Genomic DNA, 115,343 nt, shown 5'->3' on the forward strand with positions numbered 1-115,343 from the left:
GTTCGATATCTTCTTCCTTATATGGAGTACCATACGCCATTACAAGTAATCCCATTTTTCTTTTTCCCATGTTAAGCACCTCTTTTAAAAATTGACTCTTGTAAGTAAAAATTGTTATTTTCTAGGATTGCCGCGTTAGTAATAAGCTCCAATTCCACTTAAATCAAATCTTTTTGGTGGAACGAGTAACCACCGTTCCACACTCGAAGAAAGTAGCCTCAATAATTAACGCTTTGAATAGGAATGAATAAATTCTGTCAGTTTTTTCAATGTTGCCGGCTTAATATCTGGTGTAACACCATGACCTAAGTTAAATACATGCTTTCCCTGCTCGATTCCTTCATCCAAAATACCTTTTGTCCGTTTTTCTATTATATCCCAGTGGATAAGTAGGATGGTCGGATCTAGGTTACCTTGGAGTACTTTGGTTACCCCCATTTGCCTTGCCTCCGTAATAGATGTACGCCAATCAAGACCGATAACATCAACAGGAAGATCATTCCACTCCAGCAGCAAATGTCTTGCACCTACTCCGAAATAGATCAATGGCACATGATGCTGTTTTAACTCTGCAAAAATTCTTGTCATAATCGGTTTTATAAATACACGATAATCTGGAGCATTTAATGCCCCCACCCATGAATCAAAAATTTGAATCGCCTTTGCGCCTGCCTCAATTTGTGCTTCCACATAAGCTATAACCATATCTGCAAGTTTTTCCATCAGCAAAAACCATGCCTCAGAATCACGATACATAAATGCTTTTGTTTTACTGTAATTTTTCGATGGTCCACCTTCAATCATGTAACTCGCCAATGTAAAGGGGGCTCCACTGAATCCTATCAAAGGAACCTCAAGCTGTTCTTCTGTTAAAAGTCGAATCGTGTCCAGCACATACGGGACATCGGCTTCTGGATTAATCATTCCAAGTTTCTCCACGTCCTGGATAGTTTGGAGAGGGTTATGGATAACCGGTCCGATCCCTGATTTTATTTCCACATCTACTCCAAGTGCAGGTAATGGTGACATAATATCTTTATAAAGAATTGCCGCATCTACACCATAATGTTCCACAGGTAGACGTGTAACATATGCACATAATTCAGGCTGATGTGTAATTTCAAATAATGAATACTTTTTCTTTAATTCACGATACTCTTCCTGTGATCTGCCGGCTTGTCTCATAAACCAGGCAGGAGTATAATTCGTTTCTTCACCATTATACGCTCTAATAATGGTATCATTTATTTTCTTTGACATATAATTCACCCTTTATACTTATATGTACTTCTACTTTCATTTTTAGGAGAAGGATATAACCAGACTTTTGAACATTCCTTCATAACTATATCGATTTATGACTTCACTGTATAGCAATGCAACATGATTGTCATTAATTTGTCTAAATTACCATGACAGTTCGACTGAATTCGATCTTTTCCCTTCAATGCGACTTAGGGGGTCATATGGAACTACATAATATCGATTTGACCTAAATAAAGCATTATCTATCATGAATTCTGTTTTCCCTTCCACTTCCCCTACTCGCTCATCGATCCCGTCCTCTTCACGATAAATATGATAAATTATCCGATTATCATCAGATCCATTCCAAGAAAGTTTTCCTTTAACAAGCGAAATGCCACCAAAGGAATAATTCGCTTTCAAATCTGATATTTCCGGTAAAACAATCGGCTTCGGAAGTGACGCTACATTATCTGGTTTGGCAAAGCTCTCGGCAAGTGGCTTTTGTCTATCCATTGCCGTTAAAATAGCTTTCGTGAGCCTTGTTGGATATTCACTGCCTGCTGTTAAAAAATGATTCTTATCTGAAATATCATAGCCCATCCATAATGCGGTAACATATTGCGGTGTATAGCCTACAAACCAGGCATCCTTCGTTTGTCCCTCTGCATACGGATGCTCCGTTGATCCAGTTTTTCCAGCCAGAGCTTTTGGGTAGTCACCGGGGGAAGCTGTTCCACTTTCTACAGTATCCATTAAAATTTCGGTCATATTCCAGGCTACTTGTGAACTAAATACCTCCGTTGTCTCAGTACCGAAGTCAAAAATCAATTCACCACTTCGGTCATACAATCGATCAATTGCAGATGATTCAATAAACTCTCCTGAGTGTGCAAATGATCGAAAACTTTCCATCATTTGCAGTGGTGTCAAACCATTCGTTAAACCGCCTAATGCAAGAGCTAACCCATCATCATTATCAAGATTGATATTCATTTTACTCAGATAATCCTTTGCATAGTTTATCCCAATTTGATCAAGTAACCATACCGCAGGAGCATTTTTTGAATTTTTTATTGCATCATATATGGAAACTGAACCATCGTATTTATTATTAACATTTGCAACAGCATACCCATCCATTTTCTGATCTGGAATTAGCGAATAGGGCGTATAATTGTCATCCTGCATCATAGCCGGTCCATAAACTGCTATCGGTTTCATTGTCGAACCAGGCTGACGGTTGACTGTTACTCGATTTAGATTTCCCAATCGATACTTTCTTCCCCCAATTACAGAAACAATTTTCCCTGATTCCTGTTCCATCATAACAAAAGCGCCTTCAACACCTTCTGTAATACCAGGGAAATATGCATCTTTCTGAAATTGTTCATAGGCGATCTCTTGAGCATTCTTATCCATATTCACAACGATTTTATAGCCACCACGCTTTAATTCATTAATCGATAATTGATACTTATCAGCTGCTTCCTTCATCACTAAATCGATATAACTGTCCATCCATGAAGTTGGCTCACGTTCTTTTATATTTAATCCCAATGTCTTCCCTTGCTCCTGAAGCCTTTTTTCTGTTGTAAGCATGCCTGCATTTTCCATTGACCTAAGTACCGTATTTCTTCGGTTTAATGCTTTTTCAGGATAATTAATTGGTGAATAACCATTCGGTGCCTTAGCCAAACCTGCAAGCATGGCTCCTTCAGAAATTGATAACTCCCCAACTGGCTTGGAGAAAAAATAATTCGAAGCTGTGTCAATTCCATAAACTCCATGTCCGAAATAAATTTCATTTACGTATAATTCCAGTATTCTATCCTTAGAAAACTTTCTTTCCATATATATAGCTGCCATTGCTTCTTTTGCCTTGCGTGTCCATGTTTTATCATTATATAAAAAGAGATTCTTTGCTAATTGCTGTGTTATTGTACTCGCACCTTCCACTTTACTCATAGCAATAATATTACGGTAGGCAGCACGAGCAACAGATTTGAAATCAATTCCTGCATGCTCATAAAATCGTACATCCTCTACAGAAATAAATGCGTTTCTCACGTGTGTTGGTACTTGTTCAATCTCAACAAACGACCGGTTTTCATGATACAATTTACCGATCACTTCCCCATCACTTGTTTCAATTGTAGTTGTAACATCCAAAATTAGTTTTTCTTCATCTACAACCAGTTTTCCCCCAAATAAAATACCAGCATAACCAATTAGTCCAAAAATAACAGTAAATCCAATAATAAAAAAAAGTATTTTTATTCGCTTGGATAGGGGGGTTTTCTGATTTGTACCTTCTTTATTTTTTTTACCCATTTGTTCACCTCTACACATTACCACTTACATTATACGACAGAATTCTACATTCTAAAAGGATGAATACTTGTTGTTAAGTAATAATGATTTTTAATAACGTACTCGTTGACTATTCGTGCTAGAATTAGGGTAATATGAAATTAAGAAGCAGAAAGGGGAGTAAATGATGAAAGCATACATGACAAATGGAACAACGGATTTCCTGGAGAAACTAGAGGAAAAACATAAAAATATAATTTTTCATTTAATGACAAGCAATACAGGAGCACTGGCCTACTATGAAAATGAAGGTAAAAATGTTTTTTCATCAGGGAGAGCCTATGAGATTATCATACGAAAGGGCATGATTCAAGAAGATGGATATGTTGTTATGAATAATATTCCCGTCACAGAGGATAGCAGCGTTTCATTTGAAGACCGCTTTAAACAAAGACAGAACGAAATGGATATGATGCCAGGATTTCAGGCATTCCGCTTATTAAAACCTGTTAAAGGTAACACCTATGTTGTTTTTACTCAATGGGCATCGGTTCAGGATTTTGAAAACTGGAAAAACTCGGATCAATTTAAAAAGGCGCATCAGAATCAGGCAACAAAACCCCCTGCATACGCTGCAGATAAACCATTTATAACAGAATACCACATGCTAAAGAAAGATGATTAACAAACAAAAGCTAACCAGTTTTCTCTTGGATTGGTTAGCTTTTGCTTTTAATTCAAAATATACTCATCAAAAAACGCCTGGAACTCCTCTTCACTGCGTTGACCTACTATCCGTGCAACTTCCTCGCCATCTTCAAAATGTACTAATGTCGGAGTAGATTCAATGGCATAGGCATTTCCTTCATTACTAAACTCCAATAAATTAAACTTTTTCATATCAATCCCATTATCCTCAGCTAAAGGCACAAGATAAGGGGTAGTCTGTTGACAATAGACACATATTGGACTATAGAAATAAACAGTTTTATCTTCCCCGCTATCAAGGGATTCAGCTAATTCATCAGGCATTATTTGATTGCCATAATCCGGGTTATCTAATTGATCAATTGTAGCCTGATCCAGATCTTTCGTTCCATAAGGATTATCATTATCTTCTAAGGCTTTATTCTTTTGATAGTTCGTAATAAAAAATAAAGCTGCAAAAAGCACGACAATTACACCAATAAAAATGAACATCTTCTTTTTCATCCATTATTTCCTCCTTGCTTGTTTAAGTAGCATCAGATGTAGAACAAAGATAATTAAAAATGCAGTCCCAGCCAAAAATGGAATGGTAATAAAGCCAAAATAATTCACATATTGAAAATTGCATGGTACCAATCCACAGGAGCCTCCCGCTTCCTGCAAGGCTGGTAGCTTCTGAACCAGATAGTGATATGTAGAAACAATCATACCGATACCACTTAAAATCAGTCCCGGTAATGCAATCGAAATTTCCTTTTTAATTGCTGCTATACCATAAATAATTACCAGTGGGTACATTAAAATGCGCTGATACCAACATAGCTCACACGGTACATAGCCCATTACCTCTGAATAAAACAAACTGCCTGCCAAAGCAATAAAGCTCTGAGCCCAAATTAACATTAACAGATTTTCTGCCTTTTTGGTTAACTTTCCCATATAAGCATCCTTTCTTATTAAATACTATTGTATTATATAAATTTACATAATTTAATACAATAGTAATGCTTACAAAAAGTAAGTTTGGTGTGACAATATCATGAATTTTTTAGTGCACCCCTACTTCATTAACTTATTTCGATGTACATAGACAGCTGCCTGGGTGCGGTCGTTTACTTCTAATTTTGATAAGATATTACTCACATGTGTTTTAACCGTTTTAATCCCGATATAAAGTTTTTCACTGATTTCCTGGTTTGTCATCCCATTCCCGATACACAGCAATACTTCAAGTTCCCGTTCCGTCAGCTCTTCATGGAGCTTTTTTACTTCTGTACGAAAGCTGGACATCATTTTACCAGCTACTTTCGGTTCAATAACATTTTCCCCTTTTGCCGCTTTCTTAATCGCATCTACAATTTCATCAGCAGAAGATGTTTTCAAAATATAACTGAACGCACCCGCTTCAATCGCAGGAAAAACCTGTTCATCATCATAGAAGCTCGTCAGAATAATAATTTTACAGGCAGGGTACTTTTCCATTACCTGCTTAGTTGCCTCCATACCCGTTCCATTCTCCATCATTAAATCCATTAATACAACATCCGGTTTTTCTTTAATAATCAATTCTGCCCCATCGTTTCCATTGGACGCTTGACCAATGACATCAATTTCTTCATCTGTCAGCAAATATGCGATAATACCTTTTCTTACCACTTCATGATCATCCACCACAATAACACGTATCATTAGACTTCCTCCCCTTGTCTATCACCAGTGTTCAGCACATGCGTCGCTAAACGGACGCACTCCCGCATTTCTTAGCATGGTATACGAATATCAATATATGTACCTTCATCTTTATTCGATCGAAGTGTAAAGGTTCCCCCAAGTTCTTCACTTCGCTCCCGCATTGTCTTTAAGCCGTAAGATGTTTTTTTGTCCGTACTTTTCGTTATATCAAAGCCTTTTCCATCATCACGGATATGAATGAACAATTCCTTGGAACGTTGAAAAATATTTAAGTTTACTTCCTGAGCATTTGCATGGCGCAGAATATTTGACAGGGACTCCTGAACAATCCGAAAAACATGCTCCTCTGTTGTTTCTGACAGATCCAGTTCCTCGTCCATCTCAACCTTAAAGCTCAGCTGACTTTTCTGCCTTAATTCATTAACCAGATTATCAATTCCTTTTGTAAGTGGTTCACCCGATAAATGTACCGGCCGTAAATGCAATAATAATGCCCGCATTTCGGTTTGTGCCTGCAGTGCGGAAGCTGCTACCTCCTCCATCTGTGTTTTGGCAATCTGCGGATTCTTCTCCAGCTGTTTTAGCGCAGCTTCAGACATCATGGTTAATGCGAAAAGCTGCTGGCTTACTGCATCATGCAAATCACGTGCAAGCCGCTGGCGTTCTTCAATAACAGCAGATTTATGGGCAGATTTCGCAAACTCTGCTTTCTCATCTGCCATTCGCTGCAGGGATTTTACCTGATCAAGCAGTTTTTTGCCTAACTCATTTAACTCATTGCCGATTCTTGTGATTTCATCATCTTCTTCAAAATAAATACTAGAGCTGTAATTTCCATTGGCAAATTGTGTAATCAGAACAGAGATGGAATCAAGCCGTGATTTCAGATTCCCACTTGAAGTAAAACCTGTATATAAGGAGATAATAAGACCCATAAATATATACAATGCAATGAATAAGAAAATACCTGAAGCAGTAAGCCAATCTGGTTCTACCAAAACATAAACAGACAGCAATATCGCCAGTAGTGTCACCATTGTTGTAAACAATCCGGAAAGATGAGAATGAATAAACATGTAGCGGATGCTTGAAAATCTTTTTTTCATATCTATCCCCTCCTCCTAGACCATGTCCACACGAATAGATCCGGCTTTTAATTTAATAATAAAGTCCAATTTCCGGACAGCTTTTTGATAGTTTTCTGTTTCAAAGGAAAGTGATCTGTTAATTCCATCCGACTCTTGACCGAGAATATTAATATCACCTGCTTTTACTTTTGCATCAATGCGAAATTCCACATTCTCCGGCATCAGTATATGAACATCCCCCGCGAGAGCGCCTACCCGGATCGGTATTTCCTTTTCCGGGATAAAGGCTTTAGAAAAATCAAAGTAAAAGTCACCAGCCAACGTATTCAGATTCATCTTTTCTACTTTCCAATTCGGCTGATTAAATTCCTGACTTCCAACGGCGAAATTTCCTTTATCATAATATTTCCCTGTATAGTTATTTTTCCCTCTATGAATGATTAGTGTTTTCCCACCACCACGTATTAATAGAAAGCCAATATAAATAATTAATAGTGGCCATAATTTCAGTACATCTAAAAAATAAAATCTAATCATTTCAAAACGATCCAGCAGCAGCAATGTTCCAAATAATAGAAAGAAGGATCCCCAGAACCAGCCACTTCTTTTTTGTCTAAGAAAATCAATCAACCATTTGAGGCCAATAACAACGAAAAAGATGGGATACATATAATGCCATAATGTATTAAGATTAAAATCTACCATTCCGAGATTGGAAAATACCAGCATTACACCGAACCCTATTAAAAAGATGGCCAAAAAATAACGGAGTATACGATTCAACTTTTTCACCCTTTCCTATTTAAACATGAGAATCTTTTTATTTTTTAAATTATATAAAGCGATTATTGTAATAATGCTTCCACTTACAATGATAATCGTCTGCATTTGTATTCCTGCCGCAATCAGCAGAGACGTAGCAACAAAAGATACTGGAACAAGCCCAGTGGAAAAAGTCATGAGAAAGCTCATCATCCGCCCGAGCATTTTCTTCTCTGTCGTTCTCTGAAGCATTGTAATTAAAGGGATATTTACAAGCTGTGTGGCAAATGCCATCAATCCAACCAGTCCTGCCGTCAGATATAAATGAGTGATAAATCCAACTGTTGTATAAAGAACCCCTAATCCAATCAATCCTCCTATCATTGCAATGCCTGGTTTCTTTAATGTAAAGGATGCCAAGACAATTGCGCCAAGCAGTGCACCAACCCCCATTGCTGTCTGCACAGTTGCCAGACTGAGAGCGTCACCATGGAAGACATCCTTCACTAAAATTGGCATTCCAATCGCTAACGGCCCAGAGAAGAAAAAATTTAAAAAGAAAGCCATAATAACTACTGAAATAACCAGTTCATTTTTTCTTGCGTAATGGAAGCCTTCTTTTAAATCAGTCCAAGCTGATTCTTTATCTGTAACAGTTTCTTCTTTTTTGATACGAATAAACAAGACAGTAATTGACGCAATGAGCAGCATGATAAATGCTACAGTAAATACTCCTGCAAATCCAAGTACGGCAATCAATGTTCCACCAAGTGCTGGTCCTACTATCGGACTGATCTGACTGGTCATCTGAATGAAAGAATTGCCACGCTGCAGCTGATCTTCCTGCAGAATCATTGGCGTTAATGAGTTGATTACCGGATAACTGAATGCATCCGAAGTTCCAAACAGTGCTGCAAGTATAATTAAATGCCATACTGTAATCAAATCATTGACCAAAAAGAACAATAATGCCAAAATCAAACAAGCACGTGTCAAATCAGATAAAAATAAAATAGTACGCTTATTAAAACGATCAGCAACGATTCCCCCGACTGTAAGCAGCAATAACCTAGGAATAGATGCTGCAAAAAATAACATACCGAAGTAAAAACGATTGTCACTCAATGACAGCATCAGCCATTCAGCTCCTATAAGATAAACAAAATAACCTGGTGATGAAAATAAAGCTCCAATAAATAATAATAGAAAATTGCGATTTTTAAAGACAGGTATTTTTACCTGTGATTGATTATTTGCCGCTATATCCATTTAAACTGCCCCTCTCCCGAATACTTGCATTTAGTTTACTATTCATTCAAAAGCGGGGTAACCATCTTCAGATTGTTTTTGCCTCCAACTTAAGACTGAGTTCTTCGATTCTGCAGCCATTCATAGAGATAAATCAAGCCTATCAGACAAAGAAAACCGATAATAAATCCTGCGACTACATCTGTCAAATAGTGTACATTGATAACATAACGACTTATTCCAATTGAAAAAATCAGGAGTGCCAGAAAAAATTGCACCAAAAATCTCGCCTTGGCTGACGTTAGCTTTTTAGCGATAAAATAAGCTAATAAGCCATAACAAACCATGGATATCATCGCATGCCCGGAAGGAAAGCTGTACCCTTCTGCATTTGCAGATACCAAAATACTTGGCCGCTCTCTATTCACTAGTGCCTTGATCAGCTTATTAAGCATATGGCTCCCAAGTGTTCCCCCGGCAAAGATTAAAGCAGGAAGCCAGCTTCGAAACATCCACCATAATAGAAGAGCTGCAATTACTGTAAAAGGAACCATAAAGGGTTCAGATCCCAAATTGGTCACCCAGCGAAATATAGTATATATGTATGTACCATCAAATCGTTCCACAAGTTCGCGTGTCCATTGATCGACAAACGGAACGGTTCCACTTATAATTTTCACAATCCATATTCCTAACGTACATAAAACAACTGCAAGTAAAAAAAGAATAATATAATGCCATTTTTTCAAACTTATCAACCTCCGCCTTTTTATAATAACTTAATTTTGGTTTTAAAAAAACTATATGGGGTAATGTATTACTATACTTAAATTATTTAAAGGTAGGGATAAATATGGATAATGATTTAAAAAAATTAATTGATGGACTTAATGAAGATTTATCACACGAATACGGTGCGGCCATCCAGTACACATATAGTGCATCTGTCGTTTCTGGATTATACCGTTCTGCTTTAAAACCATTTTTTGAGGCGGAAATTACAGATGAATTAGGACATGCATTATATTTATCCGAGAAAATTAAATCACTTGGTGGTACTCCTACTACCAAAGCAGCTGAAGTTCCGCAGCCAACTGATGTAAAGGACTTACTAGAGGCAACACTTAAAGCGGAATCAGAAACAATTGAAAGATATGAAAAACGAAAAAAACAGGCTGAGGACTTAGGCTATACAGAGCTTGTGGTAAAGTTAGAAGACCTGATATCTGATGAAACGCATCATAAAGAAGAAATTGAACGCTTATTAGCCGATCCGAGACTTGCATAGTCCATATGTTCCTAGAGCACCTAGATTAGGTGCTCTTGTTTTATTATGCGCCCTTTTTAAAAAGAATGGTTCAGCTGCTATCCATTTCTGTTCCACCGAAAATTTTTGTTGCTTTTGCTACAAAATCTGCACAAAAACGCAGGGCGCCCGGTTAGCGACGTACGGACTGGACTGAGCCGTAGGAGATAAAGGAAACTCAGGCGACCGTAGGGAGCCGAAGTTGACTTTCACCACAAGGGTATAAGTGCGACTAAGCCTCTGGTTCCCAATCGGTGAGTCTTCTTTATCGTACGGAAGTGAGGGAAGTCTCGCTAGTAGCTTTAGCGCTAGAGCTGGACGTAGCTGTTCCGGCAACTAAGTTATCCACAACATTTAAATTTTATAATTTCCTAAGCAAATAAAAAAGAAAAATTCTCATGCGTGATTTACCCTTTTACATCCGCTAAGGCATAATACAGCCTATTGTAAGTTCTGGCTTAACCTGAACATGACTCAAGTATACTGTAATTCCAACAAAGATAGTTAACTATTTTCAAAATAGCTACCGCCTTCACCTTTGAAGTGTTATAATAGTTAGAAAACAGTCAAGGAGGTACTTTCATTGTTAAAAAATATACATAAATCAATTGATGCTTTGTATCCCGAGATGGTTGAAATCCGCAGATACCTGCATCAATATCCCGAGGTTTCCTTCAAGGAATACAAAACGGCAAAATACATCGCTGATTTTTATGAAACATTAGGTATTCCATACAAAACAGGGGTTGGAGGTAATGGAGTAATTGCCACACTAAAAGGTGGAAAACCCGGAAAAACAGTTGCACTCCGAGCTGATTTTGATGCTTTGCCTATTCAGGATGAAAAAGATGTTCCTTATAAATCAAAAGTGGATGGAGTGATGCATGCATGTGGCCATGATGGACATACGGCGACACTGCTCACACTAGCCAAAGTAATGAAGGAATTTCAGGGTGAATTACCTGGAACTATAGAATTTTTGCATCAGCATGCCGAGGAATACTCCCCTGGTGGTGCCAAGCCGATTGTGGAATCCGGTGCAATTGATCATGTTGATGCTGTGTTCGGAACACATTTATGGGCGACAACTCCGCTAGGTGTTTTGCAAACTTCAAAAAATGTAATGATGGCTGGTGCAGACCGCTTTGAAATTACAATTCAAGGGCAAGGTGGCCATGGTGCGTATCCACATGAAACAAAAGATGCAATTGTTATAGGGTCAGAAGTGATTTCGCAGCTGCAGCAAATTGTTAGCAGACGTCTAGATCCACTTGAAACAGCTGTTGTTACGATAGGTGTATTTGAAGCTGGAAATTCCTTTAACATCATTGCAGATAAAGCAAAGCTAATCGGCACTGTAAGATATCTTAATCCAGAAATTCAAGCAAAAGTAATCAAGGAAATGGAAAAAATTATTAAAGGGATCTGCTTTACAAATGATGCATCCTATACGTTTAATTATTCTAAAGGCTATCCACCATTGGTAAACAATGAAAAAGAGGCAGCGGTTGTTCTCAAATCAAGTGAAAATATAAAAGAGATACATACACGAGAAGAAATTATTCCCGTTATGGGTGGAGAAGATTTTGCTTATTATACATTGAAAAAGCCAGGAGCTTACTTTTTCACAGGTGCAAAAAAAGAGGGTAATCCATATCCACACCATCATCCAAAGTTCGATATCGATGAACGCGCATTACCAATTGCTGCCAAAACATTAATTGAAGCCTTTTTCGCATATCAAGCTTAATCCAATTACGAATTTATCTAAAGACAGGTTAAAGAGAGGACAAAAAGACCGAGAACGGCTATGTTCATAGACGTGTTAGCAGTACGATTATTTGCATTTTCAGAGATCATTTGCTACAGCTCCGACACTAGCACGTCCTGTGTGCATCGAAATTCGAGGTCGTCGCAAGCTTTGAGCACAATAATAGCTTCCCTGAACTCACATCTTCGTGAGAAAAAGTATTTTTCGTTTTCAAGGGCGTATCGATATCCCTAAGACAAGGTATCATTTTTACCGGACTTTTGTACGAAAATGGGATTTTCATATATTGCGGTGTCTAGCAGGACATGGGACTTTTGAACATCCACTATAAGGAAACCCTTCAAGCAAAAAAATTGCCTGAAGGGTTTTTTCATACTAATTTACGTTTTACATAGCCATTAATAAACAGGAAATTAAATAATATTCCTGCTGCCAGGGTGATAGCAAACCCTAAATATGCCTGCATCACCAAAAATAAAAGTGAGAATGATACCGCTTGAATGAACGTTAATTGAAATAATAAATTAACCACAGCTTTTTGACGAATGCTTGCTTCAACCGGATAAAGATCCAGCCAGACAATTGTTCGGTGATGCTGGTACAGTGTCATCATTTGGAAACTGCTTAAATATAAGAATAAAATAGCAAACAAGATTTTTATCCATAAATTAGGGATGAAATAAATAGCCAATCCCCCTACTATAATCAGACGAATATACATGCCGAGATAATCGCCACTGCGTACAAATGTAATCCGATATAAATAGTCAAAGGTGTGCTTTTTAGTCAATGGCAGATTGCTCACCAACGATACAAGCCACCCACGTCTTTTAACAGGAGTTTTTAAATGTGGAACATCGGCAAACATATTAGCAATCCGGTAAAATGTCTGCATTCGGTTCTGATCTTTTTCCACCAATAAATCCCAAACAATCCCTGCCTGCTTTCTGGATACATTATAATCAAATAAAAATACAAGCATGAACAATGCGGTTGTAACTCCGGCAAGAAGCATATCTCCATTGATTATAAAATAAAACACAGCCATATTTAATAATGTGCGCACACCAAGATCCACACGTCTTACACCAGGTTCCCTAACTTTAAACATCCACCAATTAGCAACAAGGTTCCATATTTTAAAAATAAGTACTACAACTATCGTAAGCAAATAAACATTTCCGGCACGGTCAGGAAATGTGGCAAAATACAATGGCCCAAATGCTGCAGCAACAAGCAAAATCAAATAAAGTTGAATGACGAAACTATAGATAATTGCATTACGAAAATAGGAACTCATCTTACTTTCAGCAGCAATCAAAAAGACTAAATCCGGTTCTTTTAATAATGTTCTTATTGGACTATAGCTCACTAATAAACCAAGCCCAGCCCCTATAATGAAAGGTGTAGGAAAATCCTCAGGAATACCGGTTAACCACTGCTGGTAATAAAAGGCTAAAGCAGATATGAAAAACAGCAATACAATCGTAGTATGTCCAGTGAAAATATACTTTAAATAGCGGCCCGTCTCCTTTAAATGAGCAGAAAAACGTTTTTTGAATAATTCATGTGAATCAAACATGGCTATCTTCTTCCTTTGTTAATTGCACATACAAATCATCCAATGTTGCTTCAGGCATATGAAAGCTTTCACGAAGCTCTTGAAGTGTTCCAATTGCCCGAATTAGCCCATCATGTATTATAACGAATCGATCACAATACCGCTCCGCTGTCGCCAAAATATGTGTGGACATTAATACACCTGATCCATTATTTTTCATTTCATCCATTAATTGTAAATACGATTGAATTCCCAAAGGATCCAAGCCAACAAATGGCTCGTCAACAATATATAATGGAGGCTCAATTAAAAAGGCACACATAATCATAACCTTTTGCCGCATCCCTTTTGAAAAATGGACTGGAAACCATTTTAACTTTTTCTCCATTCGAAATTCCTTCAGTAGTGGCTGTAATCTTTTTTCAAAGACTTCTTCTGGAATATCATATGCCATTGCAGTTAAACGAAGATGTTCATAGAGCGTTAATTCATCGTATAATATGGGCATTTCCGGGATATATGCCATTTGGTTACGGTAGGACTCGGGATTTTCCTGAAACGTTTTTCCATTTACAGCTACAGATCCCTTCTTCGCATGCATTAAACCAATAATATGTTTAATTGTCGTACTCTTCCCCGCTCCATTAAGACCAATCAGCCCCACAATTTCTTTTGGGTAAACTTCAAACGAAATACCGTGCAAAACATTTTTATGTGTATAACCTCCGTGAAGGTTATCTATATGTAATAATGAACCCACATTATTTCCTCCTATTTATTACTTATCTAAAATTTTACCATTTATTTAAACGTATGCCAAAGTAAAGTGTGTATTGCAGGGAATGAAAACTTTTTGCTTACTATCCTTTTGCTGAATCATAATTGAGAGATACCTGCTAAAGTTGAGAGAGAGTCGTAACCTGTTGAGAAACGACCGTGCAATGTTGAGTGCGAAACGTAATCTGTTGAGAGACGTCTGTGTAATGTTGAGAGATACCTGCTGTTATATGGATTTTCTCTCAACTTTTATCGATGTACGATCAACTTTCCAGTATTATTTCTCCACTTTTCTCCGAGCAATATTATCTTATTTTGTCTTTTGTTTACCTATCAAATTTTTTTATAAAATTCATGTATAAAACTTACTTTACCGCACAAACTAGTTATTGAAGAGCCGAGGTTGTACTGTACCACTACAGGTAATTTAGTGTATATCAAATGAGGTGTTAGTGATCGAATAACTACTGAAATTTCGTGTATTAAACACAAAATGAGGTGTTAGTGATCGGTATTCTAATATGAATTTGTAAAAAACACAAAATGAGGTGTTAGTGAACGGTATTCTAATGATATAAAACCCTTTTGCCTGAATCCATCTCAGTATTCCTGAGGTGCTGACAAAAAGGTTTTTGTAAATCAAAAAGTTAGGTAGCTAAATCCTATTTAACAAATTGATTCAAAGTCCCCACATTAGAAGCTTATCGTCATCCTCGCTCTTCTTATAGCAGGCTAGTCCATATGGGCTACGCCTGTTTCTTATTTTACCATTTTATGTTTTAATGGTGAATGCTTTACATTTTACCTGCTTCCTTTATAAAATGAATGATAGAGGAGTGATAGTTATGAGTCATGAAAATTGTATTTTTTGTAAAATTATTGGTGGAGAAATTCCTTCTGCAAAAGTATATGAAGATGACAAGGTTTATGCATTTCTGGATATTAGTCAGGTTACAAAAGGGCATACAATTGTTATCCCAAAAGAACACACAAAGAACATTTATGAAACACCCTCGGAAGTCGCACAAGAATTATTTGCACGTATTCCAGTAATCGCTAATGCTATTAAGGATACGTACCAACCAATTGGGATGAACCTTCTGAACAATAATGAAGCTCCAGCAGACCAATCTGTTTTTCATTTACATATCCATATCATACCAAGATATGATGAAAGCGATGGATTTTCAACCAATTGGACAGTTCATAATGATGATTATACACCAAAAGATTTACAGCAGATTGCTCAAGAAATTAATGAATCAATTAAATAATTTTTTAAAATTAACGTGATCTGAAAATTAGTTCTTTTTATTTAGTTGGAAATTTGTTATAATAGCCTTACATTTCCGCAACTGACAACGAGTGTACAGTTGGGAAAGAAAATAGCTTAGGTAAGCTTGAGAAGAGGAGAGTTAAAAATGAATACAAGAATTTTGGTTATTTTGTCATTATTAGTGGGGATTGGCGCTGTATTGCACGCTATAGTTCCAGCGATATTTTTTGGAGTAAAACCAGATATGCTATTATCCATGATGTTTTTAGGAATTATTTTATTTCCTAAAATAAAGTATGTTGCACTACTGGCTATTGTAACAGGATTAATATCTGCATTAACTACACAAGCTCCTGGAGGACAAATAGCAAATCTTATTGATAAACCAATTACTGCAGCAATTTTCCTAGCACTTTTTGTATTATTACAAAAAAGAGTTAACAATACTATTAGTGCACCTGTACTTACCGCTATTGGAACGATGATTAGTGGTGCAATATTCCTCAGTGTTGTATTGTTTATACTTGGAGCAATGGAAGGCGGATTTATTGCAGGGTTTATAGCAGTTGTTTTACCTGCAGCAGCCGTAAATACATTGATCATGATTGTAATTTATCCAGTGGTACAAGGGATTTTAAAAAGAGCACGACCAATTACAGTTTCTTAATTACAAATGATTCTAAAATCCTCTGTCGTAAGCTTAGCTTGTCAGAGGATTTTTTAAGAACTCAAAGTACATACTTTTTTTTGAAACGTGTTTGATAGAAGTTAAAAAAGAGAAAATGATATAATAAGAGCATGAAAGGAGCGTATGCATTATGTCAAAAGGAAAATCAATGTTACTTGGGATTATGGTTGGAGGCGCAGTTAGTGCTGCTGCAACATTACTTAGCACCCCAGCTTCCGGAAGAGACTTGCGAGGCCGAGTAAAAGATCAAGGATTAGAATGGAAAGAAATGTTAGCAAATCTAAAACTGGATGGTATGAGACTAAAACAGCAAATTACAGAGACTTCAAAAGAAGGGGCAGCACTAATTAAAAACCTCACACAGGAAATGAAAAAATCAGTGGTAGAATGGAAAGAAACAGTAGAACCCCATCAAGAAAATATCCATCAATACCTAGAACAAATAGAATCTAGTTTACGAGACCTTGAAGATAAAGTCAAAAAACAATAATTAAAAGAGCTTTCTCTATTTGAGAAGGCTTTTTTAATTATTGAACTGCGCTATTTCTGTTCTCCCGGCGATATCCGTGCGCTCCGGACGATATCCGTGCGCTCCGGACGATATATTCTCGCTCCTGGCGATATTCCCCGCTCTCCGGGCGATATCCGCTCGCTACCGGCGATATCCGTGCGCTCCGGACGATATATTCTCGCTCCTGGCGATATTCCCCGCTCTCCTGGCGATATCCGCTCGCTCCGGACGATATTTCCCCGCTCTACCGGTGATATCCGCCCGCTCCGGACGATATTCCCCGCTCTACCGGCGATATATTCTCGCTCCTGGCGATATTCCCCGCTCTCCGGGTGATATCCGCCCGCTCCTGGCGATATTCCCCGCTCTCCGGGCGATATCCGCCCGCTCCGGACGATATTCCCCGCTCTCCTGGCGATATCCGCTCGCTCCGGACGATATTCCCCGCTCTCCGGGTGATATCCGCTCGCTCCGGACGATATTCCCCGCTCTCCGGGTGATATCCACCCGCTCCGGACGATATTCCCCGCTCTACCGGTGATATCCGCCCGCTCCGGACGATATTCCCCGCTCTCCGGGTGATATCCGCTCGCTACCGGCGATATCCGTGCGCTCCGGACGATATATTCTCGCTCCTGGCGATATTCCCCGCTCTCCGGGCGATATCCGCTCGCTCCGGACGATATTTCCCCGCTCTACCGGTGATATCCGCCCGCTCCGGACGATATTCCCCGCTCTACCGGCGATATATTCTCGCTCCTGGCGATATTCCCCGCTCTCCCGGCGATATCCGCTCGCTCCTGGCGATATTCCCCGCTCTCCTGGTGATATCCGCTCGCTACCGGCGATATCCCCCGCTCTACCGGCGATATCCGCACTATACCGGGCTAATATATTTACGAATCCCTATCTAACTTAATCCCATCACAAAAAAACAGACTACCAAATTGATAGCCTGCTTTTTACAAAATTATTATTCTACGCCTTCCGTCCACTCAGCTACTTTATCAGCGTTATCTTCTACCCATGCCGCTGCAGCTTCTTCTGGAGATGCACCATTATAAATCTCAAGCATAACCGTTTCCATATCTTCCGTTGTCCAATTAAACTGGTCTAAAATTTTATATGCATTTGGCATATCTTCTTCTAAACCTTCACGAACCATTGTAGAGATAATTTCTTCTTCACCAAATGAACCCTCGGGATCTTCCAAATATTTCAGATCATATTCAGCAAATTTCCAGTGTGGAGTCCAACCAGTAACAATTACTTCTTCTTCATTGTTATAAGCCTCACCTAATGCAGTTGCCATTGCACCACTGGAAGACGTTTGTACTTCCCAGCCTTCCAGATTATCATAATCTTCAACCGCTTGTTCGCTTGCCGCAACAACTCCTGCGCCTGGTTCGATACCTGTAATTGTTTGATCAGCTTCATCCGTTAAATCAGCAATTGAATTAACATCCATATAGGATGGAACAACTAATCCAATTTTAGCACCTGAAAGATTCTCACCTAAATCAACCATTTGATCGCCATATTCATCAAACTGAGAACCATGTGTCGCAGGCAGCCATGCAGCTACCATACCATCAGCTTCTCCATTTGCTACAGCTTCCCACATTACTGAATTATCAAGTGGTGTTAATTCAACATCATACCCTTGATCTTCCAAAACTTTACCAATGACGTTTGTAGATGCAATTTCAGAATCCCATTCTACATAAGCCAATTCAATTTCTTTTGTTTCCTCCGTTGTTCCATCATCTGAAGAACCATCAGATCCATTATCCGTTGATTCATCATCAGATCCACAACCTGCTGCGAATAATGATAATGAAAGTCCGGCTACAAGCCCCAGACGTTTCCAGTTAAGTTCTAACATAACTATAAATCTCCCCTTTTTCTAAATTTAATACTGTGGATGATCAAAAGGTTCGGTTTATCCACCTTTTGAACTCGCACTATATGGAAACTTTTCATTGAAGAAAAGATACCAACTATTTAATTAATCTTTCTTCTTATTCATATTCTGTGTAATGCGATCAATAATAATCGCTAATATAACAATCCCTACACCTGCGACAAAACCTGTTCCGACATTTGAACGTTGCAGTGAGGAGAGAACCTCTCTTCCAAGCCCTGGTGCACCAATCATGGATGCAATAACTACCATCGATAGGGAAAGCATAACTGTTTGGTTAATACCAGCCATAATCGTAGCCTTAGCCATTGGAAGCTGTACTTTAAATAACTTTTGTGTTCCAGTACTACCGAATGCGTCTGATGCTTCAACTAATTCCTTGGAAACCTGTCGAATACCTAAATTCGTGAACCGAACTGTAGGTGGGGTTGCAAATATCAGTGATGCAAATACACCTGGTACCATACCAATACCGAAAAATGCAACCGCAGGAATTAAATATACAAATGCCGGCATTGTTTGCATGAAATCAAGGATTGGGGTAATGATAGCTTCTGCAATTTTACTTTTGGCCATTAAAATACCAACAGGAACACCAATGAGTACAGATAAAACACTTGCGATGATTACTAAGGTTACAGTATTCATTAAGTCATCCCAGTAGCCTTGATTGTAAATTAACCAAAGCCCTACAATTGAAAAAGCAGCTAATCCAAACTTCTTACCACTTATAAAAAATGCAATGATTGCAACTGCAATGATAAAGATAATTGGTGGTATCACCATTAATACTTCTTCGGACATAAAATCCATGAAATTTCCAAGATATTCTTTTATCGGGTCAAATAGAATAGAGAATTTCTCTTTTAACCATTCAGTAATCCATTCTGTTCCCTCAGCAATTGGTATTCGAGGAACAAATTCCATTATATTATTAAGCATTTTCCATATTCACCTCCGCGTCACTAGCAAGTGCTGCAATTACTGCACCACGTACAATAATACCAAGCAACTTGCCATTTTCTACAACGGCAACCGGAATCGGTGAATCATGAATAATATTGAAAATATCATGCATCGAAGTCTCTTTATCCACTCTCGGAATATCGTTTTTTAATATTTCTTCCAGATTGCCAATCTCTTGTTTTCGTGCAGCAGATGCATCATCTGCTGTAATGTATCCTTTTAAATTTCGGTTACTGTCAACAACATACATACTGGAAAGCCCTTCCTCACGCATTCGTTCAAGAGCAACTCGGGGACCATGCTTGTCAATATTAACTGTTTCAGGTCGTTTCATAATATGTTGAGCAGTCAGGATTTTGGATCTATCAACATCTTCCACGAATTTTTCAACATAATCATTCGCTGGATTTACCAGTATTTCTTCTGGTGTCCCAATTTGCACAATCGATCCATCTTTCATCAATGCAATCCGATCCCCCAAACGTAATGCCTCATCTAAATCATGTGTGATGAAAATAATAGTTTTTTTCATAGATGATTGCAAATCAATAAGCTCATCCTGCATATCTTTTCGAATGAGCGGATCTAATGCTGAGAATGCTTCATCCATTAACAGAATTTCTGGATCGTTGGCTAATGCACGGGCAAGTCCAACACGTTGCTGCATACCACCGGATAATTGACCCGGCTTTTGATGAAGATATCCTCCCAGTCCAACCATTTCTAAAGCTTTTTTTGCTTTTTTACTACGTTCTTCCTTTGGTGCATTTTGAACCTCTAAACCAAACTCTGCATTTTCTAAAATAGTACGATGCGGAAATAAAGCAAATTTCTGAAATACCATACTCAGTTTTTCTCTTCGTACTTTAAGTAAGGACTTTTTATCCATCCTTGCAAGATCTTCTCCATCAATAAAAATATTGCCTTCTGTAGGTTCTATCAATCTGTTAATCAAACGAACTAATGTTGACTTACCACTACCGGATAAGCCCATGATTACAAATATTTCCCCTGCTTCAACTGAAAACGAAGCACGGTTAACTCCAACTGTATTACCAGCTTCTTTTAATATAGTTTCCTTGGATAACCCTTTTTCTAACATCTTTAAAGCCTGCTTAGGGTTTCTTCCAAATACCTTAGATAGGTTTTTAGCTTCTATTACTGGCACATCTTCCACCTCTTTTTTTGATACTATACTATTCTAATGAACTATGATTTTAGTCATGCTACTTTATAATCAGATTAACCCCGTGCATAATTGCTTACATCTGTTAAAGCAGCTTAAATCATTAATTTCATCCGCACAGCATTCATCTACTTTAATACTATAAACTTTAAATCCGTACAATTCAAATATTAAATACCATTGGTTTTGTTTATATTTTACGTACAGTTTATTCTGTACAAATTAAACGGACTATTTACTTTGATTACCTGCGATTTTCTTTGAAATACTATCCATTTGTCTGTTTTCAAAATAAACACATTTGATGTAACCTTTATATAACAAAGGTTTAGGAGGATCTTATGCACGAAATAGAAAACGAACTGACCAATAAAATAATTATTGAATTCTCGAAAACACTTGAAATGTTTAATTTAAGTTCAGCGGAATCGCGTTTATTCGCTTATTTATATTTAGCAGAAAAGCCTTTAACATTAGATGAAATGAGTGAAGCATTAGGGAAAAGTAAAACCTCTGTGAGTACGAGTGTGCGAACTTTATCTGAGGTTCAACTCGTAACCAGGGTGTGGATAAAAGGAGTACGAAAAGATTTATATGAAGCTAATTCACAGCTTTTTAAATCCTTTATGAATTCATATATTAATAAATGGATAGATGCTACAAACCAACAAAAGGATTCGTTGACGGAAATTGAAAAATTGGTCGAGCAACAAAAAGACAAAGAAAAATCATTTACAAACCAAGTCTACCTGGAGGAACGTTTAAAAACGATTATACAATTTCATGGCGAGGTGGAAGCAATATTTAGAGATATAAAACAGGATTAGTAATGTGTACAATTAGTCATCTTCGTTTTATAGCTCTTTTATCACCTCTAATAATTTTTATAAATTCTTTCATCAAAGAGGGATAGTATCCTTCTTTTTTTAATGCAAAAATCATTTGGTTAGGATTCAATTTTTCATTTAGCATTCCTGCAAAATGTACCAGTAATGATGTGAAATCCATAAACCCCTCTTCTTTTTGTAAATTATATTTTTCATTCAGCATTTGCAGCATAATGAATAATTCATTGTATTCCTCCTGTGTGATGTTTTTTTCTATAATTATCTTAATGACAGGATACTCATCCATATTTATAATTTTTGAAAGTAATTGGATATGAAAGGAAGTTATTTCATTATTATTAAAAGCCTTCAATCCTATCCCCCCCAATAATCGAATCGTAAAAATTATTTATAAAAAAATGATAAAAAACTATTGATTTTTCGCTCTAAACGTACTACTATTCCCTGTGGTGCTTATAAAAATAAGAATGGAACTAGTAGCGGAGGGATCAAAAATGAATTGCTGGAAATCAATCAATTTTAATAAAGAATTTGGACACAATCGAATAAAGCTTGTTTCATTTTTGATCGGTCTGTCAGCATTTATATTCCTCTATGTACCGATTTCGATTGCACAGGGATCCAACAATGTAAATGAAGCAGGTCTTTTTCCATTTATTATTGCATTATTGCTTTTACCTTCATTTCATTCGTTAATGCATATTTTACCATTAATCATCATGAATAAACGAGTAAAAATAATTTATCATACAAAAAATAGGGTTTTACCTATTTTTAACTATTATACAAAATTTCATCTAACAAAAAAAGCTTCAGTTATAGCTGCAATTGCTCCGACTTTTTTGATCACGATACCTGGCATTGTCGCAAGCTATATATATGTAGACTTATATTTTTATCTATTACTGTTTACTTCCATTCATATAGGCATTTCTTTTATTGATTTTTTGTATGTGATTCATATTATCAAGGCTCCTAAAAAAGCTTTTATTGAAATTGGAAATGGTGGAATTGATATATTGCTGAAGGCTCGCAGATAGCATAATCAGGATCTGTAAAACCAGGTCCTGATTGTTTTTTTATCATCACCACTGTTCAGACTCGAAAACTTTTGATAAAGTATTTAGTATCACAATTTATTATGAATATATAGATCCTTACATAAGGAGGGTGTTCGTTTGGTTATTTTCTATCTTATTTACGCGTTTGTTATTTTATTAATTTTTAACTACCTGTCACTTAAATTCTGTCTAAAAATGGAGATGGAAGCACTGAAACAGAATAAATTTTTTCGAGTAATTAACATCATGATCATTATACTATTGGTGTGTTCTTATCTTCGTGTATTAAACGCCATGGTTTAATTATACATATGACTGTTTTTTTTCTACAATAATATGTTATATTTAACAATGTGCAATAGATGCAACATCAGATTAGGAGTGTTAATAGATGAAAAAATTAGCAATTGCTGTAACACTTACAGCTAGTGTATTGGGACTTGCGGCATGCAGTACAGATTCAGATTCAGAAACAGTAGTTGAAACAGAAGCTGGAGATATTACAAAAGACGAATTATATCAGGAGCTGGTCGATCGTCATGGTGAAACCGTTCTGCAGGAATTAGTAACGAAGAAGGTTTTGGAAGATAAATATGAAGTAACGGAAGAACAGGTAGATGCTGAAGTCCAAAAGACAAAGGATCAATTAGGCGACCAATTTGAACAGGCTCTCGAAGCACAAGGTTTGGGGGATGAAGAAACATATCGTAACATCGTTCATTTAAGCCTGCTTCAGGAAGCTGCTATCTCAGAAGATATTGAAATACCAGAGGAAGATATTAAAGAAAGACATGAAGAAAAAAATACCGAAATTAAAGCACAGCATATTTTAGTTGAAGATGAAGAAACTGCTAATGAAGTAAAGCAAAAGCTGGATGAAGGTGGAGATTTTGCAGAATTGGCAAAAGAGTATTCCACAGATGAAGGAACTGCTGAACAAGGTGGAGACCTTGGTTATTTCACACAAGGGAAAATGGTACCGGAATTTGATGAAGTCGCATTCAGTATGGAGTCAGACGAAGTAAGTGAGCCAGTACAATCACAATTTGGTTTTCATATCATCAAGGTTAATGATCAACGTCAGGTAGAAGAACCGACTGATTATGAAGAAGTGAAAGATGATATTCGCCGTGAATTGTTAAATGAAAGAATGGATGTTGCAAAAGTTCAAGAAAAAATGGACGGGCTTATCAAAGAGGCAAACATCGATGTGAATATTGACGGTTTGGAAGATATGTTCAAAAAAGAAGAAGCAGAGGAAACAGAAGCACAGGGATAAAATCTAAAGCGGCTAATGCGCACACTTGATGCATTAGCCGCTTTTTTCACTTCCTATATTCCGTCTATTTAATCAGCGTCACCAAGTGGTTTAGCATATTAAGACATATGCTCTTTACTCCCCTGTTTCAATTCCCGTTCGGCTTCTATCCGATCCATATATACTCGTCCTTCTCGTTCAATAAACTGCTGCTCAAGTGTCCTTTCTGCCTGCATTGCTCTATATGCCATGTAACCACTTAGAAAAATAAATAATATGATTACAAAAACCCACCAAGGCACTCCTGCTATCATTATTTAAGCCTCCCTTGTCCCATCATCTCTACCACATATATATGTATAAGGTATTATAAAAATAACTAAAGCTTAATTTTTCTCGAAAATTGGTTTATAAAATGTACGATTATCCATAGCAAATAGTCGCTCTGTAAATTCTCCCGGTTTCACCTTTTCAAGTGCTCGGTTCAGCATATTCATTTTTGAATCCATTAAATCAATCAAATGCAAGAGTTCTGCCTCACGAACTAATGGGGGTTTTGGACTTCCCCACTCCGCTTTTCCATGATGGCTTAAGATTAAATGTTGTAATATCAGCACTTCTTCTTCCCCTTCAATTTGCAAGTCCCTAGCCATTAAACCAATTTCCTCCACCATCATTGGTATATGTCCAAGTAATTTGCCCTCAATGGTATACGATGTTGTAACCACACCTGATAACTCTTTTATTTTACCAAGATCATGTAAAATAATACCTGCGTATAATAAATCTTTATTAAGCTGCGGATATAATTTATGTAATTCCTTCGCTACCTGCAGCATGCTTACAATATGATGAGCTAATCCTGAAACATATTCATGATGATTTTTTGCAGCCGCAGGATATGTTAAAAGTTCCTCCTGATGTTTTTTAATGAAAGCTCTAACAATTCTTTGAAGTGTAGGATTCTTCATTTCGAAAATAGCTTCCGTCAGTTTTTCTATTAAAACCTGTTTTTCAATTGGAGCTTTTTCAACAAAATCAGATACATGCACACCATCTGTTGGTTGTGCAGGACGAATTGAAAATATTTTTAATTGTGATTTGCCTCGGAATTGATTCACTTCACCTGATAGTTTAATAATTTGTTCCGGGATGAATAACGTTTCATCTTCTTTGGAAGCATCCCACAACTTTGCTTCAATTTCTCCAGTTGCATCACGCAGAATCAATGTTAAAAAAGGTTTTCCATTACTAGCAACACCTTTGGTAGCATCTTTTATCAGCAGAAAACGATCAATTGCATCACCTACATTAGCATAACCAATCCCTTTGTTCATCAACTACTCCCCCTATCCTAAATAAAGTGAAACTTCATTCAGTGGGGGTTTTCTTTTCATCCCCCACTGAATGTTAGCACCGCACGGTATGACCTAAAGGCCCTTGAACCAATTGGGTCGTTACTGGCTGTTGGATCTCCCACTTAGAATTTTAATGTTCCCTTAATTCTTGAAGTGGGAATCTTACAGCCAGTTACACTGCGATAAAAAGAGACTGACCAAAACAGGCCATTGATCCAAGGCGTATTTTACTGTCAATCCCCTGTTGTTATTTGTTTTTTGGAATGTAATTGAAAATTTCTCCTGATTCCATCACCCTGATGAATTTCATTAACCATACATAATAATTTTTCGCATACTGAAGTCGGTCGAGATCTGCATTTATTTTATCTATTAGTTCCTCATCGGTTGTCTTTTTCTGTAGTAGCTCCAGTTTTTCGATAGTTTCTTCGGCCTCTTCAATATTCGTTTCTGTCTGTTGACGCCAGCGGTTTCCAAATAATGAAGTAAAGGATTTATACCAGTCTTCCTCTGATTCATATAGATCTTTACGAATTCCTCTTTTAAATGTTGAATCAACCATTTTCATATCAGACAATGTTCTAACACCTGTTGACATGCTTGTTTTACTCATTTCTAGAGCATCCCGCATATCATCTAATGTCATTGGGTCATCTGAAAAATACAATACACCATATAAACGTCCGACAGAGGATGTAATGCCATATAAATTCATGTTTTTTGCGATAACCTGAATAAATTTCTCAATGGTTCGATTATAATCTTTCCAATCTTTTGATACATTTTCTTCTGGCAATGGATGTCCCTCCAACGCATATAATCTGAAAATAGTTTATCATTATTTATCAATTAATGCGAATGAATTTTGTAAATGAATGATTTCGCTGTTTTTTACAGCTTCCACCACTTCTTTTTTACAAGTAAACAGGATTACCTGTTGCTTTTCTGCAATTGTTTCGATTATTTTCAGGATTTGCTTCGTACGGATCACGTCAAAGTGTAAAAAACCATCATCAATCATAAACGGCATCCGATATTTATCACTCATCACCTCGCTAATCGCTAGTCTTAATGAAATATATAGCTGGTCAATGGTTCCTTGTGATAATTCATTTACAGTGTAACGCATGTGTTCACCTGTTTCTACCTGAAAAGGTCTGCTCTCAGATGGTGCATACACTTTATGATAGCCATTTCCTGTGAGTTTCTGAAAATAGCTAGAAGTCTTGGAGATTACTTCAGACAGATACTTATCTCGATACTTTCTCTTTGTTTCAACAAGCATTTCTTTCGCAGTTTTTAATACTGCCCATTTTTTTGCTAGATTTCTTAGATGCTCCTGCTTCATCTCAAATTGATGGACTGTTTTTGAATACGATTCTGATGACTCCATCTGCAGAAGGTCAGCATTAATCTTTGCCAGCTTCTCCCGAAAGTCCTCTATATCATGCTCTAACTTTGTTATCCCCTTCCTTGATTGTTCTAAGTTTTGCTCAAGCGTATCTTCATCAGGTTTATCGTCAATAATTTGCTCCCAGGTCCCATCCGGGAAAATAGTGTTGAGCTGATATCTCACTTTTTTTAAAGCCGCTTCGGTTTCTGTCTTTTCGGCTAACCGATTTGCTTTTTTATAAAATTCATCCTCACTGCTTACCCCTGCATGTTTGGTTAGGATGGATAACTCTGTTTCGTATATGCTCATTCTTTGCTTGATTGTCTGTTTTTTTTCCTTGTTTTCTGCTAAAAGACTTTCATAATGCTCTAGTTCACCAATGTTTTTTTGATAGCTTTTAATAAAGTCCTCCAGCTTCAGCAGTTGAGATGCAAATGGTTTATTTTCTGTTTCCCATTTCCTCTCACGTAAAAACGTTTTTACTTTTGCTTGAAAACCTTTTTTCTTTGCTAAAAGCTGTTGTGTTGCTTGTTCTGTATCCTGTTTTTCCTGTATTACGTGCAAAAGCTGTTTCATACTGTGGTAAACTTGAGGCCAATAGGATAAATCCACTTGGTTTAAAAATCGATAGACTTCCTGTTGTTCAATTATACGTGAATGAATCCGCTGTTCTTTATTTTTTTGCAGTTTTTCTTTTTCTTGCCATTGAATCAGTTGAATATCCACTGACTTTACTTGCTCTTTTAGTGAAGTCAACTCATTTTTTTTCTTATCATTCCCTGCCAATAATTTTTCTATCTCTTCTCTTTCAACGGAAGAAAGCCCCTTGCCTCCTGAGTTTCCGTTATCAGCTGAAAACATTTTTTCTATCGAAGCACTTGATCTTTTCTCCATGATCCAATGTGCAATACCTAAAGCCATGAGAACTGCCGCCAGACCGAACAGCCAACTTTGATCCGTGAGTACCGCAGCAAACACAGACAATACCGTGGCAATCGTACTGCCCGTTAATATTGCAGCCGTTCCTTTTGCTTTTTTGGCTTTTTCCTTTTCCCACTCTTTACGCTTCAGATTAGATTCGGAGCGAAGTTTCTTTATTAGTTCATTTTCCTTATGCTCACTTACTTTATCCTGCATTTCCTTTTCCCGTTTGACAGATAATAAACCATCTTCCAGCTCATTCATTTCATTTAAAAGATACATCCGCTGCTGTTTTAACTGACTTTGCTCCTGGTTGAGCTGATCTTTTTCCAGTTCAAGCTGATCTTTTTCACCTTTAATTTGAATCCATGTATTCTCCATGTGAAAGGGTAACGATAACTTTTTTAGGTCATCCTCTTTTAACTGGATATTCAGCTGTCGAATGATTGAGTTAATGGTTGCCTCCAGTTTCATTTTAGTAGCTTTATTTTTTTTGAGTTCATTTTGTATATCCATATAGTCCGGCTTTTCTTGTAAGATTTCTTCCGCTTGCTGATAGACAGAAATAGCCTCAAGCGCTGTTTGAATGACAGCTTGCTTCTCGAAGTATTTTTCCTCATTTTCGTTTAAAACAGTGAGCTCGCTCTGTAGTGGCAATAGATCTCCCTTTATTTTTTCCAGTCGTTTAATTCCATTTTCCGGAAAATATATTTCAGCCGGATAGTCCTTTAATTCTGCAATGTATTGATGATAATCATGGATAACCGGTAGTGCACGCTGCTGCTTTTCAATAAAAAGCTGGTTTGACTGTTCACTTCTGAGTTCCATCTGTAAATTGGCCATTTTTTGTTGTATGCGAGTAAATTTTTCTTGCTTTTCCCGATATGTTTCCTCTACCGCTTTATAATTATGGAGAGAGGCAAACAACTCATTTAAGGATTCCAGCTGTTTATTGATGGCAGGCTTTTTTCCATATGGTTTAAATAACTCGCCAATTTTACTATCCAATTTTTTCTCCACTGCATAAATATCAGCAGATCCAGTTAACCCTATTCCAAGCAAAACCTCGCCCAGGTCTTCCTCTTTCATGTCACGTACTTGATTTAAATCCATCGCTGAAAAAGAGAAAATAGCCTGATATGTTTTTACTGTCATCCCTTTTAATCGCTCTTTCAGCCAATCCTCTCCATATTCCATTCCGTCCGCCGTATAACAAACTGCTGCACCATTGTTAACCTCATCAAATCGTTCGATAGTAAATTCTCCTGTTGCTAGATCATGAAGCCTTATCCTGCCCCCCATTTTTCCACTTGTTTTTGGTCGGTAAAATCTCCTCTGCTTTGGTGGTAAACCAAATAACATAAACAAAATAAAATGGTGTAATGTTGACTTTCCCGATTCATTTTCACCATAGATACATAATAACGATTTACTGGAAAAGTCTATTTCATCATCTACCCATTTACCAAATCCATAAATTGTTGCATTTAACAGTCTCATTTCATTCACCTCATTCCTTCAGGAGTTCATTAAGTAACAACTGCCGGGCGTCCTGTTTAATTTCCTTTGCTTCATCCTCTGTTAATGTCCCTAAATATTTCCTGACTTGTTTTTGCTGAAACAGCTCATCCATATAAGGCTGGATAGAAGTTTCATTAAAATGTCGAATGAGCTCACCGATGAAAAATTCACCCTTATACAGGTCTGAATTTACAGTTGATGCCTTAATTCTCACGTTAAAGTTATAAATACAGCACCAATTTTCGTGATGAATAAATGACTCATTGACTAGCTCGATGATCTCTTCCAAATAGTTGTCCTGTTCCCACTGCTTAAGTTTTACTTGATCACTGATCAGGAATAGCTGGATTAACTGACGACCTCCCTGCAAGTGTTCACGCTTTATTTCAGCTTGAATTCTTGTTTCTATCTGATGAATTTCATCACAGGCAGAGACGTCAATAGTTAATTGCTGAAATTGAATTTCCTGCAATGGAAGGAAGGATAGCTTGGCGCCTGTTTCAGCTAAAGTCACATGGTAGCATCCTTTTTGACCAATTTCTTTTCGATTGCGCCCCTGAATATTGCCAGGATAGACAATCGGCGGATCTTCTTGTAAAACTTCCCGTTGGTGAATATGACCGAGTGCCCAGTAATGGAAGTTTTGCTTCTTAAGATCACTTAGCTGAAATGGCGCATACACATCATGATCTGTATTGCTTCGGATACTTCCGTGCAATGTTGCAATTTGAAAAGGAATTTGCGGATTTATTATGCTATATTCTGATGCTTTATTAGTTAATACTGCACGATTTTCATAACTAAACCCATAAATTACTGCCATTTCTTGTTCAGCTTTTTCATATATAAATTGGCTAACACTTTCATCACGAAATATAAATACATTATCGGGATATGTTACCGGATGAATATTTCCATTAATAAAGTCATGATTCCCATAGGATAAATATACATTAATATGATGAGAATTAAGTTCTTCAAAAGCACGCCTCAAGCGTACTTGTGCCTTCAGACTTTGCTTTTCATTATCAAATAGATCCCCTACTATCAGCACGAAATTAACCTTTTTTTGAATAGCAGCTTCCACAAGCCGGTTTAGTGCAGTAAATGTACTATTATGTATATCCTGAAAAATATGCTCAGGTAGATTTGCCAATCCTTTAAACGGACTGTCTAAATGCAGATCAGCTGCATGAATAAATGAAATCTTTTTTGTCATATTCGAAACACCCCAATTTAATTCTATTTTAGCAAAACCCCTGATAGAATGCACGTTCTATACATTTTTAAAGTAGGATTGGGTATTATGTGCAGGATTACGTTATCTTGTATATAGTGCTTAGAAAACGCTCAAAAGCATGACTACACCCTAAAATATAAAATAACGTAAACGATTAAAAAACACTTGGATAGAGTTCCAAGTGTTTTCATCATACTACTTTTCTTTTTTCGATAAGGCTATTGCTTTTTTCAAATCCTTAAAGGAGCTTGAACGTCCATACATGAGAACGCCGCCTTTATATACTCTTGCACCGATAATAGCCAAAAGAATAATTGTTGCGATCAGGATACCGATGGATAATGCAATCTCCCAAATGGGAACATCAAGCATTCCGACACGCAGGAACATTACCATTGGTGTGAAAAAGGGAATGTAGGAGCTCACTACTACTAATGTTGAATCTGGCATTCCGATTCCAAACATTGCGATGAAAAAGCCAATGAGAATTAAAAATATCATGGGCATAATCATTTGCTGTGCATCTTCCACTCTACTTACCAACGAACCTAACATTGCTGCAAGTGTTGCATATAGTAAATATCCCAGGATGAAGAAGATGATTGCAAAAATATAAATGGTTGGTGATGTATCTTGGATTCCAAAGAATTCAAAGAATCCACCTGTTAACTCATCCTGTTTTGTTGTAATGAAATAGTAGCCAATCCCAACAAATAAAGTAACTTGAGTTAATCCAAGTAATGCGATACCAATAATCTTTGCAAACATATGTGTAACCGGTGAAGCACTAGACACTAATATTTCCATTACCCGTGATGATTTCTCATTAGCTATTTCCATGGCTATCATCTGACCATACATCATCACAGTCATGTACAGCAGAAAGAGCATGGCGTAAACAATTCCCCTAGCCTGACTGAGTTCTTCCTGAGATTTTGCTGCCTCATCCAAGGCAATTGTCTCAAAAGTTACTGGTGCATAAATTTCTGCCAGAGCTGCCTCAGCAACTCCTGCCTGCTGTGTTGCCATTGCTACCTTTATTTGCTGCAATTGCTGTGTGAGCAACTGCTGATTACTTGCTTCAGAGATTGTATTAGCATAATAGGAAGCTTCCGGTAATTGATTTTCATTTGTGGATAATACAATAAGTGCTTTATATTCTTCCTCCTGAACTGCTGCTTTTCCCTCTTCTTCTGTTCCATCATAAGCGACTATTTCCATCGCTTCACTTACGCCTTCAACACTTTGCTTATAGGGGACAAATAGCTCATTTGATTCATCAATAACGGCAACTTTATCTTCGCCATCATCAAATGTATCAATAATTGTCTGGAAATTTGCAATACCAACAATAAAGATTAAAGTGATGATCGTACTAATAAGAAATGATTTCGTTTTAACTCGGGTCATATAGGTATGTGACATCATAATCCAAAACTTATTCATAAGAGGCACCTACTTTCTCGATAAAGATATCATTTAGTGAAGGCTCTTCCAGATCAAATTTACGAATAAATCCTTTCCCCTGCAATGCTTTAAATATGTCCTGTGAAACAGCTTCATTTTCAATCTGGAGCTCACAGCCTTCCATGACCTTTTTATAGCGCAGGACACCAGAGTATTCTTTTAAAAATTCCAATGAAAATTCTGCATGGATCACAAGATTCTTTTTCCCGAAGGATTGTTTAATCTCACGCAATGATCCTTGAACAACCGGTTTCCCTTTATGTAATATACATAAATGCTTGCATAATTCTTCCACATGATCCATTTGATGTGATGAAAACACAATGGAAGTACCTTGTTCTTTTAAATCCACAACAGCTTCCTTCAGCATTTCAACATTAATTGGGTCAAGTCCGGAAAAGGGCTCATCCAAGATTAATAATTCCGGTTTGTGAATAACCGCAGAAATAAATTGAATCTTTTGCTGATTCCCTTTAGACAACTCCTCTACTTTCTTATTCAGATATTCTGGTACCTTAAAGCGCTCTAGCCAATGATCCAGTTCTCTGAGTGCATCCTGTTTCTTCATCCCCCTTAATTTGCTCAGATAAACAATTTGATCTTTTACCGTAAGCTTCGGATACAATCCTCTTTCCTCAGGCAAATACCCAATTAAATGACTCTTGTCATAATTGATGGTATCCCCATTCCAGGAAATCTCACCTTGTGTAACATCCAGCAAACCAAGAACCATCCGGAATGTTGTTGTTTTACCTGCACCATTTCCCCCTAAAAACCCGAACATTTCTTTTGTCGGAATTTCAAGTGAAAGATGGTCAACAGCTGTGTCCTTGCCAAATCGTTTCGTAACGTCTTTCAAAAGTAATGTCAATTTTCATTCCCCTCTCCCTCATGTAATACGATTAGATTAGATAGATGTTTCAACCTTTTAATTATAATCCTCATCTTTCGCTGAAATATAAAAACTTGTAATTATTGCAGTTAAGTTATGAAATACAAATAGAGCTGTAAGTAGGAAAAAACTAAATGATATTCCATCAAAAATAATTACTGGAAACCAGGCAATAAAGTATACAACCTGCATGGTATCCCAGGATCTTGCCTTGAATCTATTGCTTTTCTGCAGATAGCGCTCATCAAATAAATGCCTTTTTCTTCCAATCCGTCGATTAATAAAATATATAATAATCAAAACTATTCCTGCAGCTATTGGACCCAATAACCCAGCCCAGTTTTCTAAAAAACCTTCAATCAATATTCTCATCCCCTTCAAATATAAATAATTCTTCTATTGCACAATCAAAAACCTGAGAAAGCTTGTGTGCAAGTATCAACGAAGGTTTATATTTGCCTTTTTCAAGCGAAATAATTGTTTGCCTTGATACTTTTAATCGATGCGATAATTCTTCTTGCGTAATATTCATTGCTGTTCGCTTTTCTCGAATTAACGTTTTCATTTGATCTCCTACGTTTCTATGTTAAGTTGACTTTACGTACAGTTTACTTAACATTTAGTGTGTTGTCAAGTTAGCTTTACAATGTTTTGAAAAGATTTTTAGAAAATAAGCAGGATTTTTTAAACGAAAGCAGAATACAGACAATACAGCCATTACTTACGAGGAGGATCTTAATATGAAAACATATGCGTTGACGGTTTTTGGTAAATCCGGAGAAAAATTGCTGGATGAATCTATTGAAGCAACAAATGATGAAGAGGCAAAAGAAATTAGCAAAGCACTTTTGGATAAAAAAGGATACAGTGAATATACCCATCGTTGTGTAACACCTGAGGCAAAATTAATTTTATTTCATAGATAAATAAAGCAACTTCACTACACTTAGGAGTGAAGTCGCTTTCTATTTACTTCCCCTTAAATACAGGCTTTCTTTTTTCTAAAAATGCTTGTACTCCCTCCTGATGATCTTCAGTATTCCTTAGTTCCCACTGCGTTTTTTGTTCTTCTACTAAATAATATTCCAAGGTTGCTTTTTGCTCAGAGTGATACATCATCTTTGTTTTTAACATAGCCGTCAGTGGTGTGGCGAGAAGCTGCTGTGCCAATTCACTGGCCTGCTCCACTACTTGCTTTTCGGTAAGCATATCGACTAATCCCATCTTCATTGCTTCAGAACCCTGGACTTGTTTCAGACCCCATGTAAATTGTTTTGCCTTACTTATACCAAGTCGCTCCTTTAAAAAGAAATGTCCTCCTCCATCAGGCGCTAAGCCAATACCAATGAAGAGCATCCCTAATTTCGATTCGTTCTGAGCAATTATAAAATCCGCTGTTAATGCCATGCTTAGCCCTAAGCCTGCCGCAGATCCCTGGATTGCCGAAATGACAATTTTAGGCATCATATATAGTTTTAATGTAATTCTTCCAATTGTCGTCATTACGTCGTCAAAATAATCCTTATCTGTGAAGTCTTTCATCATTCCAATATCTCCACCAGCACAAAACGCATTTCCTTTTCCAGCTAAAATGACAATCTTATCATCATTATTTTCAACCATCTCAAGTACCTGAAGCAGTTCTTTTTGCATTTCCTTGTTTAGCGCATTATAGCGCTCTGCTCGATTTAAATAGATATAGGAAATATTATTTCTACGCTCAAGTAATACTGTATTCATCTAATAAGTCTCCTTTTCCAATATAATGTATATCTATACTTTCGACATTACACATAAAAATCCTGCAAAAATGTAAATGCAACAAAAAACCTACAGCGTTTATGCTGCAGGATTTTAATTAAGATTTATTCAGTTGGTTCTTCTGAAAAACCATAAAGCTCTTCAAGCGGTTTGGTAATAATTTGGCTTACATCATTAATTACTACATTTAATCGCTGCTCTTCTTCCATCAATTTAGAAATATCCTGATGCTGTTGAACCAGTTCTACTACCTGTCGAGCTTTTTCAACCTCTTCTTCGGTAATTTCCAATCCTTGCATTTGTTTTTCCTGTAATTCCATTTGTGTATCACGGAAACTTTCAAACATTTGCTTAGCAGACTCATCATTCATTACTGCATCAAAGGCAACTTTTAAATTTTTAAATTCTTCACTATCACGAATTGCCTTTTCCAAATCATATGCATTATCATAAATATTAGACACGAAATATCCTCCTTAAATTTCTTTACTAAAAACACTATAACAAACGAAATCCAGTCTGTATACCATTTCAAAAAATGCTAAAATAGCTGAAATTGGTTTTTCAATATACCATTGATTGCTATAATTAAATAAAGCCCAGAAGAAAGAAGGTTTTCTTATGTTAAAACACTTGAAAAAAGTTTTTTCATCTTTAGTTGTATATCATGATAGGCATACAAAATTAACCAATAATTACCAATGGTTTATTACAAATGAAAATGAGATTATTGGAATGGATAAAAACGAACTGACAGATAAAGATCTATGCTTATTATCCGCTTTCCTTTCGCCTTATAATGTTCACCTTCCAAAACTATCAGGAGAGGAACAAAAGTGGAAAAATATTATCACAGGTGAAAAAGAATTAGAATTAGATATCACATTTAGGTTCGTTTATTTTTCGATTAAAAAAAACCAAATAGATCCAGCTACATTTAATGAAGCCGTTCAAGAATTATTTTCAATACCTGTTCCAATCTTATGGGAAAACGAACATGAAGGTGTCATTATTGAAGAAAAAACCCTTCAAACAGAGGAAACTATTTCTTATGAACAAATTATTGATATATTAATGAGTGACTTATATGTTAAAATAAATTTTTTCGTTGGTCCTTTTTTAGAAAATCCAGTACATATAAAACAGCACTATTCATCATTAATAAAAACTGCCATACAAGCATCTAATTATACAAATAAATCTGTTGTTACCTATGTTGAAGCAATCCCCTATATTTTAGTTGACCAAACAGACTTAAACTCTCGTCATCAGATTTCAAATGTAATTCTCAAGGATTTTAGATCAGATGACGAATTATTAAATACAATTAAAACCTTTATCCACTGTAATTTAAATATATCTGTAACAGCGAAGGAATTATATATGCATCGAAATAGTTTGCAATACCGATTAGATAAATTTCAGGAAAAAACCGGAATTGACGTGAGGCAGTTCCACGAGGCTATGACCGTTTATATTGCACTACTGGCAAATATGCACAAAGACGATTAATATCTTTGTGCATATTTGCCATTTTTTTATGGACGAACTTGCTATACAATAAAATTAATAAAACGCTTACATAAATGGAGGGAATATGATGGCTGAATTACATTTGAAACATATTCAAAAAACGTACGATAAAAAAGAAATTGCTGTTGACGATTTCAATTTACACATTCAAGACAAGGAATTTATCGTATTTGTTGGTCCGTCCGGTTGCGGTAAGTCAACAACATTACGGATGATTGCTGGTCTTGAGGAAATTACAGAAGGCGAACTTTATATTGATGACAGAAAAATGAATGACGTTGCACCTAAAGACCGAGATATTGCGATGGTTTTCCAAAATTATGCATTATATCCACATATGAATGTTTATGATAACATGGCATTCGGATTAAAGCTTCGCAAATTTAAAAAAGCTGAAATTGAAAATAGGGTAAATAATGCTGCAAAAATTTTAGGCTTGGAGGCTTATCTGGACCGCAAGCCGAAAGCACTTTCTGGTGGTCAGCGTCAACGTGTCGCTTTAGGACGTGCCATTGTTCGTGATGCGAAAGTATTCTTGATGGATGAACCTTTATCTAACTTGGATGCGAAATTGCGAGTACAAATGCGTGCAGAAATCCAAAAGCTTCACCAGCGTCTGCAAACAACCACTATTTATGTGACACATGACCAAACAGAAGCAATGACAATGGCAACCCGCCTTGTAGTAATGAAAGATGGTATCATTCAGCAGGTTGGCGCACCAAAAGATGTTTATGACAATCCTGAAAATGTGTTTGTTGGAGGATTTATTGGCTCCCCTTCCATGAACTTCTTTACAGGAAAACTTACGGAAAACTACTTTGAAATGGACGATGTTAAAGTTAAAGTTCCAGAGGGAAAATTGAAAGTTTTACGTCAGCAAAATTATGTTGGCAAAGATATTATTCTAGGAATCCGTCCGGAAGATATTCATGATGAACCAGCTTTTATCAATGCAACTCCCGAAACCAAAATTACTGCTACAATTGATGTTGCAGAATTAATGGGAGCAGAGTCTTACTTATATTCCAAAGTTAAAGAACAAGACTTTGTCGCACGTGTTGATTCAAGATCTGACATTAAAGGTGGGGAACAGATTGAATTGGCTTTTGATATGAATCGTTCTCATTTCTTTGATGCAGAATCAGAATTATGTATTAGATAAACAAAAGCTTTCCTTTTGGGAGGTTTTTTATGTGTTGTGTTTGGAAAAGTTGAGAGGGATATTAGATAAGTTGAGAGATAAGTCTGTTTTTATTTAACGTCTCTCAACTTTGAGCTATCGTCTCTCAACTTTGAGCTATCGTCTCTCAACTTCTGCACGAGGACTCTCAACTTTGAGCTAATGTCTCTCAACTTTACTCCACCTTCTCTCAACTTTAAAAGCTCCAATTCCCGCACTTTCTAGATTTTCCATTTTCCACTAAAAATTAAAGAGGGAAAGTCACTTAAGACTTCCCCTCCAGCCATATTTATTGTGGTTGTTGTCCGCTAAATTGTTGCTGCGCAGTTTGAACAAGTCGTTTAGTAATTTCACCACCGACAGACCCGTTAGCACGTGAAGTTGAATCCGCTCCTAGATTAACACCAAACTCCTGAGCGATTTCATATTTCATTTGATCAAGAGCTTGTTGTGCACCCGGAACGACTAATTGGTTCGAACTATTGTTATTAGCCATATCTTTATCACCTCCTGTAATCCTATTGTCTGCTTTATAGAGAAACTTATAACAAATAATCACTGGTAAATTGTAGATGTACTTCCAATAATAATAAACAAAAAATCCCACTGCAAAATACAGTGAGATCTTATAAAAAGCTATTATTTAGGATGTGTCATTTCCTTAGGGTTTACATATTGATCAAATTCATCTGCTGTCAACAAGCCTAATTCGACGGTAGTTTCCTTTAATGTTGAATTATCATTAAATGCTTTTTTAGCAATCTTCGCAGCATTTTCATAACCGATATGTGGATTTAAAGCTGTTACAAGCATTAATGAATCATTTAAATACTTTTCAATTTGTTCATGATTTGGTTCGATGCCAACTGCACAGCGTTCATTAAACGACAAAATGCTATCAGCAAGTAGTTGACACGATTGTAGGAAATTATAAGCAATAACTGGTTTGAATACATTTAATTCAAAGTTCCCCTGACTGGCAGCAAAACCAATTGTTGCATCATTCCCCATTACTTGTGCTGCAACCATTGTTACTGCTTCACTTTGTGTTGGGTTAACTTTACCTGGCATAATCGAACTGCCTGGTTCATTGGCTGGAATCGTAATTTCACCAATTCCACAACGCGGACCACTTGCTAGCCAACGAACGTCATTTGCTATTTTCATTAAATCTGCTGCTAGTGCTTTTAAAGCCCCATGTGCATACACTGTTTCATCATGACTTGTTAGGGCATGAAATTTATTAGGTGCAGAGATGAAGTTTTTCCCGGTAAATCCGTTGATTGCTTCACAGACGCCTTCCGAAAACGCTGGATGGGCATTTAAACCTGTTCCAACTGCTGTTCCACCAATAGCTAATTCTTTTAAATATTGCCCACTTTGATCAATCATTGCTTCTGACTTTTCCAGCATACGATGCCAACCGCTAACCTCCTGGCCAAGTGTTAATGGTGTCGCATCCTGGAGGTGTGTTCGACCAATTTTAACAATATTCTGAAATGCGTCCATCTTCGCTTTTAACGTATCCTTTAATGTACGAACGGCAAGAAGAACATCATCTTCAAGCTTTAAAACGGAAGCAATATGCATGGCTGTCGGATATGTATCATTGGAGCTTTGCGATTTGTTCACATCATCATTTGGATGAAGCTTTAAATCAGTCCCTTGCTCTTTCAACCATTGATTACCGACAAATGCGATCACTTCGTTAACGTTCATGTTTGATTGTGTACCACTTCCTGTTTGCCAAACAACTAAAGGAAAATGATCATTTAACTTTCCTTCTATTATCTGATTAGCTGCATAGGCAATTGCTTCTGCTTTTTTTTCATCTAATAAGCCAAGATCATGATTTGCTTTTGCTGCACTCTTTTTTAAAATTGCAAACGCTGTTATAATTTCAGCTGGCATTTTTTCCGTACCAATGGGGAAATTCTGCTTGCTTCGCTGTGTCTGCGCACCCCAATATTTATCAATTGGTACATTTATTTCCCCTATCGTATCTCTTTCCACACGGTAATTCATCTGTTATTCCTCCCTATGTCTAAATACTCTTCTATTCCTCTTCTATTGTAACAAATTTTACAGATATTGAAATAATGAACTCAACTTTCACACTTGAAAAATAGTTATGAGAGTAAATGACTGCAAGGCTTACAACTATAAACATAAAGCACATTGACAATTATATTATTACATAAAAAAACACCTAAAAATTATTTGGTTTTTTACCCTTGTTAATTTTGAGGTGTTTTTCTATAAGTTTGCACGCAGTAGAAGTACTATTATTGAAATAGTCGTTTGTATTTATAGGCATTTCCTAAATAAAAGCTCAAGGGCTGGCTATGGGTTTTCACTGCTAAGTCTGCCTTTAATTCAGTTAAGGAAAGTAATATTTCAGATGGTATATCAATTAGCTGAATTATATGTTCAGCACCGAAAGTATATATTTCCAACAGACAATGTGCATCATAGTCAGCTAGGATTTCCTTAATAGCGACTTTTTTTGAAGAGATAAATAACTGTTGCTCAAGCTCTTCTAATAGTTTTTGGATATATAATTCAGGTTGGAAATTAACCTCTTCTCCCCCTTCTAAACCGCCTATACGGTAGATCCATGATGCAGTATAGGGACTTCCTGGCATTCTTGGACGAGTAGGAGTAGGATTATCATGACTATAAGGGTGATGACATTGTGTATGTATTGGGATTATATTTAACTTTTTTGTTACGTCACGTGGATCAAAGTGTTTTTTAAGTCCATCAAAATCATGCTCTGTATAAATCATAAATGACAGAAATATTGTACGATTCAAAAATCTATCTCCTTTAAGGGGTTGTATAGTAATATCCTGTTGTAATCATATTTTTATTATTATTTGATATAATATAAACTTCTCTGGTCTTCTTATCGTAATAAATATTATGTCTAGAGATTGGTTCTTTTTTTGGTAAATAAACTCTTTTAAATGAATGTTCAGTATAGCCAATCGAACTTGTGAAAGTTCTTGCTTGATAAGAACTCATTTTCGACACTGAACCCATTCCTATACCCCTCAACTCTGGTTTAATTTTAAACAGGGATATTTCTTCACTATTAATATTAGTATCTTCTGATAGCCCATCTGAATTAAAAATAGGTTCTGAAAGTAATTCTGCACTAGTGGGTGAAGTGATTAAAAAAAATGATACCAATAAACTTACAATAACAACCAGTTTTTTCATTAGCATTCCCTCCAATTTTTTATAAGTCCAAATACACAGAATATTATATAGTAGAGTTTAAAGAAAGTCAATTTTATACAGTTTTTAACATTTATTGTCTTTAATATTTTTAAATTATTTACTCAACTTTCGTACCTAAAAATTAGTTGTGAGAGTAGGCATTATATTATCTTGGCAGAATCGTGCAGCACCGATTCTCAACAATGGGCGGTATGTTTTATGAACTTTGTGATGAAATTAGTGAACTTAATTGTGCTCTGGCTTCACAGCAATTAATCAAGCTTCTTGAAGATATTCTTAAAAAAAGTACAAGAAAATGCATAAGCTTATTTAAAGTCAACTAGTACAATGGGTCACGGATTTATTAAATTACATCAAGGCCTATCTCCCAATATCAGTGCGAAAGTTGAGAAATGAGTTACAAAAGTTAGAAATATCACGAAATGACACAAAATTGTACCTGTTTTTATTACCCTTTTTCACTGTAAATCTTTTATAATACATAGAGACAATAAAATAGGATTAATTAAAGAAGACAAATAAGACAGACTAAACTTAGGGACATATACTTATTCATGCAGAAGTCTTCTGGATAAATTTTGACTTAGCTGTTGTACATAGTAGAAGGAGGATTTCGCTATGCCAAATATTTGGACTCATATTCTTTTTTGTGAAGATGTTGTGGATGCAGTAAAAAAGCCCTACCCATTCTCACAGCATGAAACAGTGATGAAGCTGGGGGCTCAAGGTCCTGACCCTTTTTTTTATTTTAACTTTTGGCCATGGGTAAAAGATGAACCCGTTCATGATGTAGGAATGGCATTGCATACAAAGCGCTGTGGAGACTTTCTCATAGATTTGATAACCGCTGTAAAGGATAAAAGCGGCCTATTGCAAGCCTATGTGTTTGGTTTTATTACACATCATGTGTTAGATCGCAATACACATCCTTATGTCCATTATCGTGCAGGGTATGAAGGGAGTAACCATCAAAAACTGGAAATATTAATTGACACATTGATGATGGAAAAATTTCATAATCTAAAAACCTGGAGAGCACCAGTGTATAAAGAAATTGATGTGGGAAAATCATTAAATAAAGATATTATCAAGCTTTTACATGAAATGATTTGTAGACATTATCCGGAACTTAAACGAGATTCTCCTGACTATATTCAAAAAGCATACAAGGACATGAAGCTCGCATTTAAAATTTTATCTGATCCGTATGGTTGGAAAAATATTTTATTTAAACCATTAATTTCATCTTATTCTCACCAGCCAATCAGGGATAATGTTGATTATTTAAACTTAAAAAGGACAACATGGCATCACCCGGCAACAAACGAAGCCTGCAATCAAAGCTTTGTTGATCTTTATAATAAAAGCAGAGCAGAGGGTATTGAAATATTAACAGAGGTTCAAACTTACTGGCAGAATAATAACGATGCCTCCAAGCATAGATTAATTGAACTTATCGGAAATATTTCATATGATAACGGTAAACCACTGGAATTAAATCTGGAAAATAAATATAGTGATGCGATTGTTTAAATAAACCGGTCAGCTACTTGTTTAAATGTAGCTGACCGGTTTTACGTTTTTATTTAAAGCTATTTTGGACTGCGCACTTCTCGTCCCATAGAAAAGCGTTGTTGTTTTTGCCGTAAAAGATAGAAAAAACAACGTTCGGGCACATAAAGAGATTATATGTGCCTGGTTGACCTGGTTTTCCCGCTGCTCGGGCACAAAAACAACCTTATTTAAAAAGCTTCCTCAAAAGTCTTCCTGTACTTCTTCCTGCAGCCCTCCTGGCAACTCGTTTGCCAATTCTCCCTTTTTTAGCTGCATTCACATCCCCCAGAATTCTTGCAAGCATATATAATATTTTTCGTACATTATTTATCCGCATTGTTAGTCACCTCTTATTTTGGCTTTACTTCTACTTTTCCTGTAGTAGTTGTTTGTCTTCTTGCTTGTTCCATACCTTTTTCGATATTAACAAATCGTAATAAGATTATTCCAGCGATAAAGAAGAAAATTAGTGAGAGAATTCCCAATCTGCTTGAGCCTGTAATCTGCCCAATAAAAGCAAACAAAAACGGACCAAAAATTGCTGCGAATTTTGATGATATTCCGTAAAATCCGAAAAACTCTGCATGTTTGTTTTCAGGTACCATACGCCCATATATCGACCTACTAAGTGACTGTGCTCCACCTTGAACAATCCCTACACAGATTGCTAATAAATAGAAATGGAGTGCAGATGACATGAAATATCCTAGAATAACTATTCCTAGATATGCAAAAAGTGTAATATATAATGCTTTTTTTGCCGTAATTTTTTTTGCTAGCCAGCCAAAGAAAAAAGTACATGGTATTCCAACAAATTGAGTAATTAATAATGCTACAATCAAAGAATTACTATCTATCCCTACTTCTCTCCCGTAAATGGTTGCCATTCGAATAATCGTTGATATCCCATCATTATAAAGCCAAAAGGCAAATAAAAATAGTAATAATTGCTTATATTGTTTAATTTCTTTAAATGTATTACCAACCCTCGAAAATCCAATTGCGATATATGATTTATCCCGTTTAACTGCTACTTTTTTTTCTTCTTTTATATTTTTAAGCAGTGGTAAAGAAAAAATGAACCACCAAAGACCAACTGTAGCAAATGATACTTGACTCGCAACGGTTGCGTTAGGCAAACCAAACCACGCTGGTTGAAGGATCATCAATATATTAATCGTTAATAGAAGGCCGCCACCAATGTAACCATATGCAAAGCCACCTGCAGATACTTTATCAATTTCGTCTTCATCAGCTACCTCCGGCAAAAAGCCATCGTAAAATATATTACCACCAGAGAACCCTATGGAACCAATAATAAACAAGGCTGATGCAAGTATGTAATCCCCTTCGCCAACAAATGCTAATAAAACACTGGCTATTATCCCCATAAAGGCAAAGAAACGGAGAAATTTTTTCTTTGCTGCAGTAAAATCACTGATTGCCCCTAAGATAGGAGCCAGTACTGCGACGATGAATACAGCAATGGATTGCGAATATCCCCAGTAACTCGAAGCAAGGTTTTCATCAAGACCCACTGCGGCAACATCATAGTAAAAAACCGGAAGCACTGCAGCCATGATCGTTGTAGCAAATGCAGAATTCCCAAAGTCGTATAGCATCCAGCTACGTGTGATTTTTTTCTTATTAGTCATGAATTCACTCCCCTCTATTGCTAGCATATCAGATGGCTAAGCAATTTAGCACATCACTTTCAAGAAAATTACATAAAAATTACGTTCACTTATTACTTTGCCTCTTCCAATGTCGCAGCTGCTTGATTTGTTTTTTCAATAACGGAAGCTAAATTTAACATACGATTTACTTGCTCATCAACCATTGCTTCCAGCTCTTCTATTGTTGCGGTACTTTCCTCAATCGTTGCTGCAAGATAGTCAACAGATGTATCAATATCCTCTGAAGAACTTTCTATTTCATTAGCTTGTCTTCCCAAATAACCCAGATATTTTATGAAATTAGCTAACTGGTCGGCTATTTTCAAAAAGTCCCCTTCTGCCTCCTGTGCACTTATAGCACTTTTTTGCAGTCTAACCTTATTTTCATTTACTTCTTTTTGAGCGCTCAATGCCTCCTGCTCAATTTCCTCCAGATTTCCCTTTATATCCTTTGCCATTTGCTGTGACACTTCAGCTAATTTCCGTACCTCTCCCGCTACAACCGCAAAGCCCTTTCCAGCGTCACCAGCCCTTGCAGCCTCAATACTCGCATTTAAAGCAAGCAGGTTTGTCTGTTCGGCAACATCTTGGATTTTAGCTGTAAAGCCGTTATTCTCATGAATTTTTTGAAGCAGATTTTCCATCATCATGATTAGCTGTTCAAAGGCTTGGTGAAATTTATTCATTGTTTCCGATAAATCTTCCATTGAACGTTGCCCTTTTATGGATAGTACCTTTAATTCCTCTCCATCCTTTGTACTTTTAGTAAAGGAAACCATCATTTTATCTACTAACTGACTTGTATTATCTGTTCTGGCAGAAATATTACTGGCTGTCTCCGCCTGTGATTGACTTGCTTTCGTAATTTCTTGAAATGCCTGTCTCATTTCTTCCATGGATCGTGAATTCAGCTGACTATCCTCTTCCATCCTGTTCATATGTATTCGAACATTTTTTGCTTCACTTTGTACAATTTCGGTCAGTTTATTTTGCTCAAGCGCAATGGATTCACTTGCAGTTAATGCATCCTGTGCATTCGCTAATAACCTCCGAGCAACCCTTACCTGGATAAGTAAAACAACAAAAACCAAAATAAAAAAGACAAGCGTAATTGCTGTGGCTCTCGAATCAAAACCAACTATTTCGCCTTTTTCAATCACGAAAAAAGTTAGTACGGAAAGTCCCAGTACACCACCAGAAATTAAAACTACGGCAGATAATGAAATTGCTGCTACAGCCAACACATAAAATGCAAATAACATATTTGTAACATAATCAGAGCTCAGAATAATTACAACAGCAACACTCGATAAAGCAATAATAGCAATATAAGGAATTAATTTTATGTAAATTCTTTTATAATGAAAAATACCAATTAATCCTAAACTAACAGTTCCACCTACACTTAGAGCCAATAAATTTTCGATTGGTGCACCTACAAGAACTTCAATACCTACACCTAAAAATAATGAAAACAATAAAATATAAAATAAAATTAGATTCTGTCTATGGATTACTCCTTGATTTCTCCCCATCATTTCCCCCCATTATCTAAACTAAGAATATAGTCCCAGATCGAATTCAGTAAAATGACCTCACCAAAGGCAAGGCCAATTTCTTACTCCCATACAAATTGCTTATACACTTCACTTAATTTCAAAAATGCTTCTTTATTTCCTGAGTCAATGGAGCTGTTTATTTCGTTCTCTAATTTTTCTTTATTCCAACTAAAACATAGTTCATCCATAATCAATCTTGAAGACAATTTTAATTCAAATGAGATTTCACGCTTTGCATGAAGAACTTTACCATCATATCGATAATATCGATAAATTATTTTTTCCTTTTTCATGGAACATGCCCCCTTGTTCCTTTACTCTATTATCCTAAATTTTTAGAATAATTGCAACACCTAAAGCTTAAAAAAATTTCAAGCCGCTTCATTGAAGGATATTTTTACCTTACTAAACTTACTTTGAATTACCCAATATATATAACTTACTGCTTGAATGTTTCTCTAGACTCACCACATACTACTTTGGTAGACTATCTAAGTATTATTTTTCTGATGCAAACTGGAGGCGTCATACATGAATCATTCTGATAGCTTAAAGCAAGGCGAAAAAGGTGCTTGGATAAGCATTCTAGCCTATATTATTTTGGCAATTACAAAACTTGTTATTGCCTATATTGGTAACTCATCCGCACTATATGCAGATGGGTTAAACAACTCCACAGATGTAGTCGCTTCAATCGCTATATTAATCGGCTTAAAAATATCAAGAAAACCTCCTGATGGAAATCATCATTATGGTCATTACCGCGCCGAAACAATCGCCTCGTTATTTGCCGCATTTATTATGATGTTTGTTGGTATTCAGGTCATCATCGATACAATTCAAAAAGTAATAAATGGTGTATCCAGTCAGCCTAATATCCTAACCGCTTGGGTTGCTTTGGGTGGAGCTGTCGTTATGTTTGCAGTCTACATGTATAATGTGAAACTTGCCAAAAGAATACAAAGTAATGCTTTATATGCTGCCGCTCAAGATAACCGTTCTGATGCATTGGTAAGTATTGGAGCATTTATTGGCATTATTGGAGCACAATTTGGTTTTTTCTGGCTAGATCCATTTGCAGGATTAATCGTGGGCATTATTATCTGTAGAACAGCATGGGATATATTTAAAGATTCGACATATACCTTAACAGACGGATTTGATGAAAAACAAATTAAAAAAATCCGCCAAAGCATTTCAATGGATCCTGGAGTTAAGGAAGTAGTTGACGTTAAAGGACGTATCCATGGTAACTTAGCTTTAATTGATATTACCATTCTTGTTGATCCAACTTTAAATGTTAAAGAAAGTCATGAAATTACGGTAAGAATTGAAAAATACTTAAAAAAGAAACACAAAATTACCCATGCACAAATCCATATTGAACCATATCAGTAAGAGAAAAGTCTGTCAGCTTTGGCAGACTTTTCATTAAGTAAATTTATTTCTCTTTATTTGGGTTAACGAATATACACTTTTAAATGCGCAAGATAGTTTTTCAAAGTCTTCCCAAGAGACACTAAATAAAAGCTTCCCTGTCACTCTCTGTTTATAACGAATCGGTCGTAAAACCACTACATCTTTAGGTTAGTGGATGTTGATTCGTTTTATGTTGATAAAAGAAAAACAGTAGCAATCGCTCCTATGACTACTAAGATAACATTTAATCCAACATAAGCTAACATAATAGCAACAATTCCTCCAATTAATCCGATGTGGGGTTCATCAGGTTTTACCATTAAAACACCTGGAAAAATCAATGCACCAAGAGCTGCGTATGGAATCGCATTTAACCAGCGATTTACCCAATCTCGAAATTGTAATTTATCGACAATGAAAGCTGGAATAATTCTTGGAATCATCGTGACTAAAGACATACCGATAATAATAGCAAAAATCATGTTCGCTCCTCCTTCAGTAGATAAATACCACTGGCGCCACCTAAAATTGTACCGAGAACAATTGCCCAGCCTGTACTCATCCCCAGCTGTATGCATAATGTATTTATAAGCATAGCAATAATTGCAATTAAACCAACTTTAAGCTCTTTTTTCACTGAAGGTACCAATAAGCCAATAAACATAGCATATAAAGCAATCCCCATACTTTGGCTCAGCCTTTCAGGAATAACATCTCCCAGAATTCCACCAAGAAATGACCCGAAAATCCAGGAAAAATAAGCAGTTAATATTAATGCAGTATAAAAAAATGCACCTTTTTCCATTTTAGCCTCTTTTGGATGTAAAGCAGATACTGCAAAGGTTTCATCGGTCAACCCTAATGATAATGGTGCTTTCCATTTAAGACTTATACTGCGAAGACGATTCATAAATGATAAACTCATAACAAAATGCCGGAAGTTCAATACAAAGGTAGCAATAATTATTTCAATTGCTCCTGCCCCTATTGCAATCATATTTGCCCCCATAAACTGGCTTGCCCCGGCAAAAACCATCACACTCATTAATGTTAACTCTGTTAATGTCATTCCGGATTGTTTTGCCAAAACACCGTAAGTTATTGCAATTGGCAAGTAGCCAAGCATGATGGGAAAACCAGCAGCTATCCCCTTTTGAATCATATGTATTGACTGTGAATTTTTTTTATTTTCAGCTACTTCAACCACCACAAGCACCTCCCCAAAAATAAATAATAATTAACCTATTATAACTGATGTTAGAATAATTTGAAAGAAGATAACTTGTAAAAACAATATTGACAGATATGGCATAAACCATGTATATTCGATTAATAATATCTTAAAATTATATACAGCAATTCCTGAATGCATAGTAGATTATCTTCTCCGCAGCAAGAAGAGACAGAGTGTAAAGGTGTGAACTCTGGCAGAATATAATTGAATTACACATTCATATTTAGTGGAATTTTACATGAGAGGTTGAATATATTTTTATTCAGCAATCAGGGTGGTAACGCGGAGTAAAGCTTCGTCCCTATCATTAGGGATGAGGCTTTTTAATTTTTCTAAAAAAGGAGGGATTTATATGTTTCCAATTACACCTAAATACAACCCATCATTAACTGAATCGATTTTGTTTTTTGTAATCATTATTGTGCTTATCAGCTATTTTATAATCGGGTTGGGAACTGTTCCACATATTCCAATTTTACTGGGAATCTTTTTATTAACCACCTATGGCTTAATCAAACGGATTTCATTTAAAGCTATACAGGATGGCATGATTGAAGGTGCAAGAACTGGAATGGGGGCAGTCTTCCTATTCATGCTTATTGGTATTTTAATTAGTAGCTGGATGATCAGTGGTACCATTCCCGCATTAATAAACACCGGTTTTTCACTTATTGGTGGTACATGGTTTTACGCAATTGTTTTTGCAATAACAGCGATTATTGGTGTTTCCCTAGGGAGCTCTTTAACCACAACAGCCACAGTAGGTGTGGCATTTATAGGAATGGCTGGCGCTATGGATGCGTCTCTTGCAATTGCTGCCGGTGCAGTTGTCTCTGGTGCGTTTTTTGGTGATAAGATGTCACCATTATCTGATACAACAAACCTTGCATCAACTGTTGTAGGGGTAGACTTATTTGAACACATCAAACATATAAGTTTAACAACAATTCCGGCATTTCTTATTGCTTTTATTATTTATGTAATTTTGTCACCAGATAAGGTTACAACACTTCAAAGCACAAATGATTATCAAGCAGCACTTGATTCAACAGGATTAATGCATTGGACCTCATGGATACCTTTAGGCGTTCTGATCATCTGTACCATTTTCAAAGTACCGGCATTTGTAGCCATAGGGACCAGCAGCTTAATTGCAACCATGCTTGCAAGCATAAATAGTGGTCTTATATGGACTGAAATCTGGTCAATTTGGTTTAATGGCTATGAAGCCACAACTGATTTTCAGCCTGTAAATGAGCTGTTAACGAAAGGCGGCATTAATAGCATGCTATTTACAATTTCGCTTGTGATTTTGGCATTGGGATTTGGTGGATTATTGTTTGTAACAGGAATCATTCCAAGCATGTTGAATGCTTTCAAAGAAAAACTAAAAAAAGTGCGGACCATAATCGTATCAACTGCTGCTACAGCGATTGGTGTCAATGTATTAATCGGGGAGCAATACCTCTCCATTATGCTTACTGGTGAGACTTATAAAGGGATTTATCAGAAAGCTGGTCTATCAAAAAAGGCCTTGTCCCGCACATTGGAAGATGCAGGCACGGTAATCAACCCGCTTGTTCCATGGAGTGTATGTGGTGTGTTTATCGCAGACGTCCTGGGAGTTCCTGTGTTAACCTATTTGCCATTTGCTTTCTTTTGCATATTAAGTCCGGTAATTACCATGATATTTGGGGGAAGATTAATAGGAAGGAAAAAATAGGAGGATGTGCCAAGTTTATAGGCGCGCCCTCTTATTTTTTTAGCTCTATTCATAAGTTTTATTGCTTACTATTCTCGCACTTGATGTGAAAGACGTTAGTTGTTTTCCGCTGCGGACCGTTGCTTTTTCGCGGGTACGGCCTCCTCGAGAAAGCCACTATGCTTAAGTCTACGGACACGTGCTGTTCCCGCAGGACAAGGAAAGCTTCGACAGCGTTACATCGCACGAAGAAAATGGATCTGTATTTTCGAGGAGTCAACGATCCTCCACTCCAACCATCCGCCACATATGTGTAAGCATTTGTTTGAATTAATCAAGAAATTTTTAAAAAGATGCAAAGCACAATATCAGCGAAATGTGTTTCTGTAGCGGTCGATGAGACCTATTACTATCGATTTTACGTCGCCTTTTATATCTATATTTTAAAAAAATCCTTTGCTGGGTGAAGTAACTGCAGTCCCAATCTTTTATATCACCAAATAGTATCAACCAACCTACGCAAGCCTTCCAGCAACCTAGGTGATGGTCGGCAAAAAAGCGATTCCTCCAGCACATGGATGTTTCCAGCCTGAATTGCTTTCATTTCATCCCATCCGGGGCGTTTAATCACCAATTGTGGGTTCATTTTTTCTTCTTTGATACCAACCCATACCATACAAATATGATCCGGATTTCGTGCTTTCACGTCATCCCAGTCTGTTTGAACACTTGCTATATTTTCATTTGCAAAAACATTCACAGTACCTGCCAGTTCACTAATTTCAGTTAACCAATTAATTGCACCCGGAGTGAATACTGGCTTCGGCCACCATTCCCAATACAATGTTGGTTTATCTACTTGCACAAAAGCTTTTTCACGAAAGCTAGCAATCTCTGTATAAAACGCATTAGCTCTCTCTACGCCTAACTCCTCACATTTTATTGCAGCTCCAACTATTTTAATATCTTCAGCAATTTCATCAAGTGAATTAGGGTTAAGAATAATGTAAGGGAGATTCCTTTCATCCAGTGCTGCAATATTTTTTTCCATTCCAGGGACACTTAGTGAAGCAAGCACGATATCAGGTTCCAGTTGAGCAACTTTATCCATATCAATAGAAAGATCCGGTCCTACTTTTGGCAAATCCAAAACAGACCTCGGCCAATCTGAAAAATCATCCACCCCAACAAGTAAATCTGTTTTCCCCAAATAGCCCATTATTTCTGTATTGCTCGGGCAAATGGAAACTACTCGCATAACGAACAGCCCCTCCCCTAGTTTCAAACTTTTATTTATCCTGATCTGTAATCAGCAATGGTCCTTCTTTTGTAATTACAATCGTATGTTCATATTGGGCAGATCGTCCTTTATCAATCGTTCTCGCAGTCCAATTATTTTCATCCATTTTGCTTTTCCAACTGCCTTCATTAATCATTGGTTCGATTGTAACAACCATACCCTCTTTTAACCTAAGTCCCTTGTTTGGGAGTCCAAAATGCGGGATGTGCGGATCTTCATGAATGGTCGGTCCAATTCCATGCCCAGTAAAATCACGAACTACAGAAAAACCTTCTCCTTCAGCATATGTTTGAATTGCATGGCCAATATCACCAATGCGATTTCCAACCTGTGCCTGTTCGATCCCTTTATCCAATGCTATTCTCGTTACTTCCATTAAATGCTTGCCTTTCTCATCCATATTCCCAACGGCATATGTCCAGGCAGAATCTGCCAAACCACCATTTAGGTTTACAACCATATCAACGGTAACTATATCCCCGTCTTTTAACTTCTCATCACGTGGAAAACCATGACATATTTCATCATTAATTGAAGCACAAATTGCGTAAGGGTAACCGTTATACCCCTTCTGCTCAGGTGTTGCACCGTGCTTGGAGAGAAAGTTTTCAACGAATGTATCAATTTCCAATGTTGTAATTCCCGGCTTTATCATCTTCGCAATTTCTTTATGACATTGTACAAGCAAATCACCTGCTGCTTGCATTTTTTCAATTTCACGTTTGCTTTTTCTAGTTATCATCTATTTTCTTCCTCCCATTAAAATACATTCAAGGATATGTTAAACTGTTTTTAATACCATACAAAATTTCAATATAAAGTGTACCATACATATTTTATTCATAAAAGCAATTAGAAATGAGGGTCTAATGTGATCGAGATTAAGAATGTGAGTAAAAACTTTCCCGGTAAAAACAAAGCAATAAATGAATTAAACTTAATCATACCAGACGGGAAAATTGTTGGCTTTCTTGGCCCGAATGGTGCTGGTAAATCAACGACGATTAAAATGATGACAGGTATTCTGCCAATTGATAAAGGCTCTATTACTTTAAATGGCAATAATATTGAAAAAAACGCCCTTGAAGCTAAGAGGATATTTGGTTATGTACCGGATCAGCCAGATATACTCCTGCGATTAAAAGGAATGGAGTATTTAAATTTTATTGGTGACATATTTGAAATTCCTAAAGAAATCAGGCAAGAGCGAATTGAATCATTAACAAAGCAATTTAATATTTATCATGCACTTGATGATTACATTCAAACCTATTCACATGGAATGCGGCAAAAAATCATTGTTACGGGAGTCTTAATCCATGATCCAGATATTTGGATATTGGATGAACCATTGACAGGGCTTGATCCAAAATCCGCATATATGTTAAAAGAAATGATGCGTGAACATGCAGATAAAGGAAATACCGTCTTCTTCTCAAGCCACGGTCTTGAGGTTGTCGAACAGCTTTGTGATGAGGTTGCTATCATTAATAAGGGTGAATTAATTTTCCATGGAAATAAGCTGGAAATAAGGGAACAATTCCAAACTGATCAAACACTTGAAGAATTATTCCTGGAGCTGACAAGCGATGAATAAAACTTGGATTGTCATGAAAACAATGCTTAAAATGCAATATTCCAAAGCAGGCAAAAGTAATTCACAAATCTGGCTTTATGTTATTGCCGGGCTGTTCTTAATTCCGTTCCTGTTTATCTACATTGGTTTAATTAATGGTCTTGTTGGAGCGCTATATAATGTACTTCAACCATTGGGGCAGGAATCACTCATCCTGGGATTATTGTTTTTAAGTATTCATATGCTATTATTCTTAATTAGTTTTATAACTGTATTAAGTGCGTTTTATTTTGCTGAGGATATTGAATCATTCATACCGTTTCCTCTACATGCCTATCAAGTGCTATTAGGGAAAGCTGCAAATCCCTTTTTATATTTATATTTAACGGCTAGTGCTGTTTTTCTACCTGCATTCTTTTTTTACGGTGCTATCAGTGGAGCAAACATACTATATTACCTTTATGGAATCATCATTTTTGTGTTACTGCCAATCATACCTTTTACAATTGCAGCTATCCTTTTGATGGTCGTGATGCGTTTTGTGAACATTGCAAAAAATAAAGATCGTTCAAAGGTGCTCGCAGGGGTTTTTTCATTGGTTTTTATCATATTAATCAATGTTTTATTGCGCTTAAATACAAATTCAGGTGATTTATTCAACAATCTTGCAGGATTCATTCAGGAAAAAGATGGGTTATTACAGATGATAACCTTCTATTATCCTCCAGCTTATTTAAGTACAATCGGATTAACAGAATCTGCTTCATTTTCTGGATTCCTTTTCCTGATAGCTGTGATTGTAATTAGTGCCGCAGCTTTCTTCCTGTTCATTTGGCTTGGTCAGCTTTTATATTTAAAAGGTGTCTTAGGAATCAGTGCAGGCAACAAAAGAAAATTATCGCAAAAAAAGATAAACAGGCAAATTGCCGCACGTCCGGTCTGGCTGTCTTATATGCTCAAAGAATTACGGATTATTTTTCGTACACCTACTTTCTTTATGCAATGTGTCGTTCAAAGTTTATTTGGACCGGTATTTTTGCTTATTATTTTAATGCTTGATTCAGTTGATTTAACAGGGTTTATGAATATGTTTTCTGAAAAAGAAAGCATGCTTATTCTGTTTATTGCAACATCAGTTCTTGTTGGATCCAATGCTGCATCCATTTCTTCCATTTCACGGGAAGGAAAAAGCTGGCCGGCAAATTTATCTCTGCCACTTGATCCAAAGCAGATTTTTTTCAGTAAGATTGCAGCCGCCTGGTCACTCAATCTGATTGTGATTGCATTGGTTTTAGCTATTTGTGTATTTTTATTTCAATTACCTATGGATATGATTCTGGTTTGGCTCATCCTTATCTTAATAGCCAGCTGGTTTTCAAGTATCCTGGGAACTTATTTGGACTTACAGCAGCCTAAATTAAACTGGACAGATGAGCAAGAGGTATTTAAGACAAGATTTATTGGTCTCATCGGCTTATTAATTCAGGTTGGTATTTTTGGTGTTCTTGTACTGATCTTGTGGAACATTGATGCCATTCAAGGTTTATACACAAGTTCGTTTGTCTTATTGATTGTCATTGTCATTGCTACCATTGTCATGAGCAGATTATTAAATAAAAAGATCAAACAAAGGAAATATCAGCATATTTAAAAATGCAGAGGATTAGCCCCTCTGCATTTTTAGATTTCTCTAGTAGTATCCGCCACCGGTATATGCGGTACCGATAATTATTAACAAAATAAATAATACGACTAACAATGCAAATCCAGAGCCGTATCCTCCGCCACCTTTGCTCATTTCTTTCCCTCCCTGTTTCACAGATTAATATAAATTATGCGTAGGGAAAGAAAAAGGGCAGGGCGTTTGTTTAGTTTTTGTTATTCCGCATTACAAGCGCCTATAATAGCTTCTACAAATAATCGTTCACATAATATATTTTTCCATTTATAATACTTGTTCCATCTGTCAGAATATCAACCAAAACACCACCAACAGCATCTGTATCTTTTAATAAGTTATTTTTCTTATAGTCTTTAAATGTTTCAACATCTGCAAATTCAACTCTTGAGCTTGATCGAATCCTTTCCTGCATAGCTGTATCCATAATCCCGGGACTGAAGGCGATCACTTTATGTGCCGATTTCAACTGATCCTGTTCCAACGCTACTGTCTTAGTATACATATTTAAAGAAGCTTTCGTACTGCAATATGCACTCCATCCATAAACAGGTCTCTCTGCTGCACCTGACGTAACAGCTGCAGCTATAAGCGGAATTTGATTGTCACTAGCTTTTTTTAAGAAAAGGTTTGTTAACGCCATAGGTGCAATGGTATTAACTTGAATATGATATGCCAAATCCTCACTATTAATATTCAACGCCTGATCCATTGGTTCCAGTACTGCTGCATTATTTACTAGATAGACCCCTGTTAGTTCCTGATTAAATATTTCATTGGTTATTTGTGCGAAAGTTTCCTCGATCGCTTTTAAATCACTTAAATCACAGCTATATTGCTGAAAGCTTACATTGTTTTGTTCAGCAACTTTATTCAGTGTTTCTGAGTTACTTCTAGAAATACCAATAACGTGAATGCCCTGTTCTAAAAATAATCTAGCAACCGATTGACCTAACCCACGTGAAACCCCTGTTATAATAGCATATTTCATCCAAGAAACCTCCCATTTCTGCTATTTTATATTATAAAAACCTGTTTTCTATAAGTTTGGTACTGCGCTCTACTCGTCCCAACGAAAAAAGATTGCTTTTGTTACAAAATATACAAAAGAAGATATAAGATACCACTCTGGAAAACTTCTCATAGAGAAAAATATACGAAAACAAGCTCAATCTGTCCAATAGAGCCCTTCTCATAGACATAAAAACCCGAAAACAAGCTCAATCTGTCCGTGAGAACGACTCTCATGGACAAAAACAGCCATAACCTAGCTCAATCTGTCTGTGAGAGCTCCTCTCATGGACAAAACTGCCCAAAATCTAGCTCAATCTGTCCGTGAGAACGACTCTCATGGACAAAAACAGCCATAATCTAGCTCAATCTGTCCGTGAGAGCTACTCTCATGGACAAAAACAGCCATAACCTAGCTCAATCTGTCCGTGAGAGCGCCTCTCATGGACAAAAACAGCCATAACCTAGCTCAATCTGTCCGTGAGAGCTACTCTCATGGACAAAAACAGCCATAACCTAGCTCAATCTGTCCGTGAGAGCTCCTCTCATGGACAAAACCAGCCAAAACCTAGCTCAATCTGTCCGTGAGAGCTACTCTCATGGACAAAACCAGCCAAAACCTAGCTCAATCTGTCTGTGAGAACGCCTCTCTCTCATGGGCAAAAACAGCCAAAATCCAGTACAAACAGGCGAATAGAACCCTTCTCTACAACCAAGCGTAGTCAAAACTGGTATGCATTTCCATTTAACTATTATTTACTTCATTCCAATAATAAACCAATGTCTCCATCCCTTTATCAAAGCTGTCTAATGGAAAGCTCTCGTTAGGAGAGTGTAGGCGGTCATCTGGTGTTCCGAATCCTAATAGCACAATCGGCATATCATAAATATCTTCAATCCACTCTACTACTGGTATAGAACCACCCATTCGTACATATACCGTTTCTTTACCGAACGCTTTTGTATAGCTTGTTGCAGCTTTGGTAATCAGCGGATGATTGGGTTCTACTTTATATGCTTTAGCTGAAAGTTTTTCTTTCTTCACCTCTACTGTAACTCCAGACGGCTTTACTTTATTTACATGATCTTCAAGCAATTGCTGAATTTTAACAGGATCTTGTCCAGGCACCAAGCGACAAGTAATCTTTGCTGTAGCGGATGAAGGAATAATTGTTTTCGTTCCTTCCCCCTGATAGCCACCATAGATTCCATTGATTTCAAAGGTTGGCCGTGCCATCGTATGTTCTTTAGCGGTATAGCCTTTTTCTGATGCAGTTTCCTTTATTCCCGTAGATTCAGTGTAGTCCTCACCCTCCACTTGTTCGATTAGCTTTCTTTCTTCCTCAGCAAGTGGTTCTACATCGTCATAGAAGCCATCAACTGTTACAACCTCTTCTGCATTTTTCATTGATGCCAGAATATGATTTAAAGCCATGATTGGATTTCTGACTGCCCCACCATACATCCCTGAATGCAGGTCATGATCAGGGCCTGTAACGGTGATCTCAATTCCTGTGAAGCCCTTTAGACCATAAAGAATTGTTGGCTGATTTTTTGCAACCATTCCCGAATCGGATATTACGGCAAAATCAGCATGGAACTGCTCTTTTTTATCATGAAGGATTTCATATAGATTCTCACTGCCAATTTCCTCTTCACCTTCAATACAAACTTTTACATTCAGCGGGAGCTTTCCTTCTGTTTTCATCAATGCTTCAAAAACGGCCAGATGCATAAAAACCTGTCCTTTATCATCACTTGATCCACGAGCATATAAGCGGCCATCTCTCACTTCTGGCTTAAACGGATCACTTTCCCATAATTCAATTGGGTCTACTGGCTGAACATCATAATGACCATAAAATAATACTGTTGGTGCATCAGGGCCTGCCCCGTTATATTCTGCATAGACTAAAGGATGTCCTCCTGTTTCCTGTTTTTCCACATTTTCAAAATTTATCTCTTTTAAATATGTAACGATAAAGTCAGCGGCTGCCTGTACATCCTTTTTATGTGCACTGTCCGTGCTGACACTGGGAATGGACAAAAAATCATTTAATTTTTTTAACAGATCATCACGATTTTCTTTTAAATATGTTAATGCTTTTTCACTCATGCCGGATTCCTCCAATTAGTTTATTTACTTCATATTTTAGCATAGTGGCAGGCAAACAAAAAGTACAGCTCAACGGGTATTTCATCTGGTATGTAGAAAATATCAAATCATATCATTTTAGAACCTTTTTAACAATTGTATTACAGACAAAAACTTTTTTAAATTTATCTAAGCGTTTATTTTATTGTTTAACTACGGGTACAGCCATTTAAACAGCTTCTAGATGTTCCCCAAACTAATCCCATTTCTTAAACGATACGTCAATCCTAAATTCATTTTCATGAACATCGGCAACTACTTTCCCCTCTTGTTTGTTGATAAGCTGCTCGACAATATGCAGCCCTAATCCAAACTGTTCACCAGTTCGGCTGGTATCCAATCTAAATGTTCGATCAAAAATTCGATGAAGATCAGTACGATCAAACTCAGTAACATCATTGACTGCTCTTAACCGGACATATTCCTCTTCTTCAATCACGTTAATGGTTACATAGCTTTTGGCATATCGTAACGCATTTTGAATAATGTTTATCACAATTCGATTTGTTGCCTTCTTGTCAGCAAAAATAGGAGATACGGTAACTTCATCCACCTGTATCCTTAACTGGCTTTTTTCAAAATCATTGTAGAACATTAGCATAGTATCCATGACAATTTGATCCAAAAACTGCTGTTCCATAATCAATTGCTTGTCTGATGAGTCAATTTGTGAGAACTGATAGAATAAATCGGCCATCATGGTGAGATTATCAATTTTCCTTTGAATAATAGTTAAAAACTCTCTCTTTTCTGCTTCAGATAAAGAGGGATCATCTAACAATTCCGAAAATCCTTTCATTGAGGTTAAAGGCGTTCTCAAATCATGAGAGATATTGGTTATTTCCTGCTTTAGTTCTTTTTCTCTCCTTTGCGTGTGCTGCTGATCTTGCTTGAATAAATGAATGAGCTGGTTGATTTTCGTGATAAATCGGATGAGGCTTTTACTATGCGTATTTGTGCGAATCAATTCATTTGTACCGAAATTTTCAATGATTTCTTCTAATTGTTTCGTCATCCTTCTAATATCCCAATGAAAAATCAGAAGGATCCCGATACTTACCATTAGAAGTAAAATCAAAATAATGATGATCAACCAGCTACTCACTTTCATTCATCCCTTCTATATCAATCGATGTTTTGTTTTGCGAATCTTTTCGCTCCTATTAGTAAAGAGATTACTGAAATCACAATACCAGTAACCCAATGACGATAATCGAATTGTGCCGATTGATTCATAAAGCTCATTAAGTTTTCGTTTAATAGTGTACTTGGCGTATAATCGAACAGCATGTATAATAGATCACCAGAAAAAATAAAAATGAATAGAAATAGGATAATGATATAGGCATCACCAACTTTTAACATTTTCAGCACATGAATCAGAATAAATCCACTGAGCACAATCGGCACCATGTTTGAACCAGCTATCAAGAAATTCTTGACTGATTGCCCTTCACTAGCCAAAAACGTTTCACCCAATGCAATCGTTAGAATTAGACCAATCACACATATTAACAGAAAGTAACTTAAAGTTAGGATTAGCTTTGACCAAAAGATGGTATTCCGAGAGATACCAAAGGATACAGATTGTTTAATTAGAGACGTATCCTTCCCTGTGAGCATCGAATTAAAGAGCAATCCTACAATCATAATCAGTGGCGCATTACCAATTACGCTCGAATATAAAAACATACTAGTTGCGTAAGGGAAATTCGGGTCTTGCCGCCCTGAATAGTACAGGACTGCCGCTGCTGCTGCAATTAACAATAAACAAACTACACTCGTCATATGAAGGCTATTCTTAAGGATTAAACGATAATGCTCGCTTTTCATATAATTAATCATTTTTCATTCCCCTCCACTAATCCTAAGAAGTACTCTTCTAAGTTCAGTGCCTCCATACGAAACTCCATCACTAACACGCCATTATCGATGAAGAGGCGATTGATTTCTCCGCCTTTCTCTACATGATTTTGGATAGTTAATAGATGATCAGGAAGGATTTTATATTGAATATCAGCATATCCTTGCTCTAGCAATCGTGCTGCTTTTGCTACATCATCAACCTTAAGATGAATTTGTTTCTTACTTTTTTCATCTAAAGTCTGTTTACTTAAATCATCGACAATTACACCATTCTTGAGAAATACAAAACGTGTAGCAAGTAATTGTAATTCAGTTAAAATATGGCTGGAAACTAATATCGTTATTTGTTTTTCTTGATTTAGCTTCAATAATAACTTACGAATCTCCATAATCCCTTCAGCATCCAAACCATTGATTGGCTCATCTAGCACTAAACAATCTGGACTACTCAGCAGGCAAAGGGCTATACCAAGCCTTTGCTTCATTCCCATGGAGTAGTCTTTAAACCGTTTCTTCTTTTGATTTGCTAAATCAACAATTTGCAAAACCTCATAAATGCGTTTCTTTTCAGTAACACCTCGTTGGATTCGAAAATACTCCAGATTTTGAGTTGCAGTAAAATCTGGAAAAAATTCTGGTGTTTCTATCATGAAGCCCATTCTTTTTTTGGAGTTAGCTATTTTCTTGCCTGATTTACCAAATAATTGAATGTCTCCTGTAGTTGGTATTAATTGTCCCGCAAGCATTTTAAAAAACGTAGATTTACCAGCACCATTTTTACCAATTAAAGCACAAATTTCTCCTTTTCCTAATGTGAAATCAAGGGGTTTGATGATTTCTTCATTCTTAAAGGTTTTCGTCAATTGATACGTTTGAATAATGGGATCCATCTTGTTGACTCCTTTGCTAAATTTTTTTATACATTTAGTTTAGCTTAGTAGTCTTTAAATTCCCTTAAACAAAACATAAAGAAATCATAAATAAAGTGAAACTTCATTCAGTGGGGGGTTTCTTTTCATCCCCCACTGAATGTTAGCACCGCACGGTATGAACTAAAGGCCCTTGAACCAATCGGGCCGTTACTTGCTGTTGGATCTCCCACTTAGAATTTTAATGTTCCTTTAATTCTTGAAGTGGGAGTCTTACAGCCAGTTACACTGCGAGAAATTAAACCAGCATAAAACCTACTCCCCAAATTGTCTTTATATACTCGTCAGAAGTGACTTCTGCCATTTTTTTACGAAGATTTGAGACATGGACACTAATGGTATTATCATCGCCTAAATAGGTTCCTTTCCAGATTCTTTCATAAATCTCCCTTTTGGAAAAAGCACGCTCCGGATGACTCACAAATAAGGAAAGAATATCGAATTCTGCATTCGTTAACTGCAATTCTTTGCTTTCTAAAGATACAGATCGTTTTTCTTGATTGATTTTCAGTCCACGCCATACATTCTCAGCCGGTCGCGCGGGATGAGCACTTGATTTTCGTAATTGAACTTCAACTCTAGCTACAACCTCCGCTTGATTAAATGGCTTGGTTATATAATCGTCTGCCCCCATTTTCAATACTTGTACTTTATTTTCTATATCAACCTTGGCTGAAATCACAATTATTGGAATCGTACTCTCTTCCCTGACCTGTTTTATTAATTCTTCCCCACTAATACCTGGTAACATTAAGTCCAATAAAATTAGATCGTATGTATTATTTTGAAGCTGCAGGAGTCCTTCTGTACCAGAATAAGCCACAACCGAAGCCATGCCTGATTTTGTTAAAATCACCCTCAGTAACTTACTAATTTCTTGATCATCTTCTATTATTAAAATTGTTTTAACTTCATTCATATTCATCACCTGTCTTTGAACACATTATCGTTCTTTATTATTTCTATAGATTATAACCAATTATAGCTTATTTTGATTGAATGGGTGGCATGTTAAAAAATGAAAAAGAATTATTGTAGATTCCTTAGTACGGCCAAATCAATAAAAGATAGCATACCAATCACTATGTGATTTGGTATGCTATCTGACTTGTTAATTTATAAACTGATATACCTTATTTCAAACCCTCATTCAAATCCTCAATAAGATCATCCACATCTTCAATTCCAACAGATAGACGGATTAAACCATCAGTAATCCCAAGCTCTTGTCTTCTGCCATGCGGAATCGATGCATGCGTCATTTTAGCTGGAACAGAAATTAAACTTTCAACTGCTCCAAGACTCTCAGCCAGGGTGAAGTATTTAACCCGCTCCAGAACTTGTGCAGCCTTTTCCCCGCTGCCTACATCAAAGGATATCATCCCACCAAAGCCTGAAGCCTGCTTTTTAGATATATCATGGCCACGGTGAACCTCAATTCCAGGATAATAAACGGAAGAAACCTGATCATTATTCTGTAAAAATTCCACTATCTTTTTCGAATTCATTTCAATTGCTTCCATTCGCAATGCAAGTGTTTTAATTCCACGCATCAAAAGCCAGGAATCCTGTGGTCCTAATATTGCCCCAACTGAGTTTTGCACAAAGTGAACTTTTTCAGCTAAATCCTGTGAATTAACTACAACTAAACCTGAAACCACATCACTATGTCCACCGATATATTTTGTTGCACTGTGTAATACAATATCTGCACCAAGATCGATCGGACGTTGCCAATATGGTGTTGCAAATGTATTATCCACAATTAATAGTAAATCATGTTTTTTTGCGATTCCAGCCATTTTCTTAATGTCCGTGATTTTTAATAGTGGATTTGTCGGTGTTTCAATAAACAATGCCTTTGTGTTCTCCTGAATAGCTGCTTCCACTTTTTCCGGGTAGCTTGTATCCACAAATGAATACTCCAAATTAAATCGATTGAGTACCTTTGTCATCAACCGGTAAGACCCGCCATACACATCATCCGTCATTAAAATATGATCATCTGTATTAAAAAGCATCATAACAGATGTGATCGCAGCCATACCTGATCCAAATGCAAAGCCAGCTTCCCCATTTTCCAGATCAGCAATAACCGTTTCCAGTGCATGTCTTGTTGGATTTCCAGTTCGGGAATATTCATAGCCTCGATCTTTCCCTACACTATCCTGCTTATACGTACTTACTTGATAAATTGGCACAGAGACTGCTCCTGTTGCCTCATCACCAGTTATACCACCATGAATCATTTTTGTTTTGGCCCTCATTTTTACTTCCCCTTATTCATAAATATTTTTACTCAAATAGCGATCACTGCCATCAGGAAATACCGTTACAATCGTTGTCCCATCTATAGATTTCTGGGCTTCCCGCAACGCCGCATGCATAGCTGATCCGGAAGAACTACCAACAAGCAGACCTTCCTTCTCCGCTAACTCCTTCACCATCCTGAAAGCATCCTCATCAGATACTGTATACACTTGATCCATATAGTTCCTATCCATATAGTCAGGCAAAAACTCCATACCGATACCCTCCGTTCGATGGGAACCAGGCTCTCCTCCAGCAATAATCGATCCCTCAGGCTCAACAATCACCGTTTTCACTGCAGGATTTCTTTCTTTCAAATACCTTGCAGTTCCCATAAAAGTTCCACCAGAACCAGCACCTGCCACAAATACATCCACATCACCATATAAATCATGCCAGATTTCAGGTGCAAGTGTTTTATAATACGTTCTGGGATTGGCAGGATTTACAAATTGCTGTGGAGAGAAGCTGTTTGGAATATCCTTCAATAACTGCTTTGTTTTTTCGATTGCCCCTATCATCCCTTCCGCTTGAGGAGTCTGGACAATTTTCGCACCTAATGCCTTCATAATGAGTTGCTTTTCTTTACTAAAATGTTCCGGAACACAGAAAATAACAGATAAGTTTTTCCCCAATGCTGCAAGAGCTAGGCCAATACCTGTATTACCAGCTGTCGGTTCAATAATGGTACCGCCTTCTTTAAGTGTTCCATTTACTAATGCATCCTCGATTAGCTCTATACCTAGCCTATCTTTCACGCTTCCACCAGGATTAAAAAATTCAAGTTTTGCATATAAAGATACGCCATCTGGTATAGAAAAATTAGCTAATCGTACTAACGGGGTTTCACCAATTAGGTCATGTACTGATTTATACACAGTCATCCTGCTCGCCTCACTTTAGTAAACTTGGCTAATTATTAAAGGGATTCTTTAAAGTATAGTTTACTTTCTTAGAACCCCTTTTTTTCTGAAGTGCAAGCCTTATGGTGATAGCACAAAACATGCACCTATACTAATTTTTGAGAAGAAATTATACTTTAAAAAACTTCATGCCACTCATTTCGATGCTCCAGCATTTCCTTTGCAATATCCTTGGCACCTTCCAAACTATGGTTAGCCGCCCAACCACATTGCACCTCATTGCAAGCAGGTACTTCATCTGCTGTTAACACATCATTTAAGGTTTTTTCCAATGTATCCAGTACATCATCATAGCTAGCATTATTTAAAATCGCCAAATAAAAACCAGTTTGACACCCCATTGGTCCAATATCTAATACATTATCCAGATGATTTCGAATGTTTTCTGCCATTAGATGTTCAATCGAATGCAATCCTGCCATTTCCATATGCGCTTTATTCGGTTGTTTAAAGCGGATATCATATTTGTAAACTTTGTCCCCATTTGCTCCCTCTGTTACTCCTACTAATCGCACATATGGTGCTTTAACTTTCGTATGATCCAGATTGAAGCTTTCTACATTCATTTTGTTTGTCATGTATACCCTCTCCTCACTTTTTCTTTTCTGCTACAACAAGCCAGACAAATTCGTTCATTTGCTTAAATGTAACATTAAATTTATGCATTGTAAAAATATTCTGCATTACTTCTATGGTCGGATAATATTCCCTTTGAAGATCTTCAGCTAAAGCCAAATATTCTTTTTCAATAGCTTCATTTATAAATTTCTTCTTTACTGCCTCTGACTCAAACATGGTATCACCAAAAACAATTTTTCCATGTGGAGGAAGAATATCAGCAAATTGTGCAACAGCGATTTCCTTTTCACTGTCTGTTAAATGATGAAATGCATAGGTGCTGACAATTGTTTGTACAGAATTAATTTCCGGAAATGTTAGGAAATCCCCTTCCATTAATGTCAATTCCGGGTACTTTTCAGAAGCAATTTTCAACATTGCTTGTGATGGTTCAATCCCAATCACTTCATGTCCTGCATCCATTATTTTTTCTGTTAGATTTCCCGTACCAACCCCAAATTCCAAAACAGGCTCCTTGGAATGTTTCACAACCTCATCCAGAATTTCATTATAATTTGCAAAAACTGCTCTATATTGCGGGTCAACACCCGTTACTGTATCATCATACGTTGCAGCCCATTCTTCAAACAAATCCAAAAACTCTCGCCCCATTGTATACTCAACTCCAGATAAATAAAATAAAGCATAGTATTTAACTATGTTTAGTATGGATTATCCTATGTATAACAATATCACATGTTTCCTCTTTTGTAAAAAAATACGAGTGGCCACTTGTTTAGCTGCCACTCGTACATTTCATTTATCTTTTGTTTTCTGGGAATAGTCGTTCAATCATATTTCCGAACTGGTCAAAAAATCCTTCTATTGGTTCACCATTATCAACATCATCTACATAATTATTCGTTAAATCAACAAAATCTGGATTGGTTGATACATAAACATTGTCAATGTCATTATCAACTGATTTTACAATATCGCTTATTTGCTCTTTCACTTCATCTGTGAGCTCATCACCTTGATCATTGTTATTATTATTGTTGTTTCTATTGGTATTTCTGTCATTATCGTTATCTAGATTAGCCGCCACATATGCATTATTATTAGTTGTGAGTACATATGCATTATCTATTTCATCAATCTTATCTGTAATCTGATCTGCAGCTTCCTCTGCAACATCATATCGATCATTTCTGACATTATTATTTCTGTTATTCGTGTTTCTTTCCTGAGCTCGATCTGATGTTCTTCTCATATTGTAGTCACGATCACCTTCAAATCCAGTATTATCATTATTGTAACGTGTTGGTTCAATATTATTATTGTCCGTTGCTCCATCTTGATTATCATCAACATTGGCACATCCAACAAGCGCTAAAACAAGCACTAGCATGATACTAAAAAATTTCCATTTCATAAAAAACCCTCCTTATTGTTTTGCTTTTAGTATGCAACCGGACATGATTATTATTCTGATTAAAAACCACCTATTTTTGGTAATTACACCATTTTTGTATCAGACAATATATATAGATTAAGGAGACAATAGAAATAACCCTTTAATTTCTAAGGAGGGGTAAAATGGATATTCCGGATTATGATAAAGCCTTATACTACACGCTTTGGGGACAATGGGATGATTTACTTGTGCTTATGGTTCGAACAAATGATGATATGCTGTCAAAAAAAATCCAGCTTTTCCTACATGCTTACCATTATTCTTTAGATGAGTCTAAAATTATGAGCTGTCACGATAACCTTCTTTATTATATAGACCATGCGATGAAATTTGAGCCTGCAGTAACAATGGAACTATAAAAAGAAAAAGAAGAGGCTGCGCCGAGTATCTGCAGCCTCTTCTTTAATGTCTACCATTTCCGTTATTCCCCTTGCCATTTCCGTTATTTCCGTTACTTCCGTTACTTCCGTTATTTCCGTTTTTGCCTTTATTTCCGTTGCTATTGCTACTGTCATTTCCATTTCCTTTATTATTATGTTGCCCATGATTGAACTTATGTTTATTACTATTACCTTTATTTTCTTTCCTTTTATCACTGCCATAATTGCTTGATTGCTCATCTTTTTTCTTGGGATGTTCTTCGGAATTGTTTTTGTCACTATTTGCATTTTTTGTTTGATTAGATTTATTTTTACCATTTGAGTTTATTTCGCCATTTTTCTTTTTTAACTCACTAGAGTGGACTTTATTATCCTTTGGTTTAGTAATAACCTTTTCCGCATTGTCTATATTCGGTTTATCTTTCATCATAGAATTATTTTCTTTCTGTTTTTCATTTGGTTTCTTTGGGGTTATTTCAATATTTTCCTTATCATTATTACTTTCTGAATGATCTATATTTGTATTATAAAAATAATTAATAATTTCCCTGTCCTTATCATTCAGTGATTCGTCCTGTGTATCAATTCTCTCTACAGATTTTTCTTTTTCGATAATTGTTGTTGCCATTACTTCATTCATGGATTGATTATTTTCTTTTGCACTTTCTCTTATATTTTTAGGTACATTGAATGTCGCTATTTCCCATTCCGAATTCTTCTTCAAGAAAAAGCGCTCTAGATTTTCGAGTACAGCTAATTCCTCTTGTTTTTCTGTAGTATAACTAACGCCTACTAACATATTCTTACTGTCATTAATCATTCCTGATTCTTCACTTTTATCCATAATTTTTCCAATAACTATTTCTAGTTTTTCATTATGATAATTGGATAATTGTTTTACAATTATATCTGCATCATCATTTAATGCTTGGATCGACCGCACATGTAATGCATCATTAATCTCTAGCTCAATACTTGGATTAATATCAATATTGACATATGCATAGGTATTATTTTTACCCATAAAAAAATAAAATGGCAACACAAATACTAACAGTACACAAACCATGGAAAGTAATCGAACTGGTATATTCATTTTCCTGGGAGAGAAAAGGAATATCGCTTTTTTCTTAGGTTCCAGTGGCTCATAGAATATTTCAGCACCTATCCTAGTGTCTTTGATAGGAATAGCCCTATGAAAGGTACCTTCTTTCGTCATAACGATCGTATACTGCTTGTGTTTTTCCATTACGATCCCTTTATTCACTTACCCACCCCCTTTAGATAATCCTTCAGATAAATAAAATCTTCACTGAGAACAACAAATATCGCTAAAATAAATTTCCGATTACGCTCCAACGTTTTTTTACTCACATCCACAAGCTTCAGTAATTCCTTAATGGGCAGCTTTTTCTTCCGATGAACATATGCTCTTAATTCATCATTTTCAAAAAGAATCCTGGCTGTTTTGACAGCAGAACTGCGTGCATCCTTGTGTTTTGGTGACGCTTCTGTAAGCTCTAGAAGGGTTAAATTATATGCTTTCAGTTTTTCAACGAAATCTGCAATTTCCTCCCGACGATACCAGGCATCCTGTTCCTGCCGATATTTTTCTTTTACCACAACAATTTCTGTTGGGTTTTCCATTTGCTCTGCATCATAGCTTTCATCCAATGATATAGCTATGGGTCTTTTTTGAGTATAGCGAATATAATCAATCACCTTGCGCTTAATAACGAGCTTGGCAAAGGATAGGAAAGAGCTTCTGCGCTCTGATGAGTAAGATTTAATCGCTTCATTAAATGCTGAAAGCCCAATACTGAATTCATCATCTTGCACTGGATCAATATAACGTTTGCAAACCTCTGAAACACACTTTGCGATAAAAGGCTGATAGGCCTTTAATAGATGATTTTGTACTGCTTCATCCCCTTGTTGTGCTGAGACAATCATGTCTTCAAGGGGCATATCCTTTAACGGCTTACTCATCATCAACTAATAGCACCCCCAGCCATTACAAAATTCGTACTATTTTTTCTATTTTTGGGTGTAGTTTTTGAGTATTTTATTTTATAAACATTATTTATATTTATCATATATGTCACGATGTATCCACCATCTTTATTCTATATTTAAATCATGAATTGCCAGCTATTTTCAATATAACTAATCTTAACGTACTGTAAATACTGTTGCTATCTCAAAACAATTACAATTTGTTTAAATATCAATGACTAACACGCATTAAAACAGCTTTTTCCTGCAATATATTTTCTTTTTTTAAATGATTTTTAATTAGAATTTGGTTTTAAGTCTATCATTGTATTTATACAAATCAGATGATTTCCTATTTACTAAAAACACAAAAAACACCTCCGGTTGGAGACGTTTTTGTGTTTTTGATTTTGGCTTTTTTTGTGAATTATAGGACTATAACTCGTTCGCCCCATTATCTTTAACCTTTCAAGTTGATATAAAATTGCGACGTAAGTAAAGTTGATGGCTGGCATATATGTTTTATAGATCAGCGAGAATGTTCGCTTTCGTCTTATATCTTTTTTTCTGTTTCACGGCTTCCAATGAACCTTTCATATATATATCTTTTTCAAACCAGTCAGCTGACTCGATATCCTCTGTATCGAATAAGTAATACTCATTTTCAATTATATTCTCACTATTTTGTACAATAATATATCGTAGCTTCCAGTTCTCATCATCATAAACCATATCCTCGATTGTTCCTATTTTCCCATTGTTAGCGTGAACTTTAAATCCGATTGTTTCATCTTCACTTCGAAGATCATAATCCAGGTTTCCATCAACTGATTCATTCCGAAACTGTACATTTTCATTCCTTTTATATTCTTCCAATGGACTATTAGTAGGGCCCCAAAGCATATTCCCTGTCCAATATTTGCCCCAACCATAATAACCAATGAGGGAATTTTCAACATCTTTGGTAATCAGCGATTCATCCGGTATGGAAGGACTGTTGCGAATCGTTTCTTTGTTATACTCAACTTCCAAAAATTCATCTGCCTCGTTCAATGTTATAAACGATGCGGGTGATAGTAAAACCCTTCTGCCAGGCAACCATTTTCTTGTATCAATCACTGCATAGCGAATCGCCCATTTTTTATCATCAAAATATAAATCCTTTATTTTACCCATTTCACCATCTGTTGCATGTATGTTATATGTTTTTAGATTCGAAGATAAATAAAACATGAAAAATGCCTCCTTCAGACTGTTTACATGTTTTATACCCATATTCTAACAGAATAAAACAACATTACTCACTGCTGCTCATAATAATAATCTATCGGAACGAACAATCCTACTCTGCCGTGTTCTTCGTGATCCAATGTGGCGAATATTACACCGATTACCTCACCATCTTTATTTATAATAGGACTGCCGCTATTCCCACGATATACGGGTGCTTCTATCATCAATACTTCTTGTTCCCAGCTGGAGAGCTGTGTATAGCCAATAATCGTTCCTTCATTAGCAATCCCATTAAACCGAAGTGGATTACCTATGAAGTTAATTGCCTCATCAGGTTGAAATTCCGTTTGATTTGCTAAAGTTAAATGAGGCAAGTTTTCTTCATTTGTTTCTAATACCGCTACGTCTATCGTCGGATAAACTTCTACAATATCTGCAGAAAACAGGCCATCATCAGGAAAAGCAACAGTAACCGAATCCTCCCCTTCAACAACGTGGTGGTTTGTAATAATTCTACCATCACTTGATATAGAGAAGCCTGTACCCTTACTATCTTCTGTCTCAACAACGACTACTGCTTTTTTATATGCTTTAATATCGTCCTGTGCGGATAGCTTAGCCGAAGTTACTAAAAAATCAATTGCCGGGATAGAAAATGTCTGTGGTAATAATGCAACGACATTAAAGGCAAGCGCAAAAGCAATTAACCAAAACGCCCACTTGGGAAATGGACGTTTTGGTTTAGATTCTTTTTCCTGCTTTGCTTTGGCTAATACTTTTCTTTTCTCTTCCTGAACTAACTCATACAGTTCTTCATCATCAAATTCTTCGTATAAATCTTCATCGATAATATCATGATTATTTTTATCTTTATGATCCATAGCCTCACCCCAGTAACCAGCATCACGATTTATACAGCTGTTTTCCTTCTTCCCTGCTGCATTTGATACATTTGATAATATAGACCTTTTTGATCAATTAACCTGTCATGATTCCCTTGTTCCTTTATTGTACCATGATCGAGTACAAATATCGTATCAGCCTGCTGAATCGTTGATAGACGATGTGCGATGACTAGTGTTGTTCTGCCTTTTTTCAATACTTCCAGTGCTTTTTGAATAATGCTTTCGGTTTCTGTATCAATATTAGCAGTTGCCTCATCCAATATAAGAATTGCAGGATCAAATGCCAATGCTCTGGCAAAAGATAATAATTGTCTTTCCCCAAGTGAAAAAGTACTTCCGCCTTCTGTAACTACTTCATCGTACGCATTTGGGAGTTTTTCAATAAATCGATCTGCTCCAACTTCAATTAAAGCCTGAATTGCCCTTTCCCTGGTAATACTCGAATCGTTCATGGTTACATTGGAGATGATCGTTCCGGTGAAAAGAAATGGATCCTGCAAAACGATACCCATATGACTTCTCACCTGTTGTCTGGACCAATCCCCTGTACTGTGCCCATCAATTGTAATCGTCCCTTTTTGCGGATCATAAAAACGAAATAAAAGATTCATAATGGAACTTTTCCCAGACCCTGTATGCCCGACAAATGCAGCTGTCTCCCCCGCTTTCACCTCAAATGAAATATTTTTCAGAATATAATCTTCATCATTATAAGCGAATGACACATGATCAAATAAAATATTTCCTCGATATTTATCCACCTTTTCATCTACCACATTTTCTCCATCATGATCCAGTAATTCAAACACACGGTTTCCAGCAACACGTGCCTGCTCAATTAACGGCAGTTGATTCACAATATCTGTAACCGGTTCAAACAGTCGTGTCAAATAATCTACAAACGCATAGAGCACGCCAATAGAAATGATGCTGCCAACCCCAAATGAAGAGGAACCAAAGTACCAAATAAAACCGACAAATGCAAGGTTACGGAAAACGGTAACCAAGTTATACGAAGTTAATGAGCTCAATTTCACTAATTTACGTTGATAAGTAAAATGACGTACATTCAACACTTCAAAGTCTTCCTTCGTTTTCCTTTCTCTTCGAAATGCCTGAATGATCGACATACCTTGAATCGCCTCATTGATATTTCCATTTATTTCACTAATCGTTGAGCGGATAACGGTATTATACTTCGTCCCAAAGTGCTTATACACCTTCGTCCAAACAAAGATAAGTGGAATTAACAATAGGCACATGGCTGCAAGTTTCGCATCCAAAATAAACAGCGCTACGAATATTCCCGCCATGTAAATGACACTTGTAACAACAATGGATAATACACGCTCATATAAATCCCGAATTGCTTCCGTGTCATTTGTAATCCGGGCAACGATTTTACCTGCAGGTTGATCGACATAATAATTTATCGGAATACGCTGCGTGTGCTCGAATAGATCATTACGCATCTTTTTGACAATTTGATTGGAAGATTTCTGCAATAAAAATGTTTGATAAAATTGAAAGAACCCAGCAATAATCAAAAGCACCATATACAGACCTAGTAAAAATAAAATCGGGCCTTGCTCAGGTTTGAAAAAAGGATATATTTCAGATAGGGACAACTTTTCTCCTTCAAATGTAAATGCGTCTTCCGCAGTCTTAATCGTAATGATGTTATTCTCCACACTGAGCTGCCCTTGTAAAGGAACTTCATCATTTACGAAATAATATGCTGTACCTATTTGAAAAATCGTTGCAAGACCCTCTGCAGTTTCATCATCTTCTGTCAATCTATCCGTCCTTTTAAAGTAAGTTCCTTTAAATGGGATTGTATATTTATCATCAGTTGTCAAAACTTCTTGCCAATTCCCTTCAATACCGAGTATGTGCTCATCAATAACAGTTTTGGCAATTAATGGTCCAGCTAGCTCAAGTGCCACAGCGATAATTAAACATCCCAGACCGATTAAAATCCCTTTTTTATAATTTAATGCATAATTAAATAAACGTCTCTCCGTAGATGGCTTCATTACTTAGACACCTCCCCATCTTCCAGCTGTTGCTGACTATATTGTTCTTTATACCAGCCATTAAGCTTCATTAATTGTTCATGCGTTCCTTCTTCGACTATTTTCCCATCTTCTAGTACGATAATCTGGTCTGCATGGGTCACAGCTGACATCCGATGTGCTGCGATAAATGTTGTTTTGTTTTTTCGTTCTTTTTTCAGATGATCAATAATCTTCGCCTCTGTCTTTCCATCAACTGCAGACATCGAATCATCTAAAATCAATATTTCCGGATCTTTAATAAATGCACGTGCCAAAGCAACGCGTTGTTTCTGGCCACCTGACAGTGTTACACCGCTTTCTCCTACCTGTGTATCCAATCCTTTTGGCAGTTGTTTTATATCTTCAAGAAAATACGCCAGCTCCATTACACGGAATATTTCCTGATCCGTTGCATCTGATTTACCGAATTGAATGTTTTCACGAATTGTTTTAGAAAACATGACCTGATCCTGTGGAACATAGCCAATCCACGATCTTACTTGCTCCATACTGATCTCAGTCAAATCAACATCGGAAATAGTAATTTTTCCAAGCAAACCAGGATACTGTCTGAGCATCAATTTAAATAAGGTTGTTTTTCCTGCACCTGTTTTTCCAACTACTCCGATTGTTTGACCACGCTTCACTTGTAATGAAATATTACTTAATCGCTTTATTTCTGTCGATGGATATGCAAATGAAACATCATTGAAATGAACGGAGTCCACCTTGGAAACTGCTATTAGGTTTTCAGCATTTTTAACATCCGGCTCATAGTCCAGTGTTTCATTCACACGATCTAATGAGGCATTCCCCCGTTGGAGTATATTAATCAATTCTCCAACTGCAAACATTGGCCAAATAAGCATTCCTAAATAAACATTAAACGTAACTAAATCTCCAAGCGTCATTTTATTTTCAAATACAAGCAATGCACCATATCCCAATCCAATTGTATATGAGAGACCAACAAGTATCTTCATCGTTGGTTCAAACAATGCATCGATTTTTGCCACTTCAATATTTTTTTGATACACATCCTCCGTCATAGATTGGAACCTTTTCGCATCCTGTCTTTCTTGAACAAACGCCCGGATTACCCGTACTCCACGAATGGATTCAAGGACATCATTATTCATTTCACCAAAGGCTGCTTGTGCTTTTGTGAAGCGAGCATGAATCGCTGCACCGTATTTATTCATAACAACAGCCATAATTGGCAGTGGAATTAGTGCAGCCAATGTTAACTGCCAACTGATGGTAAATCCCATCATCGCAACAATCATCAGCATAAAGATACTGGAATCAACCAGGGTCAATACTCCAAAACCCGCGGTCAGACTAATTGCCTTTAAATCATTGGTACTTCTCGCCATTAAATCTCCTGTACGATATTTTCCGAAAAATGTTGGTGTCATTTCTAAAAAATGCGACATTAATCGACTCCGGGTCCATCTTTCTAAAATGACGGCCCCTCCAAAAAGCGTGTAATCCCATAAAAATGAAATCCCGTAATGTACCACTGTCAGCACCAGATATCCTAGAACAAGTGCCGTCAATAATTGCATGGTTAACGTTTCAAATTGTATTTGGTCAATAGTAAAACCTACTAATTTGGGCGGTATTAACCCAATTGCACTTGCAATAATCAAGGAAATAATAGCAAATACATACCTCTTCCAATAATGCTTAAAAAACCAATCCAATTTCTTAAAAACCTGAAACATAAAAATCACCTTCATTTCTTTCTTTATGTAAAATCAAAAAAAGCATACGCCTATGACGACGTATGCAATCAATGAATGGAGATATGCATTCCAATCCCTATAAATTACAATATGGCCACAGACATATGTGACCATTTAAAACTAAAATGAGTAGTATCTATTACTAAAATAATTGATCATTCTACACCTTATAGAGGTCACAGATAATATAAAATTGCTTTGTAGAAAATCGATTCTTTTTTGCATTTCAGTGACCTCCTTTCGCTTTTTAGATTCCCAATAATTATAGTGTTTAGATAATTTAAAGTCAATAACTTTTTTTAAAGAAAAAACTACAAAAAAAACATTTGTCATTTGCATTTATAGTGGCACTGTAAAAAAAGAGTTAACAAAGTCAATGGACATGGGTTTCTTCTTTTTTAAGATTTACACCCAGTTTTATCATCTTCTCCACTTTCTCATGAGGTACATTTGTAGAGCGGGAAATTTCTTCGACTGAAACTTGAGAATTTTTCCTAATAAAGTTTCGTACTCGATTACTATCATGTAAACAAGTTGTGCACATTGTGAATGGACTGCTTTCCATTGGTTGCATACACAAACGACAATTCCGAACAAACTCTCCCATTTCGTCACCCCTTATCAAATTGTTATTACCATATTACACCATTCGGCAAAATAGGACAATAAGTTTTTTGAAAAATGAGACTTTTGTCATGCAATCAATTAAAACATAAAAGTGATATAAAAACGTACATAAAAGCACTAAATAGAATTTTCCTTTTGAACATCAGACTTCCTAAAACAAGCAAAAGCTGCTATAGTTTTTATATAAATTATATTAAAGGAGTGATTTAACTTGCATTTAGAAGAGATGCTCGAGTACAATAGGCAATTTGTCGAGGGTAAAAGATATGAGCAATATAAAACGGATAGTATCCCAAATAAACGAATGGTTATATTTACATGTATGGAATCACGACTGGTAGAATTACTTCCCAGATCCTTAAACATTCAAAATGGGGATGTGAAAATGCTGAAAAATGCAGGAGCAATTATTCGCAAGCCCTTTGATAGTATTATGAAAAGCATTCTGGTTGCTGTCTATAATTTAAAAGCAGAAGAAGTTGTTGTCATTGGTCACCATGATTGCGGCATGTCACATGTCGATACAGATGCACTAACAGAAACGATGACTGAACGGGGGATCAGCGAAGAAACGTTAAGTACCCTAACACATGGAGGGATTGATTTTGAGGAAGAATTCCATGGATTCGATACGGTTGAAGAATCAGTACTGCAAAGTGTAAACATCATCCGCAGTCATCCCCTTCTTCCACAAGAAGTGAAAGTACATGGACTGGTAATTGATCCCGGTACAGGAAAAGTAGATGTTGTTTCAAAAGATACTACCACATTATAAAATTTGTGGTAGTTTTTTTATTTTCCCTCATATTTTTCTATAACCTCCACATACTAACAGATAGAAAAAAACGGAGGAGGAGATACATATGAGAAAGAGAAAACAGTCTGATAGTATCTTCCCTATAGAAATTGATAAATTAGAAAAACTGATAAATAACAAGTACGAAAATAATCCTGATTTAAGCTTTTCTACCTATGAGCATGAAAATAAAAAAATTGCTGTTTTCTATATATCGTACGTGGTTCAATCAGAAAAAGTAGAGGATTTCCTATTAAAACCTTTGTTAAGCATGCAAAAAGAATGGACAAATACGTCTATTATTAACGAAATACCACTCAGTTCAGGTCAAACATCTACCATTAAACTGAATGATATCCTTGGTAAATTACTTATTGGTGAAGTATTTGTCTATATTGAAAAAGAAGATTCCGCTGTCTCTTACTTGTTAGCAAAAAAAGAAAAACGTGCTTTAGCAAAAGCGGAAACTGAATCTGTCGTCGTCGGCCCGCAAATTGCCTTTACCGAGTCATTAGCTACAAATTTGAACATTATTCGCTGGAGCATCCGATCGCCGAATCTCGTATTAGAAAAATTAATCGTGGGAAAGAAATCTCCTATGGAAGTTCGACTCATTTATTTAAAGTCTGTTGCAAATGATACCGATGTCAACACAATGCGCGAGCGACTGCAGGAATTGGAAGTCGATACGATAGATGATAGTTCTGTATTAATGCAATACATTGAGGATTCTTCCAGCACCATATTTCCGCAATTTTATTTAACCGAGCTTCCGGATCGCTTTTCCTATACGGTAAATCAAGGGAGGATTGGGGTAATCGTTGAAAACAGTCCTACAGCTATACTTGCTCCAACGACCTTTCTCAGTTTTTTTGAATCAACAGAGGATTTATATATGCGCTGGAATGCCGGCTCCTTTATCCGGATGCTTCGGTTTATATCCATGTTTATCTCTGTCTTATTAACACCAATGTATGTGGCGGCAGTAACGTTTCATTATGAAATCATTCCATCTCAATTACTTATCTCAATCGGTCAATCCAGAGCTGGCGTACCCTTTCCACCCATTTTTGAAGCATTATTTCTTGAGATTATAATCGAATTACTCAGAGAAGCCGGTGCAAGACTCCCCACAAAAGTCGGGCAAACGATCGGGATTGTTGGCGGGGTGGTTGTTGGAACCGCAGCGGTACAGGCTGGAATCACGAGTAATATCCTCATAATATTCATTACCATCAGCGCTCTGGCTTCCTTCACCGCTCCAAGCTTCCTGATGGGAACGACAATCCGTGTCCTTCGATTCCCGATGATTATTTTGGCTGGAGCTTTTGGTGTAATCGGCATTATGTTTGGGCTCTGCTTCTTAGCTATTCACTTATTAAAATTAACTTCATTGGGGCGTCCATACCTTACACCTATTTACCCGTTCCGAATGGCTGATCTCAATAAAGTATTATTCCGTTTGCCACCGAATTTCCAATGGAGACGTTTCCTTTCATTCCAGCCTAAGGATAAAACACGTTTTCAAAAACAAAAAGCCAACAAGAAAAAAGATATTGATGAGTAGGTGAGATTGTGGATATTAATGTTAAACTGAAATCAGATTTGCGTATCCAGGCGTTTTATTTATTCTTCATTATCGCATCCATTCAAATTGGTGTTGGAATAATGGGCGCTCCCAAAGTTATTTTTATGGAAGCTCGACAAGATTCATGGATTTCCATCATGATTGCCTTTGTTTATCTTGTGATGGTTATACTCGTTATGCTGTATATTCTCAGACAATATGAAAGTGCTGACATTTTCGGTATTCAAGTCGACATTTTCGGGAAATGGCTTGGTAAATTACTAGGTACTATCTATGTCATTTATTTTGCAGCCATTTTATTTTCTGTTGTTATCACCTATATCGAAGTGATAAGCATTTTTATTTTCCCTGACATAAGTCCTTTTTTCATGGGATTACTGTTAATATGTTTGGTTATTTATAGTATTCTAGGTGGGTTTCGTGTAATTGTTGGGGTTTGTTTTCTTTTTTTCATCCTTTCGCAATGGATCTTATTTTTATTAATCGAGCCTGCACTGAACATGGATTTGACCCACTTCCGACCTGTGTTCCAGTCCTCTATACTTGAATTATTAAACGGGGCCAAAGCTACCTCCTATACGTTAATGGGATTTGAAATCCTCTTCCTTGTTTATCCATTCATTAAGAATAAGGATAAACTAAAGCTGCCGCTTATTCTGGGTGCTACGTGGACAACTCTTACCCTGTTAATAACTGTTGTAATAACCATTGGTTTTTTCAGTCCAGATCAGATATTGCGAAGAGAATGGTCATTATTAAATTTATTTAAAATACAAACATTCTCCTTCATTGAGCGGCTTGACTTTATTGTTGTTTCAGAGTGGATGATGGTAATCATACCTAATATGATTCTTTTAATGTGGGGCATCACCTATGGAATGAAAAGACTTTATAAAATCCCACAAAAAAAGACATTATACATTACCTCTGCTTTATTATTAATTGGTTGTTATTTTGTCGAAGAACATTTTCTGATCCAGAAAACAATTGACCAGGTAGCAAAAACCGGCTTTTGGATCGGGTATGTTTACCCGTTTTTGCTTCTGCCCCTTGTACTATTTAAAAAAAGATGGCGTAGACGTAAGGCAGGTGGGAATAATGCGTAGAATAAAGCTTCCAATATTAATCATCTCATTAGTGCTACTCTCGTCCTGTTTGCAACCCCAACAACTGGAGGAAATTGGTATTATAAATGCACGTGGGACAGATTTCGTTGACGAAGGAAAGAATCAACTTGAAACCACATCAATCGTCTATCAGTTTGATCCCGAAGCGCAAAATATTACAGAAACAATTACCGGCAAAGGAAATACAATAAAATCCGCTCTTGAAGACGCAAATGATAAATCAATCTATCCATTGAAAGCTGGGCAAATTCGCCTGGAAATCTATGGCAAGGATGTAGCACAAAAAGGAATAATAACCTATCTAAGCACTCTATTACGTGATGCTCAAGTTTCAGATACGATGCTGCTGGCGATAACAAATACTACTGCCAAGGAAATCTTAACAAAAGGGCAAAACACAACAACCCTCAATGTCGGACAATATTTACATGGGCTAATAGAACAGGAATACTTAGAAGATAGCATTCCAAGGGTTGCCTTACATGAGTTTTCCCATATATTTTCTGATGTTGGCCAAGACCCAATCCTGCCGATCATTGATTTCAGAGAGAACCAACCCAGCTTAACCTCGATCGCATTATTTCAGGATGACAGGTATGTTGAGGAGATTTCGCTAGATGATGCTTTCTTAATAAATCTTTTTCAAAAAAAGGTGAGGAATGCACCTGTTGAGTTTACGCTTCCTAAAGAGCCATTTAAAAAATATCAAGCCTATTCAGAAATGCAAGCAGATTCAACCGATGAACTTCATGTACGGGTTGGGGTCACTGGAAAAAGCAAGACAACATTGCTCGACTTCAAGCAAATGCATTTTAAAACAGATATTGATATAAAAATTATTTTACAAGAATTCTCCGAATTAATAAGTATCGAAAAAGAAGCGGCAGCAAAGCTTTTTAACAAAGAAATAGCAAAAAAGCTTGAAAGTCAATATGATACCTTATTAAAGAAGGTGCAGGAGGCTAATTCAGACCCATTTGGATTTGGAAATATTTACAGGACCAATAGAGAGGCTGGCAAGTTAACCAAAAAAGAATGGCGTGAGAAATTCCCGGATATTACAGTGGATTTTAATGTCAATGTTAAATTAATAAATTATGGGTCATTACAGTAAATGAGAAGGAGAAAAACTGACCTGCTTTGGTCAGTTTTTAATTTAGGAGAAATCATAGATTTTAGTTGCGGTCTGTCAGTTGCTACACGGATACCTCCTGCGCTTTTAGTTTATTCATGATATTCTTCACTCTCATTAACCTCGTCTGATACGAGTCCGGACAATACATGAACACGTAAAATGAATCCAATTACTTTTTCTCCCTCATTGACAACCGCAAGCGGAAACATCGATTCTAGTGCTTTAGGAATTAAGTCATTCACATATTCATCCTTTTTTACAATGGTAACATCATTACGTAATACAGCTTCCAATGATTTCTTTTCTTTTATCCCCTTAATGGCATCATCGATGGTGACAATTCCCTTCAAGTGACGTCTGCGATCGACAACAAATACACTGGATATACCATTTTCCTCCATTTCTTTAACAGCAACATTCAAGCCATCTTTCATCGACACCAGTGCATTTGGCTTAATCATGACATGTTCAGCCTGGAATATCTTGGAACGATCGATATCTTTAATGAATTCAGAAATATAATCATTTGCCGGTTCTTCAATGATTTCTTCCGGTGTACCTACCTGAACAATTCTGCCGTCCTTCATAACAGCTACCCGATCACCCAATTTAAACGCCTCATTCACATCATGTGTAATGAATATAATTATTTTTTGTAAACGCTCCTGAATATCCAGAAGCTCCAATTGCATTTCTCGACGAATAAGTGGGTCCAATGCACTGAATGGCTCATCCATTAGTAAAATATCGGGATCATTTGCAAGGGCACGTGCCAATCCGACACGCTGCTGCATACCACCTGACAATTCATCAGGGTATTTATCCTCATATCCCTTTAATCCAACACTTTCAATATTATCCAGTGCAATCCTCCGTCGTTCTTCTTTTGATACATCTCTTATTTCCAGTCCATATTCCACATTTGCCAGAATAGTCCGATGACTAAATAACCCAAAATGCTGAAAAACCATCGCTACTTTTTCTTGCCTTACCTTTTTTAATTGCGAACTATTATATGCAATGATATCCTCACCATCAATGTAGATTGAACCAGCTGTTGGCTTATTTAACAAGTTAAAGCAGCGAATAAGGGTTGACTTCCCACTCCCTGACAAACCCATTATGACAAACACTTCACCTTTTTTTATTTCCAAAGAGGCATCATATACACCAACGGTATGATTAGTTTTATTCAAAATTTCTTCTTTTGACATACCTTGTTTTATCATAGGGATAATCGATTTCGGCTTTGATCCAAAAATCTTTGAAACATGCTCCAATTTTACCTTTGTTTCCATTTAGCTTATCCCCCTATGCTTTTGAAATTTATCTGCTACACCATTTGTAATCCGGTCAATGATAATTGCTAAAAATACAATACTAATCCCTGCTTCAAAGCCTAAGGCAATATCAATTCGGTTTATCGCAACAAGTACTTGCTCACCTAATCCTGACGCTCCCACCATAGAAGCAATTACTACCATAGCAAGTGCCATCATCGTTGTTTGGTTAACACCTGCCATGATCGTAGGCAATGCTTGTGGCAGCTGAACTTTCCGCAGCATTTGCATTCTTGACGAACCAAAGGACTGAGCGGATTCAATGACCTCTTGATCGACTCCACGAATAGCCAGCTCGGTTAAACGAATGACTGGTGGCAGCGCATAAATCAATGTTGCAAAAATTGCCGATACATTACCTAACCCAAAGAAAAAGATAGCTGGTATTAAATAAACAAAACTCGGCATTGTTTGCATTGCATCCAATAGTGGCCGCATCACATTTGAAAAACCTTTACTAAATGCCATCCAGATACCGGACGGAATGCCAATCAATAAACAAATAATAACTGCAGTTAAGATAATTGCGATGGTTGTCATCATATCTTCCCATAAACCAAAGGTACCTATCAAAAAAATAAAAGCTCCATATAAAAGTCCAGATAGGATAGATTTAAAGTACCATCCTAAAGCAATAATGATTAAGATAAATAACCACCATGGCAGCCAAACTAAAAAGTCATCAATTCCATTGATCGTTCTGGATGAAATAAAAAATATGAAATCAAAGAAACCTTCTAATGATGAATCCAATAAACTTACAAACTGATCTACATAATCCCCTAATTTCGTACGTATATCAGGAAAACTACCCATAGGCAGACTGTATGATTATACAGCCCTCTCACCTCGCATTTCTTGAATTTTATTAGAAAAGCAGCTAGACCAGTAGCTAGCTGCTTCTCTATTAGTTCAAAGTATCTTTTACACTTTCAGCTATATCTTCTGGGACCCAGCTTGTCCAAATGTCTTCATGCTCGTTCATCCACCAAATAGCCGCTTCCTCAGGCGAAGCATCATGTTTATCCATATAACTCAACGCTTGTTCCGTTAGTTCACTGCTCGTTTCATAGTTGCCTAAGAATTCATATACATCTGGTGCTTGATCTGGAAAATCTTTATGAACTGCCACCACCACATCATTTGGCGGGAATTCAGTTCCTTTTGTTTCATTCCATATTTCTTCTTCATACTCCGGTTCTTCCAATAAAGTTAAATCATATTGTGCGGTAACTGCTGTAGGTGACCAATAATAACCAACCCACGCTCTTCCAGCATTATATGCATCAACTAAGTCAGCTACAGCCGCAGCATCTGATCCTGGCATGAAATTATTCATTGTTTCATCTAATCCATATGTTTCAAACTTAGCATCGATGGCTTCCGCAACAGCCCAGCCACTCGGTGCATTAATAATTCTTCCTCTTCCTGGATCTTCCGGATCTTCAAAAACTTCCGGATATTTCTTCAAATCTTCCACTGTTCTCAAATCAGGAGCCATTGGTTCAATACCACGTTCCTCATCACCTTCAATGACATATGTTGGAACATATAAGCCTTGTAAATTATCATCAAAATTTGTAGAAACTCTTTCGAAATCCCCAGCTTCTATTGCCTCTTCATATACTTCTTTAATATTATCTGTCCAAACTTCTGTATAAACATTTATATCTCCATCGCGTAATCCTTGTATTGTCGCAGCAGTTGAACCAGAAGTTACTTCCGTGTCATACCCGTATCCTTCCTCAATAATTTTCTGAGCAATACTATTATGAACCCGGATACTGTCCCACCCTGCATCAGCTAACACAATTGTCTCAATGTCACCATCTGCCCCTGAATCACCACAGGCAGAAAGAACTACTAAAATAGCAGCAGAAAATAAAAATATTAATTTTTTCATAGTTTTAGACTCCTTTTCAATTTATTTAATAAAGTGTTTTAACCAAAAAATATCTTCCTTGAAATAAATGATGGACGGTTTATTTTTTATGTAGATTGGAGAATAAAAGTTCATACGGGGAGTTAACTGTATTTATTAGACCTCTTAAACTCAATATTATTAAGCTTAACGAAAGAAGTATATTTACTCAACTTGACTAAACTGCGAAAATTCGGGAAAAATCACGATTATATAAGGCTAAGCATATTTAATTACTTTCTATTAGCTATATTATCGAAATTTCTCTCAATAACTCTGTTTTTGTAATAAATTTCATACCTAATAAATTGGCTAATTAGTGAATTCCCCCTGTAAAACACATTGATGTTATAAGAAAAACTCCCCTTTCTGGCATAATCCAGTAAAGGGGAGTTTTTCTTATCGTTCTCACGGCGATATTTTCGCTCTCCGGGCGATATCCGCAGTTCTCCCAGCGATATTTTCGTGCTCCGGGCGATATCCGCAGCTCTCACGGCGATATTTTCGCTCTCCGGGCGATATCCGCAGTTCTCCCAGCGATATTTTCGTGCTCCGGGCGATATCCGCAGTTCTCCCAGCGATATTTTCGTGCTCCGGGCGATATCCGCAGTTCTCACGGCGATATTTTCGCTCTCCGGGCGATATCCGCAGTTCTCACGGCGATATTCTCGTGCTCCCGGCGATATCCGCAGCTCTCACGGCGATATTTTCGTGCTCCGGGCGATATCCGCAGCTCTCACGGCGATATTCTCGTGCTCCCGGCGATATCCGCAGCTCTCACGGCGATATTTTCGTGCTCCGGGCGATATCCGCAGCTCTCACGGCGATATTTTCGCTCTCCGGGCGATATCCGCAGCTCTCACGGCGATATTTTCGTGCTCTGGGCGATATGCGCAGTTCTCCGAGCGATATTTTCGTGCTCCGGGCGATATCCGCAGTTCTCCGAGCGATATTTTCGTGCTCCGAGCGATATTTTCGTGCTCTGGGCGATATCCTCAGTTCTCACGGCGATATTCTCGTGCCCCGCACGCTATCCGGGTGATACTTCCATTTATATTATAATCTACCTTTGCACCTCCCGCAGAATTTCAACTACACGATCACGTGCTTTTTCACTTTTATATTCCTTCATCGTATCTCTCATGATTGGTGCATATTCTCTTAGCTGCATTAATTCCTGCACTAAAGTATCATTGGTTAGTCCCTCTTCTTCCATTACACGGGCATAACGCTTTTCGGCAAAAGACCTTGCGTTAATAATTTGATCTCCTCTGCTTGCCTCCATTGACAAAGGAATAAGGAGCATAGGAATTTGTAATGCCAAAAATTCAAAAATCGCATTCGATCCTGCACGTGATAGCACATAATCTGATGCTGCAAAAATATCCTTCAGCTCTTCATTGATATATTCAAATTGTGTATAACCATTTTCGTTTATATTCGAGTCTGTATTTCCCTGTCCACAAATATGAATGATCTGGAAAGTTGCCAATAGCTGTGACAGACTGCTTTGTACAGTTTCATTAATTTTTCTAGAACCACCGCTACCTCCCATGATAAGTAATACCGGTTTTTCTTTTGTCAAACCTACAAACGCTAAACCTTTTTCCTTATTCCCCTGAAAAAGTTCCTCACGGATGACCGCTCCAACATATTCGGCCTTTTTCTCAGGCAGATAATTCATCGTCTCGGGGAAAGTTGCCAATACTTTTCTTGCAAATGGAATAGCGATTTTGTTTGCAAGCCCCGGTGTATAATCCGATTCATGTATAACTGCTGGTACCCTTTTGAGCTTCGAAGCTAATATTACCGGAACAGAGACAAAGCCGCCTTTTGAAAATATAATGGAAGGCTTTCGCTTACCGATTATTCGTGCTGCCTGCATCGTTCCTTTTAATACTTTAAAAGGATCCTTGAAGTTTTCTATAGACATATAGCGGCGCAATTTACCTGTTGCAATCGAATGATAAGTTACACCATCCAATTGCCCAATCAGCTTTCTTTCAATCCCTTCTTTTGAACCTATATAATCAATTTCCCATCCATTACGCTGGTAGACTGGAATTAATGCCAGATTAACAATGACATGACCAGCAGACCCACCACCAGTAAACAGAATGCGTTTCTTTTTCATGAACTGAACTTCCTTTCTATCACAATACGAAATAAAACGGTATAATGAAATCTATGGCTGGTGAAAAAGGAACTTTACACTTTTTGAACATCCTCTTAAAGTTTAATTGATTAATACAAAAAAAGGAAGAGTAATATGCATGAAACATCTACATTAAAAGAGAAGCTAAAACTATTTACAACCATCTTAATTCCTATCCTGATAACCCAGGTCAGTATGTATTTAATGAATATATTTGATACTGTGATGTCTGGACGTGCAGGGGCCGTGGATTTAGCAGGTGTAGCAATTGGCTCAAGTTTATGGGTTCCAATTTTCACTGGAATTAACGGGGTTCTGTTAGCGATCACTCCCATTATTGCTCAGCTGATTGGAGCGAAAGCAACGAATGAAGTTTCCAATAAAGTACAGCAGGGGATTTATTTAGGTATAGGTCTGGCAATCATTGTTTATTTAGCTGGAATGTTGCTGCTTAATCCCATTTTGAATCTGATGGATTTGGAAGAAGAAGTGCGGCAGATTGCAAAGTATTACCTTATCTCCTTAGGTTTCGGTATTATTCCGTTATTTATTTTTAATACATTGCGATGCTTTATCGATGCACTTGGACAGACACGTATTTCCATGCTCATCATATTAATTTCCTTACCATTAAATTTTGTCTTTAACTATATTTTTATTTTTGGTAAGTTTGGTGTCCCTGCATTTGGTGGAATTGGCTCAGGTATTGCCACAGCAATAACTTACTGGTTAGTATGTATGATAGCATTAGGAATTGTTTATAAAATCCGCCCATTTCGTCATTTCCGTATTTTTTCAAACTGGATCATGCCTTCTTTGAATGTGTGGTGGGAGCAATTGAAAATTGGGCTGCCAATTGGTTTTGCAATGTTTTTTGAAACGAGCATTTTTTCTGCCGTGACATTGTTAATGAGTGTCTATAGCACATATACCATCGCTGCACATCAGGCAGCAATAAACTTTGCCTCCCTTTTATACATGATTCCATTAAGCGTAGGTATGGCACTAACGATTGCAATCGGTTTTGAAATAGGCGGAAGGCGGTTTGCTGATGCACGCACCTATGGCTATATTGGGATTAGCGGTGGTTTATTTATTGCTATATTTGCCGGCCTTGTTTTATATCTATCTAAAGATATAGTTGCAGCGCTTTATAACTCAAATCCGCAAGTAATTGAACTAACAAAGCAATTCATCTATTATGCTATCTTTTTCCAACTGGCAGATGCCTTCGGAGCTCCAATCCAAGGTGCTTTACGCGGATACAAGGATGTAAATATGACATTTATTGTGGCATTCGTGTCATATTGGGTAATCGGACTGCCAACGGGCTGGCTGCTAGCAAATTATACAGCATTAGAGCCATTTGGATACTGGGTCGGGATTATTGTGGGATTAACCTGTGGTGCGATTGCTTTATTATGGCGCTTATTACATTTGCAAAAAAAGTATGTACGGGCAGGTGCACAGTAAATATTGCCTGGGTACGAGTCTTCATTCATTTGAGAAAAACGCTAAAGCGTCTTTCCTGAGTCAGAGATCAGAATTCAGATTTGAAGAAACCGGCAAAAAAACCGATTTCGTTTATACTTTCTTACTTTTTAAAAAACCGCCCTAATAGGACGGTTTTTCGGGCATTATTCCATTACAAGAATAAACCTACAACAGTAGCTGAAAGAATAGATGCCAATGTTGCACCAACTAAAAGCTTCATACCAAAGCCTGATACACTAACTGCCTTTTCACTATCGATTCCCTTAACTGTCCCTGCTATAATCCCGATAGACGCAAAGTTTGCAAAGCTGGTTAGGAAAACTGTTACAATACCAATTGTTTTCTCTGACATCTCCTCAAGTTTTGACTGGAAATCAAGCATTGCAACAAATTCATTTGTTACAATTTTTGTACCCATGACGGCCCCTGCTTCAATAACTTCGCCTGGAGCAATCCCCATAAGGATTCCGATTGGAGCGATAATATATCCTAAAATCTGCTGCAGGGTAACTCCGGCAAATACTAATTGTATTAACCAATTTACTAATTCCAATGATGCAATAAAGGCGATCAACATTGCTGCAACGATTAAAGCAATTTTTCCACCTTCAAGCGCACCATTACCCATTGCTTCAAAAATACTTTTATCATTTGTTACATTCGTTACGTCAACTAGATCCTCTTCTTTAGGAACTTTTACCGGTGCAATAACAGATGCAATCATTAAAGCACTGAACATATTTAATGGCAAAGCTACAAGAACGTACACTGGTGGCAGCATTTGTAAATACGCACCGACAATTGACGCAGAAACTGACCCCATTGCAGAAGCACTTACGATGTACAAACGGTTATTATTTAAATGGTGAAACTGTGTTCTGATTGCAATTAATGCCTCAGATTGACCAAAAAAAACACTATTCACAGCGTTGAATGATTCCACTCTTGGTAAACCGGTAATTTTGGAAATAATTCCACCCAAATACTTAATAACTGCTGGTAAAACCTTTAAATACGTAAGAACGGATAATATAGTAGCAAAAAATATGATAAGCAATAATACATTAAATAAAAAAACGCCACTTTCTTCTGTAACAAATCCGCCTACAACAAAGTTAATTCCTACCGTTCCAAATTCAATTAATTTATTAAATCCCGCTGAGATACCGTTAATTATATTTTGCCCGATTTCAGTTGCGAACATAAACCAAGTTGTTAATAATTGCAAAACCAACATAATTCCAATGCCTTTGTAATTAATATTTCTCTTATCGTTAGACATCAAAAATGCTAGTCCGAGGACAATAATAATAGCTAATAGTCCAAGAAGAAGATCCACGGATTTAGCCTCCCTGTATTTTGTCTGAAAAAGTTTTTAATCTAAAATTCCATAGCTAATTGTAGCAAGTTGTCAGACGTCATGCAAGTACTCTTTTTATTTTGATTGTTTGTTTAGTTATTCCCCATTTTTGTCGCTTTTAACATAAGAAATAACAATAAAGTGAAACTTCATTTAGTGGGGGTTTTCTTTTCATTCCCTACTGAATATTAGCACCGCACGGTATGACTTAAAGGCCCTTGAACCAATCGGTCCGTTACTGGCTGTTGGATCTCCCACTTGGAATTTTAATGTTCCCTTAATTCTTGAAGTGGGAGTCTTACAGCCAGTTACACTGCGATAAAATAAAAACTGCTCAAAAAGGGAAACCCCTTGAACAGTCTGTTTTAGTTAATGAGCTGGGAAATAGATCATTTGCAATAGAAAAATGATTGCAAATACATATAAAATCCAGTGAACACTTTTTCCTTTTCCTACAGCTATTTTCAAAATGGGATAGGTAATAAATCCAATTGCGATTCCTGTTGCAATACTCGAAGTAAATGGCATGGTTAAAATAATAGCAAATGCCGGAAAAGCTTCATCAAATGTTTTCCAATCAATCTTTGCTAATCCTTCCATCATGAAACAGCCTACAATAATGAGAATTGGCGCAGTTACCGCTGGGATATTGGCAATTACTTCAATGATGGGTGTGAAGAAAATAGATAGTGCAAATAATCCTGCAACAATGACTGATGTCAATCCAGTTCTTCCGCCTGCAGCAACCCCGGATGTTGATTCAATGTAAGCTGTAGACGGGCTTGTACCGAACATCGAACCAACAGTGGTTGCAGTTGCATCTGCCAATAAAGCTTGTTTCGCTCGAGGCATATTTCCGTTTTTCATAAAGCCAGCTTGTTCAGCAACACCGATCATTGTACCAGTTGTATCAAAGATCGTTACTAGTAAAAATGCGAAAACAACAGTATAAAGTCCATGTGAAACAACCCCGCCGATATCCATATCAAAGAACACGGGACTTGGCGGAGCTGATACAACCCCATTGAAATCTAACTGACCGGTGAAAAATGCAATTACCCCCGTTGCAAACATCCCAAAAAATAAAGCACCCTTTACTTTCAATACAAATAATATTAATGTGATCAATAAACCAGCGATTGTCAACAATGTCATTGGATGATGCAAATCACCTAAACCAACAATATTGGCCTCATTTGCTACTACTATTCCGGAATTTCTCAGGCCCACAAAAGCAATAAATAAACCAATACCTGATGTGATCCCATATTTTAATGAAGCAGGTATTGCAACAATTAATGTTTCCCGTAACTTGGTAAGACTCAATAAAATAAAAATGATACCGGCTATAAACACCGCACCAAAAACAACTTGATATGACAGCCCCTGTGTTGCAACTACACTAGCAAAGTATGCATTTAAGCCCATACCTGGTGCAATTGCTATCGGATAATTTGCGAATATGGCCATATATAATGTACCAACAACTGCAGAAATAACAGTTGCCATAAATACTTGCTCAAATGGAACACCCGCAGCGGATAAAATAGCGGGATTTACCACAACAATATAAATCATTGTTAAAAAAGTCGTCAACCCAGCCACAACTTCTGTTCGGATATTTGTGTTATTTTGTTTTAGTTTAAAGAAATTATTCACTTAATACACCTTTCTTTCCGAATGATTTTATCAACAATATATATAATATTCGTTTTTTATTTATTTTGCAATGGGAATCAGAAAAAAATTAATTTGTTTATCCATCGGTTAACTTCCGACAAATCTTATCTATTAACTGACAATTAGAAAATATAACATCAACTATAAAGTGAAACTTCATTCAGTGTGGGTTTCCCTTCCTCCCCGACTGAATGTTAGTACCTCATGGTATGACCTAAAGATCCTTGAACAGAATCAGGAAATTTACGGGCTGTTTTGCCCCACCTTCACGTTTGGGATTTCTCACGCTTGGAGGAGGGGGGATTTCAGCCCGTTAATGCGTGATAAATGAAGTACATATTATTATTTCCAATAAATCAAAAAATCCTCGCCTTGATTCTCATCAAAGCGAGGATTTTTAATGAAAGTTATTATCCTTCTAGTAATAAGTCATATGGATCCTCTAATAATTGTTTGATCCGTACCAGGAATTGTACTGCTTCTTTTCCATCAACGATGCGGTGATCATAAGATAACGCAAGATACATCATTGGGCGAACCTCGATGGAATCATCAGGCATTACCATTGCACGTTTTTGGATGTTATGCATTCCCAGGATACCAACCTGTGGTGCGTTAAGAATTGGTGTTGAAAGCATGGATCCAAATGTACCGCCATTGGTAATGGTAAATGAGCCACCTGTTAAATCATCCAGTGCCAGGTTATTATCACGTGCTTTTTTGCCAAGATTTCCAATTTCACGTTCTACTGCTGCAAAGTCCAATCTATCTGCATCGCGAACAACAGGAACAACCAATCCATCATCTGTTGATACAGCAATACCGATATCATAGAATTTTTTTAATACTAGTTCTTTACCTTGAATTTCAGCATTCAAATACGGGAATTCTTTCAATGCACCAATAACAGCTTTCGTAAAGAATGACATAAAGCCAAGTTTTACACCGTGTTTTTCAATGAATTTTTCTTTACGCTCATTGCGAAGCTTCATCACATTGGTTAAGTCCACTTCATTAAATGTAGTCAGCATTGCTGTTTCCTGCTGAACTTCAACAAGATTTCTGGCAATTGTTTGACGGCGGCGAGTCATTTTCACACGCTCAACCGGTTTATCAAATGCTGTTTTAGCAGTTTCTTTCTTATCTTCTTTTTCCGGCTTGGACGCTTTCTGTTCGCTTACGCTTTTTGCAGCAGCCTCTATATCCTCTGGACGAACTCGGCCAAGTGGGTCTCTTGGACTGACTGAGCTTAAATCAATGTTAAGCTCACGGGCACGTTTTCTTGCCGCTGGTGATGCAATAACATCATGTTTACTACTGCTTGATTCTTGCTTTTCTTCTTTTTTAGGTGTGTCAGCTTTATCTTCCATAACTAGCTCTTCTTTTTTCTCTTCTTTAGGTGCTTCTTCCTCCTCAGAGGTTTCCCCACCTGCTTCACCATTTTCATCTAACTTTGCGATTGTGTCACCAACTTCAACATCATCGCCCTCTTCACTTGTAATTTCTGTGATAACACCGGCGAAATCAGAATTAACTTCTACATTGACTTTATCTGTTTCCAATTCGACAATCGGATCCCCTTTTTCGATTTTATCCCCTTTTTTAACTAACCATTCGGCGATTGTACCTTCTGTAATAGATTCTGCTAGTTCAGGTATTTTAATTTCTTTCATTGGAATCTCCTCCTTTTAACGGGTTAATTGCTTTTCTTACAACTTGGCTTTGTTCCGTTTTATGCACATTTGGTACGCCAACTGCAGGTGAAGAACGATCCGGGCGTCCAATGTAACGTAATGTTTGACCATCTTGTAGGAGATCTCTTAAATAATCATCTACAAAATCCCAGCTCCCCATATTTTTTGGTTCTTCCTGTACCCAAACAATTTCCTTTAATTTCGGTAACTCTTGCAATTCTTTCTTTAATTCCTTTTTAGGGAATGGATAAATTTGTTCAAGGCGTAGTACGCGCAACCAATCAAAGTTTTCCTCTGAATTATCTAATGCTTCTTCAATATCAACCATAATCTTACCACTTCCAATTAATAAGCGTGTTGCATCTTTCTTGCTCACTTTTAGATTTGGCTGCTCTCTTAAGGTTTGAAAATTACCTTCAGTAAACTCTTCTGCCACTGATGCAACACGCTGATTACGTAAGAGACTTTTCGGTGTCATCAGAATTAACGGCCTTGCTTCCTCCCTACCACGCATTGCAGCTTGCCGGCGAATCAAATGGAAAAACTGTGCTGCTGAAGTTACATTCGCAACAATCCAGTTGTTTTCAGCGGCCATTTGTAGAAAACGTTCCAAACGTGCACTTGAGTGTTCCGGACCTTGACCTTCATATCCATGTGGCAGTAACATAACCATATTAGACTTTTCGCCCCATTTAGCACGGGATGCAGAAATAAACTGATCAAACACAACTTGAGCAGCATTGGCAAAATCACCAAATTGCGCTTCCCAAATAACCAATGTATTTGGTGACTGAACACTATAACCGTATTCAAATCCTAACACCCCAGCTTCTGATAACGGGCTGTTACGAACATCAAACGATGCTTTCGCTTCATCCAATCCATGCATTGGACTGTATTTCTCATTCGTTTCGATATCATGCAAAACAATATGACGGTGTGCAAACGTTCCTCGTTCTGAATCCTGACCTGTTAAGCGAATAGGGATACCATCCTGTAATATTGATGCATATGTTAATGCTTCACCAGCACCCCAGTCTGCTTTATTTCCTTTTTCCAAAACATTTTCACGACGCTTTAAGATTTTCTCAAGCTTTTTAAAGCCAGTGAAACCTTCCGGACGATTCAGTAAACCTTTATTTAAAGCTTTCAATGAATTAAGATCCACTGCTGTTTCAAATTGATCAAGCCCATTCGTAAGTGCTTTAGGCATTTCCTCTGCCTCTGCTTGACCTGCTTCATTTTCCTTCATACTATCATAAATAGTACGTAAATCATCTTCAACCTTTTCTTGGATTCCTTTAAACTCTTCCGCACTGATAACGTTTTTGTCCTCTAAAACTTTAGCAAATACGTTTGCTGCCGTCGGATGTTTATCAATATCGCGATATAGTTTTGGTTGCGTTGTTCTTGGCTCATCCATTTCATTATGACCATAACGACGATAACCAACTAGATCAATTAGAAAATCCTTATTAAACTTTTGACGATATTCATAGGCAATTTTAATCGCTGAAATACAAGCAATTGGATCATCCGCATTTACATGGATGATTGGAATCTCAAAACCCTTTGCTAAATCACTAGCATAACGTGTTGAACGACCATCGCCTTGATTCGTTGTATATCCGACAAGGTTATTTGCGATGATATGGAGTGTACCGCCTGTGGTGTATCCTGGTAATCCACTAAGGTTTAGCGTTTCAGCAACAACACCTTCCCCGATAAATGCAGCATCCCCATGAATAAGAAGCCCAAATGCTTTATTCAAGTCACGTTTTGGATAGCCTTTATCTGAACGATTATCCTGAGCCGCACGAGTAAATCCTTCTACAACAGGATTTACAAATTCTAAGTGAGATGGATTGTGCGATAATATAATACGTGTTTTTGTTTCATCTCCATCTTTGACATCCCTCGTTGCACCAAAGTGATATTTCACATCCCCGGTCCAACCATAATTAATTCCCATAGACCCTTCAGAAGGCATCAATTCCTTATCAGGTGAATGGTGGAATTCAGAAAAAATCTTATCATACGGTTTTCCAAGCACATGCGCAAGCACCGATAAGCGACCACGGTGCGCCATACCCATCATGATGTTTTCAATTTTATCATCAATTGCATATTTTACAATTTGGTCTAGCATCGGAACCATTGCTTCCAATCCTTCAATGGAAAAACGTTTCTGACCAACAAATGTTTTTTGTAAAAATGCCTCAAATCCTTCTACATGTGTTAGTCGTTCAAGTAATTGTTTCTTTTCAACATCGGTTAAATCTAATCGCGCTTCTCCAGCTTCAATTAACTGTTGTAACCAATTCCGTTCCTGATCATTATTTAAATGATCATACTCAAAAGCAATCGTACCAGAATAATATTTCTTCAGTTCTTTAATTACATCTAAACCATTTTCAATATTTCCTGGTGCATTCTCCCATAACCAGGATGCTGGCATGTTTTTTAAATCATTATCATTCAATCCGTAATGCTTCGGATCAACTAAACTTGACTTTCGTTCTTTGTGAATACTAACAGCATATATATCCGCCTCCAAATGCCCAAAACGACGAATACCCTCAACAAGTTTCATCGCTGAGGTTAGCTTCTTAACATTATTTATTGAAGGTTGTCCAGATGTTGCCTGGTCTTGTACCTCTGATTGAAATGACCGTTCTGGTGCTCCATACCTATCGAACATTGCTTTTATAGATGGATCAACAGCTTCTGGATCCCCTTTGTACAAATCGTATTGCTCTTCAACATACCCCAAGTTCGGGCCATGAAATTCTCCCCAGAATCTTTTAATAGATTCTTCACTCTGTGCCACTTTAGATACCCCCAGTAGATGTTAACTTTTTCCTTTATGTAACGCTTCGGAGCGCTCCATATTTATTATAGAACTGTCTAATAGCTTCATCAACTAATATACCTTATTTTATTTGATGAAACAATATATGTGAGACCTTTATGGAAGAAAAAAATTAGTTTGAATTTTCATGTTTATTTTCGTTTAAAAAATCAGCTCTATAAAGTGACATTTTTGCTAATTATAAAGGTATCTATTCCCTTTTTAAAATTTATTCGGTATAATAAGGGCATAATTTAAATATACGTTCTTTTACATAGATACAAAGGAGGAAGTCCGAAATGAAATTACTATTACTATTTGGTGTAATTATTACGTTTTTAGTATCTTGCTTCACTTCAGGTTATGAAGCAAAACCTGGTGTACCGAGAAAAAATCAATAAACAATATAAAACCGTCCTGTTGATCACAAATTACAGGACGGTTTTTCATTAAGGTAGTTTTGCTGCGAAGATTACAAACTTATAAACAGGATCTTCTAAGTCAGCTCAGGAAATCCCTGCTGCCTTAATGCTTCATAAATTATTATTGCTGCTGTGTTAGATAAGTTTAATGAACGAACTTTATCATTCATATGAATTCTTAAACATCTATCTTCTTTACCTGCCAGCAGTTCTTTTGGAATACCATTTGTTTCTCTGCCAAAAACAAAGAACAAATCACTTTCAACACTGTTAAACTTGAAATCTGTATAATGCTTTGTGCCGAAGTTTTCTATATAATAGTAAGCTCCCTCAGAGTATGTCTTATATAAATCCTCCATTGAATTATGTTCTTTAATATCAACATTTTTCCAATAATCCAACCCAGCACGACGCAGCATTTTGTCATCGGTTGAAAATCCAAGTGGATGAATTAAATGAAGTGTTGTATCTGTAGCTAGACAGGTTCTTGCAATATTTCCTGTATTTGCAGGGATTTCTGGTTGAAATAATACTACATGTAAACTCACTTTCTCATTCTCCTTACTATCTTAACTGACCTATCTATTATACCATTTTTACTCACCAATCCGGAAAAATTTATACTGAATATCCGGGGTCCAGGCAGTGGAATCCTCATAAGACCAATAGCGATTACGACTATTATCTGTATGTGCATTAACCAGTGGCATATCGTAAGCATCCTTCGCTACTACAATTGTATTATGATCCCACCTGCCGTCACCTTGAAAATCATAACATATAATATCACCTGAAATAAGCTCCTTGGCACTTTGAACTTCCTTTCCCTGCAGTCCTTTCGTTGAACCACTTAAATACCATCTTAGGGAATGTGCTACCGCCCAGCTGAAACTCCAATTATCATCTGTATACCACCAGCCTCTGCTTCTGTTAGGAGCACCGTGCATTGGAGCACTTCCCGCACGTACACATTGGGATACATAATTCGTGCAATCAACAGCAAATTTCCTGTAATCAGGATTGTAGCTGTTCCACCACCGTTCAGCATAACGCACCGCAGCTTGGCGGTCATATGAAAACCGATTATCATCTCCATTCCGAATATGATCCGGTGTAATCGATTGCTCTACTTTTTGTAGCATTCTTGGTTCTTCTGTATGATCTATAATTTTTCCATCTTTTAAACGAAATTGATATGGAATAACCTGTTCCTCCAAATGGAAATGATCGCCTTGTTTCATTAAAAAAGCTACGTGAAGCAAATAACGATAAATCCATTTGCTATCATAGCGAATCCTTCCGAAAATATGGCCATCACCTTGAATCCGAACTATTTCTGTATCATGTTTTTTACATACATCTTTTTTTCTTACCCACCAATCAGCATTTCGTTCCGATTGGAAAAAATCCAACCACATCTCCTTTAATTTTTCCATTTAAATCCCCTCCACGAATAGTATATGGAAGGGAAGCTTGGCAAAAGTCTAATTTTTGAACAATAGAAAAGGTGTATATAGCTACAGTGCTTTTTTAACACTTTTTCCCTAAAAGTATACATATAGCAATATACCAACAAGAAAAATAGGAAGTGCAAATATCCCCGCAATCAGAGAAACCTTCGTTCGTCTTGAGCGATCCTCTTTACTCTCCGTGTGATAATTAGCCTGCAGTTGCCGCCCACTAATGAATGAACCACTGGTCAAGCCACCTATTAGAAAAGCAATTATTGCAATTCCAAGCGCAATAGCCCCATAATACTGCGTGTTCTTCGTAACATATCCCAGCGATAATAGAATAAATGCCAGACCACAGCTGATGAAAAAGGATTTCTTCAAACTATTAACCCCTTTGTAAATTATTATGTTCCTCATTTTTCATCCTTGCTATAATCTACGAAGAAATAAGCAAAAGGTTTCAAAATTAATTAAAGGATAGCTTCTTTCCAAAATCCAAGCCTTTTTCCATTTCATATAAAACCTGTTCATCCTGCTCTGTTTCCATTGCTGATTTGATTGCCTCATTAGCTTCCTCTGTACCGATTCTCCCAAGTGCCCAGGCAGCTGTACCACGAATAACTGGTCTTGGGTCATTTTTCATTACAGCAATCATCTCCTCAACCGCAGTTTCATCTTTAAAATGAGCAAGTGCAATCATCGCATTACGCTGCAGGGGCTTTTTTCCCCGCCAGGAGCCTGCTACATGACCAAATGTTTCCTTGAATTCACGATTGGAAATTCGAAGCATGGGCTTTAGTTTCGGTTTAGCAATTTCATTTTCCGGTTCGAACTCCGGATGTAGATGAAAATCTACCTTTTTATTTCTTGGACAAACTACCTGACATGTATCACAGCCGTACAATCGATTGCCGATTTTTGTGCGAAATTCATCTGGCAGAAAATCCTTTGTTAGTGTTAAAAACGCAATACAGCGCTGAGCATTTAATTGCCCTCCCTGTACAAGTGCCCCTGTTGGACAAGCATCAAGACATTTCCTGCAGTCGCCACAGCTATCTTCAACAGGTTCATCAGGCACAAATGGGATATTGGTAATCAGTTCACCCAAATAAACAAAAGAACCAAACTCGGGCGTAATGATAGTAGTATTTTTCCCACTAAAACCAATTCCGGCTCGTTCCGCAACAGCTCGATCTGAAAGCTCCCCGGTATCGACCATCACTTTATTTACTGCATCCGGAATCTTTTCGTTGATAAAGACAGAAAGTTTCTCCAGACGATCCTGTAAAACAACATGATAATCAACGCCCCATGACGCCCGGGCAAATATACCACGCCTCTCCTCCCTCGTACCTTTTGGTGCATTCTTCATCCGTGATGGATAAGCAAGAGCAACGGAAAGGATCGATTGCGCTTCTGGTAATAAACGACGTGGCTCCGTTCGTTCTTCTATCGAGCCCTTCTCAAATCCTGATTGATATTTCAGTGATTGCTGCCGCTTCAACCTTTCTTTTAATTCCCCAAATACATCTGCAGAGGCAAAGCCAATTTTATCAATACCAATTTCTTTGCTGTATTCGATTATTTCCTGTTTTAGTTTCTCGATATTCATTTGAATTGCCTCCCTTCAAGTTCTGGTTTACTTTTGCTGTTCGCATTCGATTCAACACTGCTGCAATTTCATATCTGCGTGGTCGTGCAATATCTCCCGGATGCTGCTCTTTAAATACAGTAAAAGATGCTAACCCTTTTTGTTTCATCTGCTCTTCAATTTTATTTAACAGTTCTTTTAATAAGACCTGCCCAAGTCCATTTGTCCGATCTAAATACTGAATGATTTCAGCAATCATGCGAGTCTGAGAATCGTCAACAAGCTGTTCTGTATCCTCAAAAGTAATTTCCGTTCTTCCCATTAAAATTTTCTTTAATCCTTTAGCTTGCACTTTTGCACGATTACCTTTTTTTGTTTGCAAAGAGGATTGCTGAAAATATCGCTGGCTAATCGATCCAAACGAACCTGCTAATAAGGCATCACGCTCTAGTGGGTATTTTTTCATGATTTCATTTGCCTCATGTGTTACATTATGAGGAATATATGCTTCCATCATAATCACTGTATCTGCTGCTATAAAATAATCACCAGAACCACCCATTACAAGTACTGTTGACACATCATGCGCTTCATTCAGCTGTTTTATTTTATCAATAAATGGGGTGATTGGCTCCTTGTCTTTACTCACCAATTGCTGCATCCGATGATCACGAATCATAAAGTTGGTTGCACTAGTATCCTCATCAATCAGCAATGTTGATGCACCAGCCTCGAGTGCCTCCATAACATTAGCAGCTTGAGATGTACTTCCACTTGCATTCTCTGTGGAAAAAAATGCGGTATCCTGTTTATGAGGAAGATTATTAATAAATGGTGAAATATTCACCCCGGTAATTTGCCGGCCATCTTCAGCACGTATTTTTACAGCATCTGGATCTGTCAGAACATATTCACGTCCATCCCCTTTGGCGTGGGAATAAACGCCACGTTCGATCGCTTGCAGAATAGTACTTTTTCCATGATAGCCCCCACCAACAATTAATGTAATCCCTTTGTTTATAGCCATCCCTTTAATTGGTTTAGTCTGATAAGGAATTTCTATTGTTACTTCATTTTCTGCTGGACTTTGGAACTTAATCGCATCCTTCATTGGCCGATTGCTTACCCCGCTCTCTCTAGGCAGAATCGCTCCATTTGCTATAAAAGAAATCCAGTTATTCTTTTGCATCTCCTCTCGGATGGCCTCTTGTTGATCAGCAAGCTTTATCGCATTATCAATTTCTTCATTTGTTATAGAAAAAATCGATTTTTTAATAATCATCGGGATAGCCTTAGCAAATAATTTTTCTGCATCCCTTCCGTTAATTCTCCGTCCATTCGCTGGCAAGCCTACTGATATACATATCGTTATGGATTCGGAATTAATTTGGACAGCACTTCTTTCCAGAACTTCCTGCCCTGGTGTATCAAATAAAATCAACCCACTCTTACCTGAGCCATTGATTGAGAATTGTTGACTAGCAATTGTCTCGCCAACCCTACGTGCTAATGCATCCTCAGCGGCAATTCTTCTGGCATATGTTTCAATCCATTCATTTGCAATGGAGCGTTTTTGCTGCGAAATAGTGATTCGAATCTTTGAAGGTGCAGCAAACGGATCCCCCTGCACATAATCTATATATAAATCAAAATTATCATATTTGTGATAACCTTGAACACTTTTATATGCTTTATAGCTTTTATTATCGAGTTGTTTTAATTGCTGAAGTAATTTTTTCATTAGAATCCCTCACAAGTAGAAGCTTATTTTAGTGCGTGTTCAAAAGGAGGACGAAAAAGACCGAGAAGTTCGAGACGATGAAGCTTTGAGCACAAGGAAATCTCCCCCGAAATCACGTCGTACGCAGGAAAGGTGATCTTCCTTTTCAAGGAACAAAAAAGCATGCAATTAATACGTAAAGAATGGGGCTTGTGCGTGTTGCACCGACTTCTAAGCTGCACACAATTGTGTTCGGTGGGACGAGGAATTACTGTCCCGTAGTCCCTGGACACAGGCTTATTAGAAAATTCGCTATCGCCAACTTGAACCATTGATGTGTCATTTTCACCGGACTTTTTGAACAACCTCTTTTAGAATACTATGTAATAAAGTGTGAGTTCAAGTGAAGGGGCATGCAAGTGGAATGGTTACATACAAATTAAAAACGCAACACCTCGTACATTAGATTACGAGACACTGCGTTAAGACATATGTATGGAGCGGGTGAAGGGAATCGAACCCTCATCATCAGCTTGGAAGGCTGAGGTTTTACCACTAAACTACACCCGCATTTTATAGGTTAAATTATTTATTTTTCATTTCCGAACAGCATGCCCCTACATCTTCTTCTTATTCAATGATGGTTGTGCTTCGTGGCAACTCGAAGCTTATTCGGTGGATGACTCGCTCGTGACGGATCTTTTTTTGAACACAAAAACAATTATATCAACAAGTTTCAAACAAATCAATAGGAAATTTTACTTTTTTCGACATTTTATTTTACATTGCAATATTAAATGCAACACCCCATGTGAAACTGTCCAGTAAGGCATTGCCTGCATTTTATTGTTTTTGTTGTTTTTCATGCTGATATTTCTCGCTAGAACCAATGTTCATATGACGGGATGATGATTATACCCTTCTGGAAAAGTCCCCGTTCCCGAGCGGATACTTTCCATACAGAGACAAGAATTATAACACGCAATTTTCAACTCCACAATTTTCACAGATTAATAATTTTTTGAAATAATTCATATCCTTAAGTAAAAAATACTTATTATCATTTTCGATTATACCTTGTTCTTTCCATTTGTTCACAACACGACTAACTGTTTCTCTGGAAATACCGATATGTTTACTCACTTCTCTTAACATAATAGGTTCAGTAATGCGAATACCTTCTTTTGTTACTACACCACACATATTTGAGTACCTTACGAATATAGAAGCGACCGCTCCTTCCGAACCAAATGCGATATAATCACGCATTTTTGCTTTGCTCGATTCCAATGACTCCGCAACCCATCTGGTAAAGTGCAGTCCCATTTTACCATTTTGACTTAAAATGCTTTCAACCTCATCCTTTCCAATATAATAAAGTATCGTGTTTTTTATAGCTTCCGCAGTATTGGAATATTTTCTGCCACTAAATACACCGATTTCACCAAAACCGTCAAATTCATTTCTTGTAAAAATCGTTATTTCTTTTCCGGAACCCAACTTTTTATAAATACGAACTTGTCCCTTAAATATAAAATATAAATAATTTGAAGGGGTTCCTTCCTTGAAAATCACATTCCCCTTCTTAACTTCCAGTTTCCTCGAATTAGCCAATAGCATATCATAATCATAGGAATCCAATCTATTTAATAATGGTTCCATACAATCCCAACCCTTCTCCAACTTAATTACCATTATAAGCTATTGCTAATTTAAACTCTGTGATATTTATCACTTTTTATTTAAGCTGATAATTATCCATTTACAACATAACTAAGAAGTTATAGAATAGGCATAACCTTAGGGAGGCGAAGAAAAGAATGTCAGTTTATCCGATTATTATGACGCAAGCAAAGTTTACGCACCGAGATAATTTAAAGTATCCTTACGAGGAACGCGGACTACAGTTTGGTGATGGTATATATGAAGTTATTCGTATCTACAATGGTTCTTATTATTTACTTGAAGAACATGTCGATCGCCTATTCCGCTCTGCAGAAGCAATAAAAATTACACTTTTGTTTACAAAAAAGGAATTATGTAATTTATTAATCGCATTATTAGATAAAAATAACATGAAAATGGATGGAAAAGTATATCTACAAGTATCCCGCGGCTCAGCTCCACGTGATCACGTGTTTCCAGTTGATGTACCTGCAAATATTTATGCATATGTCCAAGATCTTTCTCGTAATCTGGAAGCCTTGGAAAATGGCGTTTCAACCATTACCCACCGTGATATTCGCTGGGAAAATTGCTATATTAAGAGTTTGAATTTACTTCCAAACGTACTGGCAAAACAAGAAGCTAAGGATCAAGGATGCTATGAAGCTATTCTGCACAAAGATGGATTAGTTACAGAATGCAGCTCAGCGAATGTATTCATGGTTAAGGATGGCAAAATATACACACACCCAACAACGATTAATATTTTGCATGGCTGTGTACGCATGCGTATCGAAAAATTCGTTAAAGATCTAACAATTCCTTTATATGAAGATGGATTCTCTGTTGAGGATATTATATGGGCAGACGAAATGTTTTTATCTAGCAGTACATCAGAAATTACACCGATTATCAAAGTAGATAACAGGCAAGTCGGTAATGGTAAACCTGGAAAAATCACAAGACTTCTACAGCAGGCGTATGAAGAAGATGCAAATATGTTAACTACTATGAAAACAGTTTACAGTAATAGTTTTAGTTAGTACTGATCGCTAAAGCAGCCATTTTTGAAATGGCTGCTTTTTATTCCTTTTATTTTTTTGAATATTCCGTGTTATGATTAGTAAATTATGTGATGACATTTCTCCATTATCTAAGTTATATAAGAAGAATGATATGTAAAAAATTACTATAATCGGTGATAGTGCACTGGGAAATCCATATTGGCACAAACTCTTGGCAACATACTTAATATTCCTGTGTATGATTTAGTTGCAATTCACTAGCAGCCTAATTGGGCGCCTATTCGACGAGAAGTTTTTATTAATGAAACCAAAGAAATTATGAAGAATGATGCTTGGATTATCGATGAAAACTATGGCTCAACTATGGATATTCTTCTGCAACAGGCAGATACCGTTTTTTTACATTACAAAACTGTCTGCTATTTTTATGGAATTATAAAGCGCAGCACCATTTTCAGTACCGCAATAAAGCCCGCCCCGATATAGGTGAAGACTGTCCGGAGAAGATTGATTGGGGATTTTTTCAATGGGGAATAAAATTTAATAAATGGAAATATCAAATAAATTTTTTTAGAGAATAAACATATCGTCCGGAGAGCGAATTTATCACCCGGAGAACGAATTTATCGACCGGAGAACGAATTTATCGTCCGGAGAACGAATTTATCGACCGGAGAACGAATTTATCAACCGGAGAGCGAATTTATCGACCGGAGAGCGAATTTATCGACCGGAGAGCGAATTTATCAACCGGAGAGCGAAGGATATCGTCCGGAGAGCGAATTTATCGACCGGAGAGCGAATTTATCAACCGGAGAGCGAAGGATATCGTCCGGAGAACGAATTTATCGTCCGGAGAGCGAAGGATATCGTCCGGAGAGCGAATTTATCACCCGGAGAACGTGGGATATCGTCCGGAGAGCGAATTTATCACCCGGAGAACAGAAATATCGCCCGAAGAACGAGGGATATCGTCCGGTGAACGAGGATATCGCCCGTAAAACAAGGAATATCATCCGAATCAATTAATCTTACAATCTAATTGATTCGTTACTCGAAATAGTTTAAAATGAAATAAAGTTTGGAAAATTTTATCCAAGGAGGCTATTTAATGAGCGAATATAAGCGTGCTATAACAGCTGATGATATTACTAAGTTACAAGTATATAGTGATCCACAATTCACTCCAGACGGAAAAGCATATACATTTATATCAACAGAAATTAATGATAAGAACGAGTATGAATCTCATTTATTTTTTCAAAAATTAACCGATAGGAAAGCAACTCAATGGACTTATGGAAATGTTAAAAACAGTCATGCCAAATTTTCACCCGATGGGAACGAAGCCGTTTTTCAATCAACCCGAAGCGGCTTGCCACAGCTTTGGATGTTAAACACGGATGGTGGTGAAGCAAAGCAACTAACTTTTTTCAAAAATGGTGCTGTAAGTCCAGTATGGTCTAAGGATGGAAGGTATATCATTTTCAATGCTTCTCTGGATCATGATGACGATATACAAAGTCAAAAAGAACAATCAAAAGAAGAACGGCAAAAAGAAACTGAAGAGAAAAAGGAACAGCCGCTCATCATCAATCGGTTAAAATATAAATCGAATGCAAAAGGTTTCCATGATAATAAACGGAATCAACTAATATTATTTGATATTAAAAACGAGAAGTTCATACAATTAACTGATGCCGATGCTGATCATGGCTATCAGGATATTTCACCTGATGGCAATCTAATTTTATTCACTGCAAATCTAAATGCTGATGCGGATTATGAGCTAATAGAGGATCTTTTTACAATAAATATAACGACAAAAGAAGTAACAAAACTAACAAATAGTAAAGGCAATTATCATAGTGCACAATTTTCTCCTAGTGGGGATAAGATTGTCTGCCTTGGACATGAATTTGCATACCAGGGTGCAACCTTAAGCGAATTATATATATTTGATATTGAAACAGGCGAGCGTACTTGTCTAAGTGCTGAGTGGGATATGCAGCTAGGAGATTTAATGATTGGTGATACACGTTTAGGTCAGTCCACTACTGGACCGGTCTGGGCAAAAGAGGAAGATCGTCTATTTTTTATTGCTACTGATTTTGGTGCTACTGGCTTATATCAAGTAACATTGGATGGTGATTTGGAAGTTCTGTATAAAGATAATAATCATGTTTTTGGTTTTTCATATGATCCCCTTTCAAATTCGTTTATTCTCGGAATCAGCACACCAACAAATCCATGTAATTTTTATCAATTAAAAAACACTTCAGAATTGGTAAGATTAACAAATGCTAATAAAAAATACTTAGAAGAAGTTCATCTGGCTGAACCCGAGACACTTACAGTAACTGCAAAGGATGGCCAGGAAATTCAGGGCTGGCTGCTTAGGCCATACGGATTTGAAGAAGGCAAAAAATATCCATTCGTATTAGAAATTCATGGCGGTCCCCATGCAATGTATGGGCAAACATTTTTCCATGAAATGCAGCTGCTTGCAGCGAAAGGCTATGTTGTTTTATACACGAATCCCCGAGGCAGTCACGGATATGGGCAAAATTTTGTAAATGCATGCCGCACTGATTATGGTGGAGGAGATTATACTGATTTAATGCGTGCAGTGGACTATGTATTGGAAAATTACAGCTTTATTGACGAAAATCGCTTAGGTGTTACCGGTGGAAGTTACGGTGGATTCATGACTAACTGGATTGTTGGTCATACAAATCGCTTCAAAGCAGCAGTAACCCAGCGCTCTATTTCGAATTGGCTGAGTTTTTATGGGGTTAGTGATATTGGCTTCTTTTTTACAAAATGGGAGCATGGACTGAATTTATTAGATGACCCAGCAAAACTGTGGGATATTTCTCCATTGAAATATGCAGAAAATGTAGAGACACCACTATTAATATTACACGGCGAACTAGATTTCCGCTGCCCAATTGAACAAGGTGAGCAGCTGTTTATCACACTCAAGCATTTGCGTAAAGAGGTTGAATTTGTTCGCTTCCCTGATTCCAATCACGAACTGAGCCGCAGTGGAAAGCCGGAAATGCGAATTGAACGATTAAATCATATTTGCCGCTGGTTTGAGGAATATTTATAAATGATAAAGTCTGGAACAAAACTCTTATAAAATGAAAAAACCACATGAGATCAATCTTATAAATGATGATTTCATGTGGTTTTATTTTTGTAATAAAAATGAAAAACGATCAAATCTTCCTTTATGTCCTAGGATTTTTAATCTTAATCTTTTATTTATTTGCTATATTTCCACTGTTCAGATTGCTGTTATTAATTTTCCGTTGTACTTAATCCTTCACAGTTGATGTAGTGACGTAAGATACAATTCCAGAATTACAATGTGTAGAATCTTGTAGTTTACGAAGAACTGCACTCCCAGATATTTCAACGGGACGAGCAAACGCCATCCCAATTATCTAGAAAACATCCTGCTAATTAAAGTATAACTCTTTCCAGATTCCATTTTACAGTTTTTTTCTCAAATTCGTCCATTTGTTGTAAATACTCTCTTAAAGCTCTCGGTTTTGCTTCAAAATTAGTATCTTTAAACCAGCCCATTATTGCATATAATGTTTCCAAACTGGTAAAATACGGAACATGGTACCTTACAGACAATTCACGGATAAAAAATCCAATTTTCTCTTTTTGCCTTCCTTGATTGGGAATATTCAGTACGATGTGTGGCTGTTTATTTTTCCAGTGATTCAATAAATCTTCCTTGTCTTTTACAATTGACGTTGTTGGAATACCCGCATTCCGCAAGTATTTTGCAGTTCCTTCTGTTGCAGTTATTTGGGCACCGAGCTGGATAAATTCTGTTACCAAATTTACACTTTCCTTTTTCATGCGATCAGAGACAGACACAAAAAGCTGTAATTTCTCTTGATATAAATTCTGTATCCCAAGAAAAGTTGATGCGTTCACCAAAGCCTCAGATTTCGTCCATCCTACGCCAATAATTTCGCCAGTTGATTTCATTTCCGGTCCTAGTACATGATCAACACCATTAAGCTTAGCAGCTGAGAAAATTGGTGCTTTCACGGTATAGTAATTTGGTTCTTTTAATAATCCCAGATCATTAGTCACCTCTTTCAGGTGAATGCCAAGCTGTGCTTTTACCGCCCACTCAATCATTGGAATTCCAGTCACCTTACTCATAATTGGAACGGTTCTTGAAGAACGCGGATTTACTTCAAGGACATAAATAGTATTGTTATCAATCACAAATTGAATGTTCATTATTCCTACAACAGGTACAGCACTGCTGATTATATTTGCTATTTCCACAATGCGCTGTTTTGTTTTATCAGTCAGATTAGCAGATGGGAAAATTGCCATGCTGTCTCCGGAATGAACTCCCGCTTTTTCCAGATGCTCAAGGATTCCTGGAATGACAATCTCTTTGCCATCACTTATTACATCAATTTCGCACTCTAGACCAGGAATGTATTGATCGACCAATAATGGCCAAATTCGTCCATTGGTTTCCTTTTGCATTCTTTTCATATAGCTGGTCAACTCGTCTTCATTATTGCAAATAAACATCGACTGTCCTCCTATAACGTAGGAAGGGCGAATCAGTACCGGAAAACCAAGGCTTTGTACAGATTCCATTAATTCATCACTTTTTTTCACAATATGTCCTGCGATATGTGGAATAGCTAACGTATTTAATAGATTATAAAATTGTTCCCTATCTTCCATTTGGTCAATATGTTCTGGAGTGGTTCCCAAAACATTAATGCCTTCTTCCTTTAGGTCATTCGCTAAATTTATCGCCGTTTGACCACCGAATTGAATCAGTACAGCTGTAATGTTTTCCTTTTCAATGACTGCTAGGACATCCTCCAATGCCAATGGTTCAAAATATAATCTGTCTGCAACTGAATAGTCCGTACTTACTGTTTCCGGATTATTATTGATCACTACCGCTTCATAACCCATTTTCTTCAGGGATAATGCTGCATGAACGGAACAGTAATCAAACTCAACCCCCTGCCCAATCCGGATAGGCCCAGACCCCAGAACAAGTGCTTTTTTCTTGTTAGCTATCGTGAATACCTGATCACTCTCCTGCCAAGTAGAATAATAGCAGGAAGAAGAATCACTTGCTCCAATTGACTTATATACAGGCATCATTTTATTTTCCTTATAAATTTCTCTTAGGTTTTTAGCAGTTGTCTCAACTAGCTCAGCAATTCGGTCATCACTGATATTAAGCTGCTTAGCTATTTTCAAATTCGACACTGATAGATTCGGCCATTTATTTTCAGCAAGTATTTGTTCACAGGTAATAATCGATTTTACTTTGTTTAAAAACCATTCATTCATATCGGTAAGCTGAATAAGCTGTTCAATATTCATTTTACGACGAAAGGCTTCTGCAATCGCAAAGATTCTTAAATCATTTGGTGTTGATAAAAGTTCTGTTAACTCCACAATGGATTTTTCATGCATACCTGGCCAATTCAGACTGGATACATTCATCTCAAGGGAACGGACGGCTTTGTTCAAAGCTCCTTCAAACATGGAATCAATTGCCATTACTTCACCAGTAGCCTTCATTTGTGTCCCTAATGTCCGGTCACCTTCTGTAAACTTATCGAATGGAAATCTCGGTAATTTTACTACAACATAATCAAGTACCGGTTCGCTGAGCGCATTCATACTGTGTTGAACTGGATGCTGGATCTCATCCAATGTCTTTCCTACCGCACATTTTGCTGTTATATAGGCAATTGGATATCCTGTTGCTTTTGATGCAAGTGCTGAAGAACGGCTTACTCTTGGATTTACTTCAATGATGAAATATTCATTAGTATCGGGATGCAGCGCAAATTGAATATTGCAGCCGCCTACAACATCCAGTGCGCAGATTATTTTGAGAGATGCTTCTTTTAGCATTTGGCTTTGATATTCTGATAATGTCTGTGAAGGTGCAGCAACAATGGAGTCCCCAGTATGTACACCAACAGGATCCATGTTTTCCATATCACAGACTATCATGCAATTACCTGCAGAATCACGCATGACCTCATACTCCACCTCTTTCCAGCCTTTAATGCTTTTTTCAACAAGCACCTGATGAATTGGACTCAATTTTAGACCTTGATTTAAAATTGCAGAGAACTCCGCTTCATTGTAGGCAAATCCTCCGCCTGTACCACCTAGAGTGTAGGCTGGCCGCAAAATCACGGGGAATCCAATTGCTTTTATGAACTCAAAGCCTTCGTCTATCGACTGTACAATTTCCGATTCTGGGATTGGTTCATCAATCTCAATCATTAAATTTCGGAACAGTTCGCGGTCTTCACCTTTTTTAATAGAAGATACAGATGTACCAAGGAGTTCAACATTATATTTATCCAGGATTCCCTTATCATGTAACTCCACTGTTAAGTTTAATCCTGTCTGACCTCCCAGACAGCCAATCAGCCCATTCGGTCTTTCTTTAGCGATGATTTTTTCTAATGTATCTACCTGTAGTGGTTCCATATAGATAGTATCGGCAATTTGTTCATCTGTCATAATTGTCGCAGGATTATTATTAACCAGAACAACATTAATCCCCTCTTCTTTTAATGACAGGCAGGCCTGTGTACCTGCATAATCAAATTCAGCAGCCTGCCCGATAACAATTGGTCCAGATCCGATTACAAGTACCTTATTCAAAGCTTTCTGTTTCCACATAATTAATTCCTCCTGAGGTGAGTTACTGAAACTATACTTTTTTTAGTGGTTCAATCACATTTTGCGGGGAAGGTTGGTTCAGTTGGTTTATCCGGAACCGGTATAATGTGTTTTTAAAGAAACAAAACTATTAATTTCCCCGTACTTTGTAAAAGATCCTTTTTAGTTTGTTAAGGTAGTATCTATTTCAGCAGCAATTTGTTTAAATATATCTATAAAAAGCTCCAGTTCTTCCTGCGTGGTTGTCAGAGGAGGTAATATTCTAAGCACATTAGTTCCTGCAGCCAAGATCAGGATTTTCTTTTGTCTGAATTTGCTAATGATTGATCCTACCTCGTTATCTACTTCAACTCCGATAAGCAAACCTGCACCTCTGACTTCTTTCACAAAGGAAAAATGCTGTTTTATAATTTCCAGTTCATGCTTCAGCCATTTTCCTTTTGCACAAACATCTGAAAGCAAATGCCCATTTAATATTTCTTCCAATGTTGCCAGACCAGCTGTCATGGCTAATGGATTGCCACCAAATGTACTGCCATGACTTCCCGGCTGGAAGGATGTTGCGACATGTTCTTTTGCAAGCAAGCCACCAATCGGAAAACCGGAACCGAGTCCTTTTGCCAATGTAATAGCATCCGGTTCCACCCCGTATTGTTCATAGGCAAATAATGTACCTGTTCTGCCTATTCCTGTCTGGATTTCATCGATCATCAATAAAATATCTGCATCTTTACACAAACTGGCAAGTTCTTTCACCCATTTCCCATCTGCAGGGTTTACACCACCCTCACCTTGGATGAACTCGAGGAGTACAGCTGTTGTTTTTCCATTATTTATTTGCTGCAGAGCATCAAAATCATTAAATGGCAAATAACGGAATCCTGGAGTTAATGGAGTGAAACCATGATGAATTTTTTCCTGAGCGGTAGCAGCCATTGTTGCAGATGTTCTCCCATGAAATGAACTTTTGAATGTAACGATCTCTGTCCGCTCTAAGTGTCCATTGTCTTTCGCATACTTTTTTGCTAGTTTAATCGCAGCTTCATTTGCCTCTGCTCCGCTATTTGCGAAAAAAACCTGATCAAAGCAGCTGTTTTCCGTTAATGCAGCAGCCAGTGAGATCTGTGAGGGAATTTCATATAAATTGGAGCAGTGCCAAAGTGTATCAAGCTGTTCTTTTAGTTTTTCTTGAACTGCGTCTGGAACATGCCCAAGATTACATGTTGCAATTCCAGAAGTGTAATCGAGAAATTTTTCTCCCAGTTCATTCCAGACATAGCTCCCTTTTCCTCTTACAAGGGTGATGGGAAAACGATTGTAGATGTTCATTAGATTGCTTTGTTTTAAGGTAACGCTAGACATTAGAAACCTCCTCTTCCATAACCACTTTCGTTCCAGCTTCATGACCTTCTAGATAATCTTTCAAATCAAGCGGATTTAGTCCATTTAAAATCACCGATTCAGTTGCCTCACCTTTAAGCCCCTCTATTGCTGAACGGACTTTTGGTATCATTCCGCCTTGGATAATACCGGATGAAATTTTTTCCTCAATCTCCTGTTTGGTCAGTACCGAATGGATCACCGTCGTATTATCAATGGTTTCCATTACACCAGGAATATCGCTGATCAAAGCAAGCTTTCCCTTCAGACTTCCGGCAACTGCTGATGCAGCCATATCACCGTTAATGTTATATCGCTGACCGGAAGCATCCATTCCAATTGGTGAAATGACTGGAATGATTTCAGCCTTTATTAACAGATACAGCCAATCCGTATTTACCTCTTCCACCTGTCCTACATAACCAAGGGAACCGGTTGGATCAGCTGAAGCAGCCTGCAGGAGGGAACAATCCAAACCACTCATTCCACATGCTGAACCTCCGGCCTTCACAAGCTGATGGACAATTTTTTTATTTACCGATCCGCTCATAACCATTTCTGCAATATTAAGGACGTCTTCTGTTGTTACCCGTAGTCCATCTTTGAACGTACTTTCAACCCCAAATTTCTCTAAAGCTTTATTTATGGCTGGTCCTCCACCATGGACAATGACAGGATCACAGCTTCCAGACTTCTTCAACTGTACTACCATCTCATAAAAAGTATCGGGTAGCTTTGCTAAAACACTTCCCCCAATTTTCAAAATAACTGGATTCATCACATTCACCTCATGTTCGGTAGGAGGCATTAATTTTGACGTAATCATAGGTCAAATCACAACCCCACGCAGTCGCTTCACAATTACCATTATTTAAGCTAACAGCTAGTTTTACCGTTTCATTATTCAAGTACTCTTTTCCTTCAGCTTCATCAAAATCTAGTGGGAGTCCATCTTTTACTACGTCTATATTACCAAGTGAAACACCCACTTTATCAACATCAATCGGCTGCTCACTGTAGCCAACCGCACAAACTATTCTTCCCCAGTTAGGATCCGCTCCGTAAATCGCTGTTTTGACTAAATTAGAAGAAATTACTGCCTTTGCCACTTGTTTTGCAGCAATTTCTGAAGATGCCCCAGTAACGTTAACCTCAAGCAGCTTCGTCGCACCTTCTCCATCTTTTGCGATTAGCTTCGCCAGACCCTTACAGACCAACTGGAATGCTTCAAAAAATACGTTCCATTCCGGATGGGACTCATGTAAGGGCTCATTTTTCTGCATGCCGTTCGCCAGTACGAGCACCATATCGTTTGTACTGCAATCGCCGTCCACAGAGATCATATTAAACGAATTGTCTGTAGCGGCGTTTAAAGCAGCTTGCAGGCTTTCTTGTTCCACTGCAGCATCTGTCGTAATAAAGGAAAGCATTGTTGCCATATTTGGCTTGATCATTCCAGACCCTTTGGCGGCTCCACCAATCGTAATCATTTTTCCATCAATTTCTACTTGAACAGCAAGATGCTTCGTTACCGTATCTGTCGTTAAGATAGCTTTTTCAAAATACTCCGGTGAAATAGCTGTATCCTTTCCCAGCATCCCAATACCGGAACGGATTTTATCCATAGGGAGTGGAACCCCAATAAGCCCTGTTGAAGATACAGCAACATGATCTATCTCAACTCCTAATTGTTCTGCCGTCAGCTTTTGCATTTCCAATGCATCAATATAGCCTTGTTTTCCAGTACATGCATTTGCATTAGCAGAATTTACAACAACAGTTTGGAGCTTTTTTGATTTTTCAAGACTATTTTTCGTTACCTTCAGTGGTGCTGCCTGGAAGGAGTTTAATGTATAAACCCCTGCTGCTGCCGCTGGTATTTGCGAATGGACCCATCCTAAATCAAGTTTCGTTCTTCGAAGTCCACAATGTACACCTCCTGCTGTAAAACCCTTCGGACTTGTTAGATGTCCCTCTTCAATAATTTGGATACTTTTTACTATTGTTGTAGCAACCAATATATTTTCACCCTTTCTTATGGATACATGGGTATCGTGTTTAATCCATGCCATTCATCCCAGCCATTCATTATATTAACGTTCTGTATTGCCTGCCCTGCTGCTCCTTTTACTAAATTGTCTATTGCAGAAACAATAATCAGCTGATTTGTCCGTTGATCTGCATAAAGGCCAATATCACAAAAATTACTTCCATACACCTCTTTGGTTGCCGGAAATTCTCCTTCCGAACGAATTCTGACAAATGGAGCTGATTCGTAATAATCTTTGTATAATCCGATGACATCTTCCGTAGTTATTGCTTTTTTCAATTGTGCATATATGGTGCATACCAATCCACGTGTCATCGGAATCAAATGTGTTGTAAAAACAGATGACACCTGCTCTTTTGCAGCGATTGATAAATATTGGTCAAGTTCTGGAATATGCTGATGTTTACCGATTTTATAGGCTTTTACATTATCATTCGTCTCTGAGAAATGCGTCGCCGCTGTTGGTGTTCTTCCTGCACCCGAAACTCCGGTCTTTCCATCAATAATGATGGGATTTATTTGAATAATTTTATGTTCAAGTGCTGGATACAACCCAAGTATGGCAGAGGTCGGGAAACAACCGGGATTGGAAATTATCCTTGCAGCTTTCACCTGTGCTTTATTAATTTCCGGCATACCATAGACTGCCTGGTCCAACGCTTCCTGTGGTGCTGCTTCCCCCTCGTACCACTGTTCGTACTGTTCTTTTGAGCTGATTCTAAGGTCTCCTGATAAATCTATGCATTGTACAGATGAGTCCATTAATTTTGGGATAAACTTTTTCGTTACACCAGCCGGGGTAGCAAAGAAAATAATATCCACTTCTTCTTTGATACTGTCAATCTCTAATTCTTCCATTGGATCATCAATAAAATCGATCAGATGTGGATAAATATGCGCAAGTTCTTCTCCATACTGTGAATGTGAAATTATTTTTTTCACTTGCATATATTCATGTGAATGTATCAGCCGTATTAATTCAATTGCTCCATATCCTGTTCCACCAACAATTGCTACATTTCTCAAAGACTATCTTCCTTTCGCTGTATTTTAATTATTCATTATTATAGACCTATGATTATAATTATTCAAGTATATTTATTAATTTTTATTTATATTTATGCATTTTATTGTAAAAAAATGTTTTCTAAAAAGATTGGAGCCGTGCACAGAAAGGGCTATTTTTTTGCTAGGAAATCTATAAACTGCGTCACAAGATACGCTTAAGAAATTTACTGTGTAGACTTTTCCCTTCTCATGGACATAACTATCCGATTCCATGCACGATTTGTCCATGAGAGCCATTCTCATGGACATAACCTCCCGATTCCATGCTTGATTTGTCCATGAGAGCCATTCTCATGGACATAACCTCCCGATTCCATGCTCGATTTGTCCATGAAAGCCATTCTCATGAACATAACTTCCCGATTCCATGCACGAATTGTCCATGAGGGCTCTTCTCATGGACATAACTTCCCGATTCCATGCTTGATTTGTCCATGAGAGCCATTCTCATGGACATAACCTCCCGATTCCATGCACGATTTGTCCATGAGAGCCATTCTCATGGACATAACCTCCCGATTCCATGCTTGATTTGTCCATGAGAGCCATTCTCATGGACATAACGCTGGAGCTGAACGTGCTATTCCAGTAACTAAGTTATCCACAGCATTCGAATTTTATAGCACGCTAAGCACCAAAAAAACTTTCTGCCCCACGAACAGAAAGTCTCTCATGCTATCTTATATACTTACCCAAAAACTTATTCAATTTATCAACATACTTATCTTCCTGTGTCACAAATGCCTCACCATGACCTGCATTGTCAAATGTAATCATTTCCGCTTCACTTTTCGTATTTTCATATAATTTTTCAGTCATCTTTGTCGGTACAAATGTGTCTGCATTTCCATGAATGTATAAAATCGGCACTTCCGCTTTTTTCACCTGATCCAAAGCTGAAGCCTCTGATAATGAATATCCTGCACGCATATTTGTTACAACACTAGTACTTGGCAATATTGGAAAAGCAGGTAAGTGAAACATGCGACCCATTTGATAATCAAACATATCATATACGCTTGTGTATGGACTATCAGCCACGATTGCTTTCACATTATCAGGCAGTTCTTCCCCACTTGCCATTAACACTGTTGCTGCCCCCATGGAAACACCATGTAATACGATTTCCGCATCATCTCCTACCTCTTCCAGCACTCGATCGATCCAATCTATATAATCCAACCGATCATGCCAGCCAAATCCGATATAATCACCTTCACTCTCCCCATGCCCTCTGAGGTCAGCTGTAAATATATTGTAGCCAAGCTCTTCATAATAATATTGACCGTATAATCCCATATCTCTCGCCCGCCCCAAATAGCCATGTGCCAATACTACCGTTTTATCTGTTGGTGCTTCAGCTTGCAAATAGTATCCCTGCAGTTTTAAACCATCATAGGACTGGATTTCCCATTGTTCAAAATCCTGGTTATCCACCCATTCCCGCCAGTCACCATCGATAAATACATCCATTGCTTGAGCAGATACTTCCAAATCGGAATTATCTATTAAAAAGTCCTTCACATTACGTTCGATTGCCAGATTATAAAAGTAAAAACTGGCAACAATATCTATAATCAACAGAACTGAAAGCAGCCCTATTCCGATTTTCATCCATCGCTTTTTCTTCTTCACGCTGCCCCTCCTCACTGTTAGTCTCTCATTCTATTATACAAGAAAAGGTAGAGAATGAAATCAACTTCCTGCTGGTACTTGTTAGTAAATTAAAAAACGAACAACTTATGCTGCCCGTTTTCTCTTGATTATTTTAACCGCAATTTCGATTTAACTTCTTTAATTTGTTCAATGTGTCGCATCTCATGATACCCAATAAATGGTATCCATTGCTTTAAATTCATTTGTCCAAACACCGGATGTAGATAAGCCTTTTCCTCAAGCTGCTTGTCATTTGCAGATTCAACTAATTCTTTCAAACTTTGATGTGTGTCTGCTAACTTCGTCTTTAGTTCTTCCATTGTAACAAATGCTTCACTTGGAACGGCAAAATCCGGTGCGTTGACTTTCATTGTACGATTAATTGTTAATTCGATTGGTTTTTCATCTGCAATAGCCGATTCACCTGTCGCCAATTGAGTTTGAATTGTTTTAGTAACTGCGCCCTCCATCAAATAAAGATGTTCCAATATCTGTTTAATTGACCATTGATCATCTGCAGGCTTCTTATTCAATTCCTCGTCAGTCAATCTGTTTACTTCTGCAATTAACGCTTCTCGAGCTTTTTTGTTTATTTTCAAAATATCACTCCATTGCCCATAATTTTTCGTCCTGGCTATATTATTATGTGAGAAGGCTACAACTAATTCAATAGATAAATAGCCGCACGAAATATAAAGGATCCAGTTACAGAGAAAAAAAACAATAAATCACATTCATTTTAGCAACTTATTATTATTTCCAAAGGATATATGGGTTATTATGTTAAACTATATATAGAGATTATTCTGAACGATTACACGTAATAGGTTTAATCATGTAATAAAACAAAAAACTCTTTCCGAAATTGA

The 115,343-nt window shown here is 37.2% G+C and carries 107 protein-coding genes, 1 tRNA gene and 2 pseudogenes (2 of these 110 cut by a window edge); 27 read left to right on the forward strand and 83 right to left on the reverse strand.

Annotation, left to right across the window (positions count from 1 at the left end; all coding sequences use genetic code 11):
• From hemH to AC6HVZ_RS05250, 3 genes are all read right to left on the reverse strand, one after another.
• Positions 1-70, reverse strand: partial view of a ferrochelatase gene (hemH, locus tag AC6HVZ_RS05240; protein WP_497557093.1) — the start only. The gene continues 869 nt to the left of window position 1, outside the view; 70 of the gene's 939 nt are visible here — the first part of the coding sequence; it begins with the start codon at positions 68-70; its stop codon lies beyond the left edge, outside the window.
• A gap of 155 nt (positions 71-225) precedes the next feature.
• Positions 226-1,260 carry a uroporphyrinogen decarboxylase gene (gene hemE, locus AC6HVZ_RS05245; RefSeq protein ID WP_497557094.1) on the reverse strand — a complete coding sequence of 345 codons (1,035 nt, stop codon included), beginning with the start codon at positions 1,258-1,260 and terminating at the stop codon, positions 226-228.
• A 147-nt stretch (positions 1,261-1,407) separates the two neighbouring features.
• Entirely contained in the window at positions 1,408-3,579 is a 2,172-nt protein-coding gene (locus tag AC6HVZ_RS05250; RefSeq protein WP_497557095.1) for a transglycosylase domain-containing protein, read from the reverse strand.
• 166 nt (positions 3,580-3,745) lie between these two features.
• Here AC6HVZ_RS05250 and AC6HVZ_RS05255 point away from each other — a divergent pair, with 166 nt between their 5' ends.
• Positions 3,746-4,243, forward strand: coding sequence for an antibiotic biosynthesis monooxygenase family protein (locus AC6HVZ_RS05255; RefSeq protein WP_497557096.1), 498 nt, complete (start codon positions 3,746-3,748; stop codon positions 4,241-4,243).
• 47 nt (positions 4,244-4,290) lie between these two features.
• On the opposite strand, the gene AC6HVZ_RS05260 is transcribed toward AC6HVZ_RS05255, so the two are convergent.
• The 7 genes from AC6HVZ_RS05260 to AC6HVZ_RS05290 all read right to left on the reverse strand — a co-directional run bounded on the left by AC6HVZ_RS05260 (position 4,291) and on the right by AC6HVZ_RS05290 (position 9,805).
• Positions 4,291-4,770: a thioredoxin family protein gene (locus AC6HVZ_RS05260; RefSeq protein ID WP_497557097.1), complete on the reverse strand. Its 480-nt coding sequence runs from the start codon at positions 4,768-4,770 to the stop codon at positions 4,291-4,293.
• 3 nt (positions 4,771-4,773) lie between these two features.
• Positions 4,774-5,205, reverse strand: coding sequence for a disulfide oxidoreductase (locus tag AC6HVZ_RS05265; RefSeq protein ID WP_497557098.1), 432 nt, complete (start codon positions 5,203-5,205; stop codon positions 4,774-4,776).
• A gap of 120 nt (positions 5,206-5,325) precedes the next feature.
• Positions 5,326-5,955 (reverse strand): response regulator transcription factor, encoded by a 630-nt coding sequence (locus tag AC6HVZ_RS05270; protein ID WP_497557099.1) that lies wholly within the window; start codon positions 5,953-5,955, stop codon positions 5,326-5,328.
• 71 nt (positions 5,956-6,026) lie between these two features.
• Positions 6,027-7,064 carry a sensor histidine kinase gene (locus AC6HVZ_RS05275; protein ID WP_497557100.1) on the reverse strand — a complete coding sequence of 346 codons (1,038 nt, stop codon included), beginning with the start codon at positions 7,062-7,064 and terminating at the stop codon, positions 6,027-6,029.
• A gap of 15 nt (positions 7,065-7,079) precedes the next feature.
• Positions 7,080-7,829 carry a cell wall-active antibiotics response protein LiaF gene (gene liaF, locus AC6HVZ_RS05280; RefSeq protein WP_497557101.1) on the reverse strand — a complete coding sequence of 250 codons (750 nt, stop codon included), beginning with the start codon at positions 7,827-7,829 and terminating at the stop codon, positions 7,080-7,082.
• Positions 7,830-7,844: 15 nt separating this feature from the next.
• Positions 7,845-9,077: an MFS transporter gene (locus tag AC6HVZ_RS05285; protein ID WP_497557102.1), complete on the reverse strand. Its 1,233-nt coding sequence runs from the start codon at positions 9,075-9,077 to the stop codon at positions 7,845-7,847.
• A gap of 89 nt (positions 9,078-9,166) precedes the next feature.
• Positions 9,167-9,805, reverse strand: coding sequence for a phosphatase PAP2 family protein (locus AC6HVZ_RS05290; RefSeq protein WP_497557103.1), 639 nt, complete (start codon positions 9,803-9,805; stop codon positions 9,167-9,169).
• Between the two features lie 104 nt (positions 9,806-9,909).
• On the opposite strand from AC6HVZ_RS05290, the gene AC6HVZ_RS05295 reads away from it, so the two are divergent.
• Positions 9,910-10,344, forward strand: coding sequence for a ferritin-like domain-containing protein (locus AC6HVZ_RS05295; protein WP_497557104.1), 435 nt, complete (start codon positions 9,910-9,912; stop codon positions 10,342-10,344).
• A 601-nt stretch (positions 10,345-10,945) separates the two neighbouring features.
• Entirely contained in the window at positions 10,946-12,112 is a 1,167-nt protein-coding gene (locus tag AC6HVZ_RS05300) for a M20 family metallopeptidase (RefSeq protein ID WP_497557105.1), read from the forward strand.
• Positions 12,113-12,503: 391 nt separating this feature from the next.
• Here AC6HVZ_RS05300 and AC6HVZ_RS05305 read toward each other — a convergent pair whose 3' ends face one another.
• Both AC6HVZ_RS05305 and AC6HVZ_RS05310 read right to left on the reverse strand, forming a co-directional pair.
• Entirely contained in the window at positions 12,504-13,715 is a 1,212-nt protein-coding gene (locus AC6HVZ_RS05305; RefSeq protein ID WP_497557106.1) for an ABC transporter permease, read from the reverse strand.
• The gene (locus AC6HVZ_RS05310) at positions 13,708-14,454 is read right to left on the reverse strand and encodes an ABC transporter ATP-binding protein (RefSeq protein ID WP_497557107.1); all 747 of its coding nucleotides are present in this window, start codon (positions 14,452-14,454) and stop codon (positions 13,708-13,710) included. Before AC6HVZ_RS05310 ends, AC6HVZ_RS05305 begins: the two co-directional genes overlap by 8 nt.
• Before the next feature lie 862 nt (positions 14,455-15,316).
• On the opposite strand from AC6HVZ_RS05310, the gene AC6HVZ_RS05315 reads away from it, so the two are divergent.
• From AC6HVZ_RS05315 to AC6HVZ_RS05325, 3 genes are all read left to right on the forward strand, one after another.
• Positions 15,317-15,745 (forward strand): HIT family protein, encoded by a 429-nt coding sequence (locus AC6HVZ_RS05315; protein ID WP_497557108.1) that lies wholly within the window; start codon positions 15,317-15,319, stop codon positions 15,743-15,745.
• 147 nt (positions 15,746-15,892) lie between these two features.
• Positions 15,893-16,414 carry a tryptophan transporter gene (locus tag AC6HVZ_RS05320; protein ID WP_497557109.1) on the forward strand — a complete coding sequence of 174 codons (522 nt, stop codon included), beginning with the start codon at positions 15,893-15,895 and terminating at the stop codon, positions 16,412-16,414.
• A 151-nt stretch (positions 16,415-16,565) separates the two neighbouring features.
• Positions 16,566-16,925: a YtxH domain-containing protein gene (locus tag AC6HVZ_RS05325; protein ID WP_497557110.1), complete on the forward strand. Its 360-nt coding sequence runs from the start codon at positions 16,566-16,568 to the stop codon at positions 16,923-16,925.
• A 306-nt stretch (positions 16,926-17,231) separates the two neighbouring features.
• Here AC6HVZ_RS05325 and AC6HVZ_RS05330 read toward each other — a convergent pair whose 3' ends face one another.
• From AC6HVZ_RS05330 to AC6HVZ_RS05350, 5 genes are all read right to left on the reverse strand, one after another.
• Complete coding sequence (locus AC6HVZ_RS05330) at positions 17,232-17,453, reverse strand: hypothetical protein (protein WP_497557111.1); 222 nt, start codon at positions 17,451-17,453, stop codon at positions 17,232-17,234.
• A gap of 188 nt (positions 17,454-17,641) precedes the next feature.
• A complete protein-coding gene (locus tag AC6HVZ_RS05335) occupies positions 17,642-17,824 on the reverse strand; it encodes a hypothetical protein (RefSeq protein ID WP_497557112.1) in 183 nt (60 codons plus the stop codon).
• A 95-nt stretch (positions 17,825-17,919) separates the two neighbouring features.
• Complete coding sequence (locus AC6HVZ_RS05340) at positions 17,920-18,831, reverse strand: glycine betaine ABC transporter substrate-binding protein (protein ID WP_497557113.1); 912 nt, start codon at positions 18,829-18,831, stop codon at positions 17,920-17,922.
• Positions 18,832-18,954: 123 nt separating this feature from the next.
• The gene (locus AC6HVZ_RS05345) at positions 18,955-19,812 is read right to left on the reverse strand and encodes an ABC transporter permease (protein WP_497557114.1); all 858 of its coding nucleotides are present in this window, start codon (positions 19,810-19,812) and stop codon (positions 18,955-18,957) included.
• Complete coding sequence (locus AC6HVZ_RS05350; protein ID WP_497557115.1) at positions 19,805-21,004, reverse strand: quaternary amine ABC transporter ATP-binding protein; 1,200 nt, start codon at positions 21,002-21,004, stop codon at positions 19,805-19,807. Before AC6HVZ_RS05350 ends, AC6HVZ_RS05345 begins: the two co-directional genes overlap by 8 nt.
• A 359-nt stretch (positions 21,005-21,363) precedes the next feature.
• On the opposite strand from AC6HVZ_RS05350, the gene AC6HVZ_RS05355 reads away from it, so the two are divergent.
• Positions 21,364-21,849: a GbsR/MarR family transcriptional regulator gene (locus AC6HVZ_RS05355; protein WP_497557116.1), complete on the forward strand. Its 486-nt coding sequence runs from the start codon at positions 21,364-21,366 to the stop codon at positions 21,847-21,849.
• Between the two features lie 16 nt (positions 21,850-21,865).
• Here AC6HVZ_RS05355 and AC6HVZ_RS05360 read toward each other — a convergent pair whose 3' ends face one another.
• Positions 21,866-22,222 (reverse strand): DUF1878 family protein, encoded by a 357-nt coding sequence (locus AC6HVZ_RS05360; RefSeq protein WP_497557117.1) that lies wholly within the window; start codon positions 22,220-22,222, stop codon positions 21,866-21,868.
• A gap of 142 nt (positions 22,223-22,364) precedes the next feature.
• Between AC6HVZ_RS05360 and AC6HVZ_RS05365 the strand changes: the two genes are divergently transcribed.
• Positions 22,365-22,910 (forward strand): DUF3267 domain-containing protein, encoded by a 546-nt coding sequence (locus tag AC6HVZ_RS05365; RefSeq protein ID WP_497557118.1) that lies wholly within the window; start codon positions 22,365-22,367, stop codon positions 22,908-22,910.
• 412 nt (positions 22,911-23,322) lie between these two features.
• A complete protein-coding gene (locus AC6HVZ_RS05370) occupies positions 23,323-24,210 on the forward strand; it encodes a peptidylprolyl isomerase (protein WP_497557119.1) in 888 nt (295 codons plus the stop codon).
• Positions 24,211-24,308: 98 nt separating this feature from the next.
• Here AC6HVZ_RS05370 and AC6HVZ_RS05375 read toward each other — a convergent pair whose 3' ends face one another.
• From AC6HVZ_RS05375 to AC6HVZ_RS05415, 9 genes are all read right to left on the reverse strand, one after another.
• Positions 24,309-24,503 carry a sporulation YhaL family protein gene (locus AC6HVZ_RS05375; RefSeq protein WP_497557120.1) on the reverse strand — a complete coding sequence of 65 codons (195 nt, stop codon included), beginning with the start codon at positions 24,501-24,503 and terminating at the stop codon, positions 24,309-24,311.
• Between the two features lie 72 nt (positions 24,504-24,575).
• Positions 24,576-25,526 (reverse strand): 3'-5' exoribonuclease YhaM, encoded by a 951-nt coding sequence (yhaM, locus tag AC6HVZ_RS05380; RefSeq protein WP_497557121.1) that lies wholly within the window; start codon positions 25,524-25,526, stop codon positions 24,576-24,578.
• Positions 25,527-25,794: 268 nt separating this feature from the next.
• Complete coding sequence (locus tag AC6HVZ_RS05385) at positions 25,795-26,343, reverse strand: GbsR/MarR family transcriptional regulator (RefSeq protein ID WP_497557122.1); 549 nt, start codon at positions 26,341-26,343, stop codon at positions 25,795-25,797.
• Between the two features lie 42 nt (positions 26,344-26,385).
• A complete protein-coding gene (locus AC6HVZ_RS05390) occupies positions 26,386-29,361 on the reverse strand; it encodes an ATP-binding protein (protein WP_497557123.1) in 2,976 nt (991 codons plus the stop codon).
• A 10-nt stretch (positions 29,362-29,371) separates the two neighbouring features.
• Positions 29,372-30,601, reverse strand: coding sequence for a metallophosphoesterase family protein (locus AC6HVZ_RS05395; protein WP_497557124.1), 1,230 nt, complete (start codon positions 30,599-30,601; stop codon positions 29,372-29,374).
• A 216-nt stretch (positions 30,602-30,817) separates the two neighbouring features.
• The gene (locus AC6HVZ_RS05400; protein WP_497557125.1) at positions 30,818-32,068 is read right to left on the reverse strand and encodes an ABC transporter permease; all 1,251 of its coding nucleotides are present in this window, start codon (positions 32,066-32,068) and stop codon (positions 30,818-30,820) included.
• Positions 32,061-32,960: an ABC transporter ATP-binding protein gene (locus AC6HVZ_RS05405; protein WP_497557126.1), complete on the reverse strand. Its 900-nt coding sequence runs from the start codon at positions 32,958-32,960 to the stop codon at positions 32,061-32,063. The genes AC6HVZ_RS05400 and AC6HVZ_RS05405 overlap by 8 nt, the downstream gene beginning before the upstream one ends.
• Before the next feature lie 57 nt (positions 32,961-33,017).
• Positions 33,018-33,344: a DUF2178 domain-containing protein gene (locus tag AC6HVZ_RS05410; protein ID WP_497557127.1), complete on the reverse strand. Its 327-nt coding sequence runs from the start codon at positions 33,342-33,344 to the stop codon at positions 33,018-33,020.
• Entirely contained in the window at positions 33,337-33,546 is a 210-nt protein-coding gene (locus AC6HVZ_RS05415; RefSeq protein WP_497557128.1) for a helix-turn-helix transcriptional regulator, read from the reverse strand. Before AC6HVZ_RS05415 ends, AC6HVZ_RS05410 begins: the two co-directional genes overlap by 8 nt.
• A gap of 175 nt (positions 33,547-33,721) precedes the next feature.
• Between AC6HVZ_RS05415 and AC6HVZ_RS05420 the strand changes: the two genes are divergently transcribed.
• Positions 33,722-33,907 (forward strand): YhzD family protein, encoded by a 186-nt coding sequence (locus AC6HVZ_RS05420; RefSeq protein ID WP_497557129.1) that lies wholly within the window; start codon positions 33,722-33,724, stop codon positions 33,905-33,907.
• 43 nt (positions 33,908-33,950) lie between these two features.
• Here AC6HVZ_RS05420 and AC6HVZ_RS05425 read toward each other — a convergent pair whose 3' ends face one another.
• Positions 33,951-34,721: an enoyl-CoA hydratase gene (locus AC6HVZ_RS05425; RefSeq protein ID WP_497557130.1), complete on the reverse strand. Its 771-nt coding sequence runs from the start codon at positions 34,719-34,721 to the stop codon at positions 33,951-33,953.
• A gap of 125 nt (positions 34,722-34,846) precedes the next feature.
• Positions 34,847-35,206: a YlbF/YmcA family competence regulator gene (locus AC6HVZ_RS05430; RefSeq protein ID WP_497557131.1), complete on the reverse strand. Its 360-nt coding sequence runs from the start codon at positions 35,204-35,206 to the stop codon at positions 34,847-34,849.
• Positions 35,207-35,363: 157 nt separating this feature from the next.
• On the opposite strand from AC6HVZ_RS05430, the gene AC6HVZ_RS05435 reads away from it, so the two are divergent.
• Entirely contained in the window at positions 35,364-36,254 is an 891-nt protein-coding gene (locus AC6HVZ_RS05435) for a PucR family transcriptional regulator (protein WP_497557132.1), read from the forward strand.
• An 88-nt stretch (positions 36,255-36,342) separates the two neighbouring features.
• Positions 36,343-37,440, forward strand: a complete 1,098-nt coding sequence (locus AC6HVZ_RS05440) for an ABC transporter ATP-binding protein (RefSeq protein WP_497557133.1) — start codon at positions 36,343-36,345, stop codon at positions 37,438-37,440.
• Between the two features lie 307 nt (positions 37,441-37,747).
• Here AC6HVZ_RS05440 and AC6HVZ_RS05445 read toward each other — a convergent pair whose 3' ends face one another.
• The 4 genes from AC6HVZ_RS05445 to AC6HVZ_RS05460 form a co-directional block, all read right to left on the reverse strand.
• The gene (locus tag AC6HVZ_RS05445; protein WP_497557134.1) at positions 37,748-37,954 is read right to left on the reverse strand and encodes an alpha/beta-type small acid-soluble spore protein; all 207 of its coding nucleotides are present in this window, start codon (positions 37,952-37,954) and stop codon (positions 37,748-37,750) included.
• 143 nt (positions 37,955-38,097) lie between these two features.
• Complete coding sequence (gene fumC, locus AC6HVZ_RS05450) at positions 38,098-39,483, reverse strand: class II fumarate hydratase (RefSeq protein ID WP_497557135.1); 1,386 nt, start codon at positions 39,481-39,483, stop codon at positions 38,098-38,100.
• A gap of 260 nt (positions 39,484-39,743) precedes the next feature.
• On the reverse strand, positions 39,744-40,274 hold the full coding sequence (locus AC6HVZ_RS05455; RefSeq protein WP_497557136.1) for a DUF4279 domain-containing protein: 531 nt from the start codon (positions 40,272-40,274) through the stop codon (positions 39,744-39,746).
• Between the two features lie 13 nt (positions 40,275-40,287).
• Entirely contained in the window at positions 40,288-40,683 is a 396-nt protein-coding gene (locus AC6HVZ_RS05460; RefSeq protein WP_497557137.1) for a hypothetical protein, read from the reverse strand.
• A 160-nt stretch (positions 40,684-40,843) separates the two neighbouring features.
• Between AC6HVZ_RS05460 and AC6HVZ_RS05465 the strand changes: the two are divergent.
• Positions 40,844-41,083, forward strand: a pseudogene (locus tag AC6HVZ_RS05465) (IS4 family transposase); the annotation flags it as partial.
• Positions 41,084-41,322: 239 nt separating this feature from the next.
• Positions 41,323-42,237: a zinc dependent phospholipase C family protein gene (locus tag AC6HVZ_RS05470; RefSeq protein WP_497557138.1), complete on the forward strand. Its 915-nt coding sequence runs from the start codon at positions 41,323-41,325 to the stop codon at positions 42,235-42,237.
• 205 nt (positions 42,238-42,442) lie between these two features.
• On the opposite strand, the gene AC6HVZ_RS05475 is transcribed toward AC6HVZ_RS05470, so the two are convergent.
• The 4 genes from AC6HVZ_RS05475 to AC6HVZ_RS05490 all read right to left on the reverse strand — a co-directional run bounded on the left by AC6HVZ_RS05475 (position 42,443) and on the right by AC6HVZ_RS05490 (position 45,786).
• Positions 42,443-42,595 carry a hypothetical protein gene (locus tag AC6HVZ_RS05475; RefSeq protein WP_497557139.1) on the reverse strand — a complete coding sequence of 51 codons (153 nt, stop codon included), beginning with the start codon at positions 42,593-42,595 and terminating at the stop codon, positions 42,443-42,445.
• A gap of 13 nt (positions 42,596-42,608) precedes the next feature.
• The gene (locus AC6HVZ_RS05480; protein ID WP_497557140.1) at positions 42,609-43,913 is read right to left on the reverse strand and encodes an MFS transporter; all 1,305 of its coding nucleotides are present in this window, start codon (positions 43,911-43,913) and stop codon (positions 42,609-42,611) included.
• Between the two features lie 92 nt (positions 43,914-44,005).
• The gene (locus AC6HVZ_RS05485; RefSeq protein ID WP_497557141.1) at positions 44,006-45,469 is read right to left on the reverse strand and encodes a methyl-accepting chemotaxis protein; all 1,464 of its coding nucleotides are present in this window, start codon (positions 45,467-45,469) and stop codon (positions 44,006-44,008) included.
• Positions 45,470-45,552: 83 nt separating this feature from the next.
• Positions 45,553-45,786: an IDEAL domain-containing protein gene (locus AC6HVZ_RS05490; protein ID WP_497557142.1), complete on the reverse strand. Its 234-nt coding sequence runs from the start codon at positions 45,784-45,786 to the stop codon at positions 45,553-45,555.
• Between the two features lie 238 nt (positions 45,787-46,024).
• Between AC6HVZ_RS05490 and AC6HVZ_RS05495 the strand changes: the two genes are divergently transcribed.
• Positions 46,025-46,891: a cation diffusion facilitator family transporter gene (locus AC6HVZ_RS05495; RefSeq protein WP_497557143.1), complete on the forward strand. Its 867-nt coding sequence runs from the start codon at positions 46,025-46,027 to the stop codon at positions 46,889-46,891.
• Positions 46,892-47,100: 209 nt separating this feature from the next.
• On the opposite strand, the gene AC6HVZ_RS05500 is transcribed toward AC6HVZ_RS05495, so the two are convergent.
• On the reverse strand, positions 47,101-47,394 hold the full coding sequence (locus tag AC6HVZ_RS05500; RefSeq protein WP_497557144.1) for an AzlD domain-containing protein: 294 nt from the start codon (positions 47,392-47,394) through the stop codon (positions 47,101-47,103).
• Positions 47,391-48,074, reverse strand: a complete 684-nt coding sequence (locus AC6HVZ_RS05505; RefSeq protein WP_497557207.1) for an AzlC family ABC transporter permease — start codon at positions 48,072-48,074, stop codon at positions 47,391-47,393. Before AC6HVZ_RS05505 ends, AC6HVZ_RS05500 begins: the two co-directional genes overlap by 4 nt.
• A gap of 424 nt (positions 48,075-48,498) precedes the next feature.
• Between AC6HVZ_RS05505 and nhaC the strand changes: the two genes are divergently transcribed.
• Positions 48,499-49,869 carry a Na+/H+ antiporter NhaC gene (gene nhaC / locus AC6HVZ_RS05510; protein ID WP_497557145.1) on the forward strand — a complete coding sequence of 457 codons (1,371 nt, stop codon included), beginning with the start codon at positions 48,499-48,501 and terminating at the stop codon, positions 49,867-49,869.
• A 472-nt stretch (positions 49,870-50,341) separates the two neighbouring features.
• Here nhaC and AC6HVZ_RS05515 read toward each other — a convergent pair whose 3' ends face one another.
• Positions 50,342-51,106 carry a cobalamin-binding protein gene (locus AC6HVZ_RS05515; protein ID WP_497557146.1) on the reverse strand — a complete coding sequence of 255 codons (765 nt, stop codon included), beginning with the start codon at positions 51,104-51,106 and terminating at the stop codon, positions 50,342-50,344.
• Positions 51,107-51,137: 31 nt separating this feature from the next.
• The gene (gene map, locus AC6HVZ_RS05520; protein ID WP_497557147.1) at positions 51,138-51,890 is read right to left on the reverse strand and encodes a type I methionyl aminopeptidase; all 753 of its coding nucleotides are present in this window, start codon (positions 51,888-51,890) and stop codon (positions 51,138-51,140) included.
• A 129-nt stretch (positions 51,891-52,019) separates the two neighbouring features.
• Here map and AC6HVZ_RS05525 point away from each other — a divergent pair, with 129 nt between their 5' ends.
• Together AC6HVZ_RS05525 and AC6HVZ_RS05530 are read left to right on the forward strand one after the other, a co-directional pair.
• Positions 52,020-52,745: an ABC transporter ATP-binding protein gene (locus tag AC6HVZ_RS05525; RefSeq protein WP_497557148.1), complete on the forward strand. Its 726-nt coding sequence runs from the start codon at positions 52,020-52,022 to the stop codon at positions 52,743-52,745.
• On the forward strand, positions 52,738-54,375 hold the full coding sequence (locus AC6HVZ_RS05530) for a putative ABC transporter permease subunit (RefSeq protein WP_497557149.1): 1,638 nt from the start codon (positions 52,738-52,740) through the stop codon (positions 54,373-54,375). Before AC6HVZ_RS05525 ends, AC6HVZ_RS05530 begins: the two co-directional genes overlap by 8 nt.
• Positions 54,376-54,414: 39 nt before the next feature.
• Here AC6HVZ_RS05530 and AC6HVZ_RS05535 read toward each other — a convergent pair whose 3' ends face one another.
• The 12 genes from AC6HVZ_RS05535 to AC6HVZ_RS05590 form a co-directional block, all read right to left on the reverse strand.
• The gene (locus AC6HVZ_RS05535) at positions 54,415-54,522 is read right to left on the reverse strand and encodes a YjcZ family sporulation protein (RefSeq protein ID WP_497557150.1); all 108 of its coding nucleotides are present in this window, start codon (positions 54,520-54,522) and stop codon (positions 54,415-54,417) included.
• Positions 54,523-54,634: 112 nt separating this feature from the next.
• Positions 54,635-55,393 carry a (S)-benzoin forming benzil reductase gene (locus AC6HVZ_RS05540; RefSeq protein WP_497557151.1) on the reverse strand — a complete coding sequence of 253 codons (759 nt, stop codon included), beginning with the start codon at positions 55,391-55,393 and terminating at the stop codon, positions 54,635-54,637.
• A 765-nt stretch (positions 55,394-56,158) separates the two neighbouring features.
• On the reverse strand, positions 56,159-57,529 hold the full coding sequence (locus tag AC6HVZ_RS05545; RefSeq protein ID WP_497557152.1) for a dipeptidase: 1,371 nt from the start codon (positions 57,527-57,529) through the stop codon (positions 56,159-56,161).
• A gap of 235 nt (positions 57,530-57,764) precedes the next feature.
• On the reverse strand, positions 57,765-58,673 hold the full coding sequence (locus AC6HVZ_RS05550; protein ID WP_497557153.1) for a sensor histidine kinase: 909 nt from the start codon (positions 58,671-58,673) through the stop codon (positions 57,765-57,767).
• Positions 58,674-58,693: 20 nt separating this feature from the next.
• On the reverse strand, positions 58,694-59,413 hold the full coding sequence (locus AC6HVZ_RS05555; RefSeq protein ID WP_497557154.1) for an ABC transporter permease: 720 nt from the start codon (positions 59,411-59,413) through the stop codon (positions 58,694-58,696).
• Entirely contained in the window at positions 59,410-60,324 is a 915-nt protein-coding gene (locus AC6HVZ_RS05560; RefSeq protein WP_497557155.1) for an ATP-binding cassette domain-containing protein, read from the reverse strand. Before AC6HVZ_RS05560 ends, AC6HVZ_RS05555 begins: the two co-directional genes overlap by 4 nt.
• A 277-nt stretch (positions 60,325-60,601) precedes the next feature.
• The gene (locus tag AC6HVZ_RS05565) at positions 60,602-61,282 is read right to left on the reverse strand and encodes a response regulator transcription factor (protein WP_497557156.1); all 681 of its coding nucleotides are present in this window, start codon (positions 61,280-61,282) and stop codon (positions 60,602-60,604) included.
• A 214-nt stretch (positions 61,283-61,496) separates the two neighbouring features.
• Complete coding sequence (locus AC6HVZ_RS05570) at positions 61,497-62,630, reverse strand: bifunctional cystathionine gamma-lyase/homocysteine desulfhydrase (RefSeq protein ID WP_497557157.1); 1,134 nt, start codon at positions 62,628-62,630, stop codon at positions 61,497-61,499.
• Between the two features lie 12 nt (positions 62,631-62,642).
• Positions 62,643-63,557 (reverse strand): PLP-dependent cysteine synthase family protein, encoded by a 915-nt coding sequence (locus AC6HVZ_RS05575; protein WP_497557158.1) that lies wholly within the window; start codon positions 63,555-63,557, stop codon positions 62,643-62,645.
• A gap of 155 nt (positions 63,558-63,712) precedes the next feature.
• Positions 63,713-64,174 (reverse strand): S-ribosylhomocysteine lyase, encoded by a 462-nt coding sequence (locus AC6HVZ_RS05580; protein ID WP_497557159.1) that lies wholly within the window; start codon positions 64,172-64,174, stop codon positions 63,713-63,715.
• A 13-nt stretch (positions 64,175-64,187) separates the two neighbouring features.
• Entirely contained in the window at positions 64,188-64,826 is a 639-nt protein-coding gene (locus AC6HVZ_RS05585; RefSeq protein WP_497557160.1) for a class I SAM-dependent DNA methyltransferase, read from the reverse strand.
• Between the two features lie 148 nt (positions 64,827-64,974).
• Positions 64,975-65,589 carry a YhcN/YlaJ family sporulation lipoprotein gene (locus AC6HVZ_RS05590; RefSeq protein WP_497557161.1) on the reverse strand — a complete coding sequence of 205 codons (615 nt, stop codon included), beginning with the start codon at positions 65,587-65,589 and terminating at the stop codon, positions 64,975-64,977.
• 164 nt (positions 65,590-65,753) lie between these two features.
• Here AC6HVZ_RS05590 and AC6HVZ_RS05595 point away from each other — a divergent pair, with 164 nt between their 5' ends.
• A complete protein-coding gene (locus AC6HVZ_RS05595; RefSeq protein ID WP_497557162.1) occupies positions 65,754-65,990 on the forward strand; it encodes a YhdB family protein in 237 nt (78 codons plus the stop codon).
• A 43-nt stretch (positions 65,991-66,033) separates the two neighbouring features.
• Here AC6HVZ_RS05595 and AC6HVZ_RS05600 read toward each other — a convergent pair whose 3' ends face one another.
• From AC6HVZ_RS05600 to AC6HVZ_RS05625, 6 genes are all read right to left on the reverse strand, one after another.
• The gene (locus tag AC6HVZ_RS05600) at positions 66,034-67,278 is read right to left on the reverse strand and encodes an anti-sigma-I factor RsgI family protein (RefSeq protein ID WP_497557163.1); all 1,245 of its coding nucleotides are present in this window, start codon (positions 67,276-67,278) and stop codon (positions 66,034-66,036) included.
• Positions 67,275-68,003, reverse strand: coding sequence for an RNA polymerase sigma factor SigI (gene sigI / locus AC6HVZ_RS05605; protein ID WP_497557208.1), 729 nt, complete (start codon positions 68,001-68,003; stop codon positions 67,275-67,277). Before sigI ends, AC6HVZ_RS05600 begins: the two co-directional genes overlap by 4 nt.
• Positions 68,004-68,528: 525 nt before the next feature.
• A complete protein-coding gene (locus AC6HVZ_RS05610) occupies positions 68,529-69,239 on the reverse strand; it encodes a PRC-barrel domain-containing protein (RefSeq protein WP_497557164.1) in 711 nt (236 codons plus the stop codon).
• A 68-nt stretch (positions 69,240-69,307) separates the two neighbouring features.
• Entirely contained in the window at positions 69,308-70,120 is an 813-nt protein-coding gene (locus AC6HVZ_RS05615; protein ID WP_497557165.1) for a S1C family serine protease, read from the reverse strand.
• A gap of 29 nt (positions 70,121-70,149) precedes the next feature.
• Positions 70,150-72,180: an ABC transporter ATP-binding protein gene (locus AC6HVZ_RS05620; protein ID WP_497557166.1), complete on the reverse strand. Its 2,031-nt coding sequence runs from the start codon at positions 72,178-72,180 to the stop codon at positions 70,150-70,152.
• Positions 72,180-73,928, reverse strand: a complete 1,749-nt coding sequence (locus AC6HVZ_RS05625) for an ABC transporter ATP-binding protein (protein WP_497557167.1) — start codon at positions 73,926-73,928, stop codon at positions 72,180-72,182. The genes AC6HVZ_RS05620 and AC6HVZ_RS05625 overlap by 1 nt, the downstream gene beginning before the upstream one ends.
• A gap of 874 nt (positions 73,929-74,802) precedes the next feature.
• On the opposite strand from AC6HVZ_RS05625, the gene AC6HVZ_RS05630 reads away from it, so the two are divergent.
• The 4 genes from AC6HVZ_RS05630 (at position 74,803) to AC6HVZ_RS05645 (ending at position 79,201) form a co-directional block, all read left to right on the forward strand.
• Entirely contained in the window at positions 74,803-75,351 is a 549-nt protein-coding gene (locus AC6HVZ_RS05630) for a beta-class carbonic anhydrase (RefSeq protein WP_497557209.1), read from the forward strand.
• Between the two features lie 88 nt (positions 75,352-75,439).
• The gene (locus AC6HVZ_RS05635) at positions 75,440-76,939 is read left to right on the forward strand and encodes a spore germination protein (RefSeq protein WP_497557168.1); all 1,500 of its coding nucleotides are present in this window, start codon (positions 75,440-75,442) and stop codon (positions 76,937-76,939) included.
• 8 nt (positions 76,940-76,947) lie between these two features.
• A complete protein-coding gene (locus tag AC6HVZ_RS05640) occupies positions 76,948-78,066 on the forward strand; it encodes a GerAB/ArcD/ProY family transporter (protein WP_497557169.1) in 1,119 nt (372 codons plus the stop codon).
• Positions 78,059-79,201, forward strand: coding sequence for a Ger(x)C family spore germination protein (locus AC6HVZ_RS05645; protein WP_497557170.1), 1,143 nt, complete (start codon positions 78,059-78,061; stop codon positions 79,199-79,201). Before AC6HVZ_RS05640 ends, AC6HVZ_RS05645 begins: the two co-directional genes overlap by 8 nt.
• A gap of 110 nt (positions 79,202-79,311) precedes the next feature.
• Here AC6HVZ_RS05645 and AC6HVZ_RS05650 read toward each other — a convergent pair whose 3' ends face one another.
• The 6 genes from AC6HVZ_RS05650 to murG all read right to left on the reverse strand — a co-directional run bounded on the left by AC6HVZ_RS05650 (position 79,312) and on the right by murG (position 84,617).
• Entirely contained in the window at positions 79,312-80,520 is a 1,209-nt protein-coding gene (locus AC6HVZ_RS05650; RefSeq protein ID WP_497557171.1) for a quaternary amine ABC transporter ATP-binding protein, read from the reverse strand.
• Positions 80,521-81,378, reverse strand: a complete 858-nt coding sequence (locus tag AC6HVZ_RS05655; RefSeq protein WP_497557172.1) for an ABC transporter permease — start codon at positions 81,376-81,378, stop codon at positions 80,521-80,523.
• 91 nt (positions 81,379-81,469) lie between these two features.
• A complete protein-coding gene (locus AC6HVZ_RS05660; protein WP_497557173.1) occupies positions 81,470-82,465 on the reverse strand; it encodes an ABC transporter substrate-binding protein in 996 nt (331 codons plus the stop codon).
• Between the two features lie 251 nt (positions 82,466-82,716).
• A complete protein-coding gene (locus AC6HVZ_RS05665) occupies positions 82,717-83,100 on the reverse strand; it encodes a hypothetical protein (RefSeq protein WP_497557174.1) in 384 nt (127 codons plus the stop codon).
• A gap of 242 nt (positions 83,101-83,342) precedes the next feature.
• Positions 83,343-83,489 (reverse strand): hypothetical protein, encoded by a 147-nt coding sequence (locus AC6HVZ_RS05670; RefSeq protein ID WP_497557175.1) that lies wholly within the window; start codon positions 83,487-83,489, stop codon positions 83,343-83,345.
• 57 nt (positions 83,490-83,546) lie between these two features.
• On the reverse strand, positions 83,547-84,617 hold the full coding sequence (gene murG, locus AC6HVZ_RS05675; protein ID WP_497557176.1) for an undecaprenyldiphospho-muramoylpentapeptide beta-N-acetylglucosaminyltransferase: 1,071 nt from the start codon (positions 84,615-84,617) through the stop codon (positions 83,547-83,549).
• A 135-nt stretch (positions 84,618-84,752) separates the two neighbouring features.
• Here murG and AC6HVZ_RS05680 point away from each other — a divergent pair, with 135 nt between their 5' ends.
• Positions 84,753-86,111 carry an MATE family efflux transporter gene (locus tag AC6HVZ_RS05680; RefSeq protein ID WP_497557177.1) on the forward strand — a complete coding sequence of 453 codons (1,359 nt, stop codon included), beginning with the start codon at positions 84,753-84,755 and terminating at the stop codon, positions 86,109-86,111.
• 172 nt (positions 86,112-86,283) lie between these two features.
• Here the strand turns inward: AC6HVZ_RS05680 and AC6HVZ_RS05685 are convergent, their stop codons facing one another.
• The 11 genes from AC6HVZ_RS05685 to AC6HVZ_RS05735 form a co-directional block, all read right to left on the reverse strand.
• Positions 86,284-87,471 carry a NupC/NupG family nucleoside CNT transporter gene (locus tag AC6HVZ_RS05685; RefSeq protein WP_497557178.1) on the reverse strand — a complete coding sequence of 396 codons (1,188 nt, stop codon included), beginning with the start codon at positions 87,469-87,471 and terminating at the stop codon, positions 86,284-86,286.
• Between the two features lie 390 nt (positions 87,472-87,861).
• Positions 87,862-89,151 carry an NCS2 family permease gene (locus AC6HVZ_RS05690; protein ID WP_497557179.1) on the reverse strand — a complete coding sequence of 430 codons (1,290 nt, stop codon included), beginning with the start codon at positions 89,149-89,151 and terminating at the stop codon, positions 87,862-87,864.
• A 431-nt stretch (positions 89,152-89,582) separates the two neighbouring features.
• Positions 89,583-90,845, reverse strand: a complete 1,263-nt coding sequence (gene odhB / locus AC6HVZ_RS05695; protein ID WP_497557180.1) for a 2-oxoglutarate dehydrogenase complex dihydrolipoyllysine-residue succinyltransferase — start codon at positions 90,843-90,845, stop codon at positions 89,583-89,585.
• Entirely contained in the window at positions 90,832-93,696 is a 2,865-nt protein-coding gene (locus AC6HVZ_RS05700) for a 2-oxoglutarate dehydrogenase E1 component (RefSeq protein ID WP_497557181.1), read from the reverse strand. The genes odhB and AC6HVZ_RS05700 overlap by 14 nt, the downstream gene beginning before the upstream one ends.
• Positions 93,697-94,213: 517 nt before the next feature.
• A complete protein-coding gene (trmL, locus tag AC6HVZ_RS05705; RefSeq protein ID WP_497557182.1) occupies positions 94,214-94,687 on the reverse strand; it encodes a tRNA (uridine(34)/cytosine(34)/5-carboxymethylaminomethyluridine(34)-2'-O)-methyltransferase TrmL in 474 nt (157 codons plus the stop codon).
• Positions 94,688-94,735: 48 nt separating this feature from the next.
• On the reverse strand, positions 94,736-95,575 hold the full coding sequence (locus AC6HVZ_RS05710; RefSeq protein WP_497557183.1) for an amidase domain-containing protein: 840 nt from the start codon (positions 95,573-95,575) through the stop codon (positions 94,736-94,738).
• Positions 95,576-95,683: 108 nt separating this feature from the next.
• Entirely contained in the window at positions 95,684-95,974 is a 291-nt protein-coding gene (locus tag AC6HVZ_RS05715; protein ID WP_497557184.1) for a DUF5316 domain-containing protein, read from the reverse strand.
• An 85-nt stretch (positions 95,975-96,059) separates the two neighbouring features.
• The gene (gene queG, locus AC6HVZ_RS05720) at positions 96,060-97,205 is read right to left on the reverse strand and encodes a tRNA epoxyqueuosine(34) reductase QueG (protein WP_497557185.1); all 1,146 of its coding nucleotides are present in this window, start codon (positions 97,203-97,205) and stop codon (positions 96,060-96,062) included.
• On the reverse strand, positions 97,147-98,925 hold the full coding sequence (locus AC6HVZ_RS05725) for an ABC-ATPase domain-containing protein (RefSeq protein WP_497557186.1): 1,779 nt from the start codon (positions 98,923-98,925) through the stop codon (positions 97,147-97,149). The genes queG and AC6HVZ_RS05725 overlap by 59 nt, the downstream gene beginning before the upstream one ends.
• A 475-nt stretch (positions 98,926-99,400) precedes the next feature.
• Positions 99,401-99,474, reverse strand: a tRNA-Gly gene (locus AC6HVZ_RS05730).
• 402 nt (positions 99,475-99,876) lie between these two features.
• The gene (locus AC6HVZ_RS05735) at positions 99,877-100,566 is read right to left on the reverse strand and encodes a Crp/Fnr family transcriptional regulator (protein ID WP_497557187.1); all 690 of its coding nucleotides are present in this window, start codon (positions 100,564-100,566) and stop codon (positions 99,877-99,879) included.
• Positions 100,567-100,724: 158 nt separating this feature from the next.
• Here AC6HVZ_RS05735 and dat point away from each other — a divergent pair, with 158 nt between their 5' ends.
• Both dat and AC6HVZ_RS05745 read left to right on the forward strand, forming a co-directional pair.
• Positions 100,725-101,612: a D-amino-acid transaminase gene (gene dat, locus AC6HVZ_RS05740; protein ID WP_497557188.1), complete on the forward strand. Its 888-nt coding sequence runs from the start codon at positions 100,725-100,727 to the stop codon at positions 101,610-101,612.
• A gap of 1,093 nt (positions 101,613-102,705) precedes the next feature.
• Positions 102,706-104,709, forward strand: a complete 2,004-nt coding sequence (locus AC6HVZ_RS05745; protein WP_497557189.1) for a S9 family peptidase — start codon at positions 102,706-102,708, stop codon at positions 104,707-104,709.
• Between the two features lie 356 nt (positions 104,710-105,065).
• Here AC6HVZ_RS05745 and carB read toward each other — a convergent pair whose 3' ends face one another.
• From carB to AC6HVZ_RS05780, 7 genes are all read right to left on the reverse strand, one after another.
• The gene (gene carB / locus AC6HVZ_RS05750; RefSeq protein ID WP_497557190.1) at positions 105,066-108,320 is read right to left on the reverse strand and encodes a carbamoyl-phosphate synthase (glutamine-hydrolyzing) large subunit; all 3,255 of its coding nucleotides are present in this window, start codon (positions 108,318-108,320) and stop codon (positions 105,066-105,068) included.
• A gap of 162 nt (positions 108,321-108,482) precedes the next feature.
• Positions 108,483-109,682: an acetylornithine transaminase gene (argD, locus tag AC6HVZ_RS05755; protein WP_497557191.1), complete on the reverse strand. Its 1,200-nt coding sequence runs from the start codon at positions 109,680-109,682 to the stop codon at positions 108,483-108,485.
• Positions 109,675-110,478 (reverse strand): acetylglutamate kinase, encoded by an 804-nt coding sequence (gene argB, locus AC6HVZ_RS05760; protein ID WP_497557192.1) that lies wholly within the window; start codon positions 110,476-110,478, stop codon positions 109,675-109,677. Before argB ends, argD begins: the two co-directional genes overlap by 8 nt.
• 10 nt (positions 110,479-110,488) lie before the next feature.
• Positions 110,489-111,772 carry a bifunctional glutamate N-acetyltransferase/amino-acid acetyltransferase ArgJ gene (argJ, locus tag AC6HVZ_RS05765; RefSeq protein WP_497557193.1) on the reverse strand — a complete coding sequence of 428 codons (1,284 nt, stop codon included), beginning with the start codon at positions 111,770-111,772 and terminating at the stop codon, positions 110,489-110,491.
• Entirely contained in the window at positions 111,736-112,776 is a 1,041-nt protein-coding gene (gene argC / locus AC6HVZ_RS05770) for an N-acetyl-gamma-glutamyl-phosphate reductase (RefSeq protein ID WP_497557194.1), read from the reverse strand. The genes argJ and argC overlap by 37 nt, the downstream gene beginning before the upstream one ends.
• Before the next feature lie 717 nt (positions 112,777-113,493).
• Positions 113,494-114,453 carry an alpha/beta hydrolase gene (locus tag AC6HVZ_RS05775; RefSeq protein WP_497557195.1) on the reverse strand — a complete coding sequence of 320 codons (960 nt, stop codon included), beginning with the start codon at positions 114,451-114,453 and terminating at the stop codon, positions 113,494-113,496.
• A 128-nt stretch (positions 114,454-114,581) separates the two neighbouring features.
• A complete protein-coding gene (locus tag AC6HVZ_RS05780) occupies positions 114,582-115,073 on the reverse strand; it encodes a DinB family protein (protein ID WP_497557196.1) in 492 nt (163 codons plus the stop codon).
• Between the two features lie 259 nt (positions 115,074-115,332).
• On the opposite strand from AC6HVZ_RS05780, the pseudogene AC6HVZ_RS05785 reads away from it, so the two are divergent.
• Positions 115,333-115,343 (forward strand): annotated as a pseudogene (locus tag AC6HVZ_RS05785) (MarR family transcriptional regulator); its annotated part runs 95 nt beyond the window's last position; the annotation flags it as partial.

This window comes from Oceanobacillus sp. NCCP-135, from assembly GCF_059698015.1.

Bases quoted from the DNA above. Each gene is read 5' to 3' on its own strand.
- AC6HVZ_RS05435 (WP_497557132.1), top strand. From the start codon at position 35,364: ATGTTAAAACACTTGAAAAAAGTTTTTTCATCTTTAGTTGTATATCAT.
- AC6HVZ_RS05340 (WP_497557113.1), bottom strand. From the start codon at position 18,831: ATGTTAGAACTTAACTGGAAACGTCTGGGGCTTGTAGCCGGACTTTCA.
- AC6HVZ_RS05460 (WP_497557137.1), bottom strand. From the start codon at position 40,683: ATGAAAAAACTGGTTGTTATTGTAAGTTTATTGGTATCATTTTTTTTA.
- AC6HVZ_RS05535 (WP_497557150.1), bottom strand. From the start codon at position 54,522: ATGAGCAAAGGTGGCGGAGGATACGGCTCTGGATTTGCATTGTTAGTC.
- AC6HVZ_RS05315 (WP_497557108.1), top strand. From the start codon at position 15,317: ATGAGTCATGAAAATTGTATTTTTTGTAAAATTATTGGTGGAGAAATT.
- AC6HVZ_RS05620 (WP_497557166.1), bottom strand. From the start codon at position 72,180: ATGAAGCCATCTACGGAGAGACGTTTATTTAATTATGCATTAAATTAT.
- AC6HVZ_RS05645 (WP_497557170.1), top strand. From the start codon at position 78,059: ATGCGTAGAATAAAGCTTCCAATATTAATCATCTCATTAGTGCTACTC.
- AC6HVZ_RS05725 (WP_497557186.1), bottom strand. From the start codon at position 98,925: ATGAAAAAATTACTTCAGCAATTAAAACAACTCGATAATAAAAGCTAT.
- dat (WP_497557188.1), top strand. From the start codon at position 100,725: ATGTCAGTTTATCCGATTATTATGACGCAAGCAAAGTTTACGCACCGA.
- AC6HVZ_RS05495 (WP_497557143.1), top strand. From the start codon at position 46,025: ATGAATCATTCTGATAGCTTAAAGCAAGGCGAAAAAGGTGCTTGGATA.
- AC6HVZ_RS05490 (WP_497557142.1), bottom strand. From the start codon at position 45,786: ATGAAAAAGGAAAAAATAATTTATCGATATTATCGATATGATGGTAAA.
- argB (WP_497557192.1), bottom strand. From the start codon at position 110,478: ATGAATCCAGTTATTTTGAAAATTGGGGGAAGTGTTTTAGCAAAGCTA.
- AC6HVZ_RS05615 (WP_497557165.1), bottom strand. From the start codon at position 70,120: ATGGATCATAAAGATAAAAATAATCATGATATTATCGATGAAGATTTA.
- AC6HVZ_RS05355 (WP_497557116.1), top strand. From the start codon at position 21,364: ATGCACGAAATAGAAAACGAACTGACCAATAAAATAATTATTGAATTC.
- AC6HVZ_RS05625 (WP_497557167.1), bottom strand. From the start codon at position 73,928: ATGTTTCAGGTTTTTAAGAAATTGGATTGGTTTTTTAAGCATTATTGG.
- AC6HVZ_RS05420 (WP_497557129.1), top strand. From the start codon at position 33,722: ATGAAAACATATGCGTTGACGGTTTTTGGTAAATCCGGAGAAAAATTG.
- AC6HVZ_RS05440 (WP_497557133.1), top strand. From the start codon at position 36,343: ATGGCTGAATTACATTTGAAACATATTCAAAAAACGTACGATAAAAAA.
- hemE (WP_497557094.1), bottom strand. From the start codon at position 1,260: ATGTCAAAGAAAATAAATGATACCATTATTAGAGCGTATAATGGTGAA.
- AC6HVZ_RS05250 (WP_497557095.1), bottom strand. From the start codon at position 3,579: ATGGGTAAAAAAAATAAAGAAGGTACAAATCAGAAAACCCCCCTATCC.
- argD (WP_497557191.1), bottom strand. From the start codon at position 109,682: ATGTCTAGCGTTACCTTAAAACAAAGCAATCTAATGAACATCTACAAT.
- AC6HVZ_RS05375 (WP_497557120.1), bottom strand. From the start codon at position 24,503: ATGATAGCAGGAGTGCCTTGGTGGGTTTTTGTAATCATATTATTTATT.
- AC6HVZ_RS05745 (WP_497557189.1), top strand. From the start codon at position 102,706: ATGAGCGAATATAAGCGTGCTATAACAGCTGATGATATTACTAAGTTA.
- odhB (WP_497557180.1), bottom strand. From the start codon at position 90,845: ATGAAAGAAATTAAAATACCTGAACTAGCAGAATCTATTACAGAAGGT.
- AC6HVZ_RS05345 (WP_497557114.1), bottom strand. From the start codon at position 19,812: ATGCTTAATAATATAATGGAATTTGTTCCTCGAATACCAATTGCTGAG.
- AC6HVZ_RS05470 (WP_497557138.1), top strand. From the start codon at position 41,323: ATGCCAAATATTTGGACTCATATTCTTTTTTGTGAAGATGTTGTGGAT.
- AC6HVZ_RS05275 (WP_497557100.1), bottom strand. From the start codon at position 7,064: ATGAAAAAAAGATTTTCAAGCATCCGCTACATGTTTATTCATTCTCAT.
- AC6HVZ_RS05540 (WP_497557151.1), bottom strand. From the start codon at position 55,393: ATGAAATATGCTATTATAACAGGGGTTTCACGTGGGTTAGGTCAATCG.
- AC6HVZ_RS05255 (WP_497557096.1), top strand. From the start codon at position 3,746: ATGAAAGCATACATGACAAATGGAACAACGGATTTCCTGGAGAAACTA.
- AC6HVZ_RS05565 (WP_497557156.1), bottom strand. From the start codon at position 61,282: ATGAATGAAGTTAAAACAATTTTAATAATAGAAGATGATCAAGAAATT.
- AC6HVZ_RS05580 (WP_497557159.1), bottom strand. From the start codon at position 64,174: ATGACAAACAAAATGAATGTAGAAAGCTTCAATCTGGATCATACGAAA.
- AC6HVZ_RS05370 (WP_497557119.1), top strand. From the start codon at position 23,323: ATGAAAAAATTAGCAATTGCTGTAACACTTACAGCTAGTGTATTGGGA.
- AC6HVZ_RS05560 (WP_497557155.1), bottom strand. From the start codon at position 60,324: ATGGATCCCATTATTCAAACGTATCAATTGACGAAAACCTTTAAGAAT.
- nhaC (WP_497557145.1), top strand. From the start codon at position 48,499: ATGTTTCCAATTACACCTAAATACAACCCATCATTAACTGAATCGATT.
- AC6HVZ_RS05270 (WP_497557099.1), bottom strand. From the start codon at position 5,955: ATGATACGTGTTATTGTGGTGGATGATCATGAAGTGGTAAGAAAAGGT.
- AC6HVZ_RS05285 (WP_497557102.1), bottom strand. From the start codon at position 9,077: ATGGATATAGCGGCAAATAATCAATCACAGGTAAAAATACCTGTCTTT.
- AC6HVZ_RS05445 (WP_497557134.1), bottom strand. From the start codon at position 37,954: ATGGCTAATAACAATAGTTCGAACCAATTAGTCGTTCCGGGTGCACAA.
- AC6HVZ_RS05655 (WP_497557172.1), bottom strand. From the start codon at position 81,378: ATGGGTAGTTTTCCTGATATACGTACGAAATTAGGGGATTATGTAGAT.
- AC6HVZ_RS05500 (WP_497557144.1), bottom strand. From the start codon at position 47,394: ATGATTTTTGCTATTATTATCGGTATGTCTTTAGTCACGATGATTCCA.
- AC6HVZ_RS05320 (WP_497557109.1), top strand. From the start codon at position 15,893: ATGAATACAAGAATTTTGGTTATTTTGTCATTATTAGTGGGGATTGGC.
- yhaM (WP_497557121.1), bottom strand. From the start codon at position 25,526: ATGAACAAAGGGATTGGTTATGCTAATGTAGGTGATGCAATTGATCGT.
- AC6HVZ_RS05480 (WP_497557140.1), bottom strand. From the start codon at position 43,913: ATGACTAATAAGAAAAAAATCACACGTAGCTGGATGCTATACGACTTT.
- AC6HVZ_RS05400 (WP_497557125.1), bottom strand. From the start codon at position 32,068: ATGAATAAGTTTTGGATTATGATGTCACATACCTATATGACCCGAGTT.
- AC6HVZ_RS05325 (WP_497557110.1), top strand. From the start codon at position 16,566: ATGTCAAAAGGAAAATCAATGTTACTTGGGATTATGGTTGGAGGCGCA.
- AC6HVZ_RS05425 (WP_497557130.1), bottom strand. From the start codon at position 34,721: ATGAATACAGTATTACTTGAGCGTAGAAATAATATTTCCTATATCTAT.
- AC6HVZ_RS05485 (WP_497557141.1), bottom strand. From the start codon at position 45,469: ATGGGGAGAAATCAAGGAGTAATCCATAGACAGAATCTAATTTTATTT.
- AC6HVZ_RS05505 (WP_497557207.1), bottom strand. From the start codon at position 48,074: ATGATTCAAAAGGGGATAGCTGCTGGTTTTCCCATCATGCTTGGCTAC.
- AC6HVZ_RS05555 (WP_497557154.1), bottom strand. From the start codon at position 59,413: ATGATTAATTATATGAAAAGCGAGCATTATCGTTTAATCCTTAAGAAT.
- AC6HVZ_RS05660 (WP_497557173.1), bottom strand. From the start codon at position 82,465: ATGAAAAAATTAATATTTTTATTTTCTGCTGCTATTTTAGTAGTTCTT.
- sigI (WP_497557208.1), bottom strand. From the start codon at position 68,003: ATGATGAGTAAGCCGTTAAAGGATATGCCCCTTGAAGACATGATTGTC.
- AC6HVZ_RS05610 (WP_497557164.1), bottom strand. From the start codon at position 69,239: ATGTTTTATTTATCTTCGAATCTAAAAACATATAACATACATGCAACA.
- AC6HVZ_RS05585 (WP_497557160.1), bottom strand. From the start codon at position 64,826: ATGGGGCGAGAGTTTTTGGATTTGTTTGAAGAATGGGCTGCAACGTAT.
- AC6HVZ_RS05415 (WP_497557128.1), bottom strand. From the start codon at position 33,546: ATGAAAACGTTAATTCGAGAAAAGCGAACAGCAATGAATATTACGCAA.
- AC6HVZ_RS05265 (WP_497557098.1), bottom strand. From the start codon at position 5,205: ATGGGAAAGTTAACCAAAAAGGCAGAAAATCTGTTAATGTTAATTTGG.
- queG (WP_497557185.1), bottom strand. From the start codon at position 97,205: ATGAATATCGAGAAACTAAAACAGGAAATAATCGAATACAGCAAAGAA.
- AC6HVZ_RS05570 (WP_497557157.1), bottom strand. From the start codon at position 62,630: ATGAGGGCCAAAACAAAAATGATTCATGGTGGTATAACTGGTGATGAG.
- AC6HVZ_RS05390 (WP_497557123.1), bottom strand. From the start codon at position 29,361: ATGAGACTGTTAAATGCAACAATTTATGGATTTGGTAAATGGGTAGAT.
- AC6HVZ_RS05260 (WP_497557097.1), bottom strand. From the start codon at position 4,770: ATGAAAAAGAAGATGTTCATTTTTATTGGTGTAATTGTCGTGCTTTTT.
- AC6HVZ_RS05575 (WP_497557158.1), bottom strand. From the start codon at position 63,557: ATGACTGTGTATAAATCAGTACATGACCTAATTGGTGAAACCCCGTTA.
- AC6HVZ_RS05295 (WP_497557104.1), top strand. From the start codon at position 9,910: ATGGATAATGATTTAAAAAAATTAATTGATGGACTTAATGAAGATTTA.
- AC6HVZ_RS05680 (WP_497557177.1), top strand. From the start codon at position 84,753: ATGCATGAAACATCTACATTAAAAGAGAAGCTAAAACTATTTACAACC.
- argJ (WP_497557193.1), bottom strand. From the start codon at position 111,772: ATGGCATGGATTAAACACGATACCCATGTATCCATAAGAAAGGGTGAA.
- AC6HVZ_RS05650 (WP_497557171.1), bottom strand. From the start codon at position 80,520: ATGGAAACAAAGGTAAAATTGGAGCATGTTTCAAAGATTTTTGGATCA.
- AC6HVZ_RS05630 (WP_497557209.1), top strand. From the start codon at position 74,803: ATGCTCGAGTACAATAGGCAATTTGTCGAGGGTAAAAGATATGAGCAA.
- AC6HVZ_RS05545 (WP_497557152.1), bottom strand. From the start codon at position 57,529: ATGAGTGAAAAAGCATTAACATATTTAAAAGAAAATCGTGATGATCTG.
- AC6HVZ_RS05475 (WP_497557139.1), bottom strand. From the start codon at position 42,595: ATGCGGATAAATAATGTACGAAAAATATTATATATGCTTGCAAGAATT.
- AC6HVZ_RS05365 (WP_497557118.1), top strand. From the start codon at position 22,365: ATGAATTGCTGGAAATCAATCAATTTTAATAAAGAATTTGGACACAAT.
- AC6HVZ_RS05635 (WP_497557168.1), top strand. From the start codon at position 75,440: ATGAGAAAGAGAAAACAGTCTGATAGTATCTTCCCTATAGAAATTGAT.
- AC6HVZ_RS05305 (WP_497557106.1), bottom strand. From the start codon at position 13,715: ATGTTTGATTCACATGAATTATTCAAAAAACGTTTTTCTGCTCATTTA.
- AC6HVZ_RS05710 (WP_497557183.1), bottom strand. From the start codon at position 95,575: ATGGAAAAATTAAAGGAGATGTGGTTGGATTTTTTCCAATCGGAACGA.
- AC6HVZ_RS05595 (WP_497557162.1), top strand. From the start codon at position 65,754: ATGGATATTCCGGATTATGATAAAGCCTTATACTACACGCTTTGGGGA.
- AC6HVZ_RS05590 (WP_497557161.1), bottom strand. From the start codon at position 65,589: ATGAAATGGAAATTTTTTAGTATCATGCTAGTGCTTGTTTTAGCGCTT.
- map (WP_497557147.1), bottom strand. From the start codon at position 51,890: ATGATAACTAGAAAAAGCAAACGTGAAATTGAAAAAATGCAAGCAGCA.
- murG (WP_497557176.1), bottom strand. From the start codon at position 84,617: ATGAAAAAGAAACGCATTCTGTTTACTGGTGGTGGGTCTGCTGGTCAT.
- AC6HVZ_RS05735 (WP_497557187.1), bottom strand. From the start codon at position 100,566: ATGGAACCATTATTAAATAGATTGGATTCCTATGATTATGATATGCTA.
- carB (WP_497557190.1), bottom strand. From the start codon at position 108,320: ATGTGGAAACAGAAAGCTTTGAATAAGGTACTTGTAATCGGATCTGGA.
- AC6HVZ_RS05395 (WP_497557124.1), bottom strand. From the start codon at position 30,601: ATGACAAAAAAGATTTCATTTATTCATGCAGCTGATCTGCATTTAGAC.
- AC6HVZ_RS05530 (WP_497557149.1), top strand. From the start codon at position 52,738: ATGAATAAAACTTGGATTGTCATGAAAACAATGCTTAAAATGCAATAT.
- AC6HVZ_RS05515 (WP_497557146.1), bottom strand. From the start codon at position 51,106: ATGCGAGTAGTTTCCATTTGCCCGAGCAATACAGAAATAATGGGCTAT.
- fumC (WP_497557135.1), bottom strand. From the start codon at position 39,483: ATGAATTACCGTGTGGAAAGAGATACGATAGGGGAAATAAATGTACCA.